Origin of the sequence: Rathayibacter sp. PhB186 (assembly GCF_003751825.1) — a bacterium.
Classification (GTDB): domain Bacteria; phylum Actinomycetota; class Actinomycetes; order Actinomycetales; family Microbacteriaceae; genus Rathayibacter; species Rathayibacter festucae.
Genome location: NZ_RJKO01000002.1, coordinates 53,854 through 165,878, shown reverse-complemented (window position 1 = coordinate 165,878; position 112,025 = coordinate 53,854). Strand labels below are relative to the sequence as shown.

Here is a 112,025-nt window from a genome sequence, read left to right as displayed (position 1 = left end):
TCGAAGCCGGGATTGCCGTTGTACGGCCGGTTGCGGACGAGCGTCTCGCCGTCGGTCTCGTAGACGCCGCTGACCTCGACGGGCCGGTACTCGAGCGCGTCGTCCCAGCTCGCTCCCTCGGGGAGCAGCCCGTCGAGTGCGACGGGATCCGCGTTCCAGTTGGCGGTGACGAGCCGGTTGGTGCTCGCCGCCTCGTCGAGCCGCGCGACCTGCCAGCGCGAGAGCAGCACGCAGGCGACGGCGAAGACGATCGTGAGGGCCAGGTAGCCGAACCAGCGGCGCGAGAAGGCGAAGCGCCAGGACGGCCGCGTCGCCGTCGCGCTCACAGGGCGGCTCCGCGGTCGACCGTCAGCAGCGGCTTCACCTCGAGCGGGAATTCCCGCGCCGCGAGGAACTCGCGCAGGTAGTCGAGGTGCTCCCCGCAGGCGAGCCAGGTCTTCCTGCGGTCCGCGGTGTGGATGCGCGGGTTCCGCCACTCGATCGCCCAGGTCGCGGTCAGCGCGCAGCCGGCGCGCGAGCAGGCGTGCTGATCGGGTACGCCGCCGAGCGGGATCACCGTCGTCCCTCGGTCGGGTCGCCGCCCTCGGGCGCGTCGGCGGAGGGCGCCGCGTCGTCCGCCGTGGGCGGCACGTAGGGCGGCACCGGCCGGGACAGCACGATCGCGCCGGGACGCTCGACCGTTCCGCTCTCACCGGCGCTGCCGACGTTGGCGAGCACGACGGCGAAGTAGGGGAGCACGATCGCGCCGAGGGCGAAGAAGAGCAGCCACCAGCCCTGGGCGAAGATCAGGCAGATCACGCAGACCATCCTGATGCCCATGGCGATGGAGTACTTGATCGCGCGGGAGCGACGCGCGGCACTGGGCGACGGCGGGAGGGAGGTGAGCGATTCGCGTGATTTCACAGCCCGACAAGACTACGTCGTGCGCGCCAAGCGAAGGCTGAGACGGCCCTATCCGCGGATGTGTTGCGCCGAGCGCCTCTAAGATGTACGGGTCGTCCGGAGCCGCCCGCGCACCGGCGGAGAGGGACACCATGACCACGCCGCGCACCGTTCTCGTCACGGGGGGCAACCGGGGGATCGGCTACGCCATCGCCGAGGAGTTCGTGGCGGCCGGTCACCGGGTCGCGGTCACCGCCCGCTCCGGCTCGGGCCCCGAGGGCTCCTTCACCGTCGTCGCCGACGTCACCGACTCCGCGTCCATCGACGCCGCCTTCTCGCAGATCGAGGCCGAGCTCGGCCCCGTCGAGGTCGTCGTCGCGAACGCCGGCATCACCCGCGACTTGCTGCTGCTGCGCATGTCGGAGGAGGACTTCACCTCCGTGATCGACACCAACCTCACCGGCGCCTTCCGGGTCGTCAAGCGGGCGTCGAAGGCGATGCTGAAGCAGAGGTTCGGCCGCATCGTCCTGATCTCGAGCGTCGTCGGCCTCTACGGCGGACCGGGCCAGATCAACTACTCCTCGTCGAAGGCCGCGCTGGTCGGCTTCGCCCGGTCGCTGACCCGCGAGCTCGGTGCCCGCAACATCACGGCGAACGTCGTCGCACCCGGGTTCATCGAGACCGACATGACGGCGGAGCTCCCGGCGGAGCAGCAGGCGGAGTACCGCAAGAGCATCCCGCTGGCCCGCTACGGCACGGCCGCCGAGGTCGCGAAGGTCACGCGCTGGCTGGCGAGCGACGAGGCGGACTACATCTCCGGTGCCGTCATCCCCGTCGACGGCGGCCTCGGGATGGGTCACTGACCGTATCAGCTGAGAGCTTATATCCGAGGGATATCAGCTGTAGGCTTATGCGATGACCGAAACCCCCGTCGTCGCGGTGCTGCTCGACCTGGTCGACTCCCGGGAGATCGCCGCGCGGTCCTCCGTGCAGCGCGAGATCGAGCGCGGCTTCGCGGCGGTCGACGCGGCGGTCCCGGCACTCGAACCGCTGCACCCGACGGTCGGGGACGAGTTCCAGGCGGTCTACGCCTCCGTCTCCGCGGCCCTCGGGGCGACGCTCCAGGCGCGCCTGGCGCTGCCGCCCGGCGTGGACTGCCGGGTCGGCCTCGGCCACGGCGAGATCAGGGTGGTCGGCTCGGGCATCGCAGGCGACCTGCAGGACGGGCCCGGCTGGTGGCGCGCGCGAGCGGCCATCGAGCGGGCACACGCCCTCGAGGACGGAGCCGTGCCGACCGCCCGGGGCTGGTTCATCGCCTCGGACGCGCCGGACGCGCAGGAGGCCGCGGTGAACGCCTACCTCCTCGCCCGTGACGCCCTCGTCGGCGAGATGAGCGACCGCGACCGGCGGCTCGTGCTCGGCACCGCGCGCGGGCTGCCGCAGAAGGTCCTGGCCGAGCAGGAGTCGATCACGCAGTCGGCGGTGTCGCAGGCGCTGAAGCGCGCGGGCGCGGGCGCCCTGCTCACCGGCGCGCGGCTGCTGGCGGACGCGTGCTGACCGCGCTGCTGCTCGCGCTCGTCGGGCTGGCCGACCTCGCGCGGACGCACCTGCGACGGCCCGTCGCCGCCGGCGCGATCGTCGTGATCTGGGCGGCCGCAGCGGTGTCGGCGGTGCTGGGCCTCGGGGCTCCGCCGCTCGGGGTCGCGATCGTCGCGGTCCTCTCCGGAGCCTGGCTGCTGCTCACGACGACCGCGGCGGGCACCCGGCCGCCCGGTGGGCTCCGACCCGCCGTCGGCCTGGTCGTCGCGGTCCTCGTGCTCTTGGTGCTGGATCGCGCGACCGGCCCCGCCGCCGGCCCCCTGGTCGACGCCTACGCGGAGCTCGGGCGCTCCGGGCCGGTGCCGCCGATCGCCCAGGCGCTGCTCTCCGGAGGCGCCGCGCTCTTCCTCCTGGAGAGCGCCAACGTCGTCGTGCGCGCCGCGCTCTACCGCGAGCTGCCGCAGCCGGTCGCCGCCCGGAGCCGCTTCTCGCTCCGCGCTCGATTCGCCCGGCCGGCGCCCCAGGAGGTGCGCGTCCCGGACCTCCGCGGCGGTCGCGCCATCGGGCCGCTCGAGCGGCTGCTCGTGGCCGGGCTCACCCTCGCCGGAGCGATCGGGCTGGCCGGCGCCGTCTTCGCGGCGAAGGGCATCGTGCGCTTCCCCGAGATCTCCCGCGACGGCGAGGGCGGCTCGAAGGCCGAGTACTTCCTGGTCGGCTCGCTGGTCAGCTGGGCGCTGGCCCTGGGCGCGGCGGCGCTGGTCGCGACGGCGGGCGGCTGAGGCGCCGCCCCGCCGGCGTCAGCCGCGGAGACCGAGGACCGGCAGCAGCTGGCTGAGGTCGAGGCCGTCGATGACGAGATCGGCGCGCTCGCGGACCACGGGCTTCGCGTTGAAGGCGACCGAGAGGCCGGCCACCCGCATCATCTCGAGGTCGTTCGCCCCGTCGCCGACCGCGATCGCCCGCCGGAGCGGGACGCCGGACTCCGCCGCCCACTCGCACAGCGCGGCGGCCTTCGCGGCGGCGTCGATGACCGGGCCCTCGACCGCGCCGGTCAGGCGGCCGTCGCGGCTGCCGAGCCGGTTGGCGCGGACGAAATCGAGGCCGAGGGCCCCGGCGACCGAGTCGAGCACCTCGTGGAAGCCGCCCGAGACGACGCCGATCCGACCGCCGGCGGAGTGGATGCCGGCGATCAGCTCCTCCACTCCCGGGGTGACCCGGACGCGGCCGCTCACTCCGGCGCAGACGTCGTCGAGGACGCCGGCGAGAGTGGCGACACGCTCGCGCAGGCTCTCGCCGAAGTCGATCTCGCCGTGCATCGCGCGCTCGGTGATCGCGGCGACGCGCTCCTCGGAGCCCGCGTGCGCGGCGAGCAGCTCGATCACCTCGTCCTGCAGCAGCGTGGAGTCGGCGTCGACGACGACCAGGAATCGGGCGGGTGTGCGCAGAGGCTCACTCAAGGACGGGCCAATCGGTCGGGTCCGCGCGCCGGCAGGGCCGGCGGCGCGGAAGCGCAGTGCTCTCGACCCGCGGGGGTGCTACGGGCGGACGACGACGCCCTTTCCGACGACGGTGATGCCCGACTCGGTGACGGTGAACCCGCGCTCGCGGTCGTGGTCGTGGTCCACGCCGACACGGGCGCCGGGCTCGACGACGACGTCCTTGTCGAGGATAGCGCGGGCGACCACGGCGTCCGGGCCGATCCGGACCTTGTCGAAGACGACCGAGTCGGAGACCGTGGCGTTCGACTCGATGACCGCCCAGGGGCCGACGACGCTGCGCTCGATGTGCGCACCGGAGATGACGGTGCCCAGGGAGACGACCGAGTCGACGGTGGTGCCGAGGTTGCCCTTGCCGTCGCGCACGATCTTCGCGGGCGGCGAGTTGAGCTGCGACGAGAAGATCGGCCACTGCTGGTTGTAGAGGTTGAAGACGGGCAGCGCCGAGATCAGGTCCTGGTGCGCCTCGAAGAACGAGTCGATCGTCCCCACGTCGCGCCAGTAGTAGCGGTCGCGATCGGTGGAGCCGGGGACCTCGTTGAGCTTGAGGTCGTAGACGCCGGCCTCGCCGCGCGCGACGAAGTCGGGGATGATGTCGCCGCCCATGTCGTGGTCGGAGGTGGAGAGCTCGCCGTCGCGGATGACCGCGTCGATCAGCGCGTCGGCGTCGAAGACGTAGTTGCCCATCGAGGCGAGGACCTCGTGCGGCGAGTCGGCGAGGCCGACCGCGTCCTTGGGCTTCTCGAGGAACTCGGCGATCTTGGTCGGGACGATGCCGTCGCCGGCCTCGTCGCCCGCGAGCTGGATGACGCCGAACTGGTCGGCGAGCTCGATCGGCTGGCGGATCGCCGCGACGGTCGCCTTGGCGCCCGACTTGATGTGCGCCTCGATCATCTGCGAGAAGTCCATGCGGTAGACGTGGTCCGCGCCGACCACGACGACGATGTCGGGCTTCTCGTCGCGGATCAGGTTGAGGCTCTGCAGGATCGCGTCGGCCGAGCCGCTGAACCAGCGCTTGCCGAGCCGCTGCTGCGCCGGGACGGACGCGACGTACGAGTTGAGCAGCCCCGAGAGCGTCCAGGTCTGCGAGACGTGGCGGTCGAGCGAGTGCGACTTGTACTGCGTCAGCACCACGATCTGAGTCAGACCCGAGTTGATGAGGTTGGACAGCGCGAAGTCGATCAGACGGTACTGCCCGCCGAACGGCACCGCGGGCTTGGCCCGGTCCGCCGTCAGGGGCATGAGCCGCTTGCCTTCGCCACCCGCGAGGACGATGCCGAAAATCTTCTTTGACTGCATGGCTCCACAGTAGGGGTTGGCGAAGGTCCGCGAACCCGCGTGAAGTCGGCTGTCGCCGGGGGATCGCGCTGTACTACGGTTCGGGGTGTGCGAGTCGATCTGCTGACCAAGGAATATCCGCCCGAGGTGTACGGGGGAGCCGGTGTGCACGTGGCCGAGCTCACCAAGGCCCTCCGCCACGACATCGAGGTCGTGGTGCGCTGCTTCGGCGCGCCGAGGGACGAGGAGGGTGCGTTCGCGTACCCGGTGCCGGCCGAGCTGGCGCAGGCCAACGGCGCGCTGCAGACCCTGGGCGTCGATCTCCAGATCGCCCAGGACGCGGCCGGAGCCGATCTCGTGCACTCGCACACCTGGTACGCCAACGCGGCCGGGCGCCTCGCGCAGCTGCTGCACGGCATCCCGCACGTCGTCTCGGCGCACAGCCTCGAGCCGCTGCGCCCGTGGAAGGCCGAGCAGCTCGGCGGCGGCTACCGCGTCTCGAGCTGGATCGAGCGCGAGGCGTACGAGAGCGCCGACGCGGTGATCGCGGTCTCCGGCGGGATGCGGAACGACATCCTCCGCTCCTACCCCGCTCTGGACCCGGCGAAGGTGCACGTCGTCTACAACGGCATCGACCTCGACGCGTGGCACCCGGTGGAGGACGAGGCCGTCCTCGCCGAGCTGGGCATCGACCCGTCGCGCCCGTCCGTCGTCTTCGTCGGCCGGATCACCCGGCAGAAGGGGCTGCCCTACCTGCTGCGCGCGGCCGCGATGCTGCCGCCGGAGGTGCAGCTGGTGCTCTGCGCCGGCGCCCCGGACACCCCCGAGATCATGGCCGAGGTCACCGCGCTCGTGCGGGGGCTCCAGCAGGAGCGCACCGGCGTCGTCTGGATCGACCGCCACCTGCCGCGCCACCAGCTCTCCGCGGTGCTGACCGCCGCGACCACGTTCGTCTGCCCGTCGATCTACGAGCCGCTGGGCATCGTGAACCTCGAGGCGATGGCGTGCGGTGCCGCGGTCGTCGGGACCGCGACCGGCGGCATCCCGGAGGTCGTCGTCGACGGCGTCACCGGGCGCCTGGTGCCGATCGAGCAGGTGACGGACGGCACCGGCACACCGGTGGATCCGGAGCGCTACGTCGCCGACCTCGCGGCCGCGATGGCCGAGGTCGTCGCCGATCCGGCCGCCGCGAAGCGGATGGGCGAGGCCGGCCGCCTCCGGGCGCAGAGCGACTTCAGCTGGACGCAGATCGCCCGGGACACCCGTGCGATCTACGACTCGCTCGTCTGAGCCCGCCGCCCGCTCCCTTTAGACTGGTCCGCATGCCCAGCGTTGTCTCGTTCGTCGATGTGTCCTTCGTCCGGAACGGCAAGCGGATCCTCGACCACGTCGACTGGACCGTGTCCGAGGAGGAGCGCTGGGTGATCCTCGGCTCCAACGGAGCCGGGAAGACCTCGATCCTGCAGATCGCCGCGGCGCAGAACTACCCGTCGACCGGCTCGGCGCACCTGCTCGAGGAGACGCTCGGCCGCGTCGACGTCTTCGAGCTGCGCCCCCGGATCGGCTACGCGTCGACCGCGATGGCGCGCCGCCTGCCCGCGGGCGAGACGGTGCTCGACGTCGTGATGACCGCCGCCTACGCGGTGACCGGCCGCTGGAACGAGGGCTACGACGAGATCGACGAGCGCCGTGCGCGCCGCGTCCTCGTGGAGTGGAAGCTCGACCACCTCGCCGACCGCACCTTCGGCACCCTATCCGACGGCGAGCAGAAGCGCGTCCAGATCGCCCGCGCGATCATGACCGACCCGGAGCTGCTGCTGCTCGACGAGCCGGCCGGCAGCCTCGACCTCGGCGCCCGCGAGGAGCTCGTGCAGCTGCTCGGCGGCTTCGCGCAGGACCCGGCCTCGCCCGCGATCGTGATGGTGACCCACCACGTCGAGGAGATCCCGGTCGGGTTCACGCATGCGCTGCTGCTGCGCGACGGCGCCGTCGTCGCCGCGGGCCCGCTGGCCGAGGCGCTCACCGAGGCGACCCTCGCGGACGCCTTCGGGCTCGACATCGCGCTGACGCACGAGAACGGGCGCTACTCGGCCCGCGCCCGCTGAGCACGGGCTCGCGCGACCGCGTGCCGCACCTCCCCGTGGCGGCGGCCGTCTGCTATTCTCGGTAGCTGGTTCGGGCCCGTTCGCGGTGCGCCCGCCACTCATCCACCCGCACCCGTCGACGACAGGCGCGGTTCAGGACCACAAGCGACAGGACACGATCATGCAGACCGACATCCACCCCAAGTACGAGGCCATCGTGTTCCGCGACCTCGCCTCCGGTGAGACCTTCCTCACCCGCTCGACGGCGACCAGCAGCAAGACGATCGAGCTCGACGGCGTCACGTACCCCGTCATCGACGTCGAGATCTCGTCCGCCTCGCACCCGTTCTACACGGGCAAGCAGCGCATCATGGACTCGGCCGGCCGCGTCGAGAAGTTCAACTCGCGCTACAAGAACTTCGGCAAGTAGGCTCCGGCCTCCAGCCTCCGAAGGGCCCTCGACCTCGCGGTCGGGGGCCCTTCGTCGTCGGCGCCAGCGCAGGGCGGGGAAGAGGCCGACGTCCTCGGGGTGGGCGGGTCTCGACACGCCCCTGCGGGGCTACTCGACCAGCATGAGTGGCGATGCAGCTCGCGGAGCGAGTCCGCTTCCCTCTGCTGATCGGACGACCCGGCAGCCGGCCGCTTCCTGCTGATCGAGTAGCCCGCGGAGCGGGCGTATCGAGATCCACCACCGCCTGCACGGTGGTCGCCGGGTCTCGATACGCCGCTGCGCGGCTACTCGACCAGCATGAGTCGCGATGCAGTTCGCGGAGCGAGTCCTCTTCCTCTGCTGATCGGGCAGTCGGCCGGTTCAGTAGCGGTAGAAGCCCTCGCCCGTCGCGGTGCCGAGCTTGCCCTGGTCGAGGTACTCGGTCTTGAGGTGGGCGGCGAAGGCCTGCGAGGCCTCGTCGGGGGCGGCGACGGCGACGTGGTAGGCGGTGTTGAGGCCGATGACGTCGAAGATCTGGAAGGGGCCGAGCGGGGCGCCGGTGCCGATCCGCCAGGTCTTGTCGATGGTCTCGGGGTCGGCGTAGCCGCCCATCAGGAGGCCGCTCGCGGCGTTCAGGAGCGGCACCAGCAGCGAGTTGAGCAGGTAGCCGGCCTTCTCCTTCTGCAGGCGGATCGGCTCGAGACCGCTCTCGACCGCGAAGACGACGACCGCGTCGACGACGGCCGGGTCGGTGTCGGCGGTGCCCATGATCTCGGCGGTGTTCTGCACCCAGACGTGGTTGGCGTAGTGCAGGGCGAGGAAGCGATCGGGGCGGCCGGTCGACTCCTTCAGGTCGCTGGGGAGCAGCGTCGAGGAGTTGGTCGCGAAGATCGTCCGCTCCGGGGCGAGGGCGCCGAGGCGGCCGTAGAGCTCCTGCTTGAGCGCGAGGTCCTCGGGGACGGCCTCGATCACGAGGTCGGCGTCGGCGACGGCCTCGGCGAGGTCGGAGGTGAGGCGCAGCGACTCGAGGGCCGCGGCGGCGCCGCCGGGGATCCCTCCGGAGACCTGGGCCGACTCGTAGACGCCGGCGAGACCGCGGAAGCGCTCGCGCGCGGCGTCGAGCACCTCGTCGGTGACGTCGTAGCTGGTGACGGCGAAGCCGTGGAAGGCGGCCTGGAACGCGATCTGGGAGCCGAGGACTCCGCTGCCGAGGACGGTGACCGTACGGATGGTGGGCATGACTGCTCCTCGCCGGGGACCCGGGTGGTCCCGCTGTCCTCCGATCCCAGCGCAGTGCGGGTCAGCGGTCGAGCGGTTGCGCGCGGGGGCCGCCGCATGTCCTCGTGACGGGAGCACGGGTTCCGGGTCCGTGACGCGGCGGGCCGGGAGGCGGTAGCGTCCGGGGATGGTGTCCTTCGCCGACAAGCCGATCCTGCCGCTCACGACGCCCGAGGAGTGGGACGCCTACCTCCGCGGTGAGCCGGACCCGGGCGGTGTGCGGTTGAATCTGCGGAAGAAGGCGGCCGTCGACCCGGGCATCACCTACGCGGAGGCGCTCGACGTCGCGCTCTGTCACGGCTGGATCGACGGGCAGGCGGGCGCGTTCGACGAGCAGTTCAAGCTGCAGGCGTTCACACCGCGCCGCCGGGCGAGCCCGTGGTCGAAGGTGAACCGCGACCACGTGGCGCGGCTGCTCGAGGAGGGCCGGATGCTGCCGGCCGGGCTCGCCGAGGTGGAGCGGGCACGGGCGGACGGGCGCTGGGAGGCCGCCTACCGGCAGCGCGACGCGGAGGTGCCGGACGACTTCACGGCGGCACTGGCCGCGGATCCGGCCGCGGCCGCCTTCTTCGCCACGGTCGGCGGGCAGAAGCGCTTCGCGTTCCTCTTCCGGCTGTCGCAGCTGAAGCGGCCGGAGACGCGGGAGCGGCGGATCGCGGAGTACGTGGCGCTGCTCGCGGAGGGGCGCACGCTCACCTGAGCGGGGGCGCCCGATCGCTCAGTGCCGGACGCTCAGTGCCGGACGGGCCAGGCGCCGTCGGCGACGAAGCTCTCGTCGCGGACGCGGCGCATGTACTCCTGGAACGACTCGGCCTGGGTGCGGCACCAGTCGATCTGCAGGGCGTGCAGCGCCTCGGCGCCGCCGCCCAGCTCCTCGGCGAAGGCGCGGCCGAGGGCCTGCGCGACCCGGCCCGCCGCGATCGCGTCGGCGCCGGCGTCGTGCGCCTCGGTCAGCGGGACGCCGTAGTGCAGCGCGGCCTGGACGAGGGTGCGCTTGCCCTTGCGGTAGCGGTCGAGGGCCTTGTCGATGACGAGCGGGTCGATGACGGGACTCGGGTCGATCAGCACGGGGACGCCCCAGCGGCGCGCCTCGAAGGCGAGCAGCGAGAGGTCGTAGGGGGCGTTGTAGATGACGACGGGGACGCCGCGGGCGAGGAGCGAGCGCAGCGCCTCCGACACCTCGGCGACGACCTCGCCGGCGGGGCGGCCGTGCTCGCGGGCGTGCTCGGTGCTGATGCCGTGCACGGCGCTGGCGCCGGCCGGGATCTCGACGCCGGGATCGGCGAGCCAGGTGGTGCCCTCGATCGGGGAGCCGTCGGCGTCGATGACGCCGACGTGCGCGGTGACGATGCGGCTGGTGCGGACGTCGATGCCGGTGGTCTCGAGGTCGAAGACGGCGAGTCGGTCGTACCAGCGGGCGCCGTCGGAGCCTTCCGACCTCTCCGACGAACCTGCGGACCCGCCGGTGGACCCGGCTTCGTCGAGGAGGCTCTCGTCGAAGAGCGTCGGTGCCTGGTTCGTCTCGGTGATGCTCACGCCGACAGCCTAGGCGGGGCCTCCGACATCGTCGGGAGGCCCCGCGGCGTGCTGCGCGGTCGAGCGGGCGAAGGCCGGGTCAGCGGGTGAGTCCCTCGCGGGTCTGGCCCGCCTTCGCGACGTGCAGCCAGAAGAAGCCCTGGGTGCCGAGCGTCATCGTCAGCGAGCCGTCCTCGGAGAAGCCGGGGAAGCGGCCACCGCCGAAGAGGTCGGTGAGCGTCGAGCCGGGGTTCTCGGGGTCGGTGATGGTCACCGAGACCGGGTTGTGGTTGAAGCTGAAGACGCAGAGCACCTCCTCCGGCTGGTCGCCCATCGCGGTGCCGGAGCCGGCGTAGTCGCGGACGAAGGCGAGCACCGACTCGTGGTCGGTCTCGAGGACGCGCATCGAGCCGAGGCCGAAGGCGGGGTGGCCGCGGCGCACGTGCAGGACGTTCCGCATCCAGTGCAGCAGCGAGCGCGACTGGGCGAGTTGCGCCTCCACGTTGACCTGGTTGTAGTGGTAGACGAGCGACTGCACGATCGGCTGGACGAGCTTGCCCGGGTCGGCGGCCGAGAAGCCGGCGTTGCGGTCCGGGGTCCACTGCATCGGGGTGCGCGAGGCGTCGCGGTCGTTCAGCCAGATGTTGTCGCCCATCCCGATCTCGTCCCCGTAGTAGAGGAACGGGCTGCCGGCGAGCGAGAAGAGCAGGGCGTTGATCAGCTCGAGCTCGGCGCGCGAGTTGTCGAGCAGCGGCGCCAGCCGGCGGCGGATGCCGATGTTGGAGCGCATCCGCGGGTCGTAGGCGTACCAGCCGTACATCGCCTGGCGGTACTCCTCCGAGACCATCTCGAGGGTGAGCTCGTCGTGGTTGCGGAGGAAGACGCCCCAGGCGGCGCCCGAGGGGATGTCGAAGGTCTCGGAGAGCACCTTCTTCAGCTCGTTCGCGGTCTGCGCGCGGAGGGAGTAGAAGATGCGCGGCATGACCGGGAAGTCGAAGGCCATGTGGCACTCCGGCTCCTCCTCGGTGCCGAAGAACGCGGCGACCTCGCGCGGCCACTGGTTCGCCTCCGCGATCAGGATGCGGCCGGGGTAGTCGCGGTCGACCATCGTGCGCAGGTTCTTGATGAAGTCGTGCGTGGGCGGCTCGCCCTCGCCGTTGCCCTCGTCGGACTCGTAGAGGTAGGGGATCGCGTCGAGCCGGATGCCGTCGACGCCGAGGTCGAGCCAGAACTTGACCACGTCGTGGATGGCCTCGTGCACGGCCGGGTTCTCGAAGTTGAGGTCGGGCTGGTGCGAGAAGAAGCGGTGGAAGTAGAACTGGCGGCGCTCGGCGTCGAAGGCCCAGTTCGAGTCTTCGGTGTCGACGAAGATGATCCGGATGTCCGGGTACTTGTCGTCAGTGTCGTTCCAGACGTAGAAGTCGCCGTAGGGGCCCTCGGGGTCGGAGCGCGACTGCTGGAACCACTCGTGCTGGTCGCTGGTGTGGTTCAGCGGGAAGTCCATCACGATGCGCATGTTGCGCTCGTGGGCCTTGCGGACCAGCTCGCGGAAGTCCTCCATGGTGCCGAACTCGGGGAGGATCGCCTTGAAGTCGGAGACGTCGTAGCCGCCGTCGCGCAGCGGCGACATGTAGAAGGGCGGCAGCCAGAGCGCGTCGATGCCGAGCCACTGCAGGTAGTCGAGCTTGGACGCCAGGCCGTTGATGTCGCCGGCGCCGTCTCCGTTCGAGTCGTAGTACGACCGGATCATGACCTCGTAGAACACGGCCCTGCGGTACCACTGCGGATCGAGGGCGAGCCCGGGGAGTTGGATCGGGGACGTGAAGCTCACGGTGCTCCTTCTGCTGCTGCCTGAGCGGATGACCGGCGCCGCGCCGGGATCGGAGCGGAGGACGGGGGACGGGCGATGCGTCGCGTGCGGACGCGCCTTCATGCTTGCGGCTCGGATCGAGGGCCCGCAAGGCGTTGCGGCGGGAAGTTCGACGGGCTTTCCCTACGATGGGGACCGTCATGACCATAGCCTCCCCCTACGCCGCCGACCTCGGGCGACTCGCCATCAGCGAGAGCGCCGTCGACGTCGCCGGGGCCACCACCGCCTACTGGAGCTACGGCGACCCCGACGCCGGGACCGTGCTGGTCCTGGTGCACGGATTCCGCGGCGAGCACCACGGGCTGGAGCCGGTGATCGCGCGGCTGCTCGCGGGCGGCGCGGACGCCCGCGTGATCGCGCCCGACCTGCCCGGCTTCGGCGCGTCGCCGCCGATGACGGCGCACGCGCACGACGTCGAGGGCTACGCGGCCTGGCTCGGCGAGTTCCTGGACGCGCTCGGGCTGCGCGGGCGGGCGGTCGTGCTCGGGCACTCGTTCGGCTCGATCGTCTCCGCGGCGGCCGTCGCGGGCGGGCTGGAGACTCCGCTGCTGGTGCTCGTCAATCCGATCGCCGCGCCCGCCCTCGCCGGGCCCCGGGGCGTGCTGACCCGGCTCGCGGTGCTCTACTACCGCCTCGGCGCGGTGCTGCCCCGCCCGCTCGGGCTGCGCCTGCTCGGCGATCCGCGGATCGTGCGGGTGATGAGCCTCGCGATGGTGAAGACCAAGGACGGGCCGCTGCGCCGCTTCGTGCACGACCAGCACGACCGCTACTTCAGCGCCTTCGCCTCGCGTGACACGGTGCTGGAGGCGTTCCGCGCCTCGGTCTCGCACGACGTCAGCGAGTACGCCGCCCGGATCGCGGTGCCGACGCTGCTGATCGCCGCGGCGCAGGACGACATCACGCCGCTCGCCGCCCAGTACCGCCTGCTCGAGGCGCTGCGGCACGCCCGCCTGCACGTGATCGACGGGGTCGGGCACCTCATCCACTACGAGACGCCGGACGAGGCGGCCGCCGTCCTCCGCGCGGCCCTGGACGAGGGGATCGACCGATGAGGATCGTCGTCGACTGCCGGTACACCCGGCTCGAGCGCCACGACGGCATCAGCCGCTACACCGCGGAGATCGTGGCCGAGCTGGCGAAGCTGCACGACGTGACGATGCTGATCAGCGACCGCCGCCAGCGGGCGATGCTGCCGGATCTGCCGTGGGAGAAGGTCACCTCGCCGACCGGGCCGTTCGAGCCGTTCGTGGCGCTGCTGGTGAACCGGCTGCGCCCCGACGTGGTGTTCTCGCCGATGCAGACGATGGGCTCGCTCGGGCGGCGCTACAAGCTCGTGCTCACCGTGCACGACCTGATCTACTACCGCCACCGCACGCCGCCGCGCGATCTTCCGCTGCCGGTGCGCGGGCTCTGGCGGCTCTACCACCTGGCCTGGTGGCCGCAGCGGCGCCTGCTGCAGCGCGCCGACGCGATCGTGACGGTGTCCGAGACGACCCGCGGGCTGCTCCGCACGCACCGGCTGACGACCCGGCCGGTCGTCGTGGTGCCGAACGCGGCGACCGCTCCGGACGAGGCGAGCGCAGCCCTCGCGGCGGCGCTGCCGGACCGCTCGGACGCGCGCTCGCTCGTCTACATGGGCTCGTTCATGCCCTACAAGAACGTGGAGTCGCTGGCGCGGGCGATGCGGCTGCTGCCCGACTACGAGCTGCACCTGATGAGCCGGGCGAGCGACGAGACGGTGGAGACCCTCCGCTCGCTCGCGCCGACGGCGAAGCTGATCTTCCACCAGGGGGCGGACGACGCCTCCTACCGCGAGGCGCTCGCGCGTGCCACGGCACTGGTGACCGCGAGCCGGGACGAGGGCTTCGGGATCCCGCTGGTCGAGGCGATGGCGCTCGGCACCCCGGTCGTCGTCAGCGACATCCCGATCTTCCGCGAGATCGGCGGCGACGCCGCGGTCTACGTGGATCCCTCGAGCGCGAAGGGCATCGCCGAGGGCGTGCGCTCGCTCGAGGACCCGGAGCGCTGGCGGGAGCTGTCGGCGAAGGCGCGGAAGCGGGCGGCGGCGTACTCGTGGCGCGACTCCGCGCGGGTGCTGCTGGAGCTGCTGACGAGCGTCGGGCGCTGAGCCTCACCGAGCCGGGGTCAGGCGGGGGCGCTCGGGCTGAGCACGTCGTCCAGGTCGGACTGAAGATCGGCGTCGACGACGACGACGTCACCCGAGTCGTCGACCGCGACGATCTGCAGGGCGCCGTCGACGATCGCGAAGTCGTGCCGCGAGCCGTTGCCGACCGTGGTGCCCTGGGCGGGCAGCTCGTCCTCGCTGAGGGCGCGGAGCAGGCTGCCGATGACGGCGCCGTGCGTCGCGACGATGACCCGCTGCTCCGGGAAGCGCTCGGCGATCTCGAGCAGCGCGGCCGTGGCGCGCTCGACGACCTGGGCGCGGGTCTCGCAGCCGGGGATGCGGGCGCCCTCGATGCCGCCGGGGAAGAGCTCGCGGAGCTCGTCGCCGGTCATGCCCTCCGCCTCGCCGTAGGCGCGCTCGGCGACGCCCTCGACGACCTCGGGCTCGGGCAGGCCGAGACCGCGGGCGATGATCGCCCCGGTCTCGTGCGCGCGCTGCAGCGGGCTGGCGACGACGACGTCCCAGTCGCGCTCGCGCAGCAGCCGCGCGGCGGCCCGGGCCTGCGAGCGGCCGGTGTCGTTCAGCGGGATGTCGCTCGCGCCCTGGATGCGGCGGGCGGCGTTCCAGTCGGTCTGGCCGTGCCGGACGAGGGTGAGCTGGGTCACGAGGGCCTCTCGGGTGGTGGGGGAGCGGTGGGTCAGCGCGACGGGAGGCGCTCGGCGAGGGCGCGGAGGACCTCGCTCGTGCCGCCGTCGATCTTGATGCCGGCCCGCGAGTCGCCCTTGGTGGTGCCGCGGTTGACGATGACGATCGGCATCTTCGCGCGCCGGGCGATCTCGAGGAAGCGGATGCCGGAGTTGACGACGAGCGACGAGCCCGCCACGAGCAGCGCGTCGGCGCCCGCGACGATGGCGCGCGCCTCCTCGAACCGCTCGGTCGGGATGAACTCGCCGAAGAAGACGATGTCGGGCTTGAGGATCCCGCCGCAGACCGTGCACTCCGGGACGGTCATCGCCGAGACGTCGTGCACCTCGGCGTCGCCGTCGGGGTTCAGCGAGGAGATGTCGGGGTCGTCGAGCCAGGGGTTGAGCGCCTCGATGCGCTCGGCTATCGCGTCGCGGGCGAAGTACTGGCCGCAGGTCATGCAGCGGACGCGGTCGGCGGAGCCGTGCAGGTCGACCACGCGCTGCGAGCCGGCGCGCACGTGCAGGCCGTCCACGTTCTGGGTGACGACGCCGGTGAGCAGGCCGCGCTCCTCGAGCCGGGCGAGGGCGCGGTGGCCGTCGTTCGGCAGCGTGGCGGTGAAGCGGCGCCAGCCGAGCTGGCTGCCGGCCCAGTAGCGGCGGCGGTAGTCGGGGTCGGCGACGAACTGGGAGTAGGTCATCGGGCTGCGGACGGGGGCTCCCGCGCCGCGGTAGTCGGGGATGCCGGAGTCGGTGCTCACGCCCGCGCCGGTGACGGCGGCGATGCGGCGGCCGGCCAGGAGCTCGACGGTGCGGTCGAGGGCGGCGGAGCGCTGCTCGTCGGCCCGCTGCAGGTCGGCCTGCTGCTCGCCGGCCTGATCGGCACTGCTGCCGTCGGCGATCGGTGTCGGACCCGACTCCATCCACGCCTCCCTCGGACACCCGCGCACGCGGGCACTCCATCGGCCAGTTTAGACCGCGCCGTGCCCTAGGGTTCCGGGATGCCGATCGTGCACATCGAGGACCTCGACCACCCGCTCCTGGCGGACTACCACCGCCTGACCGACGTGGCGCTGCGCCGGGTGCTCGAGCCCGAGGGCGGGCTCTACATCGCGGAGTCGTCGAAGGTGATCGTCCGCGCGCTCGACGCCGGGCACGTGCCGAAGTCGGTGCTGGTGCAGGAGAAGCGGCTGCCGGACGCGGCGGAGGTGCTCGAGCGCTTCCCGGACGTGCCGGTGTTCGTCGGGCCGGACGCGATGATCGAGGAGCTGACCGGGTTCCACCTGCACCGCGGGGCGCTCGCGTCGATGCGGCGTCCGGAGCTGCCGTCGATGGCGTCGCTGCTCGAGGACGCGCGGCTCGTCGTCATCCTCGAGGACCTCGTCGACCACACCAACGTCGGCGCCGTCTTCCGCGCGGCGGCCGGGATGGGGGCGGATGCGGTGCTGGTGAGCCCGCGCTGCGCGGACCCGCTCTACCGGCGGAGCGTGCGGGTGAGCATGGGCACGGTGCTGCAGGTGCCGTGGACGCGGATCCCGGAGTGGGGGCCGGCGCGGACCGAGCTGCTCGCCGCGGGGTTCTCGGTCGCCGCGCTGGCGCTCGCGCCGGACGCGGTGCCGCTGGACGAGTACGCGGCCGACCGGCCCGAGCGCGTCGCGATCGTGCTGGGCGCCGAGGGCGACGGGCTGAGCCGGGCGGCGCTCGACGCGGCCGACACCGTCGTCACCATCCCGATGCTGCACGGCGTGGACTCGCTGAACGTGGCCTCGGCGAGCGCCGTCGCGCTCTGGGCGCTGACGCGGGGTCGCTGAGTCGACTGCGCTGAGCCGTCTGCTCCGAACAGGCGGCGCGGAACGGCGGGCGACCGCCCCGCGCCGCCTCCGTGGTGTCCGGCGGGGGTCCGCCTACGATGACCGGGTGACTTCTCCGACGCGCCCCGACCGCTCGCCGATCGACGTCGTGGGCAGCGTCACGCCTGCGCCCGCGCCCGAGGCACCCCGGCGCCGCCGCCCGCGTCCGCTCGCCGTGATCGGCGTCGTCCTCGCGGCGGTGCTCGTCAGCGCGAGCGGCGCGTACGCCGCGAACGCGGCAGGGGCCGAGCTGCCGGTCGCGACGGCCGTCGTGCAGGAGACGCCGCCCACGGTGATCGACGCGCCCGCGGTCGCGTGGCCGTCCTACGGCGCCGGGGCGATCTCGGCGGTGGGCGTGCAGGGGCCGGCGGACGGCGGGATGCTCTCCACCTACGGTTCGACCGGGCAGCTGCCGATCGGCAGCATCGCGAAGGTCGTCACGGCGCTGGTGGTGCTGTCGGCGAAGCCGATCGCGGAGGGGACCGACGGCGAGACGATCGCGTTCACGAGCACGGACGTCGGCTACTACAACGACTCCGTCGCCGAGAACGGCTCGGTCGCGCCGGTCTCGGCCGGGCTGGAACTCACGGAGCGCGAGGCGCTGACCGTGCTGATGCTGCCCTCGGCCAACAACTACGCGAAGTCGCTCGCCGTCTGGGCCTTCGGCTCGGAGGAGGGCTACCTCGCCGCCGCCCGCACCTGGCTGGACGAGCGCGGACTCACCGGCACCGTAGTGGCAGACACCAGCGGGCTGTCGCCGGCGACCGTCAGCACGACCCTCGAGATGGTGGTGCTCGGCGAGCTGCTGATCGGCGATCCGGTGCTCGCGCCGATCGTGGCGATGCCCTCCGCGGTGATCCCGGGCGTGGGGACGGTGGAGAACACCAACAAGCTCCTCGGGCAGGCCGGCGTGGACGGGATCAAGACCGGCACGACCGACGAGGCCGGCGCGTGCCTGCTGTTCTCGCTCGACGCGACGGTCGAGGGCCGTCCGGTCACGATGGTCGGCGTCGTGGTCGGTGCGCGGACGCATCCGCAGCTCGCGGCGGACGTGCTGACGCTGCTCCCGACCGTCGAGGCGGGCTTCCGGACGGTGACGCTGACCGAGGAGGGGCAGGACTTCGGCAGCTACACCAGCGCCTGGGGCGAGTCGGCGGTGGCGGAGAGCAGCGAGGCGCAGTCGCTCCTGGTCTGGGGCGCGACCACGGTCACCACGAGCGTGTCGCTCGATCCGGTGGAGGTCGTCGCGGACGGGCAGGAGGTCGGGACCGTGAACGTGGCCGTCAACGGGCAGGCGTACCCGGTGCCGCTCGTCGCGGACGGGACCATCGAGGACCCGGGCTTCGGCTGGCGCATGACGAATCCGGGCGAGCTCTTCGGCTAGGCGGGTCGCGCGACGCCGCTTCCTTGCTGATCGAGTAGCCCGCGCAGAGGGCGTATCGAGATCCGGCGTGCTCAGCAGGGTGGGTCTCGATACGCCGCTGTGCGGCTACTCGACCAGCATGAACGGGAGCCCTTCCTCGGCTACTCGCCCAGCAGGGGGAGGGACGCGTCTGCGACGCGTGCAGCATTTTTGCTGATCGAGTAGCCCTCGGAGAGGGCGTATCGAGATCCACCTTATTCAGCAGGGTGGGTCTCGATACGCCGCTCCGCGGCTACTCGACCAGCTAGGCGTGGCCGCTGTGTGGTTACTCGACCATCGTGGCGTGGCCGCTGCGCGGCTCCGCGACCAGCAGGGGGCGCCTACGAGTCGGTGTCGTCGACGACGATGCGAACGCCGGCCGTCGCGATGTCGGCGGCGACCTCCTCGGGGGTCGCGTTGCCGGGGACGGGGGTGCCGGGGATCGACTCGGGCGGGCGCTGCAGGTAGGGGCCGGCGTCCGGCCGCTTGGCGGTGATGAAGTCGCCGGAGGACTGGTGGCGCACCCGGCGCAGCACCCAGGGGACGAGGTACTCGCGGGCCCACTTCGCGTCCTCGCGGCGGGCGGCCCGCCAGGTCGGCGTCGGCGCCGGCTCCGGAGCGAACGGGCGAAGGGTGTTCTCGACGTTGAGGGCCTTCAGCACCATCCGCGCCACCTCGTGGTGGCCGTGCGGGTTGAGGTGCAGGCGGTCCGGCGCCCACATCCGCACGTCCTGGATCTCCTGCAGCGACCACTGGTCGGCGACGATGCAGTCGTAGCGCTCGGCGAGCGCGCGGAGGTTCTCGTTGAAGATGGCCACCTTGCCGCGGATCCGCGCGAAGACGGGGGAGAAGCTGACGTCGACGCCGGTGAAGAGCACCACCGTCGCGCCGTCGGAGCGCAGCCGCGCCAGTCCCTCCTCGAAGCGGCGGGCGATGTCGTCCGGGTCGGTGCCGGGACGGATGACGTCGTTGCCGCCCGCGGAGATGGTGATCAGGTCCGGGCGCAGCGCGAGAGCCGGCTCGATCTGCTCGTCGACGATCTGCTGCAGCAGCCGCCCGCGCACGGCCAGGTTCGCGTAGGCGAAGTCGTCGTTCTGACTGCCGAGCACCTCCGCGACGCGGTCGGCCCAGCCGCGGTGACCGCCGGGGCTGGAGGGCTCGGGATCGCCGATCCCCTCGGTGAAGGAGTCGCCCAGGGCGACGTAGCGGGACCACGGATGACGCTGCTCGACCATCCCTCCATTCTGCGCTCCGAGCGGGCGGAGGGGGTCCGTCGCCCGGACGATCCCGACACGCCGGGCCCTGCCCCGTGGGTGCGCGGACCGGCGCCCGACGTCGGAGGTGTCGGCTAGCCTCGGTCCACGTGAACAGTCCCTCGAACTTCGGTCATCAGGTCGGCACCTCCGCCGCGGAGCACCTGTCCCCGTCGTTCCCCGGCAGGGCGCCGTGGGGCACCGCGAACAAGCTGCGGGCCTGGCAGGCGGAGGCCCTCGAGGCCTACTTCCAGCACGAGCCGCGCGACTTCCTCGCGGCCGCGACGCCCGGCGCCGGCAAGACGACGTTCGCCCTCCGCCTGGCCGCCGAGCTGCTGCACAACCGCACCGTCGACCGCATCACGGTGGTCGCGCCGACCGAGCACCTCAAGCGCCAGTGGGCCGAGGCGGCGCACCGCGTCGGCATCCGGCTCGACCCCACCTTCACCAACCGGATGGGCCGGCACGCCAAGCACTACCACGGCGTCGCCGTCACCTACGCGCAGGTCGCCGTGCGGCCCGAGCTGCACCGCGAGCTGACCCTCTCCGGCCGCTCGCTGGTCATCCTCGACGAGGTGCACCACGGCGGCGACGCGCTGAGCTGGGGCGACGCGATCCGGGAGGCCTTCGAGCCGGCCGCCCGCCGGCTCTCGCTCACCGGGACCCCGTTCCGCTCCGACACCGCGCCGATCCCGTTCGTCAGCTACCTGCCCGATCAGGAGGGCATCCGCACCTCGCTGACCGACTACGCCTACGGCTACGGCCGCGCTCTCGCCGACGGCGTCGTCCGTCCGGTGCTCTTCATGGTCTACGCGGGCCAGATGCGCTGGAAGTCGAAGGCCGGCGACGAGATGGAGGCGCGGCTCGGCGAGGGCAACACCAAGGACATCACCTCGCAGGCCTGGCGCACGGCGCTCGACCCCAAGGGGGAGTGGATCCCCTCCGTCCTGCGCGCCGCGAACACGCGGCTGACCGAGGTGCGCCGCGGGATCCCGGACGCGGGCGGGCTCGTCATCGCGACCGACCACTACGCGGCGCGCGCCTACGCGGCGATGCTCCGCGAGATCAGCGGCCAGCCCGTCACCGTCGTCCTCTCCGACGAGAAGGAGGCGAGCGACCGGATCGAGGAGTTCTCCAAGGGCGACAGCCGGTGGATGGTCGCCGTGCGCATGGTGTCGGAGGGCGTGGACGTGCCGCGCCTCGCCGTCGGCGTCTACGCCACCTCCGCCTCGACCCCGCTGTTCTTCGCGCAGGCGATCGGGCGCTTCGTCCGGGCCCGGCGCCGCGGCGAGACCGCCTCGATCTTCCTGCCCAACGTGCCGGGGCTGCTCGCGCTCGCGGGCTCGATGGAGCAGCAGCGCGACCACGCCCTCGACCGCCGCGTCTCGGACGACGAGGAGTACCCCGAGGCCGACCTGATGGCCGACGCGGAGCGCGAGGCCAAGGCGTCCTCCGACCTGCTCGAGGAGGGCCGCTTCGAGTCTCTCGGCTCGGCCGCCACCTTCGACCGCGTGATGTACGAGGGCGCGGAGTTCGGGATGGAGGTGGAGGTCGAGAGCGAGGAGGAGCTCGACTTCATCGGCCTGCCCGGACTGCTCGAGCCCGAGCAGGTGCGCGAGCTGCTGCAGCACCGCCAGCAGCGGCAGGCCAAGCGCGCGGGCGGGCGCGCCGGCGCTCACGGCGCGCAGGCTCCGGTGGAGGCGAAGGAGAGCGAGATCCCTGCGCCGCTCTACCGCACGCTCAAGGAGCAGCGCAGCCTGCTGAACTCGCTCGTCGGGCTCTGGGCGCGCAACACGGGGGAGACCCACGGCCAGGTGCACACCGAGCTGCGCCGGCTCTGCGGCGGGCCGGCGGTGGCGCAGGCGAGCGTGACCCAGCTGCAGGCGCGGATCGACCTGCTGCGGAAGCGGATCGGCTCGCACTGAGCCGCGAGGTCGGCCGATCTCTACTGGATGTGTGGCGGGCGGTCCAGCCCTCGCCGCGGATCGGCGAGGTCCGTACTGTCTGAGCGTGGCCTCCCCGGAAGCGCGGGAGGAGCCTCTCGCTAAGCTGGGCAGTCGGTCCGTCGCGAAGGTGACGGACCATCACCCCCGACGTCGGGCATCCGCAGACCGCCCGTCGGCCTCCCCCGGATCGCCCGAGACCAGAACTCAGAGGAGTCTCGTGGAGACCTGGCCCGGAACCGCCTACCCCTTGGGCGCCACCTTCGATGGAAGCGGCACGAACTTCGCCCTCTTCAGCGAGGCCGCCGAGCGCGTCGAGCTGTGCCTCTTCGAGGAGGACGGCACCGAGACGCGCGTCGAGGTGCTCGAGTCGGACGCCTACGTCTGGCACTGCTACCTCCCGCAGGTCCAGCCCGGCCAGCGCTACGGCTACCGCGTCCACGGCGCGTACGACCCGGACGGCGGACACCGCTGCAACCCGAACAAGCTGCTGCTGGACCCGTACGCGAAGGCCGTCTCGGGCGAGATCGACTGGGACCAGTCGCTCTTCTCGTACACGTTCGGCGACCCGGACTCGACCAACGACGAGGACTCGGCGCCGCACATGATGATGGGCGTCGTCATCAACCCGTTCTTCGACTGGGCCGGCGACCGCCGCCCGCGCACCTCGTACGACAGCACCGTGATCTACGAGGCGCACGTGAAGGGGCTCACCAAGAGCCACCCCGACGTGCCGGAGGAGCTGCGCGGCACCTACGCCGGCGTCGCGCACCCCGCCGTGATCGCGCACCTCAAGCACCTCGGCATCACCGCCCTCGAGCTGATGCCGGTGCACCAGTTCGTCAACGACTCCACGCTGATCGAGAAGGGCCTCTCGAACTACTGGGGCTACAACACGATCGGCTTCTTCGCGCCGCAGAACACCTACACCGCCACCGGCGATCTGGGCCAGCAGGTCCAGGAGTTCAAGAGCATGGTGAAGGCGCTGCACGCGGCCGGCATCGAGGTCATCCTCGACGTGGTCTACAACCACACCGCGGAGGGCAACCACCTCGGCCCGACGCTGTCGTTCCGCGGCATCGACAACGAGGCGTACTACCGCCTGGTCGACGACGACAAGCGCTACTACATGGACTACACCGGCACCGGGAACACCCTCAACGTGCGCCACCCGCACTCGCTGCAGCTGATCATGGACTCGCTGCGCTACTGGGTGACCGAGATGCGCGTCGACGGCTTCCGCTTCGACCTCGCCTCGGCACTGGCCCGCGAGTTCTACGACGTCGACCGGCTCTCCACCTTCTTCGAGCTCGTCCAGCAGGACCCGGTGGTCTCGCAGGTCAAGCTGATCGCCGAGCCGTGGGACGTCGGCCCCGGCGGCTACCAGGTCGGCAACTTCCCGCCGCAGTGGACGGAGTGGAACGGCAAGTACCGCGACACCGTCCGCGACTTCTGGCGCGGCGAGCCCTCGACCCTGGGCGAGTTCGCCTCGCGGCTCACCGGCTCCGCCGACCTCTACGCGCGCTCCGGCCGCTACCCGGTCGCCTCGATCAACTTCGTCACCGCGCACGACGGCTTCACTCTGCGCGACCTCGTCTCCTACAACGAGAAGCACAACGACGCCAATGGCGAGGACGGCAACGACGGCGAGTCGCACAACCGCTCCTGGAACCACGGCGCCGAGGGCCCCACCGACGACCCGAAGGTCCTCGGCCTGCGCGCCCGCCAGCAGCGCAACTTCCTCGCGACGATGCTGATCTCGCAGGGCGTGCCGATGATCCTGCACGGCGACGAGCTCGGCCGCACCCAGAACGGCAACAACAACACCTACGCGCAGGACAGCGAGCTGACCTGGATCGACTGGGAGAAGGCGGACCGGCCGCTGGTCGAGTTCACCGCGGCGCTGATCCGCCTCCGCGCCGAGCACCCGACCTTCCGCCGCGGCCGCTTCTTCGACGGGCGCCCGGTCCTCCGCGGCACCGGCGAGCCGCTGCCGGACATCGTCTGGTTCAAGGCCGACGGCACCGAGATGACGCCGTCGGACTGGGACTCGGGCCTGGACCGCTCGGTCGGCATCTACCTCAACGGCAACGGGATCCGCGAGCGCGACGAGCGCGGCCAGCCGGTCGTCGACGACAGCTTCCTGCTCTACTTCAACGCCGACGACGTGGACGTGGAGTTCACCATCCCGAGCGACGAGTACGCAGTGGAGTGGGCCGTCCTGGTCGACACCGCCGGAGCGGAGGCCGACTCGGTCCCGCGTCCCGCCGGCGCGCTGCTCACCGTGCAGGCGAAGTCGCTCGTGATCCTCCAGGAGCACAGCGCCCCCGAGCCCGAGGTCGACCACTCGGTCGCCGCCTCGCTGGCCTCGCTCGCCGCCACCTCGGCGATCCCGATCATCACCACCACGGGCCACACCAGCCCCCACGAGGAGTCGACCGACTCCGCGACCGCACCCTCGACAGGAGCCTGACGTTGCGACTGCCCGCCTCCACCTACCGACTCCAGATCCGCTCCGGCTTCGATCTCGACGAGGCCGCGACGGTGGCCGACTACGTGCGCTCCCTCGGCGCCGACTGGCTTTACTTCTCCCCGCTGCTGACCGCCGAGCCCGGCTCGGACCACGGCTACGACGTCGTCGACCACTCGCAGGTCGACCCGGCGCGCGGCGGCGGCGAGGGCCTCGCCCACGCCTCCGCGGCGGCCAAGAAGGAGGGCCTCGGCGTCCTCATCGACATCGTGCCGAACCACATGGGCGTCGCGACGCCGGTGGAGAACGCCTGGTGGTGGGACCTGCTGAAGCACGGCCGCGACTCCCGCTACGCCGAGGCCTTCGACATCGACTGGGCGGCGGGCGCCGGGAAGCTGCGCGTGCCGATCCTCGGCGACGGGGCCTCGGAGGGCGACAGTGACAGCGAGCTCGATGCGCTCGAGGTCGTCGGCGACGAGCTGCACTACTACGAGAACCGCCTGCCGATCGCGCCCGGCACCGCCGGGCCCGGCGACTCCGGCCGCACCGTGCACGCCCGCCAGAGCTACGAGCTGGTCAACTGGCGCCGCGCCGACGCCGAGCTGAACTACCGCCGCTTCTTCGCGGTGAACACCCTCGCCGCGATCACGGTCGAGCGGCCCGAGGTCTTCGAGGCCTCGCACCGCGAGATCGTCCGCTGGTTCACCGAGGGCCTCGCCGACGGCCTGCGCGTGGATCACCCGGACGGCCTGGCCGACCCGGGCGGCTACCTGGACGATCTCGCCCGCGCCATCGACGGCGCGCCCGTCTGGGTCGAGAAGATCCTCGAGGGCGACGAGCAGCTGCCCGCGCACTGGGCGACCGTGGGCACCACCGGCTACGACGCGCTCGCCGACATCGACCGCATCCTCGTCGACCCCGACGCCCGTCCGGTGCTCGAGGGCCTGGACGCGGAGCTGGGCGACGGCGGCGAGCCGGTGGACTGGGCCGACCTGATCCACGACACCAAGCGCGGCATCGCCGACGGCATCCTCCGCTCCGAGGTGCTCCGCCTGGCCCGCCTGATCCCGCAGGTCGACGGCGCGGACGACGCGATCGCCGAGCTGCTCGCGACCTTCCCGGTCTACCGCAGCTACCTGCCCTACGGCGCCGAGCACCTCGAGCACGCGCGGCTCGACGCGCGGCACCGCCGCCCCGTGATCGCCGCGACGATCGACGAGGTCGCCGCGCTGCTCGAGGAGACCGGCACCCCCGTGTCGGTCCGCTTCCAGCAGACCTCCGGCATGGTGATGGCGAAGGGCGTCGAGGACACGGCGTTCTACCGCTACAGCCGCCTCACCTCGCTCAACGAGGTCGGCGCCGACCCGGACGAGTTCGCGATCGACCTGGAGGAGTTCCACCGCCGCCAGGGCGTCCGCCAGGCGTCCTTCCCGGCCTCGCTCACCACGCTGTCGACGCACGACACCAAGCGCGGCGAGGACACCCGCGCCCGCATCACCGCCCTCGCGGAGGACGCCAAGGCCTGGGCCGAGACGCTCCGCTCGCTGCACGAGCACGCCGGGTTCGGCGACGGACCGGTCGAGCACCTGCTCTGGGAGGCGATCGTCGGCACCTGGCCCGCGTCCCGCGAGCGCCTGCACGCCTACGCCGAGAAGGCGTCGCGCGAGGCCGGCAGCTCGACGATGTGGACCGCTCCGGACGAGGCGTTCGAGAAGCGGATGCACGCGGCGGTCGACGCCGCCTTCGACGACGCGGCCGTGCGCCGCCTAATCGAGGACACCGTGGCGCGCGTCTCGGCCGACGGCTGGTCGAACAGCCTCTCGGCCAAGCTCGTCCAGCTGACGGCGCCGGGCATCCCGGACGTCTACCAGGGCAGCGAGCTGTGGGAGACGTCGCTCGTCGACCCCGACAACCGCCGCCCGGTCGACTTCGCCGAGCGCCGGGCGCTCCTCGAGCGGATCGACGGCGGCTGGCTGCCGGAGATCGACGCGGAGGGCGCGGCCAAGCTGCTCGTCACCTCGCGGGCCCTGCGCCTGCGCCGCGATCGGCCGGAGCTGTTCACGCGCTACGCCGCCGTCCCCGCCATCGGGCCGGCCGCCGAGCACGCGATCGCCTTCGACCGCGGCGGTGCGCTGACGGTCGCCACCCGCCTGCCCGCGCGGCTCGCGGCCGAGGGCGGCTGGGGCGAGACCCTGATCGTCCTGCCCGGGCACCCGGTCGTGGACGTCCTCACCGGGCGCACCTTCGCCGGCGGGCCGACCGCCGTCGCGGAGATCCTCGGCGGCGGCTACCCGGTCGCCCTGCTCGCGCCGGTCGCCTGACCCGGCGCCCGTCCTCCCTCCCGACCCGCTCGAACGACCCTGGAGAACCTCGTGATCAGCACCACGCCCTACCGCTACGCCCTGCCCGTCTCCGGACCCGAGCGCTTCGACGTGTGGGCGCCCGACGCGTCCTCCGTCGAGCTCGCCCTGGGTGCGGGCGGGACGGTCGCGATGGCCCGCTTCGGCGACGAGGGCTGGTGGCGGGTCTCCGGGTCGGTCGCCGCGACCGGCGAGGTCGACTACGGCTACCTGGTCGACGGCAAGGGGCCGTTCCCGGACCCGCGCTCGCGCCGCCAGCCCGGAGGAGTCCACGAGCTCTCCCGCAGCTACGACCCGAGCGCGTTCGAGTGGGCCGACCAGGCCTGGACGGGCCGCCAGCTGGCGGGGGCCGTGATCTACGAGCTGCACATCGGCACCTTCACCCCCGAGGGCACGCTCGACTCGGCCGCCGGCCGGCTGGAGCACCTGCGCTCGATCGGCGTCGACTTCATCGAGATCCTCCCGGTCAACGCGGTGAACGGCACGCACAACTGGGGCTACGACGGTGTCCTCTGGTACGCCGTCTCGGAGGCCTACGGCGGACCGGAGGCGTACCAGCGCTTCGTCGACGCGGCGCACCGCGCGGGACTGGGCATCGTGCAGGACGTGGTCTACAACCACCTCGGCCCGAGCGGCAACTACCTGCCCGAGTTCGGCCCGTACCTGAAGAACGAGAAGGCCAACACCTGGGGCAGCTCGATCAACCTCGACGGGGAGGGCTCGGACGTCGTCCGCGGCTACATCCTCGACAACGCGCTGATGTGGCTGCGCGATTACCACGTCGACGCCCTGCGCCTCGACGCGGTGCACGCGCTCTCGGACGAGCGCGCCGTGCACGTGCTCGAGGAGATGGCCGCCGAGGTCGCGGTGCTCTCGGCCGACGTCGGGCGCCCGCTGACCCTGATCGCGGAGTCGGACCTCAACGACCCGAAGCTGATCACCCCGCGCGAGGCGGGCGGCTACGGGCTCGACGCGCAGTGGAGCGACGACTTCCACCACGCCGTGCACGTCGCCCTCACCGGCGAGACGACCGGCTACTACGAGGACTTCGCGCCGCTCGGCGCGCTCGGCAAGGTCCTCACCCGCGGCTTCTTCCACGACGGCACCCTCTCGACGTTCCGCGGTCGGCACCACGGCCGCCCGATCGACACCGAGCGGATGCCGACCTGGCGCCTCGTGGTCTGCAGCCAGAACCACGACCAGATCGGCAACCGGGCGATCGGCGACCGGCTGACCGCGACCCTCGACGAGGGCCGGCTGGCGATCGCCGCCGCGCTGACGCTGCTCGGCCCGTTCACCCCGATGCTCTTCATGGGCGAGGAGTGGGCGGCGTCCACGCCGTGGCAGTTCTTCACCTCGCACCCGGAGAAGGATCTGGGCGAGGCGACGGCGAAGGGCCGCATCGAGGAGTTCGCGAAGATGGGCTGGGACCCGGAGGTCGTGCCCGACCCGCAGGACCCCGAGACCTTCGAGCGCTCCAAGCTCGACTGGTCCGAGGCGGAGGAGGGGCGCGGTGCTCGCATCCTCGCCGTCTACCGTGAGCTGGCGGCGCTGCGCCGCCGCTTCCCCGAGCTGACCGACCCGCGCTTCGGCTCGGTGCGCGTCGAGCTCGACGAGGACGAGCGCTGGCTCACCCTCGGTCGCGGCCGGGTGACGATCGCGATCAACGTCGGCGAGTCGTCGGCTCGGGTCCCGCTGCCCGAGGTGGCGGAGTCGCTCCTCGCCGTGGGCGAGTACGCGGTCCAGCCCGGCGACACCGAGGTCGACCTCGGCGCGTCCTCGCTGCTGATCACGCTCAGCGACGCCGAGTAGGGGTCCGCCGCGCGCCGGTCCGAGTCGACTCGGACCGGCGCGCGTTTCGTTCCTCTCATCCATCGCGCCCGAGCCCGTGCACGCCGCCGCCCGCCGGAGACCTGTCAGCGGGCCGGCACGGAGTGCTCGGCGTCGGCGATGATCCGCACACCGTCGTCGTGCACGAGCAGCAGGGCACGCAGCGGCATGGCCCGCCGGTGGCAGGCGGCGCTCAGCTGGCGGGCGAGCACCCGGTCGGTCTCGCCGAGGAACGCCCGGCCCGGGCGCTCGAGCGCGAAGGCGAGCGAGCCGACATCGTGATGCGCGACCGCTTTCGCGAGGGTCGCGACGATGCGCTCGGTCTTCTCCTCGTCGGGGTGCACGGGGAGTCCGTCCACCGGGTAGAGGATCGGCAGCTGGTAGCCGGCCCGGTCGAGCAGGATCGGCCAGAGCGCACGCCGGTAGGCGGGCCCGATGAGGGACGAGACGCGCTCGCGCAGGTCCCGGTCGTCGCGCAGCGGCACGTCGAGCGCCGAGGGGTGGAGGGCGTGGTCCGTGTTCGTCATGGTGTCGCTTTCTCGCGGGTGATGCGGGCGCGGAAGCGCTCGCGGTGCTGGGGCGGTCGTGGTCCGACGGGCGGTCATCGGAAGTTGCGGGCGGTGGTCCGGGCGGTGACCGACAGCGCCTCGAAGCGGTCGGCGAGGAGGTTGGTCACCCCCTCGTCGGAGCGCTCGAGGATCCCGCGGATGAGGAGTGCGGGAGCCTCGCGCGCGGTGCGCCGGTAGCGGTTCCATACTCCGACGGAGCAGATGACGTTGAGGATCCCGTGCTCGTCCTCGAGGTTCATGAAGGTCACTCCGGCGGCTGTGGAGGGACGTTGGCGGTGGATCACGACCCCGCCGACCTCGATCCGGGTGCCCGAGGGCGTGCCGGGCAGGTCGGCCGTGGACCGCGCCCCCCGGCGGGTGAGGCTCTCCCTCAGATGCCGGAGCGGGTGGTCGTCGGGTGAGATGCCGGTGGCCCAGAAGTCGAAGACGACCCGCTCCTGCGCCGAGAGCATCGGCAGCAGCGGAGGTTGGACGGCGACGATCGAGTCGGGCAGGAACTCCTGGCGGTCGGCGGCGGCGGAGCCCGCCTCCCAGAGCGCCTGGCGGCGCTGGAGACCGAGGGAGTCGAACGATCCCGCCGCGCCGAGCGCCTCGAGCTGGGTCGCGTTCAGTCCCACGCGGCGCGAGAGGTCGGCCATGCTCGCGTAGGGCCCGCCGCGCTCGCGCTCGGCGACGATGTGCTCGGCCAGCGCGGTGCCGATGCCCTTCACCCCGGCGAGGCCCAGGCGGATGACGAAGCCGGCGTCGCGGCGGTGGTCGTCGGTGTCGAAGTGCTGCGACCGGTCGAAGAGGCCCGTCGGCGCCTGCTCGGCGGAGAGGCAGGAGTCCTGCCCGTGCGGCGCCCCGCCCCGCCGCGGGGCCGGCGGCCCGTCGAGTGCCTCGAGCCCGGGGTGCGACAGCGAGCGGTTGACGTCGGGGGACTCGACGCGGACGCCGTGCCGGCGGGCGTCGGCGACCAGGGTGTGCGGGGCGTAGAAGCCCATGGGCTGAGCCCGGAGCAGGGCCGCGGTGAAGGCGGCGGGGTAGTGCAGGCGCAGCCAGGCACTGGCGTAGACCAGCAGCGCGAAGCTGATCGCGTGGCTCTCGGCGAAGCCGAAGTTGGCGAAGGCCTGAATCCGTCGGTAGATGTCGTCGGCGACCTCGTCGGTGATCCCGTTGAGGGCCATGCCCTCGTAGAGCCGCTCCCGGAGCGACTCGATCTTCTCGGTGCCCCGCTTGGAGCCCATCGCGCGGCGCAGCAGGTCCGCTTCCTCCGCGTTGCAGTCGCCGACGGCCACCGCGACCTGCATCAGCTGCTCCTGGAACAGCGGAACGCCGAGGGTGCGCTTGAGCGGCGTGACCAGCAGGGGGTGCTGGTAGGTGATCGGCTCCTCGCCGAGCTTCCGCCGGATGTAGGGGTGCACCGCTCCGCCCTGGATCGGACCGGGGCGGATCAGCGCGACCTCGATCACGAGGTCGTAGAAGCGCCGCGGCTGGAGCCGGGGGAGGGTGCCCATCTGCGCGCGGCTCTCGACCTGGAACACCCCGATGGAGTCGGCCCGGCAGAGCTGGTCGTAGACGCCCTTCTCCTCGCGCGGGATCGTCGAGAGGTCCCACTTCTCGCCGACGTGCTCGGCCACGAGGTCGAAGGTGTACTGCAGGGCGGCGAGCATCCCCAGCCCGAGCAGGTCGAACTTGACCAGGCCCATCCAGGCGCAGTCGTCCTTGTCCCACTGCAGGACGGTGCGCTTCTCCATCCGGGCGGGCTCGATCGGGCAGACCTCGCCGACCGGCCGGTCGGTGAGCACCATGCCGCCGGAGTGGATGCCCAGGTGCCGGGGCGTGCCGAGCACCTTCTTGGTCAGCGCGACGACGTCGTCCGGGATGTCGTGCTCGGGGCTCTCGGTGATCGAGCCCCAGTGCTCGATCTGCTTCGACCAGCCGTCCTGCTGCCCGGCGCTGTAGCCCAGCGCCTTCGCCATGTCGCGGACGGCGAACTTGGGGCGGTAGGTGATGACGTTGGCCACCTGCGCCGCGTTCAGCCGCCCGTACTTCTCGTAGACGTGCTGGATGACCTCCTCGCGCCGCTCGGAGTCGAAGTCGACGTCGATGTCGGGCTCCTCGTCGCGGATGCTGGAGAGGAACCGCTCGAAGGGCAGCCCGTAGAAGATCGAGTCCACCGCGGTGATCCCCAGGACGTAGCAGACCGCCGAGTTGGCGGCCGAGCCGCGGCCCTGGCAGAGGATCCCCCTGCCCTTCGCGAAGTGCACGATGTCGTGGACGATGAGGAAGTAGCCGGGGAAGTCCTTGGCCTCGATCACCGCGAGCTCCTTCTCGAGGCGCTCGTGCACGTCGGAGTCGGCGCCCGGGTACTTCGCCGGCACCGCGAGCTGCACCAGGTGGCGCAGCCAGCTCATCGGAGTGTGCCCCTCGGGCACGTCCTGACGGGGCAGCCGGGGGCGGACCCGCCCGAGCTCGAAGGCGATCTCGTCGGCGATCAGCACGGTGTTCTCGACGGAGCCGGGATAGCGGGAGAAGCGCTCGGCCATCTCGGCACCCGAGCGCAGGTGCGCACCGCCGGAGGCGGGCAGCCAGCCGTCCATCTCGTCGAGGCTCCGCCGGGCGCGGACCGCGGCCAGCGCCGTCTGCAGGGGGCGGTCCTCGGGCCGGGCGTAGTGCACGTTGCCGGTGGCGACGAGCCGCAGCTGCAGCCGCTCGGCGATGCCGGCGAGCTGGTCGTTGTGCAGGGAGGCGAGCGGGTCGCCGTGGTCGAAGAGCTCGACGAGGACGTTGCGGGCGCCGAAGAGGGCCACGAGCTCGCGCACCTCCTCCTCGGCCGCTGCCTCGCCGCTCGCGACCAGTGCCTGACGGACGGCGCCCTTCCGGCAGCCGGTCAGCACGATCCAGTGGCCGTCGGCGGCCCGGGCGAGCTCGTCGAGCTCGTAGCTCGGCTTGCCCTTCTCGGCGCCGGCGAGCTGGGCGGTGGTGATCGCGCGGGCGAGCCGGTGGTAGCCCTCTTCGCGACGGGCGAGGACGAGCAGGTGCGTGCCCTCGGGATCGGCGACGCCGTTCTGCGGGGCGCGGAGCCCGAGCGAGAGCTCGGCGCCGAAGGCGGTGCGGACGCCGTGGTCCTGCGCGGCCTCCGCCATCCGGACGATCCCGTAGAGCCCGTCGTGGTCGGTGAGGGCGAGGGTGTCGATGCCGAGCCGGACGGCCTCCTCGATCAGCTCCTCCGGCTTGCTGGCGCCGTCGAGGAAGCTGAAGTGCGAGTGCGCGTGCAGCTCGGCGTAGGGCACCTTCTCGTCCGGCGGCCGGACGTCGGCGCCGGGCGTGTAGGCGGGGCGCTTGTGAGACCAGGCGGGGCTGTCGCCGCCGTCGCCGCGGACGGTCGTGCCGTCGCTCCTGGTCGTGCTGGAGAGGCGGCGCTCGAACTCCGACCAGGGGATCGGGGGGTTGTTCCAGCCCATCGGGGGCTCCTTCGGTTGTCGTGCTCGGGAGGATCGGATCGCGGCCGTCAGCGGCCGGGGGAGTCAGTCGTAGCGGGCCTCGGCCGCCCACTCGCCGTCGAGGCAGAGCAGCAGCCAGGCGACGCCGTCGGAGTCGACGACCTGGAAGCGGTCGTAGCGGACTGCTGTTCGCGCGTCCCACCAGCGCTCGTCGATCGGCCAGGGACCGGCCCACCCCGTCACCGGCTGCAGGCGGGCCTGCGAGGAGCCGGGCGCGAAGTAGGCGGGGACGGAGGTGAGGGAGCCGCGGTCGTCGACCGAGACCGGCTCGCCGCGGGGCCCGCGGACCAGGACCGCCGCCGGCTCCGCGAAGACCGTGGGCGGCAGGGGAGGCGGCAGCGCCCCCGGCCACGGCAGCCCGCGCGGCCGGGCGTCACCCGGCTCCCTGTCCCCCCAGGGGATCAGGTGCTGGCGGTCGCGGAGCGACCGGCCCCCGCCCACCGACGCCGTGACGACGGCCTCGTGGCCGAGCATGCTCTGCACGCGGCTGAGACCGTGGTGCACCCGCTCCTCCGGAGCCGTGCCCCAGAGTCCCTGCTCGTGGTTCCCGATCGCGTCGACCGCCTCGGGCTCGACCGACAGCCGGGCGATCGGGGAGCCGAGCCCCGCGTCGATCGCGCCGTTGCCCTGGAGCTGCCAGCGCACGCGGTCGACGACGTCGCCCGGGGTGAACCAGCGCGGGTGCAGCCAGCTGCGGGAGGACACCTCGCCGCGGTCGCTGACGACCTCGATCCTGATCGCGGTCGCCACCAGCTGCGCCCGGGTGAGCCCGGCGACGAACTCCTCCGCCGGGACGCGGAAGGCGAAGGCCGCCTGGTCGATCCGGTCCAGCGGCGGCTCGAACTCGAGCACGCGGTCGAGCCGCTCGGGCGGCAGCCGCGGGACGACCGTCTCGGTCTCGGCGCCCGAGGCCAGCACGTGCGCGCGCGCCCCCTCCGGGCCGAAGCGCGCGGAGACGTCGTCCCGCGGCAGCTGCGCGAAGGCACCGAGGGTCCGGACACCCAGCCGGCGCAGCAGGGCGATGAGATCCTCGCCCTTGCCGGTCGTGCGGGTGCGGGCGCCGACGGCCTCGGTCTCGAGGGCGTCGAGCGGAAGGGGCGCGAGGAACGCGGCGCTCTCGCCGGCCGGCACGATCGCGACCGCAGTGCCGGAGTGCTTGGCCGCGAGCTCGGAGGCGAAGAGGCCGTCGGCTATTCCGGCGCGCGCGAGCGGCACGCCCAGCTCGGTCAGCCGCTGGAGCACGGCCTCGGCCGCCGACTGCTCGCTGCCGTAGTAGCGGCGCGGCCCGCGGGCGCGGATCGCGCAGAGCCCGGGCCGGATCAGCTGCACGCCCGGGGTGATCTCCTCCAGCGCCTGGACGAGCGGCTCGAAGGCGCGGTGGTCGAGCACGGGGTCGTAGGGGACCACGGCGAGCCCGGTGCAGCGCGACTGGGCCTCGCGGATCCGCATGCCGCGGCGCACACCCTCGGCCCGCGCTCCGGGGGAGCAGGCGAAGACGAGGCTTTTCTCGGTGAGCGCGAGCGGGGTCTCCGCGTCGAGCCCGGCGTCCGCCGCGGCGGCGAGCAGGGGCCAGTCGGGGCACCAGACCAGGATCGTGCGGCGCAGCTCGAGAGCGCTTGCGGAACGGCTCATCTCAGACCGCTCGCTCGTGCAGGGGACGCTCCTGCAGTCGCGAGGGCCCGCCCAGCACGCCGAAGGGCCGCCCGGTGCCGGGCATGCTCATCCGCACGGTGCGCACCCGCGTCCCGGCGCGGCCGACGACGTCGACGAGCGCCTCGCGGGTGCGCAGGTAGCCGTGGCCGGCGCCGAGCCCCTCCCAGCGGCTGCTGCGGATGCTGAGCCGCGCCTCGGCCTGGGGCCACTCGCCGAGGACGACGAGCGCCGCCCCGCGCTGACGCAGCCGTGCGCCCAGCCGGGAGACGTCGGCCGAGGAGACGGACGCGGGCGGCCGGGTCAGCACGACGGTGAGGACGTCGACCAGGGCCGCGGTGACGGTGAGCCAGTGCTCGGCGGGGGAGGGCACGAGCACGAGCCGCTCGAGGTCGATCCCCAGGCCGGCCGCCGCCTCCGCGCCGAACTCGGGGACGCCGACGACGCCGCACCAGGCGCCCTCGGACGACGGCCCGGCCAGCAGCCCCATGGCCAGGCTCATCGAGCCCTCGACCGAGTAGGCGGCGCCCTGCTTGAGCGAGCCGCCCGGCAGCACCGAGGCGAAGGCCGGCAGCGTCGCCAGGCTCTTCGACTCGAGCGTCGTCGCCTGCATGTCGCGGATCCGCGACTGCAGCTCCTTCACCGACGCGAGCTGCCGCAGCAGCGGATCCGCGGTGTCGGCGACCCCCGGCGAGGGGTGCTGTGAAGGGGGGCTCATCAACCCATGTTCGAACATGTGTTCGAGTATGTCAATCGCCACCGACATCCGCCGCGCCGGGTGCCGGAGCAGGTGGAGAAGGCCCCGGATCGCCCCCTGTGGAGGAGCCCGGGGCCCGTCGCGCTACCCCTCCGCGGACCCCGTCACGCGCAGTCCGTGACCGAAGCGGAACAGCGGATCCTCGGTGTCGAACGGCACGTCCGGCCGGCGGGCCGCTGCAGCGGCCATCGAGCGCGGAAGGTCCATCGGCAGTGTTCCACGGGCCTCCGACACTCCGAACACCACGTCGAGCACCGCGGCCCCCGACGCGCCGAAGTCACCGAGCAGCGCCGCCGCGGAGTCGACCAGCGGAGTGAGGATCGCCGGCCGGTCCAGGAACACGTCGACGACCGTCGGCACCTGTGCCGCCACGGCCAGGACGTGCTCCACGACCTCGTCCGGGAAGTCGAGCGAACCGGCGTGGAAGTGGTTCTCGAACGCCGTCGCGCGCTGCTCGAAGGGCGCCTGCAGCCGGATCACCGCGAGCTCCGCCTCCTCCGGAGACGTGACGACGGTGCCGTATCCCGCGGCGACCGCCGGATCGATCCCCTCGACGTAGAGCCGCAGCCCCTGCCGCGCCGGCAGGACGCCGTCCTGCGCGAGGACCGTGATCGCCGCTCGCTGGGCCGCCTCGCCCGCCGCGCGGAACTCCGCCGAGCCGACGACCGCCTCGGCGGCGCCCGGATCGACTGCGCGCGCGTCGAACAGCCCGAGCACGAACTTCTCCCGCAGCAGCCGCCGCACGGACACGTCGAGCCGCTCCTCGGCGACCGTCCCGTCCTCGACCAGGGCGACCAGTGTCTCGGGGATCGACTCGCCGCCGAACTGGTCGACGCCGGCCTCGAGGGCCTTCGCCATCCGCTCCGGCACCGACAGGTGCTCGACGCCCCAGGCGCGCGCCACGTGGTGGTCGCCCATGATGTCGGAGTCCGAGAGCAGCCCCCAGTCGGTGCAGACGATGCCGTCGAAGCCGAACCGCTCGCGCAGCAGCCCCGTGATCACCGAGCGGTTGAAGCCGAAGCCGACCTCCTCGAGCTCGGTCCCGACCGGCATCCCGTAGTACGGCATGATCTGGCTCGTGCCCGCCTCGAAGGCCTTCACGAAGGGCTGCAGGTGGTACTCGGCGTTGCCGCCCGGATAGACCTGCTCGCGGCCGTACGGGAAGTGCGGGTCCTCGCCGTCCTTCTGCGGTCCGCCGCCCGGGAAGTGCTTGGTCATCGTCGCGACCGACTGCGCCCCGAGCGCCTCGCCCTGGAAGCCGCGGATGTACGCGGCGCCGAGCCGTCCGGTGAGCTCGGCGTCCTCGCCGAACGTGCCGACCTGCCGCGCCCAGCGCGACTCGGTCGCCAGGTCGATCTGCGGGTGCAGCGCGACCCGCAGGCCGACGGCGAGGTACTCCTGGCGGGCGATGTCGCCGAAGCGCTCGACCAGGTCCTCGTCGCCGATCGCGGCGAGGCCGAGCGGCTCCGGCCACTGCGAGAACGCCTCCGCCTGCGCCCCCGTGCCGGGGTTGTCGGTGAAGGAGTGGCGCGGATCGGTGGAGAGGGTCACGGGGATCCCGAGTCGGCTCGACGACGCCAGCTCCTGGACCCGGTTGTGCCACTCGGCGAGCTCGCGCGCCGTGGCGGTCCCGCCGCCGAGCAGGTTGAAGTGCGACATCCGCTTCTCGAGCACCATCGTCGCGGTCGAGGGCAGACCGAACGCGCCGTCCTCGGCGAGCGCTCCGCCCTCGCCCATCACGACCATGGTCTGGAAGAACAGCCCGGCCTTCTCCTCGAGCGTCATCTGGCCGAGCAGGATCTCGACCCGCTCGGCGACGGGGCGCAGGGGATCGAGGTAGCGGCGGTCGACCTGCTCGTCGAGCGGTTCGCCGGCGGGGGATGACGTCGATGTCATGGGGCGTCCTTCCGAAGGGGAGCCCTCGTCGGCTCCGCGAGAAGGATACGCCGAAAACCGACCAGCACTAGGGAAATGCGGTGGGCCCGTCGTGAGTGCGCCCCTACCATGGGAGCCATGTCCGACGCCCTGCCCGAAGCCGCCGCCGAGAACCCCTCCTCCCTCCCGGCGCGGCGGCGGACCCTCGTGGTCAAGATGGGCTCGAGCTCGGTGACCAAGCAGTCCGGACCGGACCCCGTGCTCCTCGCGAGCGCCCTCGAGAGCGCGTTCGGCGCGCGCGCGCTCGGCTGGGACGTCGTCCTCGTCTCCTCCGGCGCCGTCTCCTCCGGCCGGGCGCTCTTCGCCCGCTCGCAGGACGCGCCGATCAGCCCGCGCCTCGCCGCCGCCGTCGGCCAGACCGTGCTGATGGGCTTCTACCGCTCGGTGGCCGAGCTCTCCGGCTCGCTCGTCGCGCAGATCCTGATCGGCGAGTCCGACCTCGCGTCGCCGCGGCAGATGGCGCACGTCGCGGAGGCGATCCGGCACGCGCTCGATGCGGGCGTCGTGCCGATCGTCAACGGCAACGACACCATCGACTCCGCCGGCTCCGACAACGACGGCGTCGCCGGCGGCCTCGCGATGCTCCTCGGCGCGGATCTGCTGCTGCTGCTCACCGACGTCCCCGGTGTCTTCGCCGGCAGCATCGCAGAGGGCGTGCACCTCGAGGAGCTGGGGATCACGGAGCTGCGCGGCATCGGGGTGCAGAAGGGCGGGACGGGCCGCGGCGGCATCCGCTCGAAGCTCAAGGCGGCCGAGCTCGCCGCGCACAACGGCGTCTCCACGCGCATCGCCGGCGCCCGCACTCCCGAGGTCATCCTCGGCGCCATCGACGGCCCCGGCCCCGGCACCCTCGTCCGCGCCGTCCACGCGCACCCCGCGGTGGAGCAGCGCTGGATCTCGGGCGTCGCGACCTCGCGCGGCCGGGTCGAGATCAACCTCGAGGCCGAGCGCAGCATCGCCTCCGGCTCGAGCCTGTTCGCGTCCGGCATCAAGCGGGTCTCCGGCGACTTCGTCGGCGGGGACGTGATCGAGGTCCGCGCCCTCAGCGGCGAGCTGCTGGCGCGCGGGGTGTCGCGGGTGTCCTCGCGGTTGCTCACGCTGGTCCGGGCTCTGCGGGTGGACGAGATCGCCCGGGTGTTCGTCGCCGTCCTCGCGCACGCCGCCGACGCCGATCCCGCCGCGATCACCTCCGAGGGCGACCGCCCGCAGCTGACCCGCGCTCTGGAGTACGCGCGCGCCCTCTCCTTCGAGCACGGCAGGGCGGTCGCGATGGAGATCGTCTCGCTCTTCCCCGCCGAGAGCATCGCCGCGCTGGTCGGCCAGGGTGCCGCGGTCGAGGAGCTCGTCGAGCGGTACACCCGCCTCGTCCGGACCCTCGCGATCGTCGGCAACGAGCAGCTGGCCGTCTTCCGCGACTGACGACGCCCGAGGGGCCGCGGTGGCCCGAATGGACGAATCGCGCCACGGAAAACGAATCGTGCCAGATAGCGGCACGATTCGTGCCAGCACTGTGCGCATCACGTCATCGATCGTGGCGAGCGTCGCCTCCCGTGCTGATCTATCTCCCACACGAACGGCGCCTACTACGCGCCCCGACGGATCGGATCAGCATGAGTGCAGCAGCAATCGCCACCGCGACCCTCACGACCCCCACCACCCGCCACCCCTTCGACGGCCCCATCTCGCGGGAGCACTACCAGTCGGACCGGCTGGCCCGTCGCCTCGAGCTGATCGAGAAGACGATCGCCGACTGCGAGCGCGCCCTGCGCGGCGGCACCGACCCGCGCACCGGCACCGTCGTCCCGCCCGCGCGCGGCGCCCACCGCGACCAGCTCCTCAGCAACCTCGCGATCGAGCTCTCGCTGGCCGACCGTCTCCGCGGCGCTCTGGGCCTGCACCGCTGACCTCCCGGTCCGCAGCTCCGATCCCCGGGTCCGCACCGCCGACGCAGCCCGATGGGGCACGATGAGGCCATGGTCACCATCACCGTCGCCGGGATCGCCCAGCACTTCCACCCCGCCGAGCGCGGCACCGTCCGCCTCGAGATCCGCCGCGAGTCGCGCTCGCGCTCCCAGGCGCTGAACGAGGTGACGGCTCTGCACGCTCGCGTGCGCGAGGAGGCCCGCGCCGAGCAGGCCTCCGGCGCGGCGACCTGGTGGTCGGCCGACCAGGTCTCCGTCTCGACGATCCAGCGGTACCTCAAGGACTCCGACGTCACCGAGCCGTTCCACGTCGCCGCCGCGAGCGTCCGGGTGAAGTACCGCGACTTCGACGCCCTCGGGCGCTGGGTCGCCTCCGTCTCGGAGGCCCCCGGCATCACCGTCGCCGGGGTCGACTGGGACGTCACCGCCGCCCGGCGCGCGAGCGCCGAGCGCGAGGTGCGGGTGGCCGCGGTCCGCGACGCCCGCGAGCGCGCCGCGGCCTACGCCTCCGCCCTCGGCCTGGGCGAGCCCCGGGTGCTCACCCTCTTCGAGCCCGGGCTCCGCCCGCACACCCGGATCGAGGGCGGCTCGGCCGTGATGAGCCGCGCGATGGCCTTCAAGAGCCAGGAGGAGCTCGCGCTCAAGCCCGAGGACATCGAGGTCTCGGCCTCGGTCTCCGCCGACTTCGAGGCGAGCTGAGCGGAGCGGTCGGCGCTCGGCGCTCGCCGCCGGGAATAGCCGGGACGCGTCCGACGCTGGAGCAGGCATGGTCTCGCGCATCGGCTTCCTCTCCTTCGGCCACTACCAGTCCGTCGAGGGGTCGCTGACGCACACCGCGCGCGACGTCCTCCTGCAGACGATCGAGCTCGCGGAGGCGGCCGAGGAGATCGGCATCGACGGCGCGTACGTCCGCGTCCACCACTTCGCGCCGCAGCTGGCGTCGCCGTTCCCGCTCCTCGCCGCGATCGCCGCCCGCACCCGCCGGATCGAGATCGGCACCGGCGTCATCGACATGCGCTACGAGAACCCGCTCTACATGGCGGAGGAGGCGGCCGCGACCGACCTCATCTCCGGCGGCAGGCTCGAGCTCGGCGTGAGCCGGGGATCGCCCGAGACGGCGCTCCGCGGCTCCGAGGCGTTCGGCTACGTCCCCTCGGAGGGCACCTCCGACGCCGACCTCGCCCGCCGCAAGGTGCAGCTCTTCCGCGAGGCGCTCTCGGGCGCCGCCGTCGCCGAGACCGACCCCGCGCGCACCGGGATGTCGAGCCCGCTCGCGATCGAGCCGCGCTCGCCGGGTCTCGAGGACCGCATCTGGTGGGGTGCGGGCAGCTTCGCGACGGCGCGCTGGGCGGCCGAGCAGGGCATGAACCTGCAGTCCTCCACGCTCCTGCTCGAGGAGGAGGGCATCCCCTTCGACGAGCTGCAGGCGCGGCAGATCCGCGAGTACCGCTCGGCGTGGGCGGAGGCAGGCTGGGAGCGGACCCCGCGCGTCTCCGTGTCGCGCAGCGTCCTCCCGATCACGACCGACCTCGACCGTCTCTACTTCGGCGGCCGCGGCGAGCGCGACCAGGTCGCCTCCCTCGAGGGCGTCCGCGCCCGCTTCGGCCGCAGCTACACCGGCGAGCCCGACCGCCTCGCCGAGGAGCTCGCCGCCGACGTCGCCGTCCAGGAGGCCGACACCCTCCTGCTCACCGTCCCCAACCAGCTCGGCGTCGAGTACAACGCGCGCCTCCTGCAGACCGTCGCCGACTCGATCGCCCCGGCCCTCGGCTGGTCGCCCGCCGGAGTCGTCGCCGCCTGACGCGCCCCTGCTGGTCGAGTAGCCCCGGAGGGGCGTATCGAGACCCACCGTCCTCAGCGCGGTGGGCCTGCAGACTCGGCCTCGATCGCAGGTGGACCTCGATACGCCCGCTGCGCGGGCTACTCGATCAGCAAGAGATGCGCCGCCCGCGGAAGGGGAGAGGCTGCGCTGTCGATCGTCAGCGCGCGGAGAGCTCGATGCGGACGTCGTCGAGTCCGTCCGACGAGACGAGCACCGTGATCGGCCCCGCGCCGGTCGGACGGACGACGGCGAGCGCGCGGCCGTCGAACGTCGTCCGCGATGTGGCGTCGAAGCGCTCGGTGGTGGCGGGTGCCCCGCTGCCGAAGCCCGCGAGCACGCCCGCGCCCTCGACGGAGACCGAGACGACGCGGTCAGCGCCGGTGACCAGCACGCCTGCCGCGTCGCGCAGCTCGATCGCCACATACGCGAGGTCGGTGTCGTCCGCGCGCAGCGACGTCCGGTCCGCCGTCGCGGTCAGCACCGCCGGTCCCGACGCCGACACGAGCGAGCTGCGCCCCGTCTCACTCCCGGACCGGTAGGCCACCGCCGTCAGCGTGCCCGGCCGGTGCACCGTCTCGATCGACGCCAGCATCGGCCGCACCGCCCCGACGGCCGCGCGCCCGACCTCGACCCCGTCGAGCAGCAGCGCCACCTCGTCCGCGTCCGCGGCCACCTCGACGGTGACGGGGGAGCCCTCGAAGCCGGGCCAGGTCCAGGAGTCGACCGAGTCGCTCCACGCCCACGGCGACTGCATCGTCACCGTCTGCCCGTGCCGCTCCGGCCGGACGACCGCGATCGCCGGCTCCGAGCGCAGCCCGAAGACGATCTCGCGGTAGTAGGAGGCGGGCCGGCGCCACCCGGTGATGTCGAGGTCGCCGCACCACGCCGTCAGATACGGGTACTCGCGCTCCAGCGCGCCGTTCGCGGCCGGGTCCTCCGCGTAGGAGGTGGCGCCGATGCCGACCTCGCCGAGGTAGTCCCAGCCGGTCCAGGTGAAGTCGCCGATCACGTTCGGGTTCGCCAGCACCTTCGGCCACAGCTCGCCGATCTGCGAGGGGAACGTCTCGGACCCGACGATCACGCGCTGCGGGAACAGCTCCGCGTCGCTCGCGTAGCGCCCGTCGGCGTAGTTCAGCCCGAGCACGTCGACCGCCGCGCTCGACTCCGCCGTGCGACGGGTGACGGCGTCGGAGGAGCCGATCGCCGCCATCATCCCGGCGCCGGCCTCGCCCATCAGCTCGTTCAGCCCCTGCTCCGAGGCGAGGATGCTGTCGAGCTCGTCGAGCACCGCCAGCGTCGGGTTCACGCCGTTCGTGACCGGCCGGGTGGGGTCGAGCGATCGCACGTGCTCCGCGAGATCGCGCGCCAGCACCGCGCCGTGCGGGGTGCCGACCTCGACGATCTCGTTGCCGATCGAGTAGAGGATCACGCTGGGGTGGTTGTAGTCCTTCGCCACCAGCGACTCCAGGTCGGCCCGCCACCACTGCGCGAAGTCGAGCGAGTAGTCGTTGTGGGTCTTGCCGCGCACCCACATGTCGAAGGCCTCGTCCATCACGAGCATGCCGAGGCGGTCGCAGGCGTCGAGCATCGACGGCGAGGCGGGGTTGTGCGCCATGCGGATCGCGTTGAAGCCGGCCCCCTTGAGGAGCTGGATCCGGCGCTCCTCCGCCCGGGCGATCGAGGCGGCGCCCAGGACGCCGTTGTCGCTGTGGATGCACGCGCCGCGCAGCAGCACGGTCTCGCCGTTGATCCGCAGCCCCTTGCGCGGGTCGACGGTGACGGTCCGGATGCCGTGCACGGTGACGACGTCGTCGCCGACGCCGATGCTCGTGCGGGCGCTGTGCAGGGCAGGGGAGTCGACGCTCCAGAGGGCGGGCTCCTGCACGTAGAGGCGCTGGCGGACGACGGCGGTGCGGCCGGGGGCGACGGTGACCGGTGTCGTCGCGCTCTCCACGACGTCGCCGGCCGGCCCGGTGAGCTCGGTCGCCACCGTGAGCGACGACGTCGTGAGCCCGCGGTTGACGATGCTCGTCGCGACCTCGACGACGGCCTGGTCGTCCTCGACGCGCACCGTCGTGATCCGGACGCCGTCCGGCTCGATGTGCACGGGCTCGTCGACGTGCAGCAGCACCGGCCGGTGCAGCCCGGCGCCGGCGTACCAGCGCGAGTCCTGCCCCGAGCGCACCTCGATCCGCAGCGTGTTCGTCTCGCCGAAGCGGAGGAACGGGGTCAGCTCCACGAAGAAGCGCGCGAAGCCGTCGGCGCGGTTCCCCGCGAACTCGTCGTTGAGGAACACCATCGCGTGCCGGTAGGCGCCCTGCACCTCGAGCCGCACCACCTTGCCCGCCCACTCCGCCGGCACCTCGAACGTCGTGACGTAGCTGGAGGCACCGCCCGGGTAGTAGGCCGCACCGCCCTTCGACACCGCATCCGGCGAGCGCTCGGCGTCGCGCAGCGCGTCGTGCGGCAGCGTCACCGCGACGGAGTCGTCGACCCCGCCCTGCACGGCGGCGAACGGCCCGCGCGGCGCCCGGACGATCCAGCCGGCGGTGAAGGAGGTGGTCGTCATGTCGCGTCCGTTCGATCGAGGTCGTCCGGCACGTCGCCGGGCGCGCGGTGAGACCCGTGCTCCTTATGAGGAAACTGTTTCATTCGGTTTCTCACCCGGCGAGAGCCTAGGAGCGGCGCGGCCGACCGTCAAGGAGGGGGCACCTTCCTCTCGATCGTCGAGCGTCGATGCTGCGCAGGGGCACCGACCTACCGAGGCGGACCGCCCTAGGCTGCCGGGATGAACGGCCCTGATGCGCTCTCCCTGGCGAGCTCCCTCTGCGATCCCGCCCGGAGTGCCCCGTGACTCCGGACGTCATCGTCCTGAACGGCGGATCGAGCTCCGGCAAGACGACGATCGCCCGGAGTCTCCAGGCGCTCCTGCCCGATCCTTGGTTGAGCGTCTCGATCGACACTCTGGTGGACGCGCTGCCACCCGACCTCGACGGAGCTGGAGAGGGCGTCTCCTACGGCGACGACGGCACGGTGGAGCTCGGCGACGTCTTCCGTCGACTCGAGTCGGCCTGGATGGCCGGCGTTGTCGCGACCGCCCGCGCCGGCGCACGGATCGTCTTCGACGACGTCTTCCTCGATGCGTCGGAATCGCAGGAGCGCCTGCGCAGCCACCTCCGCGGACTCGACGTCTTCTGGGTGGGCGTCCGCTGCGCCCCTGGGGTCGCGACCGCGCGTGAGCGAGACCGTGGTGACCGCTCCAGCGGGATGGCGGCACACCAGGCGGAGTCCGTCCATCGCGGCGTCACCTACGACCTCGAGGTCGACTCCGGGCGAAGTTCGGCAATGGAGTGCACGCGTCTGATCGTTGAGCACATCACCGCTCTCTCGCTCCGCTAGACGACCGCGACATCGGGAGGGCTCGACCACTGCTCGAGCGGTGCACTTCCCTTGCGTCATCGATAGACTTCTTCTCATGACCGAGCAGGAGCTGAAGTCCGTCGCCGAGGTCGCGCGAGAGCGCGGTGTCAGTGCGGCGCGCATCCGTCAGCTCATCGCTGCGGGGCGCATCCGGGCGGAGAAGGTCGGAGGCGTGCATGTCATCAGGGGTGATCAGAATGTCCCGGCCCCGCGTGTGTCCCGCCCACTCGGCGATCGGATGGCGTGGGGACTCGTCGCCACGCTCTCGGGTGCTGTGGACCCGGCTCTGACGAGGTCCGAGCGGAGTCGCATCACCCGGATGATCCAGCGACTCGAGAGCGCGGAGGATCCCGTGGCGGTGACGCGCTCGTGGACCGCGGAGCTTCTGCCGCCGGAGTCCCTGGAGCTTCCCACGGAACTCGTCGACCAGCTGCGGGGGGAGCGGGAGCAGCTCCCTGTCGGAGCATCGGATCCTCGAGCGGGCTTGCGTGACGCCAGCCGCCTCGAGATCCTCGTCTCCACCCGATTGAAGGCTCGGCTCCGAGGAGAGGACGCAGCAGCCGGCCCGTCAGCGACGTCTGTGATCCTGCATCACGTCCCCGATGCGCGGTGGCCGTTCGTCAGTGAGGGACCGGTGCCGATCGGGCTGAGCATCGCCGCGCTCGCGCGACGGACCGACCGGACGACGGCGCTCGCCGCGCGCCGTCTCCTGAGGCGAGCCCTCCCCTCTCACACGGAAGTCATGGCCGAGGTCGAGGCGGATCGTCTCGACCGTGATCGGTCCCTGCGTCGCGAGACCGCTCGCTCCGTCCAGCTCCACCGCGCCGCGTTGGAGCTCCTCGACCGCTCTCCGGACTCCCGTCCTCGGGCGGAAGAACGGCTCGAGCAGCTGCGAGGCAAGGTCCGCGGGGACGCGCACCGGTGGCTGGACGAGTGGGAAGAGCTGCTCCGCAGCCCGTTCTCCACGCAGATCGAGGCCCTGCTCGTCGAGACGGAGCACGCCCACGACCTGCGCTCGGTGTCACCGCTCGCCGGGCTGATCCCCGACGAGGAGCGATCGGCCGTGCTCGAGGCGAGCGCGTGAACCGGGCCGAGCTGGAGCACGGGATCCGCGCGGCGACGGAGATCATCCAGGCCGACGAGGTGATCATCATCGGCTCCCAGTCGGTGCTGGGCACCTGGAGCGAGTCGGAGCTGCCCGTCGAGGCGACGGCATCGAACGAGCTCGACGTCCTCCCGCTGAACGACACCGACAGTGAGACCCTGGCGACGAGACTCAGCGGAGTCGCCGGCGAGCTGTCCTCGTTCGACGCCACGCACGGGTTCCACCTGGACGGTGTCGGCCGGAGGACGGCGGTCCTGCCTCGCGGCTGGGAGGGCCGTCTCCTTCGAGTGCAGAACGACAACACCCGAGGGCGGATCGGCTGGTGCCTCGACCCGCACGACCTGTGCGTGGCGAAGCTTGTCGCGAACCGGGACAAGGACCGGTCCTTCGTCTCAGCCCTGGTCCGGCACGGTCTCATCGACCCGGAGCTCCTGCTGGAGAGGCTCGTCGACACCGATCTGGACGACGCGACGAGCGACACCGTCTGGAGCACGGCCCAGGGCCTTCTCGACCTCTGACCGCATCGCTCGCGGTCACGGCTGATCGAACCGCCGCCACCAACGAGAAGAACCCCTCGATCTCCGTGAGATCGAGGGGTTCTGCCGGTGTCCGAGGGGGGACTTGAACCCCCACGCCCTATACGGGCACTAGCACCTCAAGCTAGCGCGTCTGCCATTTCCGCCACCCGGACGAGTGTTGTTTCCGGCCTGCGTTTCCGCGGCCGAAGAAGACATTAGCACGGTTCGAACGCCTCGGATGACACCGGGGGAGAGGGGTGCCGCGAGCCCGCCCGCTAGCGTGGGGGCATGACGTCCTCCGACAGCGCCGCCGCCCCCTCCGAGTCGGATCTCGACGAGACCGCGATCATCGCGCGGGACCTCATCCGCTTCGACACCAGCAACTACGGCGACGGGAAGGCCGAGCCCGAGCGCGAGGCCGCCGAGTACGTGGCCGCCCGTCTGCGCGATCTCGGCCTCGAGCCCGAGCTGATCGACTCCGATCCCGGCCGCACCAGCGTCGTCGCCCGGGTGGCGGGGGAGGACCGCGAGCGCGGCGCCCTCGTCGTGCACGGGCACCTCGACGTCGTCCCGGCCATCGCGGACAACTGGAGTGTCGACCCCTTCGGGGGCGTCATCAAGGACGGCATGCTCTGGGGCCGCGGCGCGGTCGACATGAAGAACATGGACGCGATGATCCTCGCCTCCCTCGGCGACATCCTCGGCAGTGGCCGGAAGCCCTCCCGCGACCTCGTCATCGCCTTCTTCGCCGACGAGGAGGCGGGCGGCGTCCGCGGCTCCGGCCACCTCGTCAAGACCCGCCCCGAGCTCTTCGCCGGCGCGACCGAGGCGATCAGCGAGGTCGGCGGCTACTCGATCGAGCTCGGCGGCAAGCGCGCCTACCTCGTGCAGACCGGCGAGAAGGCGCTGCTCTGGCTGACGCTGCGCGCGCGCGGCACGGCCGGCCACGGCTCGCAGATCAACGGCGAGAACGCGGTCACCCGCCTCGCCCAGGCGATCGCCCGCATCGGCAGCGAGGAGTGGCCCACCCGCCTCACCGACACCACCCGTGAGCTGCTCGGCGAGGTCGCCCGCATCCTCGGCCACGACCCCCAGCGCAGCACCCCGGAGGAGCTCGCGCTCGCCACCGGCACCGCCTCGCGCTTCATCGCGGCGACGCTGCGCACCACGGCGAACCCGTCGATGCTCTCCGCCGGCTACAAGGCCAACGTCATCCCGGACACCGCGGAGGCGACCATCGACGTCCGCGTGCTCCCCGGCGAGGAGGACGCCGTCCTCGAGCGCCTGAAGGTCCTCGCGGGCGAGCACGTCGAGATCCTGGTCCAGCACCGCGACATCGGACTCGAGGTGCCCTTCGCCGGTCCGCTCGTGGAGAGCATGGCGGCCTCGCTCCGCCGCTTCGACCCCGAGGCGGAGGTGCTGCCGTACCTCCTGTCCGGGGGCACCGACAACAAGGCTCTCTCGACGATCGGGATCACCGGCTACGGCTTCGCGCCGCTGCAGCTGCCGGGCTCGCTCGACTTCCCGGCGCTGTTCCACGGGGTCGATGAGCGGGTTCCGCTCGACGCACTAGTGTTTGGCAGGAAGGTCCTGACCGATCTCCTCCTGCGATCCTGATGGTCAGATCGACGACCACCACCGACCGCCTGCTGGCCGACGACGCCCCAGCCCTCCTCGAAAGTGACGCATGGGCCTGCTCGAAGCGCTGATCCTGGGACTCGTCCAGGGTCTGACCGAATTCCTCCCCATCTCCTCCAGCGCCCACCTCCGGATCGTGAGCGAGCTGCTCCCCGGACTGGACGGCAAGGACACCGGAGCGGCGTTCACCGCCATCACGCAGCTGGGCACCGAGACCGCGGTCATCATCTACTTCTGGCGCGACATCGTGAAGATCGTGTCGAGCTGGTGCCGCTCGCTGGTCGGCAAGGTCCCGCGCACCGACGCGAACGCCCGGATGGGCTGGCTGATCATCATCGGCAGCCTCCCGATCATCGTGCTCGGCCTGCTCTTCCAGGACCAGATCGAGACCACGCTCCGCTCGCTCTGGGTCGTCGCCACCACGCTCATCGTCTTCGGCATCCTGCTCGGCGTCGCCGACGCCGTGGGCGCGAAGAAGCGCCGACTGCGCGACCTGAACGGCCGCGACGGCCTGATCTTCGGTGGCGCGCAGGCGCTCGCCCTCGTCCCCGGCGTCTCGCGCTCCGGCGGCACGATCACTGCCGGCCTCTTCATGGGCTACGAGCGGAAGGCGGCCGCGCGCTACTCCTTCCTGCTCGCGATCCCCGCGGTGTTCGGCAGCGGGCTCTACCAGCTGTACAAGAGCATCAGCGACCCCGAGATCCTGCCCAACCAGATCCAGGTCGGCGGGCTCGAGACGCTCGTCGCGACGATCGTGGCCTTCGTCGTCGGCTTCGTCGTGATCGCCTTCTTCATGAGCTACATCTCGCGCCGCAGCTTCCTGCCGTTCGTGATCTACCGCATCGTCCTCGGCGTCGTCCTCATGGTCGCGCTGAGCACGGGCCTCCTCGCCGCGTAGATGCGCACCTGGAACGCGCCGGTCGTCCCGGCCCTGCCCGGTCGCGGACCCGTGCCGGCCGTGCACGACACCGCCACGGGTGCGCCCGTCGAGCTCGTCGCCGCGGACGGCACCGCGCGCCTCTACGTCTGCGGCATCACGCCGTACGACGCGACGCACCTCGGCCACGCCTCGACCTACCTCGCCTTCGACACGGTGCAGCGGCTCTGGCGCGACGCGGGGTACTCGGTGCTCTACGCGCAGAACGTGACCGACGTCGACGACCCGCTGCTCGAGCGGGCGACGCGCGACGGAGTCGACTGGCGCGACCTCGCCGAGGAGCAGGTCGAGCTGTTCCGCGGCGACATGACCGCGCTGCGGATCCTGCCGCCGGACCACTACGACGGGGTCACCGAGACGATCGCGCCGATCGCGGAGGCGGTCGCCCGCCTCGAGAGCGCCGGCATCGCCTACCGCGTCGCCACGCCCGAGGCCGCCGTCGACGGGGGCGAGGACCTCTACTACGACATCGCCGCCGGCGAGAGCGACGTCTGGCGCCTGGGCAGCGAGAGCAACCTGGACGTCGCGACGATGGCTGACCTCTTCTCGCAGCGCGGGGGAGACCCCGACCGCGCAGGCAAGCGCGACCCGCTCGACCCGCTGCTCTGGCGCGCCGAGCGCGCGGGCGAGCCCGCCTGGGACGCGGCCGTCGGCCGGGGCCGGCCGGGCTGGCACATCGAGTGCTCGGTGATCGCGCTCGACCGCCTCGGGCCGGAGTTCACCCTGCAGGGCGGCGGGAGCGACCTGGTCTTCCCGCACCACGAGTTCAGCGCCGCGCACGCCGCGTCGCTGTCCGGCCGACCACTCGCCCGCGCCTACGCGCACGCCGGCATGGTCGCGTACCAGGGCGAGAAGATGAGCAAGTCGCTCGGCAACCTCGTCCTCGTGTCGCGGCTGCGGGCGCAGGGGACGGATCCGCGCGCGATCCGCCTGGCGCTGCTGGCGCACCACTACCGCTCCGACTGGGAGTGGCTGCCCGAGGATCTGCCCGCCGCCGAGGAGCGTCTCGCGCGGTGGGAGGCGTCGCTCGCCACGAGCGGGCCGGCGTCGGCCGCGGACGTGCTCGAGCGCCTGCGCGCCGTGCTCGCGGTGGACCTCGACACCCCGGGCGCCCTCGCGCTGCTCGACGCCGCGACGGCCGGCGGCGTCGACGACCCCGCACTCCTGAGCGACGCGATCGACGCGCTGCTCGGCGTCCGCCTGGGCTGAGCCTGCGGCCCGCCGGATCTCGATACGCCCGCTGCGCGGGCTACTCGATCAGCATGAAGGGGACGCGCTGCGCGGGTCGTCCGATCAGCGCGCGGGCTACGGGCGCCAGGGCTCCTCGCCGGAGCGGCCGTCGCCGCGGCGGCGGAGGTAGCGCTCGAACTCCTGGGCGATGGCCTCGCCGCTCGCCTCGGGGGAGTCGACGGTGTCGCGCGCCTGCTCGAGCTGGGCGATGTAGGCCGCCATCTCCTCGTCGTCGAGGGCGAGGGCGTCGATGCCGCGCTCCCATTCGCCGGCCTCCTCGACCAGATCGCCGCGGGGGATCGCCAGTCCGACGACCTCCTCGAGCTTCTCGAGGAGCGCGAGCATCGCCTTGGGCGACGGCGCGTTGTGCACGTAGTGCGGCACGGAGGCCCAGAGCGAGACGGCCGGGATGCCGACCTTCTGCGCGGCCTCGCCGATGACGCTGAGGATGCCGACCGGCCCCTCGTAGGTGGAGCGCTCGAGCTCGAACTGGGCGCGCATCTCCGCGTTCTCGCTCGAGGCGAAGAGCGAGATCGGCCGGGTGTGCGGCACGTCGGCGAGCATCGCGCCGAGGAAGACGACGGCCGAGATGTCGATCGCGAGCATGGCGTCGACGACCTCCGACGCGAAGCTCTTCCAGCTGCGCGAGGGCTCGGTGCCGATCATCACGTAGAGGGCGCTCTCCGCGTCCACCGAGGTGTCGGCCGGTCCGAAGATCTGGGTGCCGGGCCAGGAGAGGCTGCGGCGCCCGTCCTCGCCGATCGACAGCATCGGGCGGGTGTACTGGAAGTCGTAGTACTGCTCGGCGTCGACCGAGAAGAGGGGCACGAACTCGCCCGCGTCCTTCACCAGGCGCACCGCTCCGCTGGCCGCGTCGCCCGCGTCGTTCCAGCCCTCGAAGGCGACGACGAGGACGTTCCCCTTGATCACGTTCATAGGCGAGGTCTCCGTGTTCGGCTCGATGTCCGGGGAGCGCTGCGTGCGCTGAACCCGTTCGTCAAGGATAGGACCCGGCCCCGGACCCCTCCGTCCGGCCCGCGTCTTTCCGCTGTGCGCGTACGGTCGGCCCGATCGGGGCTGCCGGTACGATGGTCGCTCGTGACTTCCGACACCTCCCTCCCCGTGTCCCGGCCGCAGCCCCCGCTCCCGGAGGGCGCCCCCGCCGCGGTCCTCTGGGACATGGACGGCACGCTCGTCGACACGGAGCCCTACTGGATGGCGTCCGAGCACGCGCTGGTCGCCTCCTTCGGCGGCGTCTGGACGCACGAGGACGCGATGAGCCTGGTCGGCTCCGGCCTCCCCGCCTCCGCCCGCATCCTGCAGGGCAAGGGCGTCGACCTCTCCCTCGAGGCGATCATCGACCGGATGACCGACGAGGTCGTCGCGCAGCTCGCCGAGAGCATCCCGTGGCGCCCCGGCTCGCTCGAGCTGCTCGCCGCCGTCCGCGACGCGGGGGTGCCCCAGGCTCTGGTCACGATGTCGATCGGCCGGATGGCGCACGCCGTCGTCGACCGCCTCCCGTTCCCCGCCTTCGCCACCGTCGTCAGCGGCGACATGGTCGAGCGGAGCAAGCCGCACCCCGAGGCCTACCTCCTCGCCGCGCGGACCCTGGGTGTCGAGGTGGACGCCTGCGTCGCCATCGAGGACTCGCACGCGGGCCTCGCCTCCGCGGTCGCCTCGGGCGCCGCCGCGATCGGCGTGCCGCACCAGCTCGAGCTCGACGCCGACGCCCCCTATTCCCTCTGGCCCACCCTCGCGGGCCGAACCGTCGCGGACCTCGCGCTGGTGTCCTCCGAGCACCGCTCCCGCGTGCTCACGACCGAGACGGAGGCCCGCCGATGACCGGTGAGGCACTGCAGCATTCCGGACCCTTCCGCGCGGGCGACCGCGTGCAGCTGACCGGGCCGAAGGGGCGGATGAACACCATCACCCTCGTCCCGGGCAAGGTCTTCCACACCCACCGCGGCGGGATCGAGCACGACACGGTCATCGGGCTGCCCGACGGCTCCGTCGTCGTCAACACCGTCGGCGTCGAGCACCTCGCCCTGCGTCCGCTGCTCGCCGACTTCGTGATGTCGATGCCGCGCGGAGCGGCGATCGTCTACCCGAAGGACGCCGCGCAGATCCTCGCGCTCGCGGACGTCTTCCCCGGCGCCCGCGTCGTCGAGGCGGGCGTCGGCTCCGGAGCGCTCTCGCTCTGGCTGCTGCGCGCGATCGGCCAGGGCGGCCGGCTCTCCTCCTTCGAGCGCCGCGAGGAGTTCGCCGACGTCGCCCGCGCCAACATCGAGACCTTCCTCGGCTACACGCCCGACAACTGGAGCGTCACCGTCGGCGACCTCGTCGAGGAGCTGCCCGGCGCCGTCGCCCCCGGCGAGGCCGACCGCGTCGTCCTCGACATGCTCGCGCCCTGGGAGTGCCTCGACGTCGCCGCCGACGCGCTCACGCCCGGCGGCGTCCTGCTCTGCTACGTCGCGACCGTCACCCAGCTCTCGCGCGTCGCCGAGGCGATCCGCGCGTCGGGCCTGTTCACCAACCCGGCGTCGAACGAGACCATGGTCCGCGGCTGGCACGTCGAGGGTCTCGCCGTCCGCCCCGACCACCGGATGATCGGCCACACCGGCTTCCTCATCACCGCCCGCCGCCTGGCGCCGGGCGCCGTCCTGCCGGAGCTCAAGCGCCGCCCGTCCAAGACGGACTTCAGCGACGAGGACGTCGAGGCCTGGACCCCCGGCGCGCTCGGGGAGCGGGCCGTCAGCCCGAAGAGCCTGCGGAAGCGGGTGCGGGAGTCGGCCACCAGCGCCGAGCTCTCGCGGGCGCGGGGCTTCGGCGAGGCCGACGCTGACGGTGACGGCGGTGCCGCGCCCGGCTCCGGTGACGACGAGGGCATCGTCTAAGCTGATCCCGGCTTTCCGGTCCCCGGGCCGAGCCGCCGTCCCGATCGTCTCGCACTCGGGCCCCACCACTCCCACTTCGTGAAACGAGGACCCGTGCGCAGGACCACCGCGCTCATCGCCGGCATCGGCATCGTCGCCGCCCTGACCGGATGCTCCGCGTCCTCGTCGAAGGCCGACTGCGACGCCCCCTACTCGTCCGGCGCCTCGTCGTCGGCCGTGAAGGCGACCGGCGACTTCGGCGAGCAGCCCGACGTGACGGTGCCCTCGCCGCTGAAGGCGGACGGCACCCAGGTCAGCACGCTGATCGAGGGCTCCGGCGACCCGCTCGAGAAGGGCCAGCTCGTCACGATCGACTACACGCTGGTCAACGGCGCCGACGGCTCGGTCCTCGAAGCCTCGCCCTACGACGGAGCGAGCACCGCCACCTTCACGGTGGGCGGCGCCGGGCTCGTCGGCCTCAACCAGGGCCTGCTGTGCAGCCAGGTCGGCTCGCGCGTCGCGATCGCGATCGCCCCGGAGGACGGCTTCGGCGACTCCTCCGCCCAGCTCGGCATCTCGGCCGACGACACCCTCGTGCTCGTCGCGGACATCGAGAAGGCGTCGCTGGCCCGCGCGAACGGCGAGGCCCAGCCGGTGCCGAACGGCTTCCCCGCCGTGACGCTGGACCCCGACGGCGTCCCCGGTCTGGCCAAGCCCTCCGGCGACGCGCCCACGACGCTCGAGATCGCCCAGCTGAAGAAGGGCGACGGCGCGGTCGTCGAGGACGGCGACACCGTCGTCGTCCAGTACACCGGCTGGCTCTGGGCCGACGGCAAGATCTTCGACTCCAGCTGGCAGAAGGGCGCCCCGGCGACCTTCGTCGCGACCGAGGGCCAGGGCGGCGTCATCCCCGGCTTCGCCAAGGCCCTGATCGGCCAGCCGGTCGGCTCCCAGGTCATCGCGATCATCCCGCCCGAGGACGGCTACGGGGACAACCCGCCGAAGGAAAGCCCGATCGCCGCCGACTCCACGCTCGTCTTCGTGGCCGACGTCCTCGCGATCGACTGAGCACGCTGCTCCGCCCTCGCTGATCGAGCCGGGTCTCGATACGCCCCTGCGGGGCTACTCGACCAGCATGATCGGGCGCGGCCATGTGCTCTGCTCGGGGTCCGAGGAGCGGCGGGGCCCGGCCCTAGACTGGAGGGCGTGCCCGCCGACGCTTCGACCTCGAGCCGCATCCCGGCCGAGGAGCGTCTGTTCAACCTGGTGCTGGCGCTCGTGGCCGCCGAGAACGGGCTGACGAAGGCCGACGTGCTCTCCACGGTGCAGGGCTATCGGCAGCGGTCCGACCCGGGAGACCGCGCCTCGCTCGAGCGGCAGTTCGAGCGCGACAAGGACGATCTGCGCGAGCTCGGCATCCCGATCGAGACGGTCGACGCGCCCGGCGACCCGGGCAACACCCAGACGGTCCGCTACCGAATCGCGAAGCGCAGCTACGACCTCCCCGCCGACCTCTCCTTCGACCAGGAGGAGATGGCGCTGCTGCGCCTGGCCGGCGCGGTCTGGCGCGAGGGCACGCTCTCCGCGGAGTCGCGCCGCGCCCTGATCAAGCTGCGCTCGCTCGGCGTCGACTCGGTCGACCCGGTGATCGGCATCAGCCCCTCGATCCGGGTGCGCGAGGCCTCCTTCGAGCCGCTCAACGCGGCGCTCGACCGCGGCCAGGTCGTCCGCTTCCCCTACCTCAAGCCCGGTGGCGACGAGCCGCGGACGCGCACCGTCCGTCCGCGCGCGCTCGTCAACCACCAGGGCCGCTGGCACCTGCACGGCTGGGACGAGACCGCCGAGGGCACCCGCACCTTCCTCCTCTCCCGCATCGTCGGACCCGTCGCGACCACCGGTCGCACCGCCCCGGCCGAGCCGGGCGACCACGCCGCCACCGCCCTCGCCCAGCTCGACGAGATCCTCGCCCGCAGCACCGCTCTCCTCCAGGTCGCGCCCGACTCCGACGCGGCACTCCGGCTCGGCGTGCGCGCCGAGGCGGCGGGGGAGGGCACAGACCTGCTGCGCCTGCACTTCACCGACGCCGACGTCCTCGCGGACGAGCTCGCCGGCTACGGCCCCGAGGTCGTCGTCCTCGAGCCGGAGCCGCTGCGCCGCAAGGTCGTCGACCGCCTGCGCCGCTCCCTCAGCGACCACTCCGCCGGCGACCACTCCTCCGGCGACCACTCCGCCGGTGAGCACGGGGGAGCCGCCCGTGGCTAGGCCCCGTTCGCTCCAGGCGCGGGACCGCCTGGCCGTCCTGCTCTCGCTCGTCCCGTACCTCCTCGATCGCGGCCGGGTGAGCGTGGCCGAGGTCGCCGCGCACTTCGAGATCGCCGAGGAGGAGGTCCGCCGCGCCGTCCGGCTGATCGCCGTCTCCGGCATCCCCGGCGAGACCTCGCAGTACCAGTCCAACGACCTCTTCGACATCAGCTGGGACGACTTCGAGGAGAACGACCACATCGTCCTCACCCAGCAGGTCGCCATCGACGACTCGCCGCGCTTCTCGGCGCGCGAGGCCGCGGCGCTCATCGCCGGGATGCAGTACCTGGCCGCCCTGCCCGAGAACCAGGGCAACGATCGCATCGCCTCGCTCATGGGCAAGCTCGCCCGCGGCGCCTCCTCGGCTCCGACCGCCGTCGCGGTCGCCCGGGGCGTCGGCGCGGACGCCTCGCTCGCCACCCTCCGCACCTCGCTCGCGGCCGGGACGCAGCTCGCCTTCGACTACCGCAGCGCCCGCGGCGAGACGGAGTCGCGCCTCGTCGACCCGTTCCTGCTGGAGTCGGTCGACCGCGACTGGTACCTGCGCGGCTGGGACCACCTGCGCGAGGGCGTCCGCACCTTCCGCGTGGACCGGATGCGCGCGCTCACCGACACCGGGACCCCGATCGTCCGCCGCCGCAACGAGGTCACGCTGCCCGACCGGCTGTTCGAGGCGTCCGCCTCCGACCTCCTGATCGACCTCCGGGTCGCCCCGGGCTCGGTCGCGCTGCTGGGCGACTACGCCGCGGACGCCGAGTTCCCGTCGGTTCCCGCCGGAGACGAGGGTGCGGGGGTGCTCGTCCGGATCCGCGTCGCGCACCTCGCCGGTCTCACCCGCCTGGTCGCCTCGCTGCCCGGGCTCGTGACCGTCGTCGCCCCCGAGGCGGCGCGCACCGCCGTCGCCGAGTGGACCCGCGCCGCGCTGACGGCCAACGGAGAGGAGACCCCGTGACCTGGTGGTCCTGGATCCTGATCTGGCTCGCCCTCGCGATCGCCGCCCTGGCGGTGCTCGTGCTGTTCGGGCTGTCCTACTGGCGGAAGGGCCGGCTGCTGCTCGGCCAGCTGGAGGAGATCACCGCGAAGCTCGACGCCCTGCAGGTGCCGGAGCCCGCCGAGGCGTCGACCCGGCCGCCGTCCTCGCTCTTCGCCGACCGCGACGAGGTCCGCCGCGGCCACGAGTCCCGCCGGGACGCCCGCCGGGAGAGGACCGAGGATCGCCGGTCACTCCGGGTCGAACGGGGTAGGCTCCTGGTACACCGCAACCGACAAGTGAAGTGAGACTGCAATGTTCGCTGGCCTCCAGGGGTGGCACCTCCTCATCATCCTCGCCGTCATCCTCCTCCTCTTCGGTGCGCCCAAGCTTCCTCAGCTCGCGCGCAGCGTCGGGCAGTCGATGCGCATCTTCAAGAGCGAGGTCAAGACCATGAAGGACGAGGACGGGACCGAGCGCAAGGACGCGACGGACTCGACCACGGCTTCGGGCTCGACCACCGCCACGGGATCCGCCACGGGTACGACCACCGGCACCGGCACGACGCTGCCGCCCGAGTCCCCGCTCAAGTAATGACCTCCGTGGCAGCGAAGAAGCCACGGACGAAGCGAGCGGGGAAGAACCCCGAGGGACGCATGTCCCTCGGGTCCCACCTGATCGAGCTTCGCAACCGGCTCTTCATCGCGGCGATCGCGATCGCGGTCTGCTGCGTCGCCGGCTGGTTCCTCTCGGACTGGGTGCTCGAGGCCCTCAAGGCCCCGATCGCCGAGGTCGCCCGCGATCAGAACAAGACCGCGGTCCTCAACTTCGAGACGATCACCGGCGCGTTCGACCTCAAGCTCCAGATCGCGATGACCATCGGCATCGTGATCGCGAGCCCGGTCTGGCTGTTCCAGATCTGGGCGTTCCTCGTCCCCGGTCTGACCGGCAAGGAGGTCCGCTACGGCCTGGGCTTCATCCTCACCGCGATCCCGCTGTTCTTCGCGGGCTGCGCCTCGGGCTGGTTCGTCTTCCCGCACATCGTCGAGCTGTTGACGAGCTTCACCGGCTCGGACGCGGCGAGCGTGCTGAGCGCGAAGACGTACTACGACTTCGTGCTCAAGCTCGTGCTGGTCGTCGGCATCGCCTTCGTGCTGCCGGTCTTCCTGGTGCTGCTGAACTTCGTCGGCATCCTCCCCGGCTCGCTGATGATCAAGTCGTGGCGCGTCGCCATCATGGTGATCGTGCTCTTCACGGCGATCGCCACCCCGGCGGCGGACCCGATCTCGATGTTCCTGCTGGCGATCCCGATCACGATCCTGTTCTTCGCCGCCTGCGGCATCGCGATCCTGCACGACAGGCGCGTCGCCAAGCGGCAGATCGTCTTCGACGGCAGTCCCTCCGACCTGCCGGCGTGACCGGCGCCACTCCCGCCGAGCGCTTCGCGGCGTTCCGCACACGACAGGGCCACGCGAGGGTCGAGGCGTTCCGCTCGACCCTCGCGTTCGACCTCGACCCCTTCCAGTACGAGGCCTGCAGCGCGCTCGACGACGGGCGGAGCGTCCTCGTCGCCGCACCGACCGGTGCCGGCAAGACGGCAGTGGCCGAGTTCGCCATCCACCTGGCGATGCAGGACCCGAGCGCCAAGGTCTTCTACACGACGCCGATGAAGGCGCTGAGCAACCAGAAGTTCCAGGAGTTCGTCGAGGACTACGGAGCGTCCGAGGTCGGCCTGCTCACCGGCGATTCGAACGTCAATGCGCGCGCCCGGATCGTCGTGATGACGACCGAGGTGCTCCGCAACATGCTCTACGCGGACTCCGACCTGCTCCGCGACCTCGCCTACGTCGTGATGGACGAGGTGCACTACCTGGCCGACCGCTTTCGCGGCGCGGTCTGGGAGGAGGTCATCATCCACCTCCCGCAGTCGGTCCGGCTGGTCTCGCTCAGCGCGACCGTGTCGAACGCCGAGGAGTTCGGCGACTGGCTGCAGACCGTCCGCGGCGAGACCGAGGTCATCGTCTCCGAGGAGAGGCCGGTGCCGCTCGACCAGCACGTCCTCGTCGGCGGCAAGCTGCTCGACCTCTTCGACTCGTCCGGGCGCGCGGCGACCAATCGTGTCAATCCCGAGCTGGCGCGCCTCGCGCAGGGCGGCACCCGCGTCGAGCGCGGCGGTCGCGGCTCCGGGCGCGGACGCGGTGGCGGCGGCGGTCGCTTCCACGAGACGCGGACCGAGGACCTCGTCCCGCGCTCCGAGGTCGTCGAGATCCTGCGCGGCAAGAACCTGCTGCCCGCCATCTTCTTCGTCTTCAGCCGGAACGGCTGCGACCAGGCCGTCCGCCAGGTGCTGCGCTCGGGCGTCCGGCTCACCGAGCGGCACGAGCGCGACGAGATCCGCGCGATCGTCGAGGAGCGCTGCCGGACGATCCGCGACGAGGACCTCGCCGTCCTCGGCTACTGGGAGTGGCTCGACGGGCTGCAGCGCGGGGTCGCCGCGCATCACGCCGGCATGCTGCCCGCGTTCAAGGAGGTCGTCGAGGAGCTGTTCCTCCGCCGCCTGGTGCGCGTGGTCTTCGCCACCGAGACGCTCGCGCTCGGCATCAACATGCCCGCGCGCACCGTCGTGCTCGAGAAGCTCGAGAAGTTCAACGGCGAGGCCCGCGTGCCCATCACGCCGGGCGAGTACACCCAGCTGACCGGTCGCGCCGGCCGCCGCGGGATCGACGTCGAGGGCCACTCGGTGATCCAGTGGCGCGGCGGGATGAACCCCCAGGCCGTCGCCTCGCTCGCCTCGCGCCGCACCTACCCGCTCAACTCGTCCTTCCGTCCCAGCTACAACATGGCGGCCAACCTGATCGACCAGTTCGGCCGAGCGCGCACGCGCGAGATCCTCGAGTCGTCGTTCGCGCAGTTCCAGGCGGACCGCTCCGTCGTCGACCTGGCGCGTCGCGTCCGGCAGCAGGAGACCTCGCTCGAGGGCTACGTCACCGCGATGCAGTGCCACCTCGGCGACTTCGAGCAGTACGCCGCGATCCGCCGCGAGATCGGCGAGCTGGAGCGCCGCGGCGCCGTCCGCGGCGAGTCCGCATCGCACAGCGAGCGCGAGAAGCGGCAGGGGCAGCTCAGCGATCTGCGCCGCCGGATGAAGGCGCACCCCTGCCACGCCTGCTCGGATCGCGAGCAGCACGCCCGCTGGGCCGAGCGCTGGTGGAAGCTGCGCAAGGAGACCGACGAGATCGAGCGGCAGATCCGCTCGCGGACCGGCGCGGTCGCCCGCATCTTCGACCGGATCACGGACGTGCTGAGGGAGCTCGGCTACTTCCGGCTCGACGAGGCCGGCGAGCTGTCCCTCACCCCGAACGGCCGGACCCTCAAGCGCATCTACGGCGACCGCGACCTGCTCGTGGCGGAATGCCTGCGCAAGCAGGCCTGGACCGAGCTCGACCCGGCCGGTCTCGCCGCGATGGCCTGCTGCCTGGTCTTCGAGCCCCGCCGCGAGGAGGGCACCCTCGGCGAGAAGCACCTCCCGCGCGGCACCTTCCCCGAGGCGCTCGAGAAGACGCAGCTGCTCTGGGCGAAGCTCGACGACGTCGAGCGCGATCACCGGCTCCCGGGCAGCAATCCGATCTCCACCAGCCTGGCGCTGCCGATGAACATGTGGGCGCGCGGGATGCCGCTCGACGCGGTCCTCCGCGAGTCCGACATGGCCGCCGGCGACTTCGTCCGCTGGGCGAAGCAGACGATCGACCTGCTCGACCAGCTCTCGCTCGTGGCCGAGGGCAAGGTCGGGCGCGCAGCCCGTGCCGCGCTCGAGCTCGTCCGGCACGGCATCGTCGCCTACTCGACGGTCGCATGAGGGCGGTGATCTCGGCGCCCACCGGGCGCACGGCACCGCTGTGGCTGGCGATCCCGCTCGCAGCCCTCGGCGGGGCGACCCTCGACCGCGGCTTCCCCGACTCCGACGTCTGGCCGCTCGCGATCGTCGGCACCGCCGCGATCCTGTTCGCGCTGGCCGGCCGCGGCTTCTGGAGCGGTGCGCTGGTCGGCCTCGTCGGCGGCGCGGTGTTCTGGGGTGTGCACATCCAGTGGCTGACGCTCTACCTCGGCCTCGTGCCGTGGGCGGCGCTGGCCGGGCTGCAGGCGATCTTCTTCGCGCTCTCCTCCGGGCCGACGGCGATGCTGCTGACGCGGGGGCAGCGGGTCTGGACCGGGCCGCTCGGCCGGATGATCGGGCTGCCCGCGCTGGTCGCCGCGCTCTGGGTGGGACGCGAGACGATCACGATCCAGTGGCCGTACGGCGGGTTCGCCTGGGGGCGGCTCGCGCTCTCGCAGTCGACGGGGCCGCTCGCGGACCTGGCCGCCTGGGTCGGCTTCTCCGGACTGAGCTTCGTGGTGGCGTTCCTCGCGGCGACGCTGGCGCAGGCGGTGCGGACGACGTCGGTTCCGGCCTCGGGCCGCGCGGCCGTCGTCGCCGGCTTCTCCATCGTGGCGCTCGTCTTCCCGGCCTGGCCCGCGCCGACCGAGGGGACGACGCGGATCGCCGCGGTGCAGGGCGACTCCGACGCGGGTCTGTTCTCGCAGAGCTACCGCGGGCAGATCCTCGAGGACCACACCTCCGCGACGCTGCCGATCATCGACGAGGACGTCGACATGGTGGTCTGGCCGGAGAACGGCGTCGACGTCGACCCGACGCGGAACGCGCAGTCGGCCGCCGTCCTCGACTACCTCAGCAGCCGGATGGACGCGCCCTTCATCGTCGGGACGATCACGAACCCGTCCGACGACGTCTTCTACAACAGCTCGCTGCTCTGGAAGGCGGGGGAGGGCGCGACCCAGATCTACGACAAGGTGCACCCGGTGCCGTTCGCCGAGTACATGCCGAACCGCGCCTTCTGGCGGATGTTCGCGCCCGACCTGGTGGACCTGGTCAGCCGCGACTACTCGATCGGCACCCGCTCGAACGTCTTCGACATCAACGGGATCCTGGCGGGCATCGCGATCTGCTTCGACATCTCGGACGACTCGCTGACGAACGCCATGGTCGACGGCGGGGCGCAGCTGGTGCTCGCGCAGACCAACAACGCCGACTTCGGGCGGACGGACGAGAGCGTCCAGCAGCTGGCCATCGCGCGGCTGCGGGCGATCGAGACGGGCCGCAGCGTGGTCAACATCTCGACGGTCGGCACGAGCGCGATCATCGCGCCCGACGGCTCGACGATCGACTCGCTGGAGTGGTTCGAGCCGGGTGCGATGGTGGACGAGGTGCCGCTCGCCTCGGTCACGACCCCGGCTCTGGTCTGGGCGCGGAACCTCGGCTGGTACTTCCTCGCCGCGAGTCTCATCGGGCTGGTGTCGTTCGTGCTGCGGACGCGCACGCCGCGGCGTCGGCGCTAGCGCGCGAACCGCGTCCGGGTACGAAGAAGGGTCCGCCGGCCGGCGAGGACGCCGGCCGAGCAGGACCCTGGGGCGCTATGCGCCGATCTTGTGCTCTCCGCGCCGGGCGCGGAGGTAGGCGAGGCGCTCCTCGAGCAGCTCCTCGAGTTCCGCACGGGTGCGGCGCTCCAGCAGCATGTCCCAGTGGGTGCGCGGAGCCTTCTGCTCGCCCCGGTCGACGACGACGGGCTTCGAATCCACCAGCAGCACGGCCTCGTGGCCGCAGTTGCGGCACTCCCAGGTCTCGGGCGCTTCGGCGTCGGCCGAGAACACCATGTCGGTGTCGTGGCCGCAATCCGAGCAGTGGTACGTGAACGTCGATCGCGGTGAGAAGACGACGCCTTCTTCGCTCTGCAGGCTCTGTGAGCCGAGCCTCATCCCGCGCAAGCTTCGATCTGCCATTGTGTGGTCTCCTCTCGCTGTGCTCCGACAAGTGTCGACCGCGGACCTGGGGGTGGTCCGGGGAGGCCTCCGTTTGCCAGAGGATCGTCAGGTGAACCGGCCTTCTCCCGCGTGATCGGAGGGGCCGTCGTCGCGGCCTGAAGCACCGTCCACGGCGGTGCGGGCGAGGTCGGTCCGGTCGGTCACGAGGCCGTCGACGCCGAGGTCGAGGAGGGCGCGCATCCGCCGCGGATCGTTGATCGTCCAGAGGTGGATCTCGGCTCCAGTGATCCGCAGTCGCGCGAGGATCCGGGGCGCGGTGACCCGCAGTCCGGCCGCGCGCTCGGGGACCTGGAGGGCGTCGATGCCGCGGAGCGCCCGCCGGACGAGGGACGGGGACCCGAGGTGCGCGCCGACGAGGGCGGCGACGAAGCGGGGGGCGGAGGCGGAGGTCGCGACCCCCGGGAGTCGTCGCACGGCCGCGCGGCGCCGCGACTCCGAGAAGGAGGTGATCAGCACGCGGTCCCGCGCACCCGCGGCCCGGACCGCCTCGACCACCGGGGCGACGGCCGTCCTCGCCTTGACGTCGATGTTGAAGCGGGCGTGCGGGAGCAGGCGGAGCGCCTCGGCGAGGGGGAGCAGCCCCTCCCCGGAGGGCAGGACGAGATCGGCCAGCTCCTCCCAGCGGGTGGTCTCGATCCGATGGCGGACACCTCGCTCGTCCGCGACCTCCTCGTCGTGCACGAGCACCGCGACGCCGTCGAGCGAGGCGCGGACGTCGGTCTCGAGCAGGTCCGCGCCCGCGGCGAGGGCGCGCTCGAAGGACTCCAGCGTGTTCCCCTCACCGCCCGGCGCGAAGCCGCGGTGGGCGATGACGCGCGGCCGCCGGCCCGAGAGGAACGGCGGCCGCGTGGTCGTCATGGCGGAGGAGCCCTAGAAGGACGGGGCCGGGGGAGTCATCCCCGAGCCGTCCTGCTCGCGCTCCGGCCGGGTCGGCGAGTTCTTGCCGAACGCCTGGCCCATGCCCTTGAGCGCCTCGGTGAGCTCGCTCGGCACGATCCAGAGCTTGTTGGCGCTGCCCTCCGCGATCTTGGGCAGCATCTGCAGGTACTCGTAGGCGAGCAGCTCGTTGTCCGGGCGGCCCTCGTGGATGGCGGAGAAGACGGTGGTGATCGCCTTCGCCTCACCCTCGGCGCGGAGGACCGCGGCCTTCGCATCACCCTCGGCCGCGAGGATCGCCGCCTGGCGGTGTCCCTCCGCGTTCAGGATCTGCGACTGCTTCGTGCCCTCGGCGGTGAGGATCACCGCGCGGCGGTCGCGCTCGGCGCGCATCTGCTTCTCCATCGAGTCCTGGATGGAGATCGGCGGGTCGATCGCCTTGAGCTCGACGCGTCCGACGCGGATGCCCCACTTGCCGGTGGCCTCGTCGAGGACGATGCGCAGCTGGCCGTTGATGTTGTCGCGGGAGGTCAGCGCCTCCTCGAGGTTGAGCCCGCCGACCACGTTGCGGAGCGTGGTGGTGGTGAGCTGCTCGACGGCGCCGAGGTAGTTGGCGATCTCGTAGGTCGCGGCCCGGGCGTCGGTCACCTGGAAGTAGACGACCGTGTCGATCGAGACGACCAGGTTGTCCTCGGTGATGACGGGCTGCGGCGGGAAGGAGACGACCTGCTCGCGCAGATCGACGGACGGGCGGACCCGGTCGATGAAGGGGATCACCAGGTTGAGGCCCGGGAGGAGGGTGCGGTGGTACTTGCCCAGGCGCTCGACGACCCCGGCCGTGGCCTGCGGGACGATGCGGATGGCCTTGAACAGCACCACCAGGGCGAAGAGCACGATGACCGCGATGATCACCGTGGTCACGACTGCTGCGGTGTTCACGAGGAGCTCCTTTCGGCGGGGACGACGACCGCGGTCGCGCCCTCGATGGCGGTGACGACGACACGTTCGCCGAGACCGAGCGGACGGGATTCGACGAGCGGGGACAGCTTGAGCGTCCACGTCTCGCCGTTGACGAGCTTCACCTGGCCGGGGCCGGGCCCCGCGATGACGACGCTGCCGGCGAGGCCGAGCAGCGCGTCGGCTCCGGTCGGCGTCGGGTCGCCGCCGCGCTTGAGCAGCCGCAGCATCGGGGGCCTGACCAGGAAGAGCAGCAGCACGGCGAGGACCGCGGCGACCGGGACCTGCACCCAGAACGGGGCGCCGGCGAGGCCGGTCGCGAGGCCGCCGATGCTGCCGACCGCGAGCATCAGGAAGGTGAACTCGAGAGTGATCATCTCGACGATCACGAAGATCAGGATGAGGGCGATCCAGAGGATCCAGGCGTACTGAGTCACTGCGTCCATGCGGTGCTCCTTCCCCTTACGAGCACGGGAGTCAACGGTAGCAAGGGGGGCTGGGAGGGGAGTGGGCGGCGCGGGACCGGCGCCGGCGGCGGCGGCTTGGTAGGCTCCTGCGTCGGGCCGTGGGCCCGTCACCCGTGCCCGATCCGGCTCCTGCGCCGGCGTCCTGGAGGATCTCCTCGTGTCCAACCCCCTCGCTCCCGGCTCGCTCGACGGCAAGCGCGTCCTCGTCACCGGCTCCTCGCGCGGCATCGGCGCCGACACCGTCCGCTACTTCGCCGAGGCCGGCGCGAGCGTCGTCGTCAACTACCGCTCGAAGGCGCCGCGCGCGACGAAGCTCGTCGACCAGATCACCGCCGCGGGCGGCTCGGCCTTCGCGGTGGGCGCCGACCTCACCGACGCGGAGTCGCGGACCGCGCTGTTCGCGGAGATCGAGGAGAAGCTCGGCGGGCTCGACGTGCTCGTGCTGAACGCCTCCGGCGGCATGGAGAGCAACATGGGCGAGGACTACGCGATGGTCCTCAACCGCGACTCGCAGGTCGCCACGCTCGAGGCGGCGCTGCCGCTGCTCGGCGAGGGCTCGCGCATCGTCTTCGTCACCAGCCACCAGGCGCACTTCATCCGGACCACGCCGACCATGCCGGAGTACGAGCCGGTCGCGCTGTCCAAGCGCGCGGGCGAGGACGCCCTCCGCGAGCGGATCCCGGCGCTGACCGAGCGCGGTGTCGAGTTCGTGGTCGTCTCCGGCGACATGATCGAGGGCACCATCACCGCGACGCTGCTCGAGCGCTCGAACCCCGGGGCGATCAGCTCGCGTCGCGAATCGGCGGGCAAGCTCTACAACGTCGGCGAGTTCGCGGCCGAGGTCGCCCTCGCGGCGGTCGGGCCGATCCCCGCCGAGAACACCCGCCTCGTCGGCGACACGGCCGACTTCGCCTGACTCCGGCGCCTGAGGGGCGCGTCCGGCGTTGCAGGGCGGAGCCTCATCGGGTTCGGCACCGCCCTGCGGGACCAGGACGTCCTGATGCTGTTCGCAGCGGCGGCCGCGGCGGATTGGTCGGGATCCCCGAGCGGTCAGCGGGTCGCGGTCGTCCTCGGGTCGGTCACGAACCTGATCGCGGGGAGGCCGGCCAGCTCCGGCGACACGCAGGCGATGACCTCGGCGAAGTGGTCGACGGACCGCCGGCGGAGGAACGACCAGCACTTCAGCGAGGCGGGGCGGCGCTCCAGCGGCAGGTGCGCGGCCTCGACGAGGATCGCGGTGGGCGAGCGGTGCAGGATCCGGACCGGGACGTGGACGCTGCGGCCGTCGAGCATCCACTCCGACACGGCCCGCAGGCGGCCGCGCTGCTGATCGACGCCGATGGTGAGGACGCTCCGGAAGTCCTCCGAGGCGGCTCCCATGCCGATCTGGAAGTCGCCGTCGGTGCCGTCGAGGAGGAAGGCGACGTCGAGTCCGCTCCGGTGACGGACGGCGAAGGTCGTGAGCGGGCGCGCGCTCTCGGGCGTCGACGCCGGGGCGCCGGTCTCGCGGGAGCGCTGCTGCGCGACGTCCACGTCCATGGGGGCACTCGTTCCGTCGGTGCGCGTCATCCTCGACACGCCCTGCTGCGAGTTTAGAGGCGGGCGCCCAGCCGTGTCCTCCTCCGCACACTCCGGCCGAGGGGACCGCCGCTGCGGACGCCGGTCACTGCTTCCCGGTCAGGGTGGTCAGCAGGTCCTGGATGCTCGTCGTCTCGGCGGCCGGGTCGGGGCTGCCGGAGCGGACGGAGGAGAGGACGGGGTCGATCTGCTGGTCGACATACGTCCACGTCCGGCAGTTCGCAGCGCTGAGGGCGGGCTCCGCGTCGTCCCAGGCGGTCTCGAGGTCGGTGGCGCGGGCCTTCGCGGCGGCCTGGTCGCCGCTGGTGACGAGGGCGAGGGTGTCGGCGGTGATCGTCTGGAAGTTCTGCACGTCGGCGGTCGGGAAGTCCGCCTGAACCGACGCCTGTGCGTCGGCCGCGGAGTAGGTCCCTGATGCGTCGCAGGCCGGGGCTGCGCCTTCCGGTGCCGGAGTGGTGTGCGGCTGGCTGTTCGTGAAGGCGAGCAGACCGACGACAGCGACGGCGAGGACCGCGAACGCGACGAGCGAGCGTCGCTCCCGAGCGACGGGCGGGTTGTGGTGCTCCTGAGCGCCCTTGTCGACGTCGGCCTTGCTGAGGGAGAGGTACACGACCGTGGCGAGGATGGCGAGCAGGAAGATGATGCTGGTGACGAAGGTGCCCAGGCCCAGGCCCTGTTCGTCGGGGGAGAGGCCCAGCCAGTCGCCGATGTTGGCGCCGAGGGGACGGGTGAGGATGTAGGCGATCCAGAACGCGAGGACGGGGTTCGCTCCGTAGCGCCAGAGTCCGGTGACGATGGCGATCAGGGCGAGGGGCAGGAGGATCGAGACGCCGGGGCCCCAGCCGGTGAGTTCGAGGGTCCAGTCGCCGAGGGCGGTGCCGAGCGCGAAGGTGACGAGGACGGTGAGCCAGTAGAAGGCCTCGCGCGGGGTGGTGTCGATGCTGTGGATGGAGAGGGTGCGCTCCTTGGAGTACCAGACGCCGAACACGATCGCGAGGAGCACGGAGAAGACGAGGGAGCTGGCCCAGAGGGGGACGCCGAGCTGGTCGGTGAGGATGTCGGTGAGCAGGGTGCCGGTGACGCTCATGACGACGACGGTCAGCCAGTACGCGGCGGGCAGGTAGCGGCGCAGGCGCATCTGCACGATGAGCACGATCGCGGTGACGACGATGAAGATGGCGGCGGTGGCGAGAAGGCCGACGCCGAGGACCATGTTGATCCAGTCGGCGAAGCTCTCGCCGACGGTGGTGCAGAGGATCTTGATGATCCAGAACCAGATCGTGACCTCGGGGACCTTGCTGAGCAGCCGGTGCACCGGGAAGCGGGTCGTCGTCGTTGAAGTGTCCATGCCCGCAGAGTCCCAGCCGGGACGGGGGCGGCGGCTCGGGATGCGCCCTGCTGCGTTGTGTTTGCTCACAACAACCAGAAGCTCCCGAACGCGATCGGGTCGGCACCGAGCTGACAAGCCGAGGCTCTGTGGTTTCACAACGGATGCGGGGGAATCCTCTGCCGCCAGAGGCCGCGCGTTCGTAGCGTGGACTCCTTCGGCGCGCTCCGCGTCGAGAGACGAGGACGACACTGATGCCGAACCGGGAACCCGTGACAGACGGTGCGATCGCGTATCGGGCGGCGCGACGCTGGCCGCTGATCTCGGCCGGCCTCGCGGTGCTGCTCACCGGACTCCTGGCCGCGCTGATCTTCTACCGCGAGCACGACAAGCCGTTCGGGTTCGACACCGCGTGGATGAACGAGGTCATCGAGCACCGGTCGACGTTCTGGCTGGTGCCGTCGCTGGTGATGAACAGCCTCGGCGGCGGGATGGTCGGCACGGTCGTGGTCCCGCTCGTCGTGTTCGTGGCGCTGCTGGTCCGGCGGGGTCGGTGGGCGGCGACGTACTTCGCGATCGCCGCGCCGCTGAGTGGGCTGCTGGTGCAGATCCTCAAGAACGCGGTGGGGCGTCCGCGGCCGCTGGAGATCCTCGTGAGCGCCGACTTCGGCTCGTTCCCCTCCGGCCACAGCGCGAACGCCGCGACGACCGCGGTGGTCCTCGCGATCGTGTTCCCGCTGTGGTGGGTCCGCATCGCCGGCGCCGTGTACACGGTCGCGATGATGCTCAGCCGCACTTACCTCGGAGCGCACTGGATCTCCGACACCGTCGGCGGACTGCTGCTGGGCGCCGGAGTGGCGCTGATCGTCTGGGCGCCGCTCGCGGTCCGGCTGCACACCGAGCGGGTGTCGTCACCGCCGCCCCTCTGGCGGCGGGTCGCCCGACGGCGCGCCCTCGGCTGACGGCTCGTCAGGGCTGAGGCCTCGCGACGGCGCCGCGGAGGATCGTCAGGAGGACGACGGCGACGATCGACCCGGACGCGATCAGGCCCGCGAGCACGACGATCTGGAAGACGCCCGCCGCGACGGGCGAGAGTCCGCCGAAGACGGCGCCGATGAACGCGCCGGGCAGGACGACGAGACCGGTGGTCCTGGTCTGGTCGGTCAGCGGGACGAGCCCGGTCCAGGCCGCTTCCCGCGCCAGGCCGAGCGTGGCCTGCCGCGGCCGGGCGCCGAGAGCCAGCCAGCCCTCGACCTGATCCCAGCGGTCGGCGAGCGTCGCGGCCAGCGCTCGGCCGGTGACGGTGGCGACGGTCATCGCGCCGCCGAGGAGGATCCCGCCGACCGCGAGGACGTAGCGGCCGGTGAACGGGACGGCCCCGAGCCCGAAGACGATCCCGGCGCTCACCGCGACCCCGGCCGCCATCGCCGCGGTGACGGCGAGGACCGTGCGCCGGGTGCGTCCGAGGCGGCCGGACGCCGTGAGCACCGCGGCACCGAACATGACGGCCAGGAAGAGCAGGACCCAACGGAGGTCCGCGATGACTCCCGAGAGGATCACCGCGAGGACCGCGAGCTGAGCGCCTCCGCGGAGGATCGCCAGCGCCGGCCGGGCGAACGAGACGACTCCGAAGGCGCGGAGGGCGGCCACGGAGACTGCCGCGCAGATCGCGACCGCCGTGACCACGGCCGCCGGAGTCACCTGGTGGAGGGGCGTTCCTGGAGGACCCAGGTGTTGCCGTCGAGGTCGGTGAAGAAGACGAACGAGTTCCACTCCCCGCCGCGCCCTTCGAGGCGGACTCCGTCCTCGAAGTGCGTCACCGGGCTGACGTCCACCCCGCGCTCGGCGAGCTCGGTACGGGCGACGTCGATGTCGTCGACGACGAGCTGCAGCCCTTCGAGACGGTTGGTGCCGGTCTTGAGCTGGATGCTGCTGTGCGAGCCGGGCGGGGTGAGCTGCACGATGCGCATCTCGTCGCTGATCCGCACGTCGAGGTCGAGGTGGAACCCGACCTGGTCGGCGTAGAACGCTTTCGCTCGGTCGACGTCCTCGACGCTGACGGGGACGACTTCGAGATTCCACTGCACGGGACAGCCTTTCGTGAGGGTGACGGACGAGGTGGCGGGCGTCGCTGTCCAGTGTGTCCGGCAGGACCCCCGCCGGGCAATCGGGTCAGCTGGCCGCGATCGTGCCGGTGACCAGCAGCCCGGACAGGACGAGGGCGAGGGCGACGCGGTAAGCCACGAAGACACCGAAGCCGTGGCCCGAGACGTAGCGCAGCAGCCACGCGATCGACGCGTACGCGACCACGAAGGAGACGACGGTTGCGACGAGGGTCGGGATCCAGCCGATACTCGCGCTGACCTCGGACGCGGCGGTCGCCGCTTCGTAGGCGCCGGCGGCGGTGAGTGCGGGGATGGAGAGGTAGAACGCGAACTTCGTGGCGGTCACTCGATCGAGGCCGCGGAACAGGCCTCCGCTGATGGTCGCTCCGGACCTCGAGACGCCGGGGATCAGCGCGATGCACTGCACGAGGCCGATGATGACCGCGTCCTTCCGGGTGATCGCGCGGCGGTCCTTGGTCTGGGCGCCGACGCGTTCGGCGACGAGCATCACGATGCTCCAGCCGAGCAGTGCGGCGACGACCACCCACAGGTTCCGCAGGCCCCCGCTGATGAGGTCCTTCCCGAGGAACCCGATGATCCCGATCGGGATCGACCCGAGGATCACGTGCCAGGCGATCCGGTAGTTCGTCCGCTTGCGCTGCGTCGGGTGCCGCAGCCCGACGAACCATGCGACGGCGAGTTCGGCGATGTCCTTCCGGAAGTACAGGAGCACGGCGGCGATCGCGCCGACCTGGATGATCGCGGTGAACGCGGTCACCCCGAGGTCGTCGACCTTCAGGCCCATCAGCTTCTCGGCGATGGTGAGGTGCCCGGTGCTGGAGACCGGGAGGAACTCGGTCAGCCCCTCGATGATGCCGAGGATGATCGCCTGGAGGATGTCCATCGGGTCCGTTCCGGTCGGAGAGGAGTCGCGGGGGATCCCGCGAGCGCTTCCGAGAGTAGGGATCGTGACGGCCGTGCTCGGCCGGAATCCGGGTCGCTGTGTGCATCTTCAACGACCCCGGCGAACACCCCAGCATCCGATGCCGCACGCTCCTCGAGCATGACGGGATGACGCATCTCGCCGCCCCGCGCCGAACACCGCCCCTTCGACCTCGCGGCAGTATTCTCGCCGGACGGTACGTCGCCTCGACGGTGCCCGAGGCCACGGCGCTGTTCTGGATCCTCAAGGTGCTGACCACCGGGATGGGCGAGACGGCGTCGGACTTCCTGGCGACCGCGTTCGATCCGGTGCTCGTGGTCGGCGTGACCGGGCTCGCGTTCCTCGCGGCCCTCGCGCTGCAGTTCGCGGTCCGCCGGTACATCCCGTGGGTCTACTGGCTGGCCGTGCTGATGGTGAGTGTCTTCGGCACGATGGCGGCCGACGTGCTGCACGTGGTCGCCGGTATCCCGTACCTCGTCTCGACTCTCGGGTTCGTGGTGGCTCTCGCGGTGGTCTTCGCCGTGTGGTGGCGGGTGGAGCGGACGATGTCGATCCACTCGATCACGACGCCGCGCCGAGCCCTGTTTTACTGGCTCGCCGTCTCGGGGACCTTCGCGCTCGGCACGGCCGCCGGGGATCTGACCGCGTCGACGCTCGGGTTCGGCTACTTGCCCTCCGCCGTCCTGTTCGCGGTGATCATCACAGTGCCGGCGCTCGCGCACCGGTTCGCGGGGATGAACGCGGTCCTCGCGTTCTGGTTCGCCTACGTCGTCACCCGTCCGCTCGGGGCGTCCGTGTGCGACTGGCTCGCCGACCCCGAGAGCCGCAGCGGACTCGGGCTGGGCACCGGCCCGGTCACGCTCGCAGCCCTGGCGGTGTTCCTCCTCCTGGTCGCTGTGATCGCTCTCGGACGGAGACCGCGCGCCGGCACGTCGGCGCTCTGACGCGCGGACCGGCCGCCTCAGCCGGCGACCGGGCCGAGGTGGCGGGCGAAGAACCGGGTCGCGTCCTCGGCCGCGAAGTGCGGGACGCCGGTGTGGCCGCCGGTGTTCGCGGAGAGGGTCTTCTCGGGGGAGGCGAAGGCGTCGAAGAGAGCCAGGGCTGCTGCTCGGTCGTTTCCCTCGTCGTCCCACTGCAGGAGGACGTGGAGCGGGACGGTGACCCGCCGCGCCTCCTCCATCGTGATGCGGGGCACGTAGCTCCCGGCGAAGAGCCCGGCCGCAGCGATGCGCGGATCGAGGGCAGCGAGGCGGGTGCCGACGGCGATCACGCCGCCCGAGAATCCGACCTTCCCCGCGATCTCGGGACGACCGAGAACCTCGTCGAGGGTCGTCTGCCACTCCGGTACCGCCCGATCGACGAGGGGGAGGATCAGCCGGTCGACGACGTCCGTCCCCGGCAGGCGGCCGCTGGAGAGTGCCCGGCGGAGGTCTGCTCGAGCCTGTTCGGCGCCGGGCAGCGGGGTGCGGTCGCCGGCCCCGGGCATCTCGATCGCGACGGTGGCGAAGCCGTGGCCCGCGGCGTCGAGTGCTCGCGCGAGGAGTCGGGGACGCATGCGCCGCATCCCGAGCCCGCCGGGCTGGCCGAGGAGGATCAGCGGGACGGGCGCGGTGGCGGAGGCGGCGGGCGGCGTCCAGAGGATGCCGGAGAAGTCGGTGAGGGTGAACTCGCGCTCGAGGACACCCTCGTCGAGGGTGCGTGCGGTGAGGATGTGCATGGTCGTGCCTTTCGGGAGTGCTGCTCGGAGGCGGCGCTCCCGGACGATCTATCGCCCGACCGTGACTCCTCGGAGGAGCACCCACGCCGATCCGTTCACGGGTACCACCTCCTGCGTTCCTGCACGGAAGGCAGACGATATCAGCGCCGGGTCGAACGCTGCGAGCAGAGACCCGACGCGCGGGATCGAGGGTCTCCTTCTCGCGTCGCGGTCCAGCAGTGCTCAGGCGTCGCGGCGGGCGCGGTTCTTCTGCCGCCAGTAGGTGAGCGCGATGCCGGCGAGGCTGATCACGACGATGCCGACGAGGACGATGTCGATGTACTTCCCGACGAAGTCCGCGACGCCGGGGATCTGCCCGAGGAAGAAGCCGAGCAGGATGACGCCGGTGGACCAGACGGCCGCGCCGAGGGCGTTGAAGCCGACGAAGTGGGCGTAGTGCATCTTCCCGACGCCCGCGGCGACGGGGGCGAAGGTGCGCACGACCGGGACGAAGCGGGCGATGGTGACGGCCCAGCCGCCGAAGCGGTCGAAGAACGACTGGGTGCGGGCGACGCTCGAGCGGCTGAACAGCCCGCTGTCCTTGCGCTCGAAGATCCGCGGGCCGGTCTCGCGGCCGATGACGAACCCGAGCTGATCGCCCAGGAACGCGGAAGCCGCGACCATCAGGATCACCAGCGGCACCGGGAGGGAGATCACCCCGGTCGCGACGAAGACACCGGTGAAGAAGAGGAGGGTGTCGCCGGGGAGGAAGAACCCGATCAGCAGGCCCGTCTCGACGAACGCGATCAGGCAGACCAGGGCGATCGCCCAGGGGCCGGCACCGTCGAGGAGGGATTGGGGGTCGATCATCGGGTCTCCTTGCGAGAGGTCGGGTCGGGGCGGATCGTGGGGAGGCGGATCTCGACCCCGAGGCCGTGCGGGGCGAGGTTGCGGATCGTGAACTGTCCGCCGGCGGCCCGGCTGAGCCCGGCGACGATGGCGAGGCCCAGGCCGGCGCCGCCCTCCCGGGAGCGGGCGGCGTCCGGGCGGGTGAAGCGGTCGGTCGCGACGGCGAGGAACGCGTCGGGGACGCCCGGGCCGTCGTCGTCGACGGAGAGGACGATCTCGTCGGCGCGCTCGACGAGGGTCGCGGTGACGCTGCCGCCGTCGGGCGTCGCGGTGACGGCGTTCGCGAGCAGGTTGTCCAGGATCCGGCCGAAGTCGGTCGGGGAGACCGGGTAGCGGGCTGCGGTGATCGAGGCGGGGGCGACGAAGTCGATCGCGAGATCCCGGTCGCGGGCGAGCATCCGGGCGCGGTCGACGCTGTCGGCGACCTCCTCGCGCAGGGCCGCCGAGGAGGCGTCGCCGGCGACGGTGCCGGCGTCGATCCTGGAGAGGATCAGCAGCCCGTCGGTCAGGGACTGGAGGCGGTCGATCGAGCGGCGCGCGTCGACGACGTCGGCGTAGAGCGCCGCCGGATCGTCGCGGACGCGCTCGGCGAGTTCGAGGCGGGTGCGCAGGGCAGCGAGGGGGGTCCGCAGCTCGTGACTCGCATCGGCGACGAGCCGCCGCTCCCGGTCCGCGGACTCCCGCAGATCCTCGATCAGCGCGTTCAGCGTCGCGGCGAGGTCGGAGAGCTCGTCGCGGGCCGGCCCGACGGGGAGCAGCTCGGTGGAGCGGCCACGGCGCAGCCGGTCGGCGATGGCGCGCATCCGGCCGACGGGGCGCAGGGCGAGGCCGACCAGGGCCCAGGACGTGGCGGTGAACGCGACGAACAGGATCGCCAGGGCGATCAGCAGGGTGGTGCTGACGCCGCCGACGACCGCCTCGGCGGTGTCGCGGCTCTCCTCGATCAGCGCCTGCGACGCTCCCGAGCGGACCAGCTCGATCGTGGAGGCGTCGAGGATGTGATCGAGCTGCTCGCGCACGACGATCGCGACGATCCCGAAGAACAGCATCGCGACCAGCAGGCTCGACACCGTGATCCGCACGCGGATCGACAGCGACCGCCAGCTCACGGCTTCACTCCGAGGCGGTAGCCCGCACCGCGCCGGGTGACGATCTCGACCGACGCCCCGCCGGCCGCGAGCTTGCGGCGGAGGTAGCTGATGTACTGCTCCGCGATGTTGTGGTCGACGAACTCCGCGGAGCCCCAGACCTCGAGCAGGATCTCCTCCCGCGGCACGAACTCGCCGGCCCGCGCCGCGAGCGCGCGGAGCACCCCGAACTCCTTCGGGCTCAACGGCAGCACGGACCCGTCGACGGAGGCGGTATGCGTGTACGGATCCACCCGGAGATCGCCGAGCACGACCGGGGCGCGGTTCGTCAGGCGCTCGCGGCGGATCATCGCCCGCAGGCGGGCGGAGAGCTCCTCGAAGTGGAACGGCTTCGCGAGGTAGTCGTCGGCGCCGGCATCGAGGCCGAAGACCCGGTCCTGCAGCGCGTCGCGGGCGGTGAGCATGATCACCGGGAGCGTGGCGCCGGTCGCGCGCAGGTGCCGGCAGATCTCGAAGCCGCTCATGCCGGGAAGCATCACGTCCAGGACGGCCGCCGCGTACTCGGTGCCGCGCGCCGCGTTCAGCGCACCGACGCCGTCGGGGAACAGGTCGACGTCGTAGCCGTCGCCGGTGAGACCTCGCACGAGGAGCTCCCCCATCTCGACGTCGTCTTCCACGACCAGCACCGCGTCACGCATCAGGGCCTCCCACGGTCATGGTCGCACCGGCGACGGGCGGGAGTCGGCCGGATCCGCGGAGATATGGACGTTCTCAGCGGCGGACGCAGGACGTGCAGGAAACCCCGGGGCGGGCCTGCGCGGGTGCTGCGGCCCAGGTCCTTGCCGGGGTGGATCTCGATGCGCCCGCTTCGCGGGCTGCTCGATCAGCATGGGAATGCGCGCGCCGGCCGGTCCGGTCAGCAGCAGGTGCAGGAGGGGCTGTTCTCGGCGGTGAGGGCGGCGACCGGCTGCTTGCAGGCGTCGCCGCGCCAGGCCTCGAGGCCCTCGCGGACGGCGAAGGCGGCGATGACGAGTCCGGCGACCGGGTCGGCCCAGGTCCAGCCGAGGGTGCTGGTGAGCAGCAGGCCGACGAGGACGGCGGCGGAGAGGTAGGAGCAGAGCAGGGTCTGCTTCGAGTCGGCCACGGCGGAGGCGGAGCCGAGCTCCTGGCCGGTGCGCCGCTCGAACAGCGAGAAGGCCGGCATCACGAGCAGGCTCACCGCCGCGAGCACGATGCCGACGGGGGAGTGCTGCGCCTCGGAGAAGCCGAGCAGGGCGCGGGCGGAGTCGAGCGCGACGAAGGCGGCCAGGCCGAAGAAGGACAGGGCGATCACCCGCAGCGCCGTGCGCTCGCGGGCGTGCGGATCGCGGCCGGAGAACTGCCAGGCCACGGCGGCCGCCGAGAGCACCTCGACGACGGAGTCGAGTCCGAAGCCGACGAGCGCTGCGGAGGACGCGACCGTCCCGGCCGCGAGGGCGACGATCGCCTCGACGACGTTGTAGCCGATGGTCGCCGCGACGATCCAGCGGATGCGCCGCTGCAGGACGAGGCGGCGGGCCGGGGCGAGCGGGGCGCGGAGCGGGAGGGCGCTCATGCGCAGTGGCAGTCCGCGCCGGAGCAGCAGTCCGGATCGACCACGAGGACCAGGCGCAGCAGGTCGTCGAGCGCGCCGGCCAGGCGGGTCTCGGCCAGGCGGTACCAGGTGTAGCGGCCGTCCTTGACGGCCTCGACGAGTCCGCAGCCGCGCAGGCAGGCGAGCTGGTTCGACATCACCTGCCGGGACACGCCGAGCGCGTCCGCCAGATCGGAGGGGACGGCCGGCGCCTCGCGCAGTGCGAGCAGGATCCGCGCCCGGGTCTCGTCCGCGAGAGCGGAGCCCAGGCGCGCGAGGGCGGCGGAGTGGGTCACGGTGACGGTGTCGGGCATGCGGCGACGATACACGGACTGCTGTATCGAGCGCGAGGCCCGGGGCGGGCCGGAGGAGCGGGCCGACGGTGGGGGGCGCAGGTGCGTGACGCCTGCGCCCACCAGGTCCTACTCGAAGAGCGAGAGGGTCAGCGAGCCGGAGTAGTCGCCGGCGGCGACGTCGGGCTCGGTGCTCAGGACGAGGTCGGCGGACGCGGTCCACGCGCCCTCCTCCGCGACCGCGCCGGAGTCGAGGGCCAGGGCGAGCAGCTCCTGATCGACGAGGCCGACGGCGTCCTCGCCCTCGTCCAGGACCGTGTCGACCGGATCGCCCTCGGTGACGAGACCGGAGTCGCCGCCGTCGAGCAGGCGCGGGGTCCAGCCGAGGTGGTCGGCTCCGATCGGCTCCTGGCCGTCGGGCGCGGTGAAGGCGGACGCGGAGCCGAGCACGTACCAGCCGGCTCCGGCGGGGATCTCCTCCGGGCTCCGCGTGTCGGTGACGGTCACCGTCGGCAGGGCGCCGGTGAACCGGCGGACGAGCTCGGTCGAGCCGTCCTCGGTCAGGGCGGTCGAGCCGGCGGCGACGGTCATCGCGAGCACCCCGGGCGCGGTGGGCTCGGCGATCGAGACGCCGATGTCGACGCTCCGGTCGTCGAGGACGTCGTCGGCGGCGGCCGCGGAGGCGACGGCGGTCAGCAGCAGGGCGCCTGCGGCGACGGCCGCGCAGCGGGCGGCGAGGGCGGGTCTTCTCATGGCGGGGTCTCCTCGGGTCGGGCGGGTCACTTGCAGGTGGTGGCGGAGTACGGGGCGCGCACGGTCGTGGTCGCGGGGGCGCCGTCGACCGTGGCGGTCGCGACGACCTCGACCGCTCCGGCGGGGATCGAGACCGCACGGGTGCTGAACGCGTGCGAGGTGGTCCGGCCCGGGGCGAGCGGAGCGAAGGTCTTCGTCCCGAAGGCCGAGGCGGCCGTCAGCGCGACGGGCACCGCGTCGTCGTTGCGCGCCTGGACGGTGACGACGGCCCTGCCGGCGAGGCAGCGGGTCGACGCGGTGGCCGTGACGGCGACCGCGGGAACGGCGGCCTGGGTGAGGGCGACCTGGTCGAGCGTCCAGAAGGCGCTGTTCTGGCCGGTGTAGCGGAACCGGAACTCGGCGGTGCGGGCGCCGGCCGGGACGTCGATCCGGAGCGTCTCGTTCGCGTTCGTGGTCGCGGTGTAGTTCTTCACCACGACGGGGGCGGCGCCGTCGAAGGAGACCGAGACGACGGCGCTCTGCGGTCCGTCGATGACGTAGTCGGTGGCGTAGGAGAGGGTCGCGGTGGCGCTGCCGTTCACGGGGTACGCCGGGCTGATCAGGGTGGAGTCGAACTGCCCCGCGGTGTGCGTCCTGTCGTCCCACTCGTCGGAGTCCGCGACGGCGAAGACGTCGCGGGCGCGGACGTTGGTCTCGCGCTTCTGGCCGGGCTCGACGCTGGTGAAGAACGAGTCGGTCGCGAAGGACCAGCCCGACCACTCCCGCACGCCTCCGGCGGGCATCGCCGAGTCGTCGATCCGCCAGCCCTGGGGGGCGGTGCGGGTCCAGCCGAGCAGCCCGGCCGCCGGTCGCGTCTCGTCGAGGCGCGGCTGCAGGGCGGGCCGCAGGGTGTCGAAGGCGTCGGTCGACGGCGTGCCGAGGGCGATGCCGTCGAGGGTCCAGGCGGGGTCGTTCGCGAGGCCGTTGACGGCGAGGACGGTGGGGGCGATGTCGACGATCTTCACGTCGTTCCGCGTGGAGCCCGCGGCGATGCTGGGGCCGGACGCGATGACGAAGACCTTCCGCTCGGCGAGGCTGTTCCCGCCGTGCCCGCCGGTGGGGGTGTGGCCGTGGTCCGCGGTGACCAGGATCGTCCACTGCTCGCTCGCGTAGCTCGGGCGGGCGCGGACGGCGGCGATCATCTCGCCCAGCTGGGCGTCGGCGCGGGCGAGGGCCGTGGCGTAGGCGGCCCCGTTCGTGCCGACCGAGTGCCCGGCGCCGTCGACCTCGTCGAGGTGGACGAAGGTGTTGTCGGGGTTGCCGTTCGCCAGGTAGTCGACGGCGGTGGCGGTGGTCTGCGCGTCGCCGCCGCCGGTGCGGCGGACGTCGACGGCCGAGCCGAAGATCGTCTCGGCGACGGGGGACCAGGTGGCGACGACCAGGCTCGAGCGGGAGGGGTCGGCGGCCTCGATGCGGCTGAGGTAGTCCGGGTACTGCCCGAAGCGCGGGGCGGTGAACGCGTTGTCGACGACGCCGTGCTTGTCGGGCCAGGCGCCCGTGGCGATGGTCGACCAGCCGGGCCCGGACACGGTGCCGGACATCGGCGCGGCGTAGAGGTTCGAGCTCGAGGTGAGTCCCTCGGCGCGGAGGGAGTCGAGCGCGGGCATGTCGGCCGCGTCGAGCTGGTCGAAGGAGGCGCCGTCGATGCCGACGACGAGGGTCTTCGCGGTGCGGGTACCGGAGGGCAGGCCGTTGTAGGTGGTGCCGGCGGCGAAGGCGGACGGCGCGGCGAGCAGCAGGCCGCCGATCACCGCCGAGACGCAGACGGCGCCGAGGGCGCGGAGGGGCAGGGACATCGACGACTCCAGGAGGGGTGAGGTGGAGCGCGGAGGCGACCGCGCGCCGCCAGACTGCCCACGTCTGTACCTATCTGGAAGCCGATGGCGAGGATATGAAGACACGTTCAGCGGCTGTTCACCCCGGGCGCGGCGGGCGGGACGGGCGCGGACGAGGCCGGGTGAACGATTCCGCGACGGCGACGAGGGGCCTCCGCCCGTGCGGTACCGTCGTCCCGATAGCGCCTAGGGTTCCGGGACGACACGTCGTCCGGCTGGTTCGAGCGGCGCCACGGATCTCTGCCATCGGAGTCCGTCATCTCAAGGGACAGAAGCCTGGAGGACCGCTGCGGCGCGCGTCGGCGCGCGCGGAAAGGTCCCGAACATGTCTGCCTTCGTCCTCGCCCTCGTGCTGACCGCGGCGCTCTGCCATGCGGCGTGGAACGTCGTCGCGCACCGGGTCAGCGGCATCGGGCTGCCCTTCCTCTGGTGGGGGGCGGTCGCGAGCACGCTGGTGTGGGGACCGCTCGTCCCCTTCACGGGAGGGCTCGGCTCGGGCGACGATCTGCCGCGCGGGCTGCTGCTCGGCGCGGGCGTCTCGGGGCTGCTGCACGTCGGCTACATGGTCGTGCTGCAGGCGGGCTACGCCCGGGGCCGGCTGTCGACGGTCTACGCGACCGCCCGGGGGACGGGTCCCGCGCTCAGCGCCGGGCTGGCGGTGCTGCTGCTCGGGGAGCGGATCTCGCCGGTGGCGGTGCTCGGCGTCACCGTCGTGGTGACCGGGGTGATCGCCACCGGGCTGATCGACCGGCCGACCGCGCAGGCCCCCTCGGGGCGCCGCCTCGTCGACCCGGGCATCCTCTTCGGTGTCCTCACCGGCGTCGCGATCGCGGTGTACACGATCTGGGACGCGCACGCCCTCCGGACCTGGGGGCTGTCGCCGGTGGCGTTCATGGTCGGCTGCACGCTGGTCGAGATCGTGGTCTACCTCGTGCCGCTGCGCCGGCGGCGGGCGGAGCTGCTGCCCGTCCTCCGGCAGCACTGGCCGCGGGTTCTGGCGTTCGGGGTGCTCTCGCCGCTCTCCTACATCCTGGTGCTGCAGGCGGTGACGCTCGCGCCGGTCGCCCTGGTCGCGCCGATGCGCGAGATGAGCGTGGTCCTGGTGTCGCTCTTCGGCGCGCTGGTGCTCCGCGAGGGCTCGGCGGTGCGGCGGATCGCGGCCTCGCTGGTGGTGGCCGGCGGGATCGTGCTGCTCTCGGTCTGAGGGCGCGGAGCGGAGGCCGGGGCGCGGGTCAGGGCCGGACGGCGCGGATCAGAGACCGACGGGGCGGATGAAGTGGGCGCCGTCGCGGCGCCGGCCGGTCGCCGAGACGGTGAAGCGGACGATGTCGCTGCGGTAGCGGTCGTCCGAGGCCTCGAAGGTCCGGCCGTCGGCGTCGCGGGTGATGCGGCGCAGGCGGAGCACGGGGGAGCCGGGTGCGAGCTCGAGCAGCTGCGCGTCGGTCTCATCCGCTGCCACCGCGTCGATCTCGTGGTCGACCTCGGCCGACTTCCAGCCGCGCGAGTCGAGGAACTCGGTGATCGAGACCGTGTCGAGGTCGACGTCGAAGAGGTTGCGGCCGGCCGGCTCGATGAAGGTCAGCCGCTCGAGCATCGTCGGCCGGTCGTCCAGCGAGCGCAGCCGGAGGACGTCGACGACGAGCTCGCCCGGCTCGATGCCGAGCAGGGCGGCCTGGTCGGCGTCCGAGCGCCGGAGCGAGACCTGCTGGGTGAGCGCCCCGGGCCGCGCGCCCATCGTCCGCGCCCAGCGGGTGAAGGGGATCGAGACGTCGACGGCCTGCTGGGCCTTGCGCTCGATGACCCGGCTCGGGCGACCGCGGGTGGTCTCGATCAGTCCCTCGCTGCGCAGCGCCGCCAGGGCGTTGCGGATCGGGCCGCGCGACGTCTTCCACTTCGCGGCGAGCTCGCCCTCGGTCGGGACCTCGTCGCCGGGGGCCAGCAGGCCGCTCGCGATCGACTGACGCAGGTCGTCGGCGATCGCCTTGTACATCACATCAGCCACGTAGGCACCTTACTGGGCGGAGGGGCGTTTCTGAGCGGAGCGCCACCGGCCCCGCCGCCGAATCGGGTGACGCGGGCTACGCCCGCGCGAGATGGGTGAACACGTCGTGAACAGTGGCGAGATAGGTACATACGTAGGCACCCGGTGCGGCAGAGTTCCAGTCGTCCCCCTCGACGCCCTCCGCCCGAAAGGCCATCATGCAGACCCGTGCCCGCCTGACCCCCTTCTCCCGATCGGCCCTCACCGCGCTGGCCGCCGCCGGCGCCCTCGCGCTCCTGGCCGGCTGCTCCGGCACCGCGTCGGCCGGCTCGACCGCCGCCGGCGACGCCGAGGGCGGCTTCGCCGTCGACTCGAGCACCCTCGTCTTCGGCGTCGTCCCCGACTCCGTCGACACCGAGACCAACTACCAGCCGCTGATGGACTACATCGCGCAGGAGACCGGCAAGACCGTCGAGTACCACGAGTCGACCGACTACGCGGCGCTGATCGAGGCGGCCATCGCCGGGCAGATCGACGTCGCCAGCTTCTCCGGCTTCACCTACGTCACCGCCACCAACAACGGCGCCGAGCTCACCCCGATCTCCTCGATCGTGACCTCCGAGGGGCAGGAGCCCGGCTACTACTCCGAGGCCATCGTGCCCAACGGCAGCGACATCGCCTCGATCGCCGACATGAAGGGCAAGAAGGTCTGCTTCGTCGACCCGTCCTCCACCTCCGGCTACCTCTTCCCGAGCTACAACCTGATCGAGGCGGGCCTGGACCCCGAGACCGACATCACGCCGGTGTTCGCCGGCAAGCACGACGTGTCGGTGCAGAAGGTCGGTGAGAACGTCGAGTGCGAGGCCGGCTTCGCGGAGGACAGCGAGGTCGAGAAGTCCGACGCCGTCACCGTGATCGAGCGGACCATGGTCCCCGGCGCGCCGATCGTCGAGTCGGACGCCCTCCCGGACGACCTGAAGCAGCAGCTGAAGGACATCCTCTCCGACGTCACCATCGACGACATCATCGCCGCGGGCGTCGAGTCGGCCGACAGCGACGGCTTCCGCAGCGTCTTCTACGAGACCAAGCCGGTCGACGACGCGTACTACGACCAGATCCGCGAGATCTGCGAGGCGACCGACGCCACGCAGTGCCAGGCCTGACCCGGCGACCCGCCGTCGAGGCCTGAACCGACCGACCCGACCTGGAGACTCCGATGACGACTTCCTCCCCTCCCGCGGCCGACGCCGTGGTCGAGATCACCGACCTCACCAAGCGCTTCGGCGCGACGACCGCGCTCGACGCGGTGTCGCTCACCGTGCGCCGCGGGGAGATCGTCGTCCTGCTCGGGCTCTCCGGGTCGGGCAAGTCCACCCTGCTGCGCCACGTCGACGCCCTCGAGGCGCCGACGAGCGGCGCGGTCCGCGTGCTCGGCGAGGACGTGCCCGCGCTGCGGGGCGGTCGGCTGCGCACGCTCCGCGGGAAGGTGGGCTTCATCTTCCAGCAGTTCGAGCTCGTGCCGTCGCTGACGGTGCTCGAGAACGTGCTGACCGGGGCGCTCGCGGAGCTGCGTGGCCCCAGGCTGGGCCTCTGGAGCTACCCGAAGGCGAAGAAGCTGCGCGCGCTGCAGCACCTCGAGCGGGTCGGCCTGCTCGAGCGCGCCTACCAGCGCGCCGACACCCTCTCGGGCGGGCAGCAGCAGCGCGTCGCGATCGCGCGCGCCCTGATGCAGAACCCCTCGATCCTGCTGGCGGACGAGCCCGTCGCCTCCCTCGACCCCGAGTCGAGCGACCAGGTCATGGGCCTGATCCGCGAGATCGCCGCGGAGGAGGGGCTCACCGTGCTCTGCAGCCTGCACCAGGTCGACCTCGCCATCTCCTGGGCCGACCGGATCGTCGGCCTCCGGCACGGCGCGGTCGTCCTCGACACTCCCGCGGCGGGGCTGTCCAAGGCCGAGGTCATGGAGATCTACGGCCGCGTCGCCACCACGACCTCGGAGCTCGAGGCCGTGCAGAACGAGCTGCTCACGCCGGAGACCACCCGATGACGGCCGTCCTGCCGCCGCGCACCGCGCGCCGCCCGGACCCGGCCGTCGCCGCGCGCGCTCCGCGGCCGCACCGCTCCCCGGAGCGGATCGCCGCGGTCCTGACCCTGCTCGCCCTCGCGGGGCTCGCCGTCGCCGCCCTGGTCGAGGTCGACATCTCGGTGCCGCGGATGCTGCAGTCGCTCTCGAACGCCGAGCGCTTCCTCGGCCGGGTCGGCGCGATCAGCTTCCCCGAGCCGGCCGAGCTGCTCGCCCTCACCACGCAGACCCTCGGCCTGGTGCTCACGGGCACGCTGCTCGCGGCGGTGCTGTCAGTGCCGCTGGCGTACCTCGCGGCGGCCAACACCACGCCCGGCCACGCGGCCCGGGGTGTCGCGCGCTTCCTCGGCGTGCTGGCCCGCGCGATCCCGGACGTCGTCCTCGCGATGGTCTTCGTGCTGATGTTCTCGCTCGGCTCGCTGCCCGGCATCCTCGCGATCGGCCTGCACTCCGTCGGCATGATCTCGAAGCTGTTCGCCGACGCGATCGAGCAGATCGACGAGGGACCGCGCCTCGCGATCCGCGCCGCCGGCGGCACGAGGCTGCAGGAGTTCACCTCGGGCGTGCTGCCCCAGGTGCTGCCGTCCTGGGTCGCGACGGTGCTGCACCGCAACGACATCAATCTGCGCGGCTCCGTGATCCTCGGCTACGTCGGCGTCGCGGGTCTCGGCCTCGAGATGTCCTACGCGTTCAAGTCGCTGCAGTACGGACGGGGCATCGGCATCGCGCTGGTGATCTTCGCGCTCTGCGTGGCGATGGAGATCGTCTCGAGCTCGGTGCGCGCGGCGATGCTCGGCCGCGGCACCTCCGGCTCCGGTGCGTCGGGCTCCGGCCCGGTCGGCGCGCTGGCGCGCCGGTTCCGCGGCGACCGCGCGAGCGGCACCGCGGGGCGACCGGTCACCACGATGCCGCGGTCGACCCCGGAGTCGGCCCTGCGCCGGCCGTGGACGCCGACGCGCCTGCGCAACGCCCTCGCCGGTGTCGTCACGGCCCTCGTGATCGTCGCGGGCGTCGTCGTCAGCGACATCACCTGGAGTGACGCGCTCACCTTCTGGGGCCGCGTCCCCGCCGTCGCGGCGCAGTTCTGGCCGCCGTCGTTCGGCAGCTACGACGCCGGCACGATGGTCGAGGCCATGCGCGAGACGATCGCCATCGCTCTCGCGGCGGCGCTGCTCACCGTCGTCGCGTCGGTGCTGATCGGCTCGCTCGCCGCCCGCAACATCGCCCCGACCCGCGGCGCCCGCAGCGGCTTCCGGCTGCTGCTGGTCGCGGTCCGCGGCGTGCCCGAGCTGATCCTCGCCATCCTGCTGATCGTCGTCTCGGGGCTCGGCACCCAGGCCGGCACGATCGCCCTCGCGGTCGGCGGGGTCGGGCTGCTCGGCAAGCTGATCGCCGACTCGCTGGAGGAGGTCGACTCCGGACCGGAGCGCGCCCTCGTCGCGACCGGCGCCACCCGGCTGCAGGTCTACGCCGGAGCGACGCTGCCCCAGGGGGCGCGCGCGATGCTCGGCCACATCTTCTACCTGCTCGACACCAACATCCGCGCGGCGACCCTGCTGGGCATCGTCGGCGGCGGCGGGATCGGCTACTACCTGCTGAACGCCGCGCAGGGCTCGAACTACGCGACCGTGACCGCGATCGTCCTGATGATCCTGGTGACCGTGCTCGTCGTCGAGGGCCTGGCGATGTGGCTGCGGAAGGTGCTCCGATGAGCGCCCGGTACGACGTCGCCGTCGTCGGCTCCGGGATCGTCGGTCTCGGCGCGGCCTACGCCGCCGTCCGCCGGGGGCTGAGTGTCGTGGTGCTCGATCGCACCGCCGCGCCGATGGGCTCGACCGTCCGCAACTTCGGTCACCTCTGCTTCACCCCGCAGGCGGGCGAGGCGCTGCGCTACGGGCTCGCGGCCCGGGAGGCGTGGCTGCGGCTCTCGCGGGATGCGGGCTTCGCGCTCGGCCGCCGCGGCACGCACATCGTCGCGCGCCACGCCGACGAGCTCGCGCTGCTGGAGTCGGCGGCCGCGCAGGCGCCGTTCGGCTTCGGCGACGGCCCCGAGATCGAGCTGCTCGACGCGCGGCAGACCGCGGCGGTGACCCCGGTCGACCCCGCGGTCGTCGTCGGGGGAGCGGTGCTGCCCTACGACCTGCAGGCGGATCCGCGCACGGCCGCGGCCGCGATCGTCCGGCACCTCGCCGAGCTCGGCGTCGAGTTCCGGATGCGCACGGCCGTGGGGCGGGTCGCCGAGGGCGTCGTGGAGACCAGCAGGGGCGCGATCCTCACCGACACGATCGTCGTCGCGGTCAACCACGACCTCGATCAGCTCCTCCCCGAGCTCGCCGAGGCGCACGACGTCGTCCGCTGCTCCCTCGACATGCTCCGCGTGGAGCTGCCGCTGCGCGCTCTGCTGGCCGCGCCGCTGCTGACGGGCTGGTCGCTCGTGCGCTACAGCGGCTTCGCGCGGCTGCCCGAGGCCGCCGCGGTGCGGGCCCGCCTGCACGCCGAGCGGCCGGACCTCGCGGCGATCGATCTCAACCAGATGTACACGCAGCTGCCCGACGGGAGCGTCGTCGTCGGCGACTCCCACCACCGCTCGATCACGCCGGAGCCGTTCCAGTCCGAGGCGACCGCGGAGCTCCTCCTCGAGGAGACCGCCCGCCTGTTCGGGGCGGCGCCGCGGGTGCTGGAGCGCTGGCAGGGCGTCTACGCCAGCGGGCGCGACGAGTTCCTCGTCGCCGAGCCGATCCCGGGCGTCCTCGTGCGCACCGTCACCACGGGCATCGGCATGACCACCGGGCTCGGTCTCGCCGAGACCACCCTCGCGGACCGCTTCGACAGCACCGCATCCCTCCTCGTCTCCTCGGAAGGCCGCTGATGACCAGCACGATCCCCGCTCCCGCTCCCCTCGGCACCGCCGGTCCCGGCCCGGCCCTCGCCGGCATCGAGCTCGTCGTGCTCGACATGGCGGGCACCACCGTCACCGACGACGGGGTCGTCGAGCAGGCGTTCCAGCGCGCGGCCGAGCGCACCGGCGTCGCCGACCGCCTGCCGTGGGCCGAGGCGCTCGACTACGTGCGCGAGACGATGGGGCAGTCGAAGATCGACGTGTTCACGCACCTCGCCGGGGGCGACGTCGCCGCCGCGGAGCGGGCGACCGCCGCGTTCGAGGACGCCTACGCCGAGCTGATCCTCGAGGGCGCCGCCGCGCCGATCCCCGGTGCCGAGGAGCTGCTGCGCGAGCTGCGCGCCGCGGGGGTCGCCGTGGCGCTGACCACCGGCTTCGCTCCCGTCACCCGCGACGCGATCCTCGACGCGCTCGGCTGGCGCGACCTCGTCGGGATCGCCCTCTCGCCGGCCGACGCCGGCCGGGGCCGCCCCGCGCCCGACCTCGTCCTGACCGCCGCTCTGCGCGCGCGGGTCAGCGCGATGAGCGCCGTCGCGGTGGTCGGCGACACGGCCAGCGACGTCCTCTCGGGACTGCGCGCCGGTGCCGGACTCGTCGTGGGCGTGCTGAGCGGAGCGCACGACCGCGACCGTCTGAGCGCGGCCGGCGCGCACGCCGTGATCGAGGACGTCACCGCGCTGCGCACGCTCTCGCTGCGATGAGGACGGCGAGCGCGCCGCCGCGCATCGATCCGGAATCGCGGCGCGTCGAGCTGCGGCCCTCCGCCACCGCGATGGTCTGGCTGGCGCCCGACCGCCCGCACGAGGCGGTCGCGTTCGTCACGGTCCGGCTCGCGCCCGGCGACGTGCTGGTCGAGATCGAGCTGGCGACGATCTGCGGCTCGGACGTGCACACGGTGCACGGCGACCGGAGTGCTCCCGCGCCGCTCGTCCTCGGGCACGAGCAGCTCGGGCGCGTCGTCGAGCTCGGCACCGGCGGGCCCCGCGCGCTCGACGGCTCGCTCCTCGCCGTCGGCGACCGCGTGCTGTGGTCGATCGCCGCGAGCTGCGGATCCTGCGACCGCTGCGCGGGCGGGCTGCCGCAGAAGTGCCGGTCGCTGCGCAAGTACGGCCACGAGCGGATGAGCGACGCCTGGGCGCTGTCCGGCGGCTTCGCGACCCAGGCGCACGTCGTCTCGGGCACGCCGATCATCCGGCTGCCCGAGGACGTGCCGGCCGCCGTCCTGGCGCCCGCGTCCTGCGGGACCGCCACGGCCTGGGCCGCGCTCGCCGCCGCCGAGGCCGTCCGTCCGCTCGCCGGGGCCGACGTGCTGATCAGCGGCGCGGGCCTGATCGGGCTCACCGCGGCGGCGATGGCGACGGACCGCGGTGCTGTCGTCACCCTCGTCGAGCCGGATCCCGCTCGCCGGGCGCTCGCCGAGCGCTTCGGCGCCCGAGCGCGGCGACCGGAGGAGAAGGGCGGCGAGTTCGACGTGGTCCTCGAGGCGTCCGGCGCGCGGGCGGCCGTCGGCTCGGCGCTCGCCCGTGCCGCGGTCGGCGGCGTGGTCGTCCTGGTCGGCAGCGTCTTCCCGACCGAGCCGGTGCCGCTGGATCCGGAGCGCGTGGTGCGCGGGCTGCTGACCGTGCGGGGCGTGCACAACTACACGCCCGAGCACCTCGCCGCGGCCTCGGCGTACCTCGTCGACCGCTGGCAGGCGTGGCCGTTCGCCGGCCTGGTCGGCGAGACGGTGGCGCTGGCGGATCTCGACGAGGGGATCCGGCGCGCCTCGGGCGGTGGGGTCCGCGTGGGCGTCTCGCCGATCGCGCCGCACTGACACCGCCGCACTGACACCGCCGCGCGTGCTCAGCCGGAGTCCGGGCCGTCGCCGGGGACGAAGCGGTAGCCCATCCCCGATTCGGTGAGCAGGTAGCGGGGGCGGGCCGGCTCGGGCTCGAGCTTCTTCCGCAGCTGGGCGAGGTAGAGGCGGAGGTAGCCGGTGTCCGTGCTGTGGCTCGGTCCCCAGATCTCGTGCAGGAGGGTCTGCCGGGTGACGAGCCGGCCGGGGTTCCGGACGAGCAGCTCCAGCACCCGCCACTCGGTGGGGGTGAGCCGGACCGCGATCGGGCCGTCGCGGGTTCGCCGGGTGACGGCCCGCGCGGTGAGGTCGACGACGTGGTCGCCGAGGGCGACCAGCGAGCCGGTCTCCTGCGTGCCGAGCCGCCGGGTGAGGGCGCGGAGGCGGGCGAGCAGCTCGTCCATCGCGAAGGGCTTGGTGACGTAGTCGTCGGCGCCCGCGTCGAGGGCGTCGATCGTGTCGGCGGCGCCGGTGCGCCCGGAGACGACGAGGATCGGCGCGGTGCTCCAGCCGCGCAGTCCGCGGATCACGTCGAGGCCGTCGAGCCCGGGCAGGCCGAGGTCGAGCACGACGAGGTCGGGACGCCGCTCGGCGGCGAGCGCGAGGGCGCTGGTGCCGTTCTCGGCCGTGACGACCTCGTAGCCGCGGGCGCCGAGGGTGATCCGGAGGGCGCGCAGCAGCTGCGCGTCGTCGTCGGCGAGGAGGACCCTCATCGGTGTCCCTCCCGGGGCATCGGTGTGGGCGTCGGTGCGGGTGCGGGTGCGGTCGGCGGCGGCGCGAGCGGGAGGGTGACGACCATGGTCAGCCCGCCGCCGGGGGTGTCCTCGGTGTCGAGGGTGCCGCCCATCCCCTCGGTGAAGCCCTTGGACAGGGCGAGGCCGAGGCCGAGGCCGGTGGTGTTGTCGGTGTCGCCGAGCCGCTGGAACGGGACGAAGACGTCGGCCCGGCGCTCGGGGGCGATTCCCGGTCCGTGGTCGGCGACCCGGATCTGGAGCGTGCCGGCGAAGCCGCTGGTCGAGATCCGCACGCGCCGGTCGGCCGGGGAGTGGCGGACGGCGTTGGCGAGCAGGTTCACCACCACGCGCTGGAGCAGGCCCGCGTCGGCGAGCGCCGGCGGCAGGTCGAGGTCGAGATCGAGGTCGAGCTCCGCCGGTCCGAGGCCGAGCTCGTCGATCGCGGGGAGGACGACGTCCGACGGGTCGACGGGCGCCAGGGAGACCGCGAGCACCCCGGCCTGCAGCCGGGTGACGTCGAGGAGGTTCGTGACGAGGTCCGCGAGGGTGCCGAGGCTCTCGTCGGCGGTGGCGAGCAGCTCCGCGCGGTCCGCGGCGCTCCAGGCGATGTCGGTGGAGCGCAGTCCGCTGATCGCGGCGGTCGCGGCGGCGAGCGGCCGGCGCAGATCGTGGCTGACGGCCGAGAGCAGGGCGCTGCGCACCCGGTCGGTCTCGGCGAGGGGGGCGAGGCCGCTCGCCGTCTCGCTGAGGTCCTCGTGCTCCAGGGCGGCGTCGAGCTGCGCGACGACGACGGAGAGCAGGCGCCTCTCGCCCGCGCCGACGGGGCGGCCGTGCAGCTCGAGGACGGCGGTGCGGCCGACGGGGACGGTCTCGTGCTCGCCGCCGGGCTCGCCGTCGGCGCCGACGAGCTCGGAGCCGCGGAGCAGGCGGACGCCGGTCAGCCCGAAGGCCTCGCGGGCGCGCTCGAGGATCGCCTGCAGGGCGTCCTGGCCGCGGATGACGCCGCCGGCGATGGTGGCGAGCAGCTCGGCCTCGGCGCCGGCCCGGCGGGCGGTGCGGGCGCGGCGGGCGGCGCGGTCCACGACGGCGCTGACCAGGATCGCGTTGGCGATGTAGAGCAGGAGGGCGAGGGCGTGCAGCGGTTCGTCGACGGTGACGGTGTAGAGCGGGTCGACGAAGAAGAAGTCGAGGGTGAGCCCGGACAGCACGGCGGCGAACAGTGCCGGACCGAGGCCGCCGGCGAGCGCGACCAGGACGACGAGGACCTGGTAGGCGAGGACGTCGCTGGTGATCGACTCGTCGCTGCGGAAGGCGGCGAGCAGCCAGGTGAGCAGCGGCCCGCCGACGAGGGCGAGCAGCAGGCCGAGGACGCGCCGCTTCAGCGTCAGCGCTCCGCCGAGCCGGGGCAGCGCGGGGGAGCGGCCCGCCGAGGCGTGTGTGACGATGTGGACGTCGATCGTCCCGGACTCGCGGATGACCGTCGCGCCGATGCCGGGGCCGGTGAGCGCGGCGGCGAGCCGGCTCCTGCGGCTGACGCCGAGGACGAGCTGGGTGGCGTTGACGGAGCGGGCGAACTCGACGAGGGCGCGGGGCACGTCCTCGCCGACGATCTGGTGGTAGCTGCCGCCGAGGGTGTCGACGAGGGCGCGCTGCTCGGCGAGCACCTCCGGGCGGGCGGCGCGCAGGCCGTCCTGGCTGGTGACGTGCACGGCGAGCAGCTCGCCGCCGGAGGAGCGGGCGGCGATGCGGGCGCCGCGGCGCAGCAGGGTCTCGCCCTCGGGTCCGCCGGTGAGGGTGACGACGACGCGCTCGCGCGCCTCCCAGGTGCTGTCGATGCCGTGCTCGACGCGGTAGCCGTTCAGCGCCGAGTCGACCTCGTCGGCGAGCCAGAGCAGCGCGAGCTCGCGCAGCGCCGTGAGGTTGCCGAGCCGGAAGTAGTTCGACAGGGCGGCGTCGATCCGCTCGGACGGGTAGACGCGGCCGGCCGCGAGCCGGTCGCGGAGGGCCTGCGGGGCGAGGTCGACGACCTCGATCTGGTCGGCGCCGCGCAGGATCGCGTCGGGGATCGTCTCGCGCTGCGGGACTCCGGTGATCTGCTGGACGACGTCGTTGAGCGATTCGATGTGCTGGATGTTGACGGTGGAGACGACGTCGATCCCGGCGTCCAGGAGGGTCCGGACGTCCTGCCAGCGCTTCTCGTGGGCCGAGCCGGGCGCGTTGGTGTGCGCGAGCTCGTCGACGAGGGCGATCCCGGGGCGCCGGGCGAGGACGGCGTCGAGGTCCAGCTCGTCGAGCCGCACGCCGCGGTGCTCGAGGGCGGTCCGCGGGACGACCTCGAGCCCGGTGACCATCGCGGCGGTGGCGGCGCGGCCGTGGGTCTCGACGAAGGCGACGACGACGTCGCGGCCCTCGCTCCGCAGGCGCCGGCCCTCCTCGAGCATCTCGTAGGTCTTGCCGACGCCCGGGGCGGCGCCCAGCAGCACCCGGAGCCGCCCCGTCCTCATCGCCGCCTCAGCTCGCCTGCGCCGCGAGGGCGAGGTTGAGCTCGAGGACGTTCACGGTCTCGTCGCCGAGGAACCCGAGGTCGCGCCCCTGGGTGTGCTCGGCGACGAGGGCGCGGACGTCCTCCTCGGTGAGCCCGCGGGCGGCGGCGACGCGGGCCACCTGGATCGCGGCGTAGGCCGGGCTGATCTGCGGGTCCAGTCCCGAGGCGGAGGCGGTGAGGGCGTCGGCGGGGACGGCGGCCGGGTCGACGCCGTCGAACGCGGCGATCGCGGCGCGGCGCTCCTCGATCGCGGCGATGAGGTCCTCGTTCTCGGGGCCGAGGTTGGAGCCGCTGGAGGCGCTCGCGTCGTAGCCGTCGCCCGCGGCGGAGGGCCGGGACTGGAACCACTCGGGCAGCGGGTTCCCGTCGGCGTCGGTGAAGGACTGGCCGATGAGGCTGGAGCCGACGGTCTCGCCGTTCTCGGTGAGCAGGGAGCCGTTCGCCTGGCGGGCGAAGGCGACCTGGCCGAGGCCGGTGATCGCGAGGGGGTAGAGGACGCCGAGGGCGACGGTGAGCACGAGGAGGGCGCGGAGGGCGACTCCGTACTGCCGGAGCCCGGTGCGGGGGGTGGTCATGGGATGGTCTGCTTCCTGCTGAGGAGTGCTGGGAGTGCTGGGAGTGCTGGGGGTGCTGGGAGTGCTGCGAGTGCCGAGGACTGCGGGGTCCGGCTAGAAGCCGGGGAGGAGGGAGACGACGAGGTCGATCAGCTTGATGCCGATGAACGGCGCGATCACCCCGCCGAGCCCGTAGACGAGGAGGTTGCGGCTGAGGACCTTCGAGGCGCTGAGCGCGCGGTAGGCCACGCCGCGGAGGGCGAGCGGGATCAGGGCGATGATGACGAGCGCGTTGAAGACGATCGCCGAGAGGATCGCCGAGGACGGCGAGTGCAGCTGCATCACGTTCAGCACGGCGAGGCCGGGGAAGACTCCGGTGAACATCGCGGGGATGATCGCGAAGTACTTCGCGATGTCGTTGGCGATCGAGAAGGTGGTCAGCGCTCCGCGGGTGATCAGCAGCTGCTTGCCGATCCGGACGATGTCGATCAGCTTGGTCGGGTCGGAGTCGAGGTCGACCATGTTGCCGGCCTCCTTCGCCGCGGACGTGCCGGTGTTCATCGCGACCCCGACGTCGGCCTGCGCGAGCGCCGGGGCGTCGTTGGTGCCGTCGCCGGTCATCGCGACGAGGTTGCCGCCCTCCTGCTCCCGGCGGATGTACGCGAGCTTCTGCTCGGGGGTGGCCTCGGCGAGGTAGTCGTCGACGCCGGCCTCCGCGGCGATCGCCTTCGCGGTGAGCGGGTTGTCGCCGGTGATCATCACCGTGCGGATGCCCATCGCGCGCAGGTCGGCGAAGCGCTCCTTGAGCCCCTCCTTGACGACGTCCTTGAGGTGGACGACGCCGAGGATCCGGCCCGTGCCGCTCGCGTCCTTCACGGCGACGACCAGCGGGGTGCCGCCGCTCTCCGAGATGCGGTGCACCTGCGCTTCGAGCTCGGTGGCGGCGGCGAGGGGGCCGCCGTCCGCGAGCCAGGCGGTGACGGCCGAGCCGGCGCCCTTGCGGATCATCGCGCCGTCGGGGAGGTCGAGGCCGCTCATCCGGGTCTGCGCGGTGAAGGGCACGATCTCGGCGGAGAGGACCTCGCCCGCGAGTGTGTCCTCGCGGACCCCGCGGGCGGCGGCGAGGTCGACGATCGACTTCCCCTCGGGCGTCGGGTCGCTGAGGGAGGAGGACGCGGCGGCGCGGATCAGCTCGTCCTCGCCGGTCCCGCCGACGGGGACGAACTCGGTGGCGCGGCGGTTGCCGTAGGTGATGGTGCCGGTCTTGTCGAGCAGCAGCGTGGTGACGTCGCCGGCGGCCTCGACGGCGCGGCCGGACATCGCGAGCACGTTGCGCTGCACGAGCCGGTCCATGCCGGCGATGCCGATCGCGGAGAGCAGGGCACCGATGGTGGTCGGGATGAGGCAGACCAGCAGGGCGACCAGCACCGGGACGCTGACGGGGGCGGCGGCGTAGGAGGCGATCGGGTTGAGGGTCAGGGTGACGACGAGGAAGACGATCGAGAGGCTCGCGAGCAGGATGTTCAGCGCGATCTCGTTCGGCGTCTTCTGGCGCGAGGCGCCCTCGACCAGGCCGATCATCCGGTCGACGAAGGTCTCGCCGGGCTTCGAGGTGATCCGCACCACGATCCGGTCGGAGAGCACCCGGGTGCCGCCGGTGACGGCGCTGCGGTCGCCGCCGGACTCGCGGACCACGGGGGCCGACTCGCCGGTGATCGCCGACTCGTCGACCGAGGCGATGCCCCAGACGATGTCGCCGTCGCCGGGGACCAGGTCGCCCGCCTCGACGACGACGTGGTCGCCGAGCTGCAGGTCGGCGGAGGAGACCTCGCGCACTTGGCCGTGGGCCGCGGCGCCGTCGCCGGCGCGGTACTCCAGCAGGCGGCGGGCCATCGTGCTGGTGCGGGTCTGCCGGAGGCTGTCGGCCTGCGCCTTGTCGCGGCCCTCGGCGACCGACTCGGCGAGGTTGGCGAAGACGACGGTCGCCCAGAGCCAGAGCGCGATGCCCCAGGTGAAGGAGCCGGGGACGGGGGAGCCGCCGGACTCCTGCGCGCCGCCGAGGAACGGCTCGGCGATCGCGAGGACCGTGGTCAGCGCGGCGCCGACCTCGACCAGGAACATCACCGGGTTCCGCACCATCAGGCGCGGGTCGAGCTTGCGGAGCGCGCCGGGCACCGCGGCGAGGACCTGCTCGGGACTGAACGCGGAGGCGCCGCGCCGCGGGGTCTTCTCGGGGGAGGGGGAGGCGGCGGGTCGATCGAGAGTGGCGGTCATGACTGCAGTCCTTCTGCGAGGGGTCCGAGTGCGAGCACGGGGAAGTAGGTGAGGGCGGTCACGATGGCGGTGACGCCCACGAGGAGGCCGACGAACTGCGGCCGGTGGGTGGGGAGCGTCCCCGCGGTCGCCGGTGCGGCGCCCTGCCGGGCCAGCGAGCCGGCGAGGGCGAGCACCATCACGATCGGCAGGAACCGGCCGAGCAGCATCGCGACTCCGAGGGCCGCGTTGAACCACGGGGTGTTCGCGGTGAGTCCGGCGAAGGCCGAGCCGTTGTTGTTGGCCGCGGAGGTGAAGGCGTAGAGCACCTCGGAGAGGCCGTGCAGGCCGGGATTCCAGATCGACGTGCCCTCGACGTCGGCCCGCACCGCGGGGATCGCGAAGCTGAGCGCGGTGCCCGCGAGCACCAGGGTCGGCGTGATGAGGATGTAGATGCTGGCGAGCTTGATCTCGAGCGGGCCGAGCTTCTTGCCCAGGTACTCCGGCGTCCGGCCGACGAGCAGCCCGCCGATGAAGACCGCGAGGACCGCGAGCACGAGCATCCCGTAGAGGCCGGAGCCGACGCCGCCGGGGGCGACCTCGCCGAGCATCATGTTCAGCATCGGCAGCATCCCGCCGAGGGCGGTGTAGGAGTCGTGCATCGAGTTGACCGCGCCGGTGGAGGTGAGGGTGCTGGTCGCGCCGAAGAGCGTCGACCCGGCGATCCCGAACCGGGTCTCCTTGCCCTCCATCGCGCCGCCGGCGGCCTGCGGGGCGCCGCCGCTCCCGCCGAGCTCCAGGAGCGTGAGCGCGGTGAGGGAGACGAGGAAGATCGTGGCCATCGCCGCGAGGATCGCGGAGCCCTGCTTCGCGTCGCCGACCATCCGCCCGAAGGTGCGGGGGAGGGAGAACGGGATCGCGAGCATGAGGACCACCTGCAGCAGGCTGGTCCAGGCGGTGGGGTTCTCGAAGGGGTGCGCCGAGTTGGCGTTGAAGAAGCCGCCGCCGTTGGTGCCGAGCATCTTGATCGCCTCCTGCGAGGCGACCGGGCCGCCCGGGATGCTCTGCGTGGCGCCGGTGACCGTGGTGACGTCGGTGAATCCGGTGACGTTCTGGATCACGCCGCCGGCCAGGAGCAGGACCGCGCTGAGCACGGCCAGGGGCAGGAGCAGCCGGAGGAGGCCGCGGGTGAGGTCGACCCAGAAGTTGCCGATCGTGCCGCTGCCGCGCCGGGCGAAGCCGCGGACGAGGGCGATCGCGACGGCGATGCCGACCGCGGCCGAGACGAAGTTCTGCACGGCGAGGCCGATCAGCTGGACGGAGTAGCCCATCGTCACGTCGGGGGAGTACGACTGCCAGTTCGTGTTGGTCACGAACGAGATCGCCGTGTTGAAGGACAGCCCCTCCGGGATCGCCGGGAAGCCGAGCGAGTACGGCAGCACGGCCTGCGCCCGCTGGATCGCGTAGAGCAGCAGCACGCTGACGAGCGAGAACGCGAGGACGCCGCGCAGGTAGGCCTGCCAGCTCTGCTCGGCGCGGGCGTCCACGCCGATGAGGCGGTAGAAGCCGCGCTCGACGGCGAGGTCCTTCGGCGAGGAGTAGAGGTGCGCCATGTAGTCGCCCAGCGGGCGGTGCAGCAGCACGAGGATCAGGGCGGCGGAGGCGACCTGCAGGATCGCGAGGAAGGCGGCCATCAGAAGCGCTCCGGCTTCACGAGGGCGACGACGAGGTAGCCGACCGCGGCGATCGCGAGGACCGCGGCGAGGGTGTCGAGGACGATCACGGCCGGTCCCCTCCCTTCCGCGCGTCGCGGGGGTCGGCGACGCCGGCCCGGGGGCTCAGCTTCTCGACCCCCTTGGCGAGGACGCCGAGGAGGGTGAAGACGGCGAGGACGCCGATCACGGAGACGAGGTCGAGCACGGGAGGACTCCATCCGGAGGCGGATCGTGACCGCGGATCCGCGGGCACGTGCCAGAGCTGGCACGAGCACTCACTAGACACCTCCGCGGCCCGCCGCTCGGCGGCGCTCACGGTTCCCATACGGGTCGACGGCGGAACCTCACGGGTTCCCTACGGCCGCGGCCCAGGCGCCTGCCGTCGGGAGCCCCGGACGCCGCGTCACTCCGGGACGGCGGCGGCCCTCCTCGCCTTCCGCTCGCGACGGCCGCTCCGGGCGACGCTGACCACCAGCGCGATCGAGAGGCCGATCAGGATGTACTCGACGAGCGCGGTGAACGCGTCGCCGCTGACCTCGGGGGCGGCCGACTGGTCGTCGCCGCCCTGCTGCAGGAAGCGGGCGAAGTCGCCGAGGCCGTGCAGCAGGATCGGCACCCACAGCGTCCCCGTCGCGCGCAGGGCGCCGTAGAAGATCGCGCCGTCCATGGCGAGGAAGGCCACGGCGACCGCGGTCGCGGGCAGCGGGACGCCGTTGAGGAGGTAGCCGGCGACGTGCCCGAGGCCGAACGCGATCGAGGTGATCAGCAGCGCGGCCAGCTCGCCGTGGTGCCCGCGGACGGCGACCCGGAAGAGACCGCGGAAGTAGAGCTCCTCGCCGAAGCCGATCAGCAGGCAGCCGACCAGGTAGACGAGGACCATCGGCAGCGCCCGCTCCGCCCACGGCACGGCGAGCAGGAGCTGCAGGGTCTGGACGGCGAGCACGACGGGGATCGCGAGCAGCCACCAGCGCCGCCGCTCGGTGAACGGCGACGGCGCCGTCCACGCCTCCCGCAGCCAGCCCGCACGCCGCGCGAACAGCAGCCCGATCACGATCAGGACGCCGACGGGCAGCCAGGTCCCGATCACGAAGTCGAGAGTGTCGTCGCCGCCGGCGAGCGGATCGAGCAGGGTGCCGACACCGGCGGCGATCAGCACGTAGAGGACGGCGGCCGCGATCCCGACCGGGATCGTGCGCGGGACCGCGCGCCGATCGGCGCTCGCGGTCATGCGACTGCTCCCTCCGAGACGGCGCTCCGGGTCCGACGGCGCTCGCCGAGTATGAGGACGAGCAGCAGGATCAGCCCCGTCCCGATGACGAGGAAGGTGCTGAGGGCGGGCAGGAGACCGGCGATCGTGCCGGCGGGGTGCGCGCCGTGCAGGAAGAGCGTGGGATCGGTGGAGGCGTGCAGCAGGATCGGCCCGAGCAGGCTGCCGGTCACCCGGAGCGCCAGGTACATCACGATGCCGAAGCCGAAGGTGTAGGCGACCTGGAGCGCGGTGACGGCGACGCCCTGGTCGCTGGTGAAGACGTTGCCGATGTGCAGAGCCGCGAAGATCCCGGCCGAGACCAGCGCGACGCGGATCTCGCCGTGGCCGCGCTTGCGCATCAGGTTCACGACGAAGCCGCGGGTGAGCGTCTCCTCGGCGAAGCCGACGAACAGGCCGGTCAGCAGCCAGGAGGCGATGAGCGCGCCGCCCGCGCCGGCGTAGTCGAGGTCGAGCAGGGCGGACACGTTGATCGCGAGGACGACGCCGACCCCGATCCACATCCAGCCGCGGCCGCGGATCCGCTGCGGGGCGAACAGCTCGCGCAGCCAGCCGAGGGAGAGCGCGAAGAGCACCAGCAGCACGCTCGCGAGCAGGATCGGCAGCCCGATCGAGAAGAAGACGTCCGTCGCGGATCCCTCCTCGCCGCGGAGGGGACTGCCGGTGTCGCCGACCACGAAGCCGAGGAGGTAGCCGATCAGCTCGTAGAGGCCGTAGTAGACGGCCGCCAGCAGCAGCGCCCGCCAGCCCCCGCCGCGCTCCCAGAACCGCCGCCAGGCCGATGCCGTCCGCTGATCGTCCACGAGTACCCCCCTCGAGCCGGCCCGGTGCGGAGCCGACGGCCCCAGGCTAGCGGCGGGGGAGGCGCCGGCGTCGGTCGTGATCCCCCTCGGGGGTCAGGCGGGGGCCGGTCGCCCGGGAGCGCTCTCAGCTCCTCCGCTCCCCCCGCAGGAGGCGGCTCAGCTCGTCGTCGATCGTGGCCAGCGGGGAGCAGCGGGCGATGGCCGCCGCCATTTCGACGGCTCGGGCGCGGTAGGACGGGTCGCGCAGGACGGCGCGGATCGCCGTGCGCAGCGCCTCAGCGGAGGGCCGCCCGGTCCGCACGTCGACGCCGACGCCGAAGTGCGCGACGCGGGCGGCGACCTCGGGCTTGTCCTCGGCGGCGCCGGCGACCACGAGCGGGACGCCGTGGCGGAGGGCGAGGAGGGTGCCGCCGAAGCCGCCGTTGGTGACCATCACGGAGGTCAGCGGCAGCAGCTGCTCGTAGGGCAGGAACTCCGCGGCGCGGGCGTTCGCCGGCAGCGGGCCGAGGGAGGCGAGCGGCGCGCGGCCGGTGCTGACCACGACGAGCACGTCCTCGTGCGCGAGCGCCTCGAGGGTGGGGCGGACGACCTTCCCGAGGTCGTGGTTGTCGAGGGTGCCCTGGGTGACGTGCACCACCGGGCGGCCGTCGTGCAGGTCGGCCCACCAGTCGGGCAGGACGGCCGGAGAGGCGGCGCTCGGAATCGGTCCGGCGAAGACCACGTTCGGGCTGAGGTCCGAGCGGGGGTACTCGAACTCCGCCGGGCCCAGCTGCACGAAGCGGTCGAACGCCGCGGTGAAGTCCAGGACGAAGGTGCGGAGCGGCACGCCTGCCGCCTCCTGCACCAGCCGCTCCGCGAGCCGCTGGGTCTTCGCGAAGAGGAAGCGGGCCACGAGCAGGTTCAGCGCGCGGTTCCGCAGCCGCCCGAGCGGCGTGGCGGAGGGCGGCAGCGCCGTGTTGAACGGAGCGACGTCGCGGCTGACCTGGACCAGCGGGCCGATGCCGACGCCGAGGATCGGCGGGCGCGAGGCCGGGTCCGCCTCGAGCAGCGGCAGGATCCCGGCGAAGAAGGAGTCGGTCAGGACGGCGTCGATCCGCTCCCGGTCGAGGATCGCCCGGACGGCGCGGTGCTGCTCCGGCAGGGTCGCGACGAAGGTCTGCTCGACCTGGTACCGCGAGAGCGCGAGCCCGCGGTGCCGGTGCAGGTCGGGCAGGAAGCTCGCCTCGTCGCGCTCGTCGAAGTCGGCTCGACCGGTGAGGGCCTCGTGGTGCAGGCCGGCGTCGTGCACGCGCTCCTCGAAGGCGGAGCCGGTCAGCACGATGACCTGGTGCCCCCGCTCGGCGAGATGCCTGCCGATGGCGAGCAGCGGTGCGAGGTGACCGTAGAGGGGAGTGCTGCAGAGCAGGATGGTGGCCACGACGGCTCCTCGATCAGGTCGATGCGGGGTGGTGCTCGGGGTCTTCGGGGTGGTTCGCGGGGCTCTCGGCGTGCGGCGGGAGGAGCAGGCGGGTGAGCGCGTCCCCGAGGAACCGCTCGAGCTGCTCGGCGCTCCAGCCGCGGTCGAGGGCGAGCAGGTTCCAGAGCTGCGGGCTGGCGAGGGCGTAGAGGATGTCGCCCGCCTGCTCCGGGGTCATGTCGTCGCGCAGCGGACCGCGCACGAGCCGGGCGAACGCCTGCTGGTCGGCGAGGCGGCCGGCGCTCTGCCGGGCGAGGTCCTCGGCGAGGGCGGGGTCGTCCTGCGCGGCGGCGGCCATCACGTTCCAGAGCGGCGCGGCCCGCTGCGCGAGGGCGACGGAGTGGTGCGCGAGCTGCCGCAGCTGCCGCTCGGGATCGGACTCCGCCGCGACCGCCGCGACCCAGTCCTGGTCGGTGACGCCCGCCTCGGAGTCCTCCCCGGTCGTCATCGCCGCCGTGAGCGCCCGGAGCACGTCGGCCTTGCCGCCGATCGCGAGGTAGATGGTCTGCACGGAGGTTCCGGCCGCGCGGGCCAGCTGCGAGATCGTCGTCCCCGCGTAGCCCTGGCTGAGGAACAGTCCCGCCGCGGCGTCGAGGATCCGCGCCCGGGTCTGCGCGCGATCGGTGTCGCCGCGCTCGCGCCGCCGACGGGCGTCGTAGGGGCGGGAGGCCGCCCTCTGCTCGTCGCCGCCGCTCATCCCGACGAGCTTACGGAGGCAGGTGCCCGGGCGCGCCCGGTGGAGGCCGTCACCTGCGGGACCGCCGGCGGTGACGGAGGAAGACGACCCCGGTGACGATCTGCGCGACCGTGGACAGGAGCAGGAGGGCGGTGAGGGCGTCGAGATCGTCGGCGCTCCGCGTCGAGACCCCGAGGACGATCGACACGGTCGCGAGCACGAGGAGGGCCCAGCGGGCGGCTCCGGTCGCGACGCCCCGGCGGGCGATGACGACGCCACCGAGCAGCAGGGCCGCGGACTGCACGACCCCCGCACCGAGCTGGAAGTCGCCGAGCGCCGCGTAGTCGACCTGCGAGGGGAGCGCGTACGCGGCGGCGAGGTAGCTGAGCTGATTCGCGAGGAACGCCGCCCCGAAGACGAGGAGGGCCGCCTTGCCCAGGACGGACCCCGCGACGGCGCCGTCGCTGCCGCGGCGGCCGAACGCGAGCGGGAGCATCGCCGCCGCGTGCGCCGCCGTCGAGACCACGAGGAGGACGGTGATGGCGGGCACCAGCGCGGCGGTGCCCTCGCGGGCCTGATGCCACTCCAGGACGGTCGCGAGCAGGAGGAGGGCGCCGCCCACAGTGATGCCGGCGCCGGCGGCTCCGCTCCAGAACGGGCGCGAGGTCGCGGTGCGGACGGCGGCGGCTGTGGTCACGGGGCATCCAAAGGGAGTCGAGAGGGGTCGGGAGCGGGGGGAGGGAGACCGCTCGGGGCGGCCCCGCCTCGCTCCGTGATTCTCACTATAACGGCAATCCAGTCAGATGCAGGGATCTTCGTGGTCAGCGTGCGTCGATGCCGCTCGCCGAAGTCCGCTCCGGCGCTGAGGGAGCTGTAGTCGATGTCGTAGAGAAGCTGAAGGATCACTTCGCTCGTCTCGCCGGGTTCGACTTCCGCAGCCTCGCTGCTGCGCACGATCACGCCGAGAGGCGATCCGTCGCCGCCGGCGACGGCCGCATGGGGTCGATACCGTCCGTCGAGACCGATGGCTGTCTGTCGGCCACTGCCCATCCGCCTGCCGCGAGGAGGACGATGAGCAGCGCCACTCCCGCCCGGATCCCATCGACCGCTGTCGATGTCCCCCTCGCGAGTCGGACGGCTCCGAGGACGAGGATGAGCCCGCCACTGACGAAGTGGATCGAGAAGGCCGGCTGAGAGAGCTGGTCCGCCGGGTCGGTGGTCGGCGAGCCACCACCCTCCAGTCGAACACGCGAGGCCGTAGCGAGGAGAACGAAGAGGAAGGGCAGGGCGAGAAGTCCGGACAGTCCGATCGTGTGCAGCAGGATCGGGACGGAGAAGACATCCGAAGCGGTGCTCCGTCTCGGCATCGACGAGTGCGCGATGGGCTACCTCTCGAGCGAGACGGACCCGAAGGACGGGTAGTCGGGGCCTTCGTAGTTCATGGCGGAGACGGTTCTGATCGCCGGCATGGTGTGCGCTCCGGGTATGGCGATCTCCTGGTCCGGCTGTTCCGGGTCCAGAGGGCCGATGTCGAAGGAGTAGCCGGCAGTGTCGACCCAGGCGCCCGAGCTGTCCTGCTCGAGCGCGCCCTCCTTGAGCTGCAGCCTCAGGTCAGAGGCGTCACCGGTCGAGAATCCGGTGACGGTCGCCCAGGTCGATCCGTCCGCGCGGCGCTCGATCAGGACCGATCCTGTCGTCTCGGTCTGCTGACTGACGAAGTCGCCCCTCAGGGGGAGTTGCTGCTCGAATGCACTGAGCTGAGGGTCGTCGGACGCGTCCGGATCCGGCGAGCCCGCCGGATCCACGCCTGACGATTCGACAGCGACTGTCGACGATTCGTCGCCGGCGGTCTCGTCCGCGGTGCAGCCGGACAGCACGAGTACGCCGGCGAGAGCCGTGATCGAGAGCGTGATTCCGGTTCTGCTGATCCCCATGGCCCGATCCTGGCATGAGGGCGCCCGCGCGACGAGCCGACGTGAGGTGGTGTCCCGCAAGGGCATCGTCTGGCGGGCGCTGATGGCCCGCTAGTCGCGGACGAGGACGAGAGTCCCGCCGCCTCCGAAGGCGAGGACGCTCGCGAGGAGGCCGACCGTCGCAGGGAAGTCGTCATGATGAATCGTCTGCGGGCCGACGTCATCACCGTCGGCGTCGTAGGTGCAGCTCACCCCCAGGGGCAGGAGCGTCGGATCGCCGGTGATGCGAACCGACTCGGCGGACAGACCGCTTGCCTCGGGGAACGGCCCTCGAAAGCGTCCCTTGGGGGGAACGTCGACCGGTGCGGAGTGGCGAGGCGGTTCTCGCGTCAGCGATCGAGGTCGACCGCCGCGAGCCGGAACACGGCGCAGCGAGGAGCCGCCGCTGCGAAGTCGTCCGGGCCCGCGTTCTCGCCTGCCTCGAAGATGCGGGCGGCCACTTTTCGTCCCTGGCTGTGCTGGTGCCAATACGCGCGGAGGACAGGGGCGCGCTGCTCCTCGGGGAGCTCCGTGAAGGCCACCCTCTCTCGTCGCCGGCCGCGCTGGATCTCGCCCTCGCCCGCCGCGCGGACGTTCTTCACCCACTCCATCCGCCGCCCGGCGACGACGTAGCGGGCGCCCTCGAGAGTGACGATCGAGACGGGCGTGGAACGCGGTTGTCCGCTGACGCGTCCGCGGACGGTGAGGATCCTCGGCGGCCCGGCCGGGACGCCGAGTCGGTTCAGGAGCTTCACCGCAGCGTTGCCGTACTTGAGCAGGGGCGGGAGGTCCGGTCGGTCGTTCATGATGCGTCCTTCGGGCGGGAGTCTGTGTCGTGGGCCTGGACCGCGGTGCCGATCGCGTGGAGCACGCGTCGGGCGGTGTCGACGGCGGCCGGATCGAGCCCTGCGGCGGCGTTCCCCGCCCAGGGCGCGGCGCGGGCGGCGGCGGCGGCGAGCACGGTCTCGCCCTCCGGCGTCAGGGTGACGAGCTGCGCGCGCCGGTGGTGCGGGTTGGGCTGGAAGGCCACGAAGCCGTCGCGTTCGAGGTCGTTCACGATCCGCTGGACGTTCTGCCGGGAGACGTCGAGGTCGCGGGCGAGCCAGGCGACCGGCCGCGGCGCACCCGCGGCGAGGGCGCCGAGGATCTGCCAGCGCGCCGAGGTCAACCCGAGATCAGCGACGAGGCGATCCCCGGATGCGGAGAGGACGTTGCTGAGGTGGAGGACGCTGAGCACCAGATCCTGGAAGGGCGGGTCGTGCTCAGTGAGCTGCGGAGGGTGCATCCGACCACGGTATGTCATCATGCTGTCAAAACGTCACGTTAGTGACGGTATGGGAGGCTGCCCGCCCATCCCGTATGGGGATCGTCCACCGGTACATGGAGATGCGCCACCGAGCGCCGCGAGAATCTGTGCATCGCGGCACTGCGTGGCGGTGTTCTAGCGCCAGTTCGTGTCGCACCCACATGAAGGGCTGTCGTCGTTGTAGATGACGCGGGCGACGCCGGCGACGGTGCTCGTGCACTTCTGCAGTGCGTCGCCGGTCGGCTGGGCGCGGGTGTCGAAGAGCAGCGGACGAATGCGCAAGGGCTCTTGAGGTCGTCGTCGAACCGGTTCACTGGCGGGATGGATGGTCTTCCTCTTCTCGTGCTCGTCGTGATCTTCCTCGCCGCTGCGGCCGTGGTCTGGGTGGCAGGGATCCAGCTCTCGAAGGCGACGGATGTGCTGGACGCGCGCCTCCACCTCGGCAGCGCTCTGGGTGGGCTGATCGTCCTCGCTGTGGCCACGAACCTGCCGGAGATCGCGATCACCGTGTCCGCGGCGCTCTCGGGGAACCTCGACGTGGCCGTCGGCAACATCCTCGGCGGGATCGCTCTGCAGACGGTCGTGCTCGTCGTGCTCGACGTCTTCGGCAAGCGGGGGAAGGGCGTGAAGCCGCTCACCTACCGCGCGGCGTCGCTGACGCTCGTGCTCGAGGGCCTGGTGGTCGTCGCGGTGCTCGCCGTGGTCATCGCCGGCAGTCAGCTGCCCGCCGGTCTGGAGGTGCTGCGCCTGACACCCGATGTGGTGCTGATCGCAGCGCTGTGGGTGGTGGGCCTGCTGCTCGTGCAGCGCGCCGGCCACCACCTCCCGTGGCACGAGGACGGTCGCGCGCCCGACGCGACACCGCCCCGCTCCAGCGACACGAAGAAGCAGTCGATGAGCACCCGGAAGGCGGCGATCGTCTTCTCCGTCTCGGCCCTCGCGACTCTGATCGCCGGCGTCGTCCTCGAGCGCACGGGCGACGCCGCGTCCTCGCAGCTCGGCCTGTCGGGAGTCCTGTTCGGAGCAACGGTCCTCGCGCTGGCCACCTCCCTTCCCGAGATCTCGACCGGACTGCAGGCGATCAAGCAGGGTGACGACAACCTCGCCATCAGCGACATCTTCGGCGGGAACGCATTCCTGCCCGTCCTCTTCTTGGTCGCGACCGTGCTGTCCGGGAATGCGGTCCTGCCGCAGGCCGGCTCGTCGGACATCTACCTCACGGCGCTCGCCGCGCTGCTGACCCTCGTCTACGTCGTCGGCCTGATCTTCCGACCCTCGCGCCGCATCGCCGGCATGGGGGTGGACTCGTTGATCGTCCTGGTCCTCTACGCCGTCGGGATCGGCGGGCTCTTCGCGATCACCGCGGCATGAATCAGTTCGGTAGGGGTTGTCGACCGGTCCCTGAAATGGCGCGGGTCGGACCTGCGTGATCAGAGCGGGAGCGTGCGGTCCTCGATCACGTTCTTCATCACGAGGGTGGAGGTGAGGAGCTGCACGCCCGGGAGGGCGGCGAGCTGGTCGTCGTAGAACTGCTGGAAGGCGGGGAGGTCGCGGGCTGCGACGCGGAGGAGGTAGTCGGGCTTCCCGAAGAGGCGCTGCGCGTCGAGGATGTTCGGCTGGTCGCTGACGGCGCTCTCGAAGGCGTGCAGGGTGTCGCGGTCGCTGGAGCGCATCGTGACGAAGATGAGGGCCTGGAAGCCGAGGCCGAGAGCGGCGTGATCGAGCCGGGCGCGGTATCCGGTGATGACGCCGGCCTGCTCGAGCGCGCGGACGCGGCGGTGGCAGGGGGAGACGCTCAGCGTCACTCGCGCAGCGAGGTCGGTGAGCGAGATTCGCCCGTTCGCTTGCAGCTCGGCAAGGATCTTCCTGTCAACGGCGTCCATGGCGACGATTCTTCCCGATCGGGGTGTATCCCAGGCAGTATTCGCAAGCACTTCGCGCCGGATCCTCCCTACTCTTGCGTGCTGACGGCGCGGATCACGGCCGGGATGGAGCGTCGATCGTGCCGGTGGAGGCTGTCGGAGCGTTCTGGCTGGTGTCGATCGCTCTGGCGATCACCCCGGGTGCGGACTGGGCGTTCGCGATCGCGGCGGGCCTGCGCGGGCGCGTCGTCCCGGCTGCTGTCGCCGGTCTGCTGCTCGGGCATGCTCTGCACGCCGTGATCGTCGCCGCGGGGGTCGGCGCGCTGCTCGCTGCTCTCCCGGGCGCGCTGACGGTCCTGACGATCGCCGGCGCGGGCTACCTGCTGTGGCTGGGCGTCGGGACGCTGCGCCGTCCGCCGGTACCGCGCGCGGACGACGAGCTCGCGCCCGTCCGGCGGAGCCGGTGGCTGCTGCGCAGCTTCGGGATCAGCGGCCTGAATCCGAAGGTGTTCCTGCTCTTCCTCGCGCTGCTGCCGCAGTTCACGAGGCCCGACGCGCCGCTGCCGCTGGTCGTGCAGATCGTGCTCCTCGCGGCGCTGCACATCGCGACCTGCGCTGTCGTCTATCTCGGCGTCGGCTTCGGCGCTCGAGCCGTTCTCTCCACTCGGCCGGCGGCGGCCCGGGTCGTCTCACGGGTGTCGGGAGCGGCGATGATCGGCATCGGCCTGTTCCTGCTCGTCGAGCCGATCGCGCACCTCACCACCTCCCTCACCTGACCCGCGAAGGACTCCCGATGCCTGAACAGCCCGCCCCCTACGCCGCCATTCCCGAGCCGGCCGCGCCCCGGCCGCGCGTGCGGATCCCGCACCTGCAGGCGATGAAGGAGCGCGGCGAGAAGTGGGCGATGCTGACCGCCTACGACATGTACACGGCCGCGATCTTCGACGACGCCGGGATCCCGGTGCTCCTGGTGGGGGACTCCGCGTCGAACAACGTGCTGGGGAACGAGACGTCGCTGCCGATCACGGTGGACGAGCTGCTGCCCCTCGTGCGCGCGGTCGCCCGCGCCGCGACCCGCTCGCTCGTGCTCGCGGACCTGCCGTTCGGGTCGTACCAGGGCTCGCCGGAGCAGGCGTTCCACACCGCGGTGCGGTTCCTGAAGGAGGGCGGCGCGCACGCGGTGAAGCTCGAGGGCGGGAGCGAGATGGTCCCGCAGGTCGAGAAGCTCGTCGGCTCCGGCATCCCGGTCATGGCGCACATCGGCTTCACCCCGCAGTCCGAGCACGTCCTCGGTGGCTACCGCGTCCAGGGTCGCGGCGGAGACGCCGAGCGCCTGATCGCCGTCGCGCGCGCGTTCGAGGCCGCCGGCGCGTTCGCGCTGCTGGTCGAGATGGTCCCCGGCGAGGTCGTCGCGGCGATCACCCGGGCCGTCTCCCTCCCGGTCGTCGGGATCGGCGCCGGCGTCGAGTGCGACGCGCAGGTCCTGGTCTGGCAGGACATGGCGGGACTGCGCACCGGGCGCCTCCCGCGCTTCGTCAAGCAGTACGCCGACCTGCACGGCGCCCTGCACACCGCCGCCCGCGACTTCGCGGCGGACGTCGCCGCGAGCACCTTCCCCGCCGACGAGCACACCTTCTGAGGACGACACCGTGACGCACCGATCCAACGACCTCGCCCTCGACGCTCGCATCCGACGCAGCTTCGACCGGCAGGGACTCATGCACCACCTCGGCGCCGAGCTGACCGGCGTCCGTCCCGTCGGGCAGCAGACCCTGATGCGAGTAGGGACGACACTGTCCCGTGAGGGGGCGGATACCCGGACGTCGCCGTGAATCAGGACGCATGAGGCACGGCCTCGCGCGGGAGGGGTGTCGCGGCGACGCTGCGGAGGATGTCGAGGGCGTCGGCCGACGCGCTGCCGGGGTCGGTGAGGTAGACGGCCAGGTGCAGGCCGGCGGCGGACGGGACGGGGAGCGACTCGTAGGCGACGGTCATCTCTCCGACGTCGGGGTGGTGGAGGCGCTTGGTGCCGGAGGTGTGGGTGCGGACGGTGTGCCCTCCCCACCAGGTGCGGAACTCGTCGCTGCGGGTGGACCTCACCCCGGACGAGGTCACCGCACTCGAGGAGCACTACCGGGTGCGCCCCGCGGGCGGCTTCTGAGCACCTGCTCCACCACCACGATGAAGCGGCCCGACGGCGCGCATGTGCCCGGGCCGCTTCGGCTGCGCGACCCGCGGGACCGGAGCATCGCCAGGGGATCACGGAGCCGCGACGTCTCCGTGTCTCCGTGTCTCCGCCCGTTCGTCGTCAGTCGCCCTGGAGCGGGAAGACGTCCCCGCTGAACGGGGAGAGGTCGAGCCACAGGCACCGGTAGCTGCGCTCGGCGAAGAGCCAGCGGCCGTCGCGGCGGACGAGGCGGTCGGTCCAGATGCCGTTGGTGCGGTAGTAGCGCTCGGGGCCGCGGGCGAACTCCTGGCAGAGGGACTCGGAGTGCGCCTCGTCGCCGTCGATGTCGATCGGCCCCTGAGTCGTGAACTGCAGGAAGTAGTCGTTGCCCTGCCAGAGCCGGTCGAGCATCTCGACGCAGGCGTCCGGCCCGGTCGCCTCCTGCGCGAAGGGCTCGCCGATGCGCCAGGTGCCCTCCTCCGCCCAGAGCGCGCGGAACGCGGGGGTGTCGTGCTTGGTGCACGCCAGGCCGAACCGCGCGACGAGGTTTCGGATCTCGGTGTCGGACGCCGGGTCCATGGCGGGGGCGGGGTCGGTCATAGGGTGCTCCTCGATCGGTCGTGGCAGCGGCCTCGTCGAGCCGCCCGGGTGCGGAGCCGGTCCGCGGTCCGGCCGGCGGGTGAGTTTCCGGACTCAGAGAACAGCGATCGCGGACGCCCGGCAAGAGCGGATCGGATGCTTGACAGCGAGCGCTCCGACTCGACGGGGTCCTCCACGAGGACGGTTCACCACCGTTCCGAGGGCTCTCACGCTAGGAAGGGACCATGCCGTCCACTCCCGATCGTCTCCGTCCCCTCCGCCGCAGCACGCGGGTCCGCTGATGACCTCGGACTCCAGCGGTTTCGACGCGGCGGTCGTCGCGTTCTCGGCCGCCCTCGAAGGGCGGATCGATCCAGAGGTCAGGACCTTCCCCGACCTCTTCTGCGAGGACGGGACGATCGAGGTGCCGTTCGACGGCGACGGCGACAGCGCGCCGATCGTCGGCCGGCCCGCGATCGAGCGCATGGTCGCCGGTCTCGCGGGCTTCCTGCGCTTCGAGCGGGTCGACTTCACCAGCGTCCTGCCGACCGATCGACCCGATGTCCTGGTCTGCGAGTACGTCGGCGTCCTCGTCCGCGCCGACATGCCGGGAGCGCAGCGCCGACGGTACATCTCCGTTCTCACCCTCCGCGACGGGAGGATCGCGCACATCCGCGAGTACGGCGGGCCGTTCCTGCCCGCTGACCGGTGACCGGGTCCGCTGTCCACGGGTGCCGGCACCTCGGATGACGGGACGGCTGTCCGGACGCTGCGTTGGCGCGCTTCTGTTGCCGCAGGAGCGACGATGAAAACGACCTCTCCGGTGAGCAGTGCAGCGACTGCCAGCCGGTGACGGCTGCGCGCTCGAGGTCCGGAACGCGAGCGCCACCACGATCGGTCTGCCGCTCTCTAGTCCGTTCCGCGTCGTTTCGAGCGGGCGCGGAGAAGCGCCGCGATGACCAGGAGAGCAGCCAGGACAGTCAGGGCCCCGGGAAGCCATGCGGGCGTGACGAGCACGCGAGCATCGACCGAGGAGACGCCGTCGTTGCCGTCCGCGACGCTGACGCGGACCTGGCACCAGCAGAGGGGAGGCGGTGCCTCCACGGTGCCTGTGAGCACGCCGCTGGAGGCGGGCCGGACGGGGTTCCCCGCAATGACGAACGGCTGCCCGCCGTCGCTGATCGTCCCGGCGACTCCGCCGTCCGTGGCGCCGGGGACCACGGTGACGTTGCCGTCGTTGATCAGGGTGGCGGTGACGGGGAACGAACCGGTCGCGAAGCTCGGCACCGTCAGGCCCTCGACCCGGGCGCTACGGGAAGGAGTGCCGGTGCCCTGTACGTAGACGGAGGTGGTGATCGCGGTCGCCATTCCCACAGAACCCTCGCTCGAGTCGACGACTTCGGCGAAGGTCACGCCGACCCGGCGCTCTTCCGCACCGCGGTCGGCCGGCGCCTCGATGCGCACCGCTACGGGAGCCGAGGCGCCGGCGGACACCGTGACCCGCTGCTGATCGAACGAGACCCACGCGCCCGCATCGCCGGTCGCAGCGCTGATCGGTCGACCGCTGGAGTCGAGCTCGGCGGCCGACGCCTTGTAGGTCTTCTCCGCGTCGCCGACGTTCCCGATCGTGTACGCGAGCGTCACGTCCGGGGTCTCGGCAGGCACGACGCTCCGCACGGGCGAGACCGAGATCGCTCCCGCTCCGCCGCCGGTCGGCGCAGCACCGTCGCTCACATCAGGGACGACGGCCTCGCCACGGCCGAGCACGACCGCGATCAGAGCGACCGCGACGACTGCGAGAAGGACCGCGACGAGGATCCTGCGCCTCACCGTCAGTAGGTGACGGTCGCCGTCAGAGTGTCGGAGTAGCTGCCGACCGGCGAGTTCTGTCCCGCCGGGATCGTCCCGTAGACGGTCAGCGTCTGCGCGGACCCGGTGCCCACTTGCTGGACGACGCCACCCGCGGAGGAGCCCCAGACGTTCGTTCTGGCCGAGTCCGTGTACACCTGATACATGAGCGTGGACGCGCCAGCCCCCGAGTTGAGACGGCGTCCGGACGGGTCCTGGGAGTTGGTGCCGTTTCCGACAGCGACGGAGTACATCGTCCCGTTCGTCGAGGTCACCGTGATCGTGGAGGTCGCGTTGACGGCGGCACCGGCGTAGTTGCCGAAATCGAGCGGAGACGCGCTCAGGGTCGCGCTGCTGGCGATCCTCGCCGAGACGGGGATGCTCGACGTGCTCGACGCCGCGTAGGACGCGCTGGGCGCGGCGACCGCGAGGACGCCTCCCGCGAGGAGGGAGAGGGCGAGAGCAGAACGGGAACGCACGGCAGAGTCCTTCGATAGAGACGGCGCGGATTCGCCGTCGTGGGCCGCGCGAGAACTCGCCGGACCGGCCGGCGTTCCCTGACGAGCACACCGCACTGGCAAAATTAGGGACCGCGCCGAGCGTGCCGCTACCCCCCGAAAAGCCCGCCTCGCCCACCGGAGGACGGAGGGGGACGGTCGAGCGGGGTGGCGGCCACGTCCTACTCTCGGAGGACTCGTGGTCGCGACAGAAGGGCATCACCGTGCGGATTCTCATCGTCGGAGCGGGCGCGACCGGTGGTGCCTTCGGGAGCCGCCTGCAGGAAGCCGGCCGCGACGTCACCTACCTGGTGCGTGCCGGCAGGGCCGAGTCGCTGCGGAGAGACGGACTCCGCTTCGTCGCGCCTTCGGGGGACCGCACCCTCGACGTGACGACACTGGTCGTGGGGGAGGAGGCGTCCGCCTTCGATCTGGTGCTCGTGACGGTCAAGGCGTCGGCGCTGGAGGACGCCGTGGCCGATGTCCGTGCCTGGGTCGACGCGAAGACGCTCGTGCTGCCGATCCTCAACGGCATGGCTCACATCGACCTGCTGCAGACCGAGTTCCCCGGGCGAGTGCTCGGCGTCTCGGCCAAGATCGTCGCGACTCTCGACGGCGGCGCGGTCCGCCAGATGACCGGGCTCTCGGTGCTCACGATCGGCTCGCTGACGGACGCGCCGGTGCCGGCTCGCGTGGCCGAAGCGCTCGACGTCCCCGGTATCGACCTGCGGGTGTCCGATGACGTGCTCTCCGCACTGTGGGAGAAGTGGGTCTTCATCGCCGCAGCGGGCGTCGTCACCTGCCTCTTCCGCAGCGCGATCGGCCCGGCCCTCGAGGCGGGCGCTCTCCCGTGGATCCTCGACGCGATCGAGGAGGCGGAGACCGTCGCCGACGCGGCAGGCCTGCCGGTGTCCGCCGCGGCGCACGAGCAGTCCCTTGCGATCCTCACCGAGGAGGGGTCCGCCTTCACGACCTCGCTCTACCGCGACCTCGTCGCAGGCCTGCCCACCGAGGCCGAGCACCTGCTCGGCGACCTCGCTCGCCGAGCGCGGGACCTGAGCGTCCCGACGCCGCTCCTCGACCTCACCCTCGTACAGATCCGAGCAGGAGCTCCGGCTCAGGCGCCCGCCGTCGCTGCTGAAGCGTCCCGCGCCCCACTTCGGGGCGACCTCGAGCATCGTCCGTGAGGGGATGGTCGACCGGCCCGTGGCCCGTCGACGCCGATCAGGTGCGGTAGCGCTTGCGCATTCCGTCGAGGAAGAGCTTCCTGGGCAGGAGGGTGTGCAGCGCGGCGACGCGTCGTGCGTCAGCTCCGACGAGCTTGTGGAGTGGGGGCCGGGACGACAGGAGGACCTGGGCGACGGCGTCGGCGACGGTCGAAGGAGCGGCGCCGGCGGCGACGTCGTCGTCGAACGCTGCTTCGACGCGTCGTCGCGCTCGGTCGTAGACGTCGAGGCGGGTGGCGACAGGGGATTTCCCCGCACGCAGGTCGGTGCGGATGAACCCCGGCTCGATGATCGTGCAGTGGATCCCGAACGGCCCGACCTCCAGCTGCAGAGCCTCGATCCAGCCTTCGAGCGCGTGCTTCGATGCGGTGTAGAACGCGTCGAAGGGCACAGGGACGATCCCGGACAGCGACCCGACGACCACGACGCGGCCCGCACCGTTGCTGCGCAGGTGGGGGAGGACTTCGCGGGTCACGCGGTGCACCCCGAAGAAGTTCGTCGCGAAGAGCGCCTCCGCCTCGGCGACGGTGGTCTCCTCGATCGCTCCGGACGTGTCCACACCAGCGTTGTTCACGAGCGCGTCGAGGCGGCCGGTCCTGCCGATGAGGGTGTAGATGGCGGCGCGGACGCTGTCGTCGTCCGTGACGTCGAGAGGAAGCGAGTCCTCATCACTCGGATCCGTCCGGCGCTGCCCGCCGAACACTCGCCAGCCGTCGCTGCGCAGGCGCTCGGCGACGGCGCGCCCGATGCCGCTCGAGGTCCCGGTGACCAGTGCGACCTGCTGCTCGCCCATGACGCCAGCGTAGAACCGACCAGCCGTCGGTGGCGAACGTCTGCCTTCGCCATCGAGCTCGCCCGGCTCGGCCCGGTGCAGGGCTCCGGTTCGTACTGGTCGATGTGCGGGACGTCCTCGTCGCCCGGCTGTCCCGCACGAGGATCGCGACGTGCCTCACTCGGCGCTTCCATGCTGCGAGAGGTCCTGCTCGAGGGGAGCCCTGATGGAGGGTGTGACGACGGTGTCGCCGAGGGTCTGTTCGAGGTCGGCTGCGGCCGTGCCGACCGCGTCCGCACCGTCCGCGCCGAGGTCTTCGAGGAGCCGGGTCCGTACGCCGCCGGGGGTCGAGGCCCACACGCCGACGATGCGGCCGTCCCACCAGATCGTCGGGCCGATGTTGCCTCGGCTGTCGTAGAGGCCGGCGGTGTCGGCTGGGCTGTACCAGTGGCGGTGTCTCCATCCCATGGCTGTCGAGTCGAGAGACGGGAGAAGCGCCGCGACGGGCTCCGTCGCCTCGATGTCATCCGGAGCATCGTGTCGATGAGGCAGGTCGATGCCGTCAATGCCGTCGAGGTCGGTGTCGACGACGGCGAGAGCGGTCAGGGTCGCGCGGGTCGCAGTCTTCGTCCACCCGGTCCACCACTGCAGGTCGTCCACCGTCGCCGGCCCGTACGACTGCAGCCACCGTCGGGCGATCCGCGTCCGAGCCTCGAGGGCGTCCCGAGGGGGTACGCCGTCCTCCCACCAGGCCTCGACGGCCTGCCACCGATGCTGTCGAGTCGTCCACGCACCGACGGGGGTGCCCCGGACGATCTCTCCGGCGGCGCTCATCAGGGCGAGGAGACTGCTCGTGACCGTCTGCTTCGTGTCGGACGGAAGCCGAGGCGGAATCGGTGTCTTCAGGCCCGGCACCGCAGCGCTCAGCTGCGCGCCGGTCGCGTCACCGATCTCGCGGAGACCCGCCCGGACGTCCTTCTCGACGCTGCGGACCCACGCGGGGACGTCCGGGACGTCCGGTAGAGCCTGATTCTTCTCCAGTGTCGTCACGAGGCGGCGCCGCAGGACGTCGGCGAGGGGCGCGCTCACGGCGGCGTGCACGTCCGGTACGAGGTCGCGGTCCAGCAGGAACACGGTGCGCCGCATCGCGAGCCACCGCACCAGCAGTCGTCGCTCGTACATCTCCGCCGCGACGTCCTCGAGGGTGACGCCCGTCGTCCGGGCGAGGATCGAGAGGTACG

General features: G+C 72.3%; 110 protein-coding genes and 1 tRNA gene (2 of these 111 only partly in view). 50 read left to right on the top strand and 61 right to left on the bottom strand.

Translation table 11 applies throughout. The features are described 5' to 3' along the window. The 3 genes in view from EDF45_RS08460 to EDF45_RS08450 are tightly spaced (each overlapping or abutting the next) and all read right to left on the bottom strand, a layout consistent with a single transcriptional unit that may run on beyond the window. A protein-coding gene (locus EDF45_RS08460) for an SURF1 family protein (protein WP_123735783.1) crosses the window boundary here: on the bottom strand, nt 1-326 show its start. It extends 535 nt beyond the left edge of the window; 326 of the gene's 861 nt are visible here — the first part of the coding sequence; its start codon is at nt 324-326; its stop codon lies beyond the left edge, outside the window. Next, nucleotides 323-556: a hypothetical protein gene (locus EDF45_RS08455; protein WP_243582970.1), complete on the bottom strand. Its 234-nt coding sequence runs from the start codon at nt 554-556 to the stop codon at nt 323-325. The genes EDF45_RS08460 and EDF45_RS08455 overlap by 4 nt, the downstream gene beginning before the upstream one ends. Then, nucleotides 553-903 (bottom strand): DUF3099 domain-containing protein, encoded by a 351-nt coding sequence (locus EDF45_RS08450; RefSeq protein WP_123735782.1) that lies wholly within the window; start codon nt 901-903, stop codon nt 553-555. Before EDF45_RS08450 ends, EDF45_RS08455 begins: the two co-directional genes overlap by 4 nt. Before the next feature lie 131 nt (nt 904-1,034). Between EDF45_RS08450 and EDF45_RS08445 the strand changes: the two genes are divergently transcribed. Genes EDF45_RS08445 through EDF45_RS08435 form a run of 3 tightly spaced genes read left to right on the top strand, consistent with a single transcriptional unit; the run spans nt 1,035 to nt 3,200 of the window. Further along, entirely contained in the window at nt 1,035-1,745 is a 711-nt protein-coding gene (locus EDF45_RS08445; RefSeq protein ID WP_123735781.1) for a beta-ketoacyl-ACP reductase, read from the top strand. Nucleotides 1,746-1,797: 52 nt separating this feature from the next. Beyond that, on the top strand, nt 1,798-2,439 hold the full coding sequence (locus tag EDF45_RS08440; RefSeq protein ID WP_123735780.1) for a SatD family protein: 642 nt from the start codon (nt 1,798-1,800) through the stop codon (nt 2,437-2,439). After that, on the top strand, nt 2,433-3,200 hold the full coding sequence (locus tag EDF45_RS08435) for a hypothetical protein (RefSeq protein ID WP_123735779.1): 768 nt from the start codon (nt 2,433-2,435) through the stop codon (nt 3,198-3,200). Before EDF45_RS08440 ends, EDF45_RS08435 begins: the two co-directional genes overlap by 7 nt. An 18-nt stretch (nt 3,201-3,218) precedes the next feature. Here EDF45_RS08435 and serB read toward each other — a convergent pair whose 3' ends face one another. After that, a complete protein-coding gene (gene serB, locus EDF45_RS08430) occupies nt 3,219-3,878 on the bottom strand; it encodes a phosphoserine phosphatase SerB (RefSeq protein ID WP_123735778.1) in 660 nt (219 codons plus the stop codon). Nucleotides 3,879-3,956: 78 nt separating this feature from the next. Continuing rightward, nucleotides 3,957-5,216 carry a glucose-1-phosphate adenylyltransferase gene (locus tag EDF45_RS08425; protein WP_123446293.1) on the bottom strand — a complete coding sequence of 420 codons (1,260 nt, stop codon included), beginning with the start codon at nt 5,214-5,216 and terminating at the stop codon, nt 3,957-3,959. Between the two features lie 87 nt (nt 5,217-5,303). Between EDF45_RS08425 and glgA the strand changes: the two genes are divergently transcribed. The 3 genes from glgA (at nt 5,304) to EDF45_RS08410 (ending at nt 7,709) form a co-directional block, all read left to right on the top strand. After that, nucleotides 5,304-6,485 carry a glycogen synthase gene (gene glgA / locus EDF45_RS08420; protein ID WP_123733099.1) on the top strand — a complete coding sequence of 394 codons (1,182 nt, stop codon included), beginning with the start codon at nt 5,304-5,306 and terminating at the stop codon, nt 6,483-6,485. Nucleotides 6,486-6,517: 32 nt separating this feature from the next. Continuing rightward, the gene (locus EDF45_RS08415; RefSeq protein ID WP_123735777.1) at nt 6,518-7,300 is read left to right on the top strand and encodes an ABC transporter ATP-binding protein; all 783 of its coding nucleotides are present in this window, start codon (nt 6,518-6,520) and stop codon (nt 7,298-7,300) included. A gap of 160 nt (nt 7,301-7,460) precedes the next feature. After that, the gene (locus EDF45_RS08410) at nt 7,461-7,709 is read left to right on the top strand and encodes a type B 50S ribosomal protein L31 (RefSeq protein ID WP_123446296.1); all 249 of its coding nucleotides are present in this window, start codon (nt 7,461-7,463) and stop codon (nt 7,707-7,709) included. Nucleotides 7,710-8,090: 381 nt separating this feature from the next. Here EDF45_RS08410 and EDF45_RS08405 read toward each other — a convergent pair whose 3' ends face one another. Continuing rightward, nucleotides 8,091-8,948, bottom strand: coding sequence for a 3-hydroxyacyl-CoA dehydrogenase (locus EDF45_RS08405; RefSeq protein WP_123735776.1), 858 nt, complete (start codon nt 8,946-8,948; stop codon nt 8,091-8,093). Between the two features lie 166 nt (nt 8,949-9,114). On the opposite strand from EDF45_RS08405, the gene EDF45_RS08400 reads away from it, so the two are divergent. Beyond that, nucleotides 9,115-9,687 (top strand): YdeI family protein, encoded by a 573-nt coding sequence (locus EDF45_RS08400; RefSeq protein ID WP_123735775.1) that lies wholly within the window; start codon nt 9,115-9,117, stop codon nt 9,685-9,687. Between the two features lie 32 nt (nt 9,688-9,719). Here the strand turns inward: EDF45_RS08400 and EDF45_RS08395 are convergent, their stop codons facing one another. Together EDF45_RS08395 and treS are read right to left on the bottom strand one after the other, a co-directional pair. Continuing rightward, nucleotides 9,720-10,523 carry a 3'-5' exonuclease gene (locus tag EDF45_RS08395; protein ID WP_260312047.1) on the bottom strand — a complete coding sequence of 268 codons (804 nt, stop codon included), beginning with the start codon at nt 10,521-10,523 and terminating at the stop codon, nt 9,720-9,722. 79 nt (nt 10,524-10,602) lie between these two features. Further along, complete coding sequence (treS, locus tag EDF45_RS08390; protein WP_123735774.1) at nt 10,603-12,333, bottom strand: maltose alpha-D-glucosyltransferase; 1,731 nt, start codon at nt 12,331-12,333, stop codon at nt 10,603-10,605. Nucleotides 12,334-12,512: 179 nt separating this feature from the next. On the opposite strand from treS, the gene EDF45_RS08385 reads away from it, so the two are divergent. Both EDF45_RS08385 and EDF45_RS08380 read left to right on the top strand, forming a co-directional pair. Beyond that, nucleotides 12,513-13,424 carry an alpha/beta fold hydrolase gene (locus EDF45_RS08385; RefSeq protein ID WP_123735773.1) on the top strand — a complete coding sequence of 304 codons (912 nt, stop codon included), beginning with the start codon at nt 12,513-12,515 and terminating at the stop codon, nt 13,422-13,424. Beyond that, nucleotides 13,421-14,500 carry a glycosyltransferase family 1 protein gene (locus EDF45_RS08380; protein ID WP_123735772.1) on the top strand — a complete coding sequence of 360 codons (1,080 nt, stop codon included), beginning with the start codon at nt 13,421-13,423 and terminating at the stop codon, nt 14,498-14,500. The genes EDF45_RS08385 and EDF45_RS08380 overlap by 4 nt, the downstream gene beginning before the upstream one ends. 17 nt (nt 14,501-14,517) lie before the next feature. Here the strand turns inward: EDF45_RS08380 and EDF45_RS08375 are convergent, their stop codons facing one another. Further along, entirely contained in the window at nt 14,518-15,162 is a 645-nt protein-coding gene (locus EDF45_RS08375) for a histidine phosphatase family protein (RefSeq protein ID WP_164874486.1), read from the bottom strand. 32 nt (nt 15,163-15,194) lie between these two features. Further along, nucleotides 15,195-16,103, bottom strand: a complete 909-nt coding sequence (locus tag EDF45_RS08370) for a Sir2 family NAD-dependent protein deacetylase (RefSeq protein ID WP_123735770.1) — start codon at nt 16,101-16,103, stop codon at nt 15,195-15,197. 78 nt (nt 16,104-16,181) lie between these two features. Between EDF45_RS08370 and EDF45_RS08365 the strand changes: the two genes are divergently transcribed. Both EDF45_RS08365 and EDF45_RS08360 read left to right on the top strand, forming a co-directional pair. Further along, a complete protein-coding gene (locus EDF45_RS08365; protein ID WP_123735769.1) occupies nt 16,182-16,991 on the top strand; it encodes an RNA methyltransferase in 810 nt (269 codons plus the stop codon). A gap of 106 nt (nt 16,992-17,097) precedes the next feature. After that, nucleotides 17,098-18,414, top strand: coding sequence for a D-alanyl-D-alanine carboxypeptidase family protein (locus tag EDF45_RS08360; RefSeq protein WP_123735768.1), 1,317 nt, complete (start codon nt 17,098-17,100; stop codon nt 18,412-18,414). A 359-nt stretch (nt 18,415-18,773) separates the two neighbouring features. On the opposite strand, the gene EDF45_RS08355 is transcribed toward EDF45_RS08360, so the two are convergent. Beyond that, a complete protein-coding gene (locus tag EDF45_RS08355; RefSeq protein ID WP_123735767.1) occupies nt 18,774-19,667 on the bottom strand; it encodes an SGNH/GDSL hydrolase family protein in 894 nt (297 codons plus the stop codon). 128 nt (nt 19,668-19,795) lie between these two features. Between EDF45_RS08355 and EDF45_RS08350 the strand changes: the two genes are divergently transcribed. The 4 genes from EDF45_RS08350 (at nt 19,796) to treZ (ending at nt 28,270) form a co-directional block, all read left to right on the top strand. Beyond that, nucleotides 19,796-21,610: a DEAD/DEAH box helicase gene (locus EDF45_RS08350; protein WP_123704255.1), complete on the top strand. Its 1,815-nt coding sequence runs from the start codon at nt 19,796-19,798 to the stop codon at nt 21,608-21,610. 238 nt (nt 21,611-21,848) lie between these two features. Then, the gene (gene glgX, locus EDF45_RS08345) at nt 21,849-24,101 is read left to right on the top strand and encodes a glycogen debranching protein GlgX (protein WP_123735766.1); all 2,253 of its coding nucleotides are present in this window, start codon (nt 21,849-21,851) and stop codon (nt 24,099-24,101) included. A 2-nt stretch (nt 24,102-24,103) separates the two neighbouring features. Continuing rightward, nucleotides 24,104-26,419, top strand: coding sequence for a malto-oligosyltrehalose synthase (gene treY / locus EDF45_RS08340; RefSeq protein WP_123735765.1), 2,316 nt, complete (start codon nt 24,104-24,106; stop codon nt 26,417-26,419). 51 nt (nt 26,420-26,470) lie between these two features. Continuing rightward, on the top strand, nt 26,471-28,270 hold the full coding sequence (gene treZ / locus EDF45_RS08335; RefSeq protein WP_260312041.1) for a malto-oligosyltrehalose trehalohydrolase: 1,800 nt from the start codon (nt 26,471-26,473) through the stop codon (nt 28,268-28,270). 104 nt (nt 28,271-28,374) lie between these two features. Here treZ and EDF45_RS08330 read toward each other — a convergent pair whose 3' ends face one another. The 5 genes from EDF45_RS08330 to EDF45_RS08310 all read right to left on the bottom strand — a co-directional run bounded on the left by EDF45_RS08330 (nt 28,375) and on the right by EDF45_RS08310 (nt 36,645). Then, entirely contained in the window at nt 28,375-28,815 is a 441-nt protein-coding gene (locus EDF45_RS08330) for a hypothetical protein (RefSeq protein ID WP_123704248.1), read from the bottom strand. Between the two features lie 74 nt (nt 28,816-28,889). Beyond that, nucleotides 28,890-32,303, bottom strand: coding sequence for an error-prone DNA polymerase (locus tag EDF45_RS08325; protein ID WP_123735764.1), 3,414 nt, complete (start codon nt 32,301-32,303; stop codon nt 28,890-28,892). Nucleotides 32,304-32,366: 63 nt separating this feature from the next. Next, complete coding sequence (locus tag EDF45_RS08320) at nt 32,367-33,974, bottom strand: DNA polymerase Y family protein (RefSeq protein ID WP_123735763.1); 1,608 nt, start codon at nt 33,972-33,974, stop codon at nt 32,367-32,369. A gap of 1 nt (nt 33,975) precedes the next feature. Then, nucleotides 33,976-34,710, bottom strand: coding sequence for a hypothetical protein (locus EDF45_RS08315; RefSeq protein ID WP_123735762.1), 735 nt, complete (start codon nt 34,708-34,710; stop codon nt 33,976-33,978). Nucleotides 34,711-34,833: 123 nt separating this feature from the next. Beyond that, complete coding sequence (locus EDF45_RS08310; protein ID WP_123735761.1) at nt 34,834-36,645, bottom strand: glycoside hydrolase family 3 protein; 1,812 nt, start codon at nt 36,643-36,645, stop codon at nt 34,834-34,836. A gap of 117 nt (nt 36,646-36,762) precedes the next feature. Between EDF45_RS08310 and proB the strand changes: the two genes are divergently transcribed. The 4 genes from proB (at nt 36,763) to EDF45_RS08290 (ending at nt 40,407) form a co-directional block, all read left to right on the top strand. Then, on the top strand, nt 36,763-38,103 hold the full coding sequence (gene proB, locus EDF45_RS08305; RefSeq protein ID WP_159422598.1) for a glutamate 5-kinase: 1,341 nt from the start codon (nt 36,763-36,765) through the stop codon (nt 38,101-38,103). Nucleotides 38,104-38,294: 191 nt separating this feature from the next. Then, nucleotides 38,295-38,588, top strand: coding sequence for a hypothetical protein (locus EDF45_RS08300; RefSeq protein WP_123704236.1), 294 nt, complete (start codon nt 38,295-38,297; stop codon nt 38,586-38,588). A 69-nt stretch (nt 38,589-38,657) separates the two neighbouring features. Continuing rightward, on the top strand, nt 38,658-39,305 hold the full coding sequence (locus tag EDF45_RS08295; RefSeq protein WP_185020132.1) for an SIMPL domain-containing protein: 648 nt from the start codon (nt 38,658-38,660) through the stop codon (nt 39,303-39,305). A gap of 67 nt (nt 39,306-39,372) precedes the next feature. Beyond that, nucleotides 39,373-40,407, top strand: coding sequence for an LLM class flavin-dependent oxidoreductase (locus EDF45_RS08290; RefSeq protein ID WP_123735758.1), 1,035 nt, complete (start codon nt 39,373-39,375; stop codon nt 40,405-40,407). A gap of 178 nt (nt 40,408-40,585) precedes the next feature. On the opposite strand, the gene EDF45_RS08285 is transcribed toward EDF45_RS08290, so the two are convergent. After that, the gene (locus EDF45_RS08285; RefSeq protein ID WP_123735757.1) at nt 40,586-42,997 is read right to left on the bottom strand and encodes a glycoside hydrolase family 2 TIM barrel-domain containing protein; all 2,412 of its coding nucleotides are present in this window, start codon (nt 42,995-42,997) and stop codon (nt 40,586-40,588) included. A 281-nt stretch (nt 42,998-43,278) separates the two neighbouring features. On the opposite strand from EDF45_RS08285, the gene EDF45_RS08280 reads away from it, so the two are divergent. The 3 genes from EDF45_RS08280 to EDF45_RS08270 all read left to right on the top strand — a co-directional run bounded on the left by EDF45_RS08280 (nt 43,279) and on the right by EDF45_RS08270 (nt 45,471). Beyond that, nucleotides 43,279-43,827, top strand: coding sequence for a chloramphenicol phosphotransferase CPT family protein (locus tag EDF45_RS08280; RefSeq protein ID WP_123735756.1), 549 nt, complete (start codon nt 43,279-43,281; stop codon nt 43,825-43,827). Between the two features lie 763 nt (nt 43,828-44,590). Continuing rightward, complete coding sequence (locus EDF45_RS21020; RefSeq protein WP_148060246.1) at nt 44,591-44,932, top strand: hypothetical protein; 342 nt, start codon at nt 44,591-44,593, stop codon at nt 44,930-44,932. Next, the gene (locus EDF45_RS08270) at nt 44,929-45,471 is read left to right on the top strand and encodes a DUF6036 family nucleotidyltransferase (RefSeq protein ID WP_123735754.1); all 543 of its coding nucleotides are present in this window, start codon (nt 44,929-44,931) and stop codon (nt 45,469-45,471) included. Before EDF45_RS21020 ends, EDF45_RS08270 begins: the two co-directional genes overlap by 4 nt. Before the next feature lie 88 nt (nt 45,472-45,559). Here EDF45_RS08270 and EDF45_RS08265 read toward each other — a convergent pair. Continuing rightward, nucleotides 45,560-45,644 (bottom strand) — tRNA-Leu (locus EDF45_RS08265). 115 nt (nt 45,645-45,759) lie between these two features. Between EDF45_RS08265 and EDF45_RS08260 the strand changes: the two genes are divergently transcribed. The 3 genes from EDF45_RS08260 (at nt 45,760) to mshC (ending at nt 49,255) form a co-directional block, all read left to right on the top strand. Then, nucleotides 45,760-47,088 (top strand): M20/M25/M40 family metallo-hydrolase, encoded by a 1,329-nt coding sequence (locus EDF45_RS08260; protein ID WP_123735753.1) that lies wholly within the window; start codon nt 45,760-45,762, stop codon nt 47,086-47,088. Between the two features lie 70 nt (nt 47,089-47,158). Beyond that, on the top strand, nt 47,159-48,007 hold the full coding sequence (locus tag EDF45_RS08255; protein ID WP_123446324.1) for an undecaprenyl-diphosphate phosphatase: 849 nt from the start codon (nt 47,159-47,161) through the stop codon (nt 48,005-48,007). Then, complete coding sequence (mshC, locus tag EDF45_RS08250) at nt 48,008-49,255, top strand: cysteine--1-D-myo-inosityl 2-amino-2-deoxy-alpha-D-glucopyranoside ligase (RefSeq protein WP_123735752.1); 1,248 nt, start codon at nt 48,008-48,010, stop codon at nt 49,253-49,255. Between the two features lie 96 nt (nt 49,256-49,351). Here mshC and EDF45_RS08245 read toward each other — a convergent pair whose 3' ends face one another. Next, nucleotides 49,352-50,212, bottom strand: a complete 861-nt coding sequence (locus EDF45_RS08245; RefSeq protein WP_123704219.1) for a proteasome assembly chaperone family protein — start codon at nt 50,210-50,212, stop codon at nt 49,352-49,354. Nucleotides 50,213-50,374: 162 nt separating this feature from the next. On the opposite strand from EDF45_RS08245, the gene EDF45_RS08240 reads away from it, so the two are divergent. The 10 genes from EDF45_RS08240 (at nt 50,375) to lnt (ending at nt 60,814) form a co-directional block, all read left to right on the top strand. Further along, nucleotides 50,375-51,118, top strand: coding sequence for an HAD family phosphatase (locus EDF45_RS08240; RefSeq protein WP_260312027.1), 744 nt, complete (start codon nt 50,375-50,377; stop codon nt 51,116-51,118). Continuing rightward, entirely contained in the window at nt 51,115-52,170 is a 1,056-nt protein-coding gene (locus tag EDF45_RS08235; RefSeq protein ID WP_123735751.1) for a tRNA (adenine-N1)-methyltransferase, read from the top strand. Before EDF45_RS08240 ends, EDF45_RS08235 begins: the two co-directional genes overlap by 4 nt. A gap of 93 nt (nt 52,171-52,263) precedes the next feature. After that, entirely contained in the window at nt 52,264-53,217 is a 954-nt protein-coding gene (locus EDF45_RS08230) for an FKBP-type peptidyl-prolyl cis-trans isomerase (RefSeq protein WP_185020131.1), read from the top strand. 138 nt (nt 53,218-53,355) lie between these two features. Continuing rightward, nucleotides 53,356-54,411 (top strand): YafY family protein, encoded by a 1,056-nt coding sequence (locus EDF45_RS08225; protein ID WP_123735749.1) that lies wholly within the window; start codon nt 53,356-53,358, stop codon nt 54,409-54,411. Further along, nucleotides 54,404-55,402: a YafY family protein gene (locus EDF45_RS08220; protein WP_123735748.1), complete on the top strand. Its 999-nt coding sequence runs from the start codon at nt 54,404-54,406 to the stop codon at nt 55,400-55,402. Before EDF45_RS08225 ends, EDF45_RS08220 begins: the two co-directional genes overlap by 8 nt. Beyond that, nucleotides 55,399-55,728: a hypothetical protein gene (locus tag EDF45_RS08215; RefSeq protein WP_123446331.1), complete on the top strand. Its 330-nt coding sequence runs from the start codon at nt 55,399-55,401 to the stop codon at nt 55,726-55,728. Before EDF45_RS08220 ends, EDF45_RS08215 begins: the two co-directional genes overlap by 4 nt. Before the next feature lie 7 nt (nt 55,729-55,735). Continuing rightward, nucleotides 55,736-56,014 (top strand): Sec-independent protein translocase subunit TatA, encoded by a 279-nt coding sequence (gene tatA / locus EDF45_RS08210; RefSeq protein ID WP_123733127.1) that lies wholly within the window; start codon nt 55,736-55,738, stop codon nt 56,012-56,014. A gap of 62 nt (nt 56,015-56,076) precedes the next feature. Then, nucleotides 56,077-56,838 (top strand): twin-arginine translocase subunit TatC, encoded by a 762-nt coding sequence (gene tatC, locus EDF45_RS08205; RefSeq protein WP_123704207.1) that lies wholly within the window; start codon nt 56,077-56,079, stop codon nt 56,836-56,838. Beyond that, nucleotides 56,835-59,276 carry an RNA helicase gene (locus tag EDF45_RS08200; protein WP_123735747.1) on the top strand — a complete coding sequence of 814 codons (2,442 nt, stop codon included), beginning with the start codon at nt 56,835-56,837 and terminating at the stop codon, nt 59,274-59,276. The genes tatC and EDF45_RS08200 overlap by 4 nt, the downstream gene beginning before the upstream one ends. Next, complete coding sequence (gene lnt / locus EDF45_RS08195) at nt 59,273-60,814, top strand: apolipoprotein N-acyltransferase (RefSeq protein ID WP_123735746.1); 1,542 nt, start codon at nt 59,273-59,275, stop codon at nt 60,812-60,814. Before EDF45_RS08200 ends, lnt begins: the two co-directional genes overlap by 4 nt. Before the next feature lie 75 nt (nt 60,815-60,889). On the opposite strand, the gene EDF45_RS08190 is transcribed toward lnt, so the two are convergent. The 4 genes from EDF45_RS08190 to EDF45_RS08175 all read right to left on the bottom strand — a co-directional run bounded on the left by EDF45_RS08190 (nt 60,890) and on the right by EDF45_RS08175 (nt 63,576). Continuing rightward, complete coding sequence (locus EDF45_RS08190) at nt 60,890-61,255, bottom strand: RNA polymerase-binding protein RbpA (RefSeq protein ID WP_123446336.1); 366 nt, start codon at nt 61,253-61,255, stop codon at nt 60,890-60,892. A gap of 87 nt (nt 61,256-61,342) precedes the next feature. After that, a complete protein-coding gene (locus EDF45_RS08185; RefSeq protein WP_123735745.1) occupies nt 61,343-62,155 on the bottom strand; it encodes a glycerophosphodiester phosphodiesterase family protein in 813 nt (270 codons plus the stop codon). 12 nt (nt 62,156-62,167) lie between these two features. Continuing rightward, on the bottom strand, nt 62,168-63,085 hold the full coding sequence (locus EDF45_RS08180; RefSeq protein ID WP_372487865.1) for an SPFH domain-containing protein: 918 nt from the start codon (nt 63,083-63,085) through the stop codon (nt 62,168-62,170). A 23-nt stretch (nt 63,086-63,108) separates the two neighbouring features. Continuing rightward, nucleotides 63,109-63,576 carry an NfeD family protein gene (locus tag EDF45_RS08175; RefSeq protein ID WP_123735744.1) on the bottom strand — a complete coding sequence of 156 codons (468 nt, stop codon included), beginning with the start codon at nt 63,574-63,576 and terminating at the stop codon, nt 63,109-63,111. A 178-nt stretch (nt 63,577-63,754) separates the two neighbouring features. On the opposite strand from EDF45_RS08175, the gene EDF45_RS08170 reads away from it, so the two are divergent. Then, complete coding sequence (locus EDF45_RS08170) at nt 63,755-64,513, top strand: SDR family oxidoreductase (protein WP_123735743.1); 759 nt, start codon at nt 63,755-63,757, stop codon at nt 64,511-64,513. Nucleotides 64,514-64,647: 134 nt separating this feature from the next. Here the strand turns inward: EDF45_RS08170 and EDF45_RS08165 are convergent, their stop codons facing one another. Together EDF45_RS08165 and EDF45_RS08160 are read right to left on the bottom strand one after the other, a co-directional pair. Continuing rightward, on the bottom strand, nt 64,648-65,136 hold the full coding sequence (locus EDF45_RS08165; RefSeq protein WP_123735742.1) for a hypothetical protein: 489 nt from the start codon (nt 65,134-65,136) through the stop codon (nt 64,648-64,650). A 124-nt stretch (nt 65,137-65,260) separates the two neighbouring features. After that, nucleotides 65,261-66,523 carry a hypothetical protein gene (locus tag EDF45_RS08160; protein WP_123735741.1) on the bottom strand — a complete coding sequence of 421 codons (1,263 nt, stop codon included), beginning with the start codon at nt 66,521-66,523 and terminating at the stop codon, nt 65,261-65,263. Nucleotides 66,524-66,774: 251 nt separating this feature from the next. On the opposite strand from EDF45_RS08160, the gene EDF45_RS08155 reads away from it, so the two are divergent. Continuing rightward, complete coding sequence (locus EDF45_RS08155; protein WP_260312364.1) at nt 66,775-67,464, top strand: phosphatase PAP2 family protein; 690 nt, start codon at nt 66,775-66,777, stop codon at nt 67,462-67,464. Nucleotides 67,465-67,471: 7 nt separating this feature from the next. On the opposite strand, the gene EDF45_RS08150 is transcribed toward EDF45_RS08155, so the two are convergent. The 3 genes from EDF45_RS08150 to EDF45_RS08140 all read right to left on the bottom strand — a co-directional run bounded on the left by EDF45_RS08150 (nt 67,472) and on the right by EDF45_RS08140 (nt 69,511). Next, nucleotides 67,472-68,188 carry an ABC transporter permease gene (locus EDF45_RS08150; RefSeq protein ID WP_260312154.1) on the bottom strand — a complete coding sequence of 239 codons (717 nt, stop codon included), beginning with the start codon at nt 68,186-68,188 and terminating at the stop codon, nt 67,472-67,474. Nucleotides 68,189-68,199: 11 nt separating this feature from the next. Then, nucleotides 68,200-68,589 carry a VOC family protein gene (locus EDF45_RS08145; RefSeq protein WP_123735739.1) on the bottom strand — a complete coding sequence of 130 codons (390 nt, stop codon included), beginning with the start codon at nt 68,587-68,589 and terminating at the stop codon, nt 68,200-68,202. 85 nt (nt 68,590-68,674) lie between these two features. Next, nucleotides 68,675-69,511, bottom strand: coding sequence for an undecaprenyl-diphosphate phosphatase (locus EDF45_RS08140; protein WP_123735738.1), 837 nt, complete (start codon nt 69,509-69,511; stop codon nt 68,675-68,677). A gap of 167 nt (nt 69,512-69,678) precedes the next feature. Between EDF45_RS08140 and EDF45_RS08135 the strand changes: the two genes are divergently transcribed. Further along, on the top strand, nt 69,679-70,494 hold the full coding sequence (locus EDF45_RS08135) for a hypothetical protein (RefSeq protein WP_123735737.1): 816 nt from the start codon (nt 69,679-69,681) through the stop codon (nt 70,492-70,494). 17 nt (nt 70,495-70,511) lie between these two features. On the opposite strand, the gene EDF45_RS08130 is transcribed toward EDF45_RS08135, so the two are convergent. The 8 genes from EDF45_RS08130 to EDF45_RS08095 form a co-directional block, all read right to left on the bottom strand. Continuing rightward, on the bottom strand, nt 70,512-71,267 hold the full coding sequence (locus tag EDF45_RS08130; protein ID WP_123735736.1) for an alpha/beta hydrolase: 756 nt from the start codon (nt 71,265-71,267) through the stop codon (nt 70,512-70,514). A gap of 222 nt (nt 71,268-71,489) precedes the next feature. Continuing rightward, a complete protein-coding gene (locus EDF45_RS08125; RefSeq protein ID WP_123735735.1) occupies nt 71,490-72,116 on the bottom strand; it encodes a DedA family protein in 627 nt (208 codons plus the stop codon). After that, nucleotides 72,113-73,264 carry a HAMP domain-containing sensor histidine kinase gene (locus EDF45_RS08120; protein WP_123735734.1) on the bottom strand — a complete coding sequence of 384 codons (1,152 nt, stop codon included), beginning with the start codon at nt 73,262-73,264 and terminating at the stop codon, nt 72,113-72,115. The genes EDF45_RS08125 and EDF45_RS08120 overlap by 4 nt, the downstream gene beginning before the upstream one ends. Then, nucleotides 73,261-73,941 carry a response regulator transcription factor gene (locus tag EDF45_RS08115; RefSeq protein WP_123735733.1) on the bottom strand — a complete coding sequence of 227 codons (681 nt, stop codon included), beginning with the start codon at nt 73,939-73,941 and terminating at the stop codon, nt 73,261-73,263. The genes EDF45_RS08120 and EDF45_RS08115 overlap by 4 nt, the downstream gene beginning before the upstream one ends. Before the next feature lie 218 nt (nt 73,942-74,159). Then, on the bottom strand, nt 74,160-74,837 hold the full coding sequence (locus EDF45_RS08110) for a cation diffusion facilitator family transporter (RefSeq protein WP_123735732.1): 678 nt from the start codon (nt 74,835-74,837) through the stop codon (nt 74,160-74,162). After that, nucleotides 74,834-75,169 carry a helix-turn-helix transcriptional regulator gene (locus tag EDF45_RS08105; protein WP_123446343.1) on the bottom strand — a complete coding sequence of 112 codons (336 nt, stop codon included), beginning with the start codon at nt 75,167-75,169 and terminating at the stop codon, nt 74,834-74,836. The genes EDF45_RS08110 and EDF45_RS08105 overlap by 4 nt, the downstream gene beginning before the upstream one ends. 108 nt (nt 75,170-75,277) lie before the next feature. Then, a complete protein-coding gene (locus tag EDF45_RS08100; RefSeq protein WP_123735731.1) occupies nt 75,278-75,901 on the bottom strand; it encodes a hypothetical protein in 624 nt (207 codons plus the stop codon). A 26-nt stretch (nt 75,902-75,927) separates the two neighbouring features. Continuing rightward, nucleotides 75,928-77,736, bottom strand: a complete 1,809-nt coding sequence (locus EDF45_RS08095; protein ID WP_123735730.1) for an alkaline phosphatase family protein — start codon at nt 77,734-77,736, stop codon at nt 75,928-75,930. A 364-nt stretch (nt 77,737-78,100) separates the two neighbouring features. Here EDF45_RS08095 and EDF45_RS08090 point away from each other — a divergent pair, with 364 nt between their 5' ends. Beyond that, entirely contained in the window at nt 78,101-78,979 is an 879-nt protein-coding gene (locus EDF45_RS08090) for an EamA family transporter (RefSeq protein ID WP_123735729.1), read from the top strand. 48 nt (nt 78,980-79,027) lie between these two features. On the opposite strand, the gene EDF45_RS08085 is transcribed toward EDF45_RS08090, so the two are convergent. Beyond that, nucleotides 79,028-79,777: a GntR family transcriptional regulator gene (locus EDF45_RS08085; protein WP_260312017.1), complete on the bottom strand. Its 750-nt coding sequence runs from the start codon at nt 79,775-79,777 to the stop codon at nt 79,028-79,030. A 197-nt stretch (nt 79,778-79,974) separates the two neighbouring features. On the opposite strand from EDF45_RS08085, the gene EDF45_RS08080 reads away from it, so the two are divergent. Genes EDF45_RS08080 through EDF45_RS08055 form a run of 6 tightly spaced genes read left to right on the top strand, consistent with a single transcriptional unit; the run spans nt 79,975 to nt 86,551 of the window. Continuing rightward, on the top strand, nt 79,975-80,919 hold the full coding sequence (locus EDF45_RS08080; RefSeq protein WP_123704162.1) for a phosphate/phosphite/phosphonate ABC transporter substrate-binding protein: 945 nt from the start codon (nt 79,975-79,977) through the stop codon (nt 80,917-80,919). 53 nt (nt 80,920-80,972) lie between these two features. After that, a complete protein-coding gene (phnC, locus tag EDF45_RS08075) occupies nt 80,973-81,803 on the top strand; it encodes a phosphonate ABC transporter ATP-binding protein (RefSeq protein WP_123735727.1) in 831 nt (276 codons plus the stop codon). Beyond that, nucleotides 81,800-83,551, top strand: coding sequence for an ABC transporter permease (locus EDF45_RS08070; protein WP_123735726.1), 1,752 nt, complete (start codon nt 81,800-81,802; stop codon nt 83,549-83,551). The genes phnC and EDF45_RS08070 overlap by 4 nt, the downstream gene beginning before the upstream one ends. Further along, nucleotides 83,548-84,708: a TIGR03364 family FAD-dependent oxidoreductase gene (locus tag EDF45_RS08065; RefSeq protein WP_123735725.1), complete on the top strand. Its 1,161-nt coding sequence runs from the start codon at nt 83,548-83,550 to the stop codon at nt 84,706-84,708. Before EDF45_RS08070 ends, EDF45_RS08065 begins: the two co-directional genes overlap by 4 nt. Continuing rightward, nucleotides 84,708-85,439, top strand: a complete 732-nt coding sequence (locus EDF45_RS08060) for an HAD-IA family hydrolase (RefSeq protein WP_123735724.1) — start codon at nt 84,708-84,710, stop codon at nt 85,437-85,439. Before EDF45_RS08065 ends, EDF45_RS08060 begins: the two co-directional genes overlap by 1 nt. After that, nucleotides 85,436-86,551 carry an alcohol dehydrogenase catalytic domain-containing protein gene (locus tag EDF45_RS08055; protein WP_123735723.1) on the top strand — a complete coding sequence of 372 codons (1,116 nt, stop codon included), beginning with the start codon at nt 85,436-85,438 and terminating at the stop codon, nt 86,549-86,551. The genes EDF45_RS08060 and EDF45_RS08055 overlap by 4 nt, the downstream gene beginning before the upstream one ends. A 29-nt stretch (nt 86,552-86,580) precedes the next feature. Here EDF45_RS08055 and EDF45_RS08050 read toward each other — a convergent pair whose 3' ends face one another. From EDF45_RS08050 to EDF45_RS21200, 17 genes are all read right to left on the bottom strand, one after another. Then, complete coding sequence (locus EDF45_RS08050) at nt 86,581-87,285, bottom strand: response regulator (protein ID WP_123735722.1); 705 nt, start codon at nt 87,283-87,285, stop codon at nt 86,581-86,583. Beyond that, on the bottom strand, nt 87,282-89,810 hold the full coding sequence (locus tag EDF45_RS08045; protein WP_123735721.1) for an ATP-binding protein: 2,529 nt from the start codon (nt 89,808-89,810) through the stop codon (nt 87,282-87,284). The genes EDF45_RS08050 and EDF45_RS08045 overlap by 4 nt, the downstream gene beginning before the upstream one ends. Before the next feature lie 7 nt (nt 89,811-89,817). Continuing rightward, nucleotides 89,818-90,426: a potassium-transporting ATPase subunit KdpC gene (kdpC, locus tag EDF45_RS08040; protein ID WP_123735720.1), complete on the bottom strand. Its 609-nt coding sequence runs from the start codon at nt 90,424-90,426 to the stop codon at nt 89,818-89,820. Between the two features lie 93 nt (nt 90,427-90,519). Beyond that, a complete protein-coding gene (gene kdpB, locus EDF45_RS08035) occupies nt 90,520-92,679 on the bottom strand; it encodes a potassium-transporting ATPase subunit KdpB (RefSeq protein ID WP_123735719.1) in 2,160 nt (719 codons plus the stop codon). Continuing rightward, nucleotides 92,676-94,352, bottom strand: a complete 1,677-nt coding sequence (kdpA, locus tag EDF45_RS08030; RefSeq protein WP_123735718.1) for a potassium-transporting ATPase subunit KdpA — start codon at nt 94,350-94,352, stop codon at nt 92,676-92,678. The genes kdpB and kdpA overlap by 4 nt, the downstream gene beginning before the upstream one ends. After that, nucleotides 94,352-94,441 carry a K(+)-transporting ATPase subunit F gene (kdpF, locus tag EDF45_RS08025; protein ID WP_123735717.1) on the bottom strand — a complete coding sequence of 30 codons (90 nt, stop codon included), beginning with the start codon at nt 94,439-94,441 and terminating at the stop codon, nt 94,352-94,354. Before kdpF ends, kdpA begins: the two co-directional genes overlap by 1 nt. Beyond that, a complete protein-coding gene (locus EDF45_RS21205; protein ID WP_165909050.1) occupies nt 94,438-94,578 on the bottom strand; it encodes a hypothetical protein in 141 nt (46 codons plus the stop codon). Before EDF45_RS21205 ends, kdpF begins: the two co-directional genes overlap by 4 nt. Before the next feature lie 198 nt (nt 94,579-94,776). Further along, nucleotides 94,777-95,601 (bottom strand): CPBP family intramembrane glutamic endopeptidase, encoded by an 825-nt coding sequence (locus EDF45_RS08020; RefSeq protein ID WP_123735716.1) that lies wholly within the window; start codon nt 95,599-95,601, stop codon nt 94,777-94,779. Then, a complete protein-coding gene (locus tag EDF45_RS08015) occupies nt 95,598-96,443 on the bottom strand; it encodes a CPBP family intramembrane glutamic endopeptidase (RefSeq protein ID WP_123735715.1) in 846 nt (281 codons plus the stop codon). The genes EDF45_RS08020 and EDF45_RS08015 overlap by 4 nt, the downstream gene beginning before the upstream one ends. Nucleotides 96,444-96,567: 124 nt before the next feature. After that, nucleotides 96,568-97,860: a glycosyltransferase gene (locus EDF45_RS08010; protein WP_123735714.1), complete on the bottom strand. Its 1,293-nt coding sequence runs from the start codon at nt 97,858-97,860 to the stop codon at nt 96,568-96,570. 13 nt (nt 97,861-97,873) lie between these two features. After that, nucleotides 97,874-98,596: a TetR/AcrR family transcriptional regulator gene (locus tag EDF45_RS08005; RefSeq protein ID WP_123735713.1), complete on the bottom strand. Its 723-nt coding sequence runs from the start codon at nt 98,594-98,596 to the stop codon at nt 97,874-97,876. Nucleotides 98,597-98,645: 49 nt separating this feature from the next. Then, nucleotides 98,646-99,272 carry a hypothetical protein gene (locus EDF45_RS08000; RefSeq protein ID WP_123735712.1) on the bottom strand — a complete coding sequence of 209 codons (627 nt, stop codon included), beginning with the start codon at nt 99,270-99,272 and terminating at the stop codon, nt 98,646-98,648. 259 nt (nt 99,273-99,531) lie between these two features. After that, nucleotides 99,532-99,942 carry a hypothetical protein gene (locus tag EDF45_RS07990; protein ID WP_123735710.1) on the bottom strand — a complete coding sequence of 137 codons (411 nt, stop codon included), beginning with the start codon at nt 99,940-99,942 and terminating at the stop codon, nt 99,532-99,534. 18 nt (nt 99,943-99,960) lie between these two features. Beyond that, on the bottom strand, nt 99,961-100,509 hold the full coding sequence (locus EDF45_RS07985; RefSeq protein WP_123735709.1) for a hypothetical protein: 549 nt from the start codon (nt 100,507-100,509) through the stop codon (nt 99,961-99,963). Between the two features lie 368 nt (nt 100,510-100,877). Next, nucleotides 100,878-101,333 (bottom strand): nitroreductase family deazaflavin-dependent oxidoreductase, encoded by a 456-nt coding sequence (locus EDF45_RS07980; RefSeq protein WP_123735708.1) that lies wholly within the window; start codon nt 101,331-101,333, stop codon nt 100,878-100,880. Continuing rightward, entirely contained in the window at nt 101,330-101,812 is a 483-nt protein-coding gene (locus EDF45_RS07975) for a MarR family winged helix-turn-helix transcriptional regulator (RefSeq protein WP_123735707.1), read from the bottom strand. The genes EDF45_RS07980 and EDF45_RS07975 overlap by 4 nt, the downstream gene beginning before the upstream one ends. Before the next feature lie 156 nt (nt 101,813-101,968). Continuing rightward, the gene (locus tag EDF45_RS21200; protein WP_185020130.1) at nt 101,969-102,115 is read right to left on the bottom strand and encodes a hypothetical protein; all 147 of its coding nucleotides are present in this window, start codon (nt 102,113-102,115) and stop codon (nt 101,969-101,971) included. Between the two features lie 39 nt (nt 102,116-102,154). Here EDF45_RS21200 and EDF45_RS07970 point away from each other — a divergent pair, with 39 nt between their 5' ends. Beyond that, a complete protein-coding gene (locus EDF45_RS07970) occupies nt 102,155-103,204 on the top strand; it encodes a sodium:calcium antiporter (RefSeq protein ID WP_123735706.1) in 1,050 nt (349 codons plus the stop codon). 59 nt (nt 103,205-103,263) lie between these two features. On the opposite strand, the gene EDF45_RS07965 is transcribed toward EDF45_RS07970, so the two are convergent. Further along, the gene (locus EDF45_RS07965; RefSeq protein WP_123735705.1) at nt 103,264-103,716 is read right to left on the bottom strand and encodes an Lrp/AsnC family transcriptional regulator; all 453 of its coding nucleotides are present in this window, start codon (nt 103,714-103,716) and stop codon (nt 103,264-103,266) included. Nucleotides 103,717-103,835: 119 nt separating this feature from the next. On the opposite strand from EDF45_RS07965, the gene EDF45_RS07960 reads away from it, so the two are divergent. Beyond that, nucleotides 103,836-104,471, top strand: coding sequence for a LysE family translocator (locus EDF45_RS07960; protein ID WP_123735704.1), 636 nt, complete (start codon nt 103,836-103,838; stop codon nt 104,469-104,471). Between the two features lie 17 nt (nt 104,472-104,488). Beyond that, nucleotides 104,489-105,334, top strand: coding sequence for a 3-methyl-2-oxobutanoate hydroxymethyltransferase (gene panB, locus EDF45_RS07955; RefSeq protein WP_123735703.1), 846 nt, complete (start codon nt 104,489-104,491; stop codon nt 105,332-105,334). A gap of 194 nt (nt 105,335-105,528) precedes the next feature. On the opposite strand, the gene EDF45_RS07945 is transcribed toward panB, so the two are convergent. Both EDF45_RS07945 and EDF45_RS07940 read right to left on the bottom strand, forming a co-directional pair. Next, nucleotides 105,529-105,795, bottom strand: coding sequence for a hypothetical protein (locus tag EDF45_RS07945; RefSeq protein ID WP_132436165.1), 267 nt, complete (start codon nt 105,793-105,795; stop codon nt 105,529-105,531). 208 nt (nt 105,796-106,003) lie between these two features. Next, complete coding sequence (locus EDF45_RS07940; RefSeq protein WP_123735700.1) at nt 106,004-106,462, bottom strand: nuclear transport factor 2 family protein; 459 nt, start codon at nt 106,460-106,462, stop codon at nt 106,004-106,006. A 280-nt stretch (nt 106,463-106,742) separates the two neighbouring features. Between EDF45_RS07940 and EDF45_RS07935 the strand changes: the two genes are divergently transcribed. Further along, nucleotides 106,743-107,153, top strand: a complete 411-nt coding sequence (locus tag EDF45_RS07935) for a nuclear transport factor 2 family protein (RefSeq protein WP_123735699.1) — start codon at nt 106,743-106,745, stop codon at nt 107,151-107,153. A 197-nt stretch (nt 107,154-107,350) separates the two neighbouring features. Here the strand turns inward: EDF45_RS07935 and EDF45_RS07930 are convergent, their stop codons facing one another. Further along, nucleotides 107,351-108,271 (bottom strand): hypothetical protein, encoded by a 921-nt coding sequence (locus EDF45_RS07930; protein ID WP_123735698.1) that lies wholly within the window; start codon nt 108,269-108,271, stop codon nt 107,351-107,353. A 2-nt stretch (nt 108,272-108,273) separates the two neighbouring features. After that, nucleotides 108,274-108,768, bottom strand: a complete 495-nt coding sequence (locus EDF45_RS07925) for a spore coat U domain-containing protein (RefSeq protein WP_165909048.1) — start codon at nt 108,766-108,768, stop codon at nt 108,274-108,276. Between the two features lie 242 nt (nt 108,769-109,010). Here EDF45_RS07925 and EDF45_RS07920 point away from each other — a divergent pair, with 242 nt between their 5' ends. Continuing rightward, nucleotides 109,011-109,973, top strand: a complete 963-nt coding sequence (locus EDF45_RS07920) for a 2-dehydropantoate 2-reductase (protein ID WP_123735696.1) — start codon at nt 109,011-109,013, stop codon at nt 109,971-109,973. Nucleotides 109,974-110,010: 37 nt separating this feature from the next. Here EDF45_RS07920 and EDF45_RS07915 read toward each other — a convergent pair whose 3' ends face one another. Together EDF45_RS07915 and EDF45_RS07910 are read right to left on the bottom strand one after the other, a co-directional pair. Further along, entirely contained in the window at nt 110,011-110,805 is a 795-nt protein-coding gene (locus EDF45_RS07915; RefSeq protein WP_123735695.1) for an SDR family NAD(P)-dependent oxidoreductase, read from the bottom strand. A gap of 156 nt (nt 110,806-110,961) precedes the next feature. Continuing rightward, nucleotides 110,962-112,025 carry the 3' portion of a winged helix DNA-binding domain-containing protein gene (locus EDF45_RS07910; protein ID WP_123735694.1) on the bottom strand. The gene runs 136 nt beyond the window's last position, so the window shows 1,064 of its 1,200 coding nt (coding positions 137-1,200); the start codon falls outside the window, past its right edge; its stop codon occupies nt 110,962-110,964.

Bases quoted from the DNA above. Each gene is read 5' to 3' on its own strand.
- EDF45_RS08445 (WP_123735781.1), top strand. From the start codon at position 1,035: ATGACCACGCCGCGCACCGTTCTCGTCACGGGGGGCAACCGGGGGATC.
- EDF45_RS08440 (WP_123735780.1), top strand. From the start codon at position 1,798: ATGACCGAAACCCCCGTCGTCGCGGTGCTGCTCGACCTGGTCGACTCC.
- EDF45_RS08425 (WP_123446293.1), bottom strand. From the start codon at position 5,216: ATGCAGTCAAAGAAGATTTTCGGCATCGTCCTCGCGGGTGGCGAAGGC.
- EDF45_RS08415 (WP_123735777.1), top strand. From the start codon at position 6,518: ATGCCCAGCGTTGTCTCGTTCGTCGATGTGTCCTTCGTCCGGAACGGC.
- EDF45_RS08410 (WP_123446296.1), top strand. From the start codon at position 7,461: ATGCAGACCGACATCCACCCCAAGTACGAGGCCATCGTGTTCCGCGAC.
- EDF45_RS08405 (WP_123735776.1), bottom strand. From the start codon at position 8,948: ATGCCCACCATCCGTACGGTCACCGTCCTCGGCAGCGGAGTCCTCGGC.
- EDF45_RS08400 (WP_123735775.1), top strand. From the start codon at position 9,115: ATGGTGTCCTTCGCCGACAAGCCGATCCTGCCGCTCACGACGCCCGAG.
- EDF45_RS08385 (WP_123735773.1), top strand. From the start codon at position 12,513: ATGACCATAGCCTCCCCCTACGCCGCCGACCTCGGGCGACTCGCCATC.
- EDF45_RS08380 (WP_123735772.1), top strand. From the start codon at position 13,421: ATGAGGATCGTCGTCGACTGCCGGTACACCCGGCTCGAGCGCCACGAC.
- EDF45_RS08370 (WP_123735770.1), bottom strand. From the start codon at position 16,103: ATGGAGTCGGGTCCGACACCGATCGCCGACGGCAGCAGTGCCGATCAG.
- EDF45_RS08365 (WP_123735769.1), top strand. From the start codon at position 16,182: ATGCCGATCGTGCACATCGAGGACCTCGACCACCCGCTCCTGGCGGAC.
- EDF45_RS08355 (WP_123735767.1), bottom strand. From the start codon at position 19,667: ATGGTCGAGCAGCGTCATCCGTGGTCCCGCTACGTCGCCCTGGGCGAC.
- EDF45_RS08330 (WP_123704248.1), bottom strand. From the start codon at position 28,815: ATGACGAACACGGACCACGCCCTCCACCCCTCGGCGCTCGACGTGCCG.
- EDF45_RS08325 (WP_123735764.1), bottom strand. From the start codon at position 32,303: ATGGGCTGGAACAACCCCCCGATCCCCTGGTCGGAGTTCGAGCGCCGC.
- EDF45_RS08320 (WP_123735763.1), bottom strand. From the start codon at position 33,974: ATGAGCCGTTCCGCAAGCGCTCTCGAGCTGCGCCGCACGATCCTGGTC.
- EDF45_RS08315 (WP_123735762.1), bottom strand. From the start codon at position 34,710: ATGAGCCCCCCTTCACAGCACCCCTCGCCGGGGGTCGCCGACACCGCG.
- EDF45_RS08310 (WP_123735761.1), bottom strand. From the start codon at position 36,645: ATGACATCGACGTCATCCCCCGCCGGCGAACCGCTCGACGAGCAGGTC.
- proB (WP_159422598.1), top strand. From the start codon at position 36,763: ATGTCCGACGCCCTGCCCGAAGCCGCCGCCGAGAACCCCTCCTCCCTC.
- EDF45_RS08300 (WP_123704236.1), top strand. From the start codon at position 38,295: ATGAGTGCAGCAGCAATCGCCACCGCGACCCTCACGACCCCCACCACC.
- EDF45_RS08295 (WP_185020132.1), top strand. From the start codon at position 38,658: ATGGTCACCATCACCGTCGCCGGGATCGCCCAGCACTTCCACCCCGCC.
- EDF45_RS08290 (WP_123735758.1), top strand. From the start codon at position 39,373: ATGGTCTCGCGCATCGGCTTCCTCTCCTTCGGCCACTACCAGTCCGTC.
- EDF45_RS08285 (WP_123735757.1), bottom strand. From the start codon at position 42,997: ATGACGACCACCTCCTTCACCGCCGGCTGGATCGTCCGGGCGCCGCGC.
- EDF45_RS21020 (WP_148060246.1), top strand. From the start codon at position 44,591: ATGGCCGAGGTCGAGGCGGATCGTCTCGACCGTGATCGGTCCCTGCGT.
- EDF45_RS08260 (WP_123735753.1), top strand. From the start codon at position 45,760: ATGACGTCCTCCGACAGCGCCGCCGCCCCCTCCGAGTCGGATCTCGAC.
- EDF45_RS08255 (WP_123446324.1), top strand. From the start codon at position 47,159: ATGGGCCTGCTCGAAGCGCTGATCCTGGGACTCGTCCAGGGTCTGACC.
- mshC (WP_123735752.1), top strand. From the start codon at position 48,008: ATGCGCACCTGGAACGCGCCGGTCGTCCCGGCCCTGCCCGGTCGCGGA.
- EDF45_RS08245 (WP_123704219.1), bottom strand. From the start codon at position 50,212: ATGAACGTGATCAAGGGGAACGTCCTCGTCGTCGCCTTCGAGGGCTGG.
- EDF45_RS08235 (WP_123735751.1), top strand. From the start codon at position 51,115: ATGACCGGTGAGGCACTGCAGCATTCCGGACCCTTCCGCGCGGGCGAC.
- tatA (WP_123733127.1), top strand. From the start codon at position 55,736: ATGTTCGCTGGCCTCCAGGGGTGGCACCTCCTCATCATCCTCGCCGTC.
- tatC (WP_123704207.1), top strand. From the start codon at position 56,077: ATGTCCCTCGGGTCCCACCTGATCGAGCTTCGCAACCGGCTCTTCATC.
- lnt (WP_123735746.1), top strand. From the start codon at position 59,273: ATGAGGGCGGTGATCTCGGCGCCCACCGGGCGCACGGCACCGCTGTGG.
- EDF45_RS08190 (WP_123446336.1), bottom strand. From the start codon at position 61,255: ATGGCAGATCGAAGCTTGCGCGGGATGAGGCTCGGCTCACAGAGCCTG.
- EDF45_RS08185 (WP_123735745.1), bottom strand. From the start codon at position 62,155: ATGACGACCACGCGGCCGCCGTTCCTCTCGGGCCGGCGGCCGCGCGTC.
- EDF45_RS08175 (WP_123735744.1), bottom strand. From the start codon at position 63,576: ATGGACGCAGTGACTCAGTACGCCTGGATCCTCTGGATCGCCCTCATC.
- EDF45_RS08165 (WP_123735742.1), bottom strand. From the start codon at position 65,136: ATGGACGTGGACGTCGCGCAGCAGCGCTCCCGCGAGACCGGCGCCCCG.
- EDF45_RS08160 (WP_123735741.1), bottom strand. From the start codon at position 66,523: ATGGACACTTCAACGACGACGACCCGCTTCCCGGTGCACCGGCTGCTC.
- EDF45_RS08140 (WP_123735738.1), bottom strand. From the start codon at position 69,511: ATGGACATCCTCCAGGCGATCATCCTCGGCATCATCGAGGGGCTGACC.
- EDF45_RS08135 (WP_123735737.1), top strand. From the start codon at position 69,679: ATGACGCATCTCGCCGCCCCGCGCCGAACACCGCCCCTTCGACCTCGC.
- EDF45_RS08130 (WP_123735736.1), bottom strand. From the start codon at position 71,267: ATGCACATCCTCACCGCACGCACCCTCGACGAGGGTGTCCTCGAGCGC.
- EDF45_RS08125 (WP_123735735.1), bottom strand. From the start codon at position 72,116: ATGATCGACCCCCAATCCCTCCTCGACGGTGCCGGCCCCTGGGCGATC.
- EDF45_RS08115 (WP_123735733.1), bottom strand. From the start codon at position 73,941: ATGCGTGACGCGGTGCTGGTCGTGGAAGACGACGTCGAGATGGGGGAG.
- EDF45_RS08110 (WP_123735732.1), bottom strand. From the start codon at position 74,837: ATGAGCGCCCTCCCGCTCCGCGCCCCGCTCGCCCCGGCCCGCCGCCTC.
- EDF45_RS08105 (WP_123446343.1), bottom strand. From the start codon at position 75,169: ATGCCCGACACCGTCACCGTGACCCACTCCGCCGCCCTCGCGCGCCTG.
- EDF45_RS08100 (WP_123735731.1), bottom strand. From the start codon at position 75,901: ATGAGAAGACCCGCCCTCGCCGCCCGCTGCGCGGCCGTCGCCGCAGGC.
- EDF45_RS08095 (WP_123735730.1), bottom strand. From the start codon at position 77,736: ATGTCCCTGCCCCTCCGCGCCCTCGGCGCCGTCTGCGTCTCGGCGGTG.
- EDF45_RS08090 (WP_123735729.1), top strand. From the start codon at position 78,101: ATGTCTGCCTTCGTCCTCGCCCTCGTGCTGACCGCGGCGCTCTGCCAT.
- EDF45_RS08080 (WP_123704162.1), top strand. From the start codon at position 79,975: ATGCAGACCCGTGCCCGCCTGACCCCCTTCTCCCGATCGGCCCTCACC.
- phnC (WP_123735727.1), top strand. From the start codon at position 80,973: ATGACGACTTCCTCCCCTCCCGCGGCCGACGCCGTGGTCGAGATCACC.
- EDF45_RS08070 (WP_123735726.1), top strand. From the start codon at position 81,800: ATGACGGCCGTCCTGCCGCCGCGCACCGCGCGCCGCCCGGACCCGGCC.
- EDF45_RS08065 (WP_123735725.1), top strand. From the start codon at position 83,548: ATGAGCGCCCGGTACGACGTCGCCGTCGTCGGCTCCGGGATCGTCGGT.
- EDF45_RS08060 (WP_123735724.1), top strand. From the start codon at position 84,708: ATGACCAGCACGATCCCCGCTCCCGCTCCCCTCGGCACCGCCGGTCCC.
- EDF45_RS08055 (WP_123735723.1), top strand. From the start codon at position 85,436: ATGAGGACGGCGAGCGCGCCGCCGCGCATCGATCCGGAATCGCGGCGC.
- EDF45_RS08050 (WP_123735722.1), bottom strand. From the start codon at position 87,285: ATGAGGGTCCTCCTCGCCGACGACGACGCGCAGCTGCTGCGCGCCCTC.
- EDF45_RS08045 (WP_123735721.1), bottom strand. From the start codon at position 89,810: ATGAGGACGGGGCGGCTCCGGGTGCTGCTGGGCGCCGCCCCGGGCGTC.
- kdpC (WP_123735720.1), bottom strand. From the start codon at position 90,426: ATGACCACCCCCCGCACCGGGCTCCGGCAGTACGGAGTCGCCCTCCGC.
- kdpB (WP_123735719.1), bottom strand. From the start codon at position 92,679: ATGACCGCCACTCTCGATCGACCCGCCGCCTCCCCCTCCCCCGAGAAG.
- kdpA (WP_123735718.1), bottom strand. From the start codon at position 94,352: ATGGCCGCCTTCCTCGCGATCCTGCAGGTCGCCTCCGCCGCCCTGATC.
- EDF45_RS08020 (WP_123735716.1), bottom strand. From the start codon at position 95,601: ATGACCGCGAGCGCCGATCGGCGCGCGGTCCCGCGCACGATCCCGGTC.
- EDF45_RS08005 (WP_123735713.1), bottom strand. From the start codon at position 98,596: ATGAGCGGCGGCGACGAGCAGAGGGCGGCCTCCCGCCCCTACGACGCC.
- EDF45_RS07990 (WP_123735710.1), bottom strand. From the start codon at position 99,942: ATGCCGAGACGGAGCACCGCTTCGGATGTCTTCTCCGTCCCGATCCTG.
- EDF45_RS07985 (WP_123735709.1), bottom strand. From the start codon at position 100,509: ATGGGGATCAGCAGAACCGGAATCACGCTCTCGATCACGGCTCTCGCC.
- EDF45_RS07980 (WP_123735708.1), bottom strand. From the start codon at position 101,333: ATGAACGACCGACCGGACCTCCCGCCCCTGCTCAAGTACGGCAACGCT.
- EDF45_RS07975 (WP_123735707.1), bottom strand. From the start codon at position 101,812: ATGCACCCTCCGCAGCTCACTGAGCACGACCCGCCCTTCCAGGATCTG.
- EDF45_RS07970 (WP_123735706.1), top strand. From the start codon at position 102,155: ATGGATGGTCTTCCTCTTCTCGTGCTCGTCGTGATCTTCCTCGCCGCT.
- EDF45_RS07965 (WP_123735705.1), bottom strand. From the start codon at position 103,716: ATGGACGCCGTTGACAGGAAGATCCTTGCCGAGCTGCAAGCGAACGGG.
- panB (WP_123735703.1), top strand. From the start codon at position 104,489: ATGCCTGAACAGCCCGCCCCCTACGCCGCCATTCCCGAGCCGGCCGCG.
- EDF45_RS07940 (WP_123735700.1), bottom strand. From the start codon at position 106,462: ATGACCGACCCCGCCCCCGCCATGGACCCGGCGTCCGACACCGAGATC.
- EDF45_RS07935 (WP_123735699.1), top strand. From the start codon at position 106,743: ATGACCTCGGACTCCAGCGGTTTCGACGCGGCGGTCGTCGCGTTCTCG.
- EDF45_RS07915 (WP_123735695.1), bottom strand. From the start codon at position 110,805: ATGGGCGAGCAGCAGGTCGCACTGGTCACCGGGACCTCGAGCGGCATC.